Source organism: Quadrisphaera sp. KR29 (assembly GCF_052644995.1).
Map to the genome: position 1 here is coordinate 1 of NZ_JBQXXG010000008.1, position 114,572 is coordinate 114,572.

98 protein-coding genes, 2 pseudogenes and 2 riboswitches (1 of these 102 running past the window's edge) are annotated in these 114,572 nt (G+C 77.6%); of the genes and pseudogenes, 52 read left to right on the plus strand and 48 right to left on the minus strand.

Annotated features, from left to right (window positions below; translation table 11 throughout):
* Positions 1-805: 805 nt before the first annotated feature.
* Both ACUN9U_RS08950 and ACUN9U_RS08955 read left to right on the plus strand, forming a co-directional pair.
* Positions 806-931 carry a hypothetical protein gene (locus ACUN9U_RS08950; RefSeq protein ID WP_445484603.1) on the plus strand — a complete coding sequence of 42 codons (126 nt, stop codon included), beginning with the start codon at positions 806-808 and terminating at the stop codon, positions 929-931.
* 102 nt (positions 932-1,033) lie between these two features.
* Positions 1,034-1,849, plus strand: a complete 816-nt coding sequence (locus ACUN9U_RS08955; protein WP_445484604.1) for a hypothetical protein — start codon at positions 1,034-1,036, stop codon at positions 1,847-1,849.
* Positions 1,850-2,022: 173 nt separating this feature from the next.
* Here ACUN9U_RS08955 and ACUN9U_RS08960 read toward each other — a convergent pair whose 3' ends face one another.
* Together ACUN9U_RS08960 and ACUN9U_RS08965 are read right to left on the minus strand one after the other, a co-directional pair.
* Positions 2,023-2,877, minus strand: a complete 855-nt coding sequence (locus tag ACUN9U_RS08960; RefSeq protein WP_445484605.1) for an SDR family NAD(P)-dependent oxidoreductase — start codon at positions 2,875-2,877, stop codon at positions 2,023-2,025.
* On the minus strand, positions 2,874-5,504 hold the full coding sequence (locus ACUN9U_RS08965) for an alpha/beta fold hydrolase (protein ID WP_445484606.1): 2,631 nt from the start codon (positions 5,502-5,504) through the stop codon (positions 2,874-2,876). The genes ACUN9U_RS08960 and ACUN9U_RS08965 overlap by 4 nt, the downstream gene beginning before the upstream one ends.
* A gap of 126 nt (positions 5,505-5,630) precedes the next feature.
* Between ACUN9U_RS08965 and ACUN9U_RS08970 the strand changes: the two genes are divergently transcribed.
* Positions 5,631-6,860 (plus strand): PucR family transcriptional regulator, encoded by a 1,230-nt coding sequence (locus ACUN9U_RS08970; protein WP_445484607.1) that lies wholly within the window; start codon positions 5,631-5,633, stop codon positions 6,858-6,860.
* Between the two features lie 4 nt (positions 6,861-6,864).
* A complete protein-coding gene (locus ACUN9U_RS08975) occupies positions 6,865-7,173 on the plus strand; it encodes a hypothetical protein (RefSeq protein ID WP_445484608.1) in 309 nt (102 codons plus the stop codon).
* A gap of 5 nt (positions 7,174-7,178) precedes the next feature.
* Here the strand turns inward: ACUN9U_RS08975 and ACUN9U_RS08980 are convergent, their stop codons facing one another.
* The 3 genes from ACUN9U_RS08980 to ACUN9U_RS08990 form a co-directional block, all read right to left on the minus strand.
* Positions 7,179-7,955 carry a matrixin family metalloprotease gene (locus ACUN9U_RS08980; protein ID WP_445484609.1) on the minus strand — a complete coding sequence of 259 codons (777 nt, stop codon included), beginning with the start codon at positions 7,953-7,955 and terminating at the stop codon, positions 7,179-7,181.
* A gap of 74 nt (positions 7,956-8,029) precedes the next feature.
* Positions 8,030-8,380 (minus strand): cupin domain-containing protein, encoded by a 351-nt coding sequence (locus tag ACUN9U_RS08985; RefSeq protein WP_445484610.1) that lies wholly within the window; start codon positions 8,378-8,380, stop codon positions 8,030-8,032.
* A gap of 50 nt (positions 8,381-8,430) precedes the next feature.
* Positions 8,431-9,222 carry an excalibur calcium-binding domain-containing protein gene (locus ACUN9U_RS08990; protein ID WP_445484611.1) on the minus strand — a complete coding sequence of 264 codons (792 nt, stop codon included), beginning with the start codon at positions 9,220-9,222 and terminating at the stop codon, positions 8,431-8,433.
* Positions 9,223-9,372: 150 nt separating this feature from the next.
* Here ACUN9U_RS08990 and ACUN9U_RS08995 point away from each other — a divergent pair, with 150 nt between their 5' ends.
* Both ACUN9U_RS08995 and ACUN9U_RS09000 read left to right on the plus strand, forming a co-directional pair.
* Positions 9,373-10,107 (plus strand): NADPH-dependent F420 reductase, encoded by a 735-nt coding sequence (locus ACUN9U_RS08995; RefSeq protein ID WP_445484612.1) that lies wholly within the window; start codon positions 9,373-9,375, stop codon positions 10,105-10,107.
* 91 nt (positions 10,108-10,198) lie between these two features.
* On the plus strand, positions 10,199-10,750 hold the full coding sequence (locus tag ACUN9U_RS09000) for an acetoacetate decarboxylase family protein (protein WP_445484613.1): 552 nt from the start codon (positions 10,199-10,201) through the stop codon (positions 10,748-10,750).
* Here ACUN9U_RS09000 and ACUN9U_RS09005 read toward each other — a convergent pair whose 3' ends face one another.
* Complete coding sequence (locus ACUN9U_RS09005) at positions 10,751-11,785, minus strand: SDR family NAD(P)-dependent oxidoreductase (protein ID WP_445484614.1); 1,035 nt, start codon at positions 11,783-11,785, stop codon at positions 10,751-10,753.
* A gap of 46 nt (positions 11,786-11,831) precedes the next feature.
* Between ACUN9U_RS09005 and ACUN9U_RS09010 the strand changes: the two genes are divergently transcribed.
* Positions 11,832-12,401, plus strand: coding sequence for a TetR family transcriptional regulator (locus ACUN9U_RS09010; RefSeq protein ID WP_445484615.1), 570 nt, complete (start codon positions 11,832-11,834; stop codon positions 12,399-12,401).
* A 101-nt stretch (positions 12,402-12,502) separates the two neighbouring features.
* Here ACUN9U_RS09010 and ACUN9U_RS09015 read toward each other — a convergent pair whose 3' ends face one another.
* Positions 12,503-12,991: a MarR family winged helix-turn-helix transcriptional regulator gene (locus ACUN9U_RS09015; RefSeq protein WP_445484616.1), complete on the minus strand. Its 489-nt coding sequence runs from the start codon at positions 12,989-12,991 to the stop codon at positions 12,503-12,505.
* A gap of 196 nt (positions 12,992-13,187) precedes the next feature.
* Here ACUN9U_RS09015 and ACUN9U_RS09020 point away from each other — a divergent pair, with 196 nt between their 5' ends.
* Together ACUN9U_RS09020 and ACUN9U_RS09025 are read left to right on the plus strand one after the other, a co-directional pair.
* The gene (locus tag ACUN9U_RS09020) at positions 13,188-14,954 is read left to right on the plus strand and encodes an ABC transporter ATP-binding protein (RefSeq protein WP_445484765.1); all 1,767 of its coding nucleotides are present in this window, start codon (positions 13,188-13,190) and stop codon (positions 14,952-14,954) included.
* 67 nt (positions 14,955-15,021) lie between these two features.
* Positions 15,022-15,771: an NADPH-dependent F420 reductase gene (locus ACUN9U_RS09025; RefSeq protein WP_445484617.1), complete on the plus strand. Its 750-nt coding sequence runs from the start codon at positions 15,022-15,024 to the stop codon at positions 15,769-15,771.
* A 307-nt stretch (positions 15,772-16,078) separates the two neighbouring features.
* On the opposite strand, the gene ACUN9U_RS09030 is transcribed toward ACUN9U_RS09025, so the two are convergent.
* On the minus strand, positions 16,079-16,516 hold the full coding sequence (locus tag ACUN9U_RS09030) for a hypothetical protein (RefSeq protein WP_445484618.1): 438 nt from the start codon (positions 16,514-16,516) through the stop codon (positions 16,079-16,081).
* 135 nt (positions 16,517-16,651) lie between these two features.
* On the opposite strand from ACUN9U_RS09030, the gene ACUN9U_RS09035 reads away from it, so the two are divergent.
* On the plus strand, positions 16,652-17,740 hold the full coding sequence (locus ACUN9U_RS09035) for an aldo/keto reductase (protein ID WP_445484619.1): 1,089 nt from the start codon (positions 16,652-16,654) through the stop codon (positions 17,738-17,740).
* A 71-nt stretch (positions 17,741-17,811) separates the two neighbouring features.
* Here the strand turns inward: ACUN9U_RS09035 and ACUN9U_RS09040 are convergent, their stop codons facing one another.
* On the minus strand, positions 17,812-18,510 hold the full coding sequence (locus ACUN9U_RS09040; protein ID WP_445484620.1) for an SDR family NAD(P)-dependent oxidoreductase: 699 nt from the start codon (positions 18,508-18,510) through the stop codon (positions 17,812-17,814).
* Between the two features lie 123 nt (positions 18,511-18,633).
* On the opposite strand from ACUN9U_RS09040, the gene ACUN9U_RS09045 reads away from it, so the two are divergent.
* Both ACUN9U_RS09045 and ACUN9U_RS09050 read left to right on the plus strand, forming a co-directional pair.
* Positions 18,634-19,518: a helix-turn-helix transcriptional regulator gene (locus ACUN9U_RS09045; RefSeq protein WP_445484621.1), complete on the plus strand. Its 885-nt coding sequence runs from the start codon at positions 18,634-18,636 to the stop codon at positions 19,516-19,518.
* 308 nt (positions 19,519-19,826) lie between these two features.
* The gene (locus ACUN9U_RS09050) at positions 19,827-20,378 is read left to right on the plus strand and encodes a very short patch repair endonuclease (protein WP_445484622.1); all 552 of its coding nucleotides are present in this window, start codon (positions 19,827-19,829) and stop codon (positions 20,376-20,378) included.
* A gap of 18 nt (positions 20,379-20,396) precedes the next feature.
* Here ACUN9U_RS09050 and ACUN9U_RS09055 read toward each other — a convergent pair whose 3' ends face one another.
* On the minus strand, positions 20,397-21,557 hold the full coding sequence (locus ACUN9U_RS09055; RefSeq protein ID WP_445484623.1) for a diguanylate cyclase: 1,161 nt from the start codon (positions 21,555-21,557) through the stop codon (positions 20,397-20,399).
* Between the two features lie 194 nt (positions 21,558-21,751).
* On the opposite strand from ACUN9U_RS09055, the gene ACUN9U_RS09060 reads away from it, so the two are divergent.
* Positions 21,752-22,759 (plus strand): alpha/beta fold hydrolase, encoded by a 1,008-nt coding sequence (locus ACUN9U_RS09060; protein WP_445484624.1) that lies wholly within the window; start codon positions 21,752-21,754, stop codon positions 22,757-22,759.
* Here the strand turns inward: ACUN9U_RS09060 and ACUN9U_RS09065 are convergent.
* The 6 genes from ACUN9U_RS09065 to ACUN9U_RS09090 all read right to left on the minus strand — a co-directional run bounded on the left by ACUN9U_RS09065 (position 22,735) and on the right by ACUN9U_RS09090 (position 28,544).
* The gene (locus ACUN9U_RS09065) at positions 22,735-23,568 is read right to left on the minus strand and encodes a 6-phosphogluconolactonase (protein WP_445484625.1); all 834 of its coding nucleotides are present in this window, start codon (positions 23,566-23,568) and stop codon (positions 22,735-22,737) included. The two genes, ACUN9U_RS09060 and ACUN9U_RS09065, sit on opposite strands and share 25 nt — an antisense overlap.
* A 27-nt stretch (positions 23,569-23,595) precedes the next feature.
* Positions 23,596-24,957 carry an L-lysine 6-transaminase gene (gene lat, locus ACUN9U_RS09070; protein ID WP_445484626.1) on the minus strand — a complete coding sequence of 454 codons (1,362 nt, stop codon included), beginning with the start codon at positions 24,955-24,957 and terminating at the stop codon, positions 23,596-23,598.
* A 62-nt stretch (positions 24,958-25,019) separates the two neighbouring features.
* Positions 25,020-25,490: an Lrp/AsnC family transcriptional regulator gene (locus ACUN9U_RS09075; protein WP_445484627.1), complete on the minus strand. Its 471-nt coding sequence runs from the start codon at positions 25,488-25,490 to the stop codon at positions 25,020-25,022.
* A gap of 30 nt (positions 25,491-25,520) precedes the next feature.
* Positions 25,521-25,985: a Fe-S cluster assembly sulfur transfer protein SufU gene (sufU, locus tag ACUN9U_RS09080; protein ID WP_445484628.1), complete on the minus strand. Its 465-nt coding sequence runs from the start codon at positions 25,983-25,985 to the stop codon at positions 25,521-25,523.
* Between the two features lies 1 nt (position 25,986).
* On the minus strand, positions 25,987-27,330 hold the full coding sequence (locus ACUN9U_RS09085) for an aminotransferase class V-fold PLP-dependent enzyme (protein ID WP_445484629.1): 1,344 nt from the start codon (positions 27,328-27,330) through the stop codon (positions 25,987-25,989).
* Between the two features lie 35 nt (positions 27,331-27,365).
* Positions 27,366-28,544 (minus strand): polysaccharide deacetylase family protein, encoded by a 1,179-nt coding sequence (locus ACUN9U_RS09090; protein WP_445484630.1) that lies wholly within the window; start codon positions 28,542-28,544, stop codon positions 27,366-27,368.
* A gap of 320 nt (positions 28,545-28,864) precedes the next feature.
* On the opposite strand from ACUN9U_RS09090, the gene ACUN9U_RS09095 reads away from it, so the two are divergent.
* Positions 28,865-29,905 (plus strand): nucleoside hydrolase, encoded by a 1,041-nt coding sequence (locus ACUN9U_RS09095; RefSeq protein WP_445484631.1) that lies wholly within the window; start codon positions 28,865-28,867, stop codon positions 29,903-29,905.
* Between the two features lie 78 nt (positions 29,906-29,983).
* The gene (locus ACUN9U_RS09100) at positions 29,984-31,453 is read left to right on the plus strand and encodes an FAD-binding oxidoreductase (RefSeq protein WP_445484632.1); all 1,470 of its coding nucleotides are present in this window, start codon (positions 29,984-29,986) and stop codon (positions 31,451-31,453) included.
* An 8-nt stretch (positions 31,454-31,461) separates the two neighbouring features.
* Here the strand turns inward: ACUN9U_RS09100 and ACUN9U_RS09105 are convergent, their stop codons facing one another.
* Positions 31,462-32,478 (minus strand): nuclease-related domain-containing protein, encoded by a 1,017-nt coding sequence (locus ACUN9U_RS09105; protein ID WP_445484633.1) that lies wholly within the window; start codon positions 32,476-32,478, stop codon positions 31,462-31,464.
* A gap of 62 nt (positions 32,479-32,540) precedes the next feature.
* Entirely contained in the window at positions 32,541-33,563 is a 1,023-nt protein-coding gene (locus ACUN9U_RS09110; protein ID WP_445484634.1) for a hypothetical protein, read from the minus strand.
* A gap of 174 nt (positions 33,564-33,737) precedes the next feature.
* On the opposite strand from ACUN9U_RS09110, the gene ACUN9U_RS09115 reads away from it, so the two are divergent.
* A complete protein-coding gene (locus ACUN9U_RS09115) occupies positions 33,738-34,913 on the plus strand; it encodes an MGDG synthase family glycosyltransferase (RefSeq protein ID WP_445484635.1) in 1,176 nt (391 codons plus the stop codon).
* Here ACUN9U_RS09115 and ACUN9U_RS09120 read toward each other — a convergent pair.
* From ACUN9U_RS09120 to ACUN9U_RS09130, 3 genes are all read right to left on the minus strand, one after another.
* Positions 34,899-35,798 carry a hypothetical protein gene (locus tag ACUN9U_RS09120; RefSeq protein ID WP_445484636.1) on the minus strand — a complete coding sequence of 300 codons (900 nt, stop codon included), beginning with the start codon at positions 35,796-35,798 and terminating at the stop codon, positions 34,899-34,901. The genes ACUN9U_RS09115 and ACUN9U_RS09120 overlap by 15 nt on opposite strands.
* A 150-nt stretch (positions 35,799-35,948) precedes the next feature.
* On the minus strand, positions 35,949-39,638 hold the full coding sequence (locus tag ACUN9U_RS09125) for a TM0106 family RecB-like putative nuclease (protein ID WP_445484637.1): 3,690 nt from the start codon (positions 39,636-39,638) through the stop codon (positions 35,949-35,951).
* A 72-nt stretch (positions 39,639-39,710) separates the two neighbouring features.
* On the minus strand, positions 39,711-40,466 hold the full coding sequence (locus ACUN9U_RS09130; protein WP_445484638.1) for a DsbA family oxidoreductase: 756 nt from the start codon (positions 40,464-40,466) through the stop codon (positions 39,711-39,713).
* A gap of 102 nt (positions 40,467-40,568) precedes the next feature.
* Between ACUN9U_RS09130 and ACUN9U_RS09135 the strand changes: the two genes are divergently transcribed.
* Positions 40,569-41,582, plus strand: a complete 1,014-nt coding sequence (locus ACUN9U_RS09135; protein WP_445484639.1) for an acetylxylan esterase — start codon at positions 40,569-40,571, stop codon at positions 41,580-41,582.
* Between the two features lie 165 nt (positions 41,583-41,747).
* Positions 41,748-42,038, plus strand: coding sequence for a hypothetical protein (locus ACUN9U_RS09140; protein WP_445484640.1), 291 nt, complete (start codon positions 41,748-41,750; stop codon positions 42,036-42,038).
* Positions 42,039-42,053: 15 nt separating this feature from the next.
* Here the strand turns inward: ACUN9U_RS09140 and ACUN9U_RS09145 are convergent, their stop codons facing one another.
* Positions 42,054-43,175: a fatty acid desaturase family protein gene (locus ACUN9U_RS09145; RefSeq protein ID WP_445484641.1), complete on the minus strand. Its 1,122-nt coding sequence runs from the start codon at positions 43,173-43,175 to the stop codon at positions 42,054-42,056.
* Between the two features lie 289 nt (positions 43,176-43,464).
* Between ACUN9U_RS09145 and ACUN9U_RS09150 the strand changes: the two genes are divergently transcribed.
* On the plus strand, positions 43,465-44,970 hold the full coding sequence (locus ACUN9U_RS09150) for a diguanylate cyclase (RefSeq protein WP_445484642.1): 1,506 nt from the start codon (positions 43,465-43,467) through the stop codon (positions 44,968-44,970).
* A gap of 3 nt (positions 44,971-44,973) precedes the next feature.
* On the opposite strand, the gene ACUN9U_RS09155 is transcribed toward ACUN9U_RS09150, so the two are convergent.
* Entirely contained in the window at positions 44,974-46,410 is a 1,437-nt protein-coding gene (locus tag ACUN9U_RS09155; protein WP_445484766.1) for an NAD(P)/FAD-dependent oxidoreductase, read from the minus strand.
* Positions 46,411-46,482: 72 nt separating this feature from the next.
* On the opposite strand from ACUN9U_RS09155, the gene ACUN9U_RS09160 reads away from it, so the two are divergent.
* Positions 46,483-46,974, plus strand: coding sequence for a hypothetical protein (locus ACUN9U_RS09160; RefSeq protein WP_445484643.1), 492 nt, complete (start codon positions 46,483-46,485; stop codon positions 46,972-46,974).
* A gap of 31 nt (positions 46,975-47,005) precedes the next feature.
* Here the strand turns inward: ACUN9U_RS09160 and ACUN9U_RS09165 are convergent, their stop codons facing one another.
* Entirely contained in the window at positions 47,006-47,881 is an 876-nt protein-coding gene (locus ACUN9U_RS09165; RefSeq protein ID WP_445484644.1) for a hypothetical protein, read from the minus strand.
* Positions 47,882-48,216: 335 nt separating this feature from the next.
* On the opposite strand from ACUN9U_RS09165, the gene ACUN9U_RS09170 reads away from it, so the two are divergent.
* From ACUN9U_RS09170 to ACUN9U_RS09185, 4 genes are all read left to right on the plus strand, one after another.
* Positions 48,217-49,134 (plus strand): PKD domain-containing protein, encoded by a 918-nt coding sequence (locus ACUN9U_RS09170; protein WP_445484645.1) that lies wholly within the window; start codon positions 48,217-48,219, stop codon positions 49,132-49,134.
* A gap of 267 nt (positions 49,135-49,401) precedes the next feature.
* The gene (locus ACUN9U_RS09175; protein ID WP_445484646.1) at positions 49,402-54,558 is read left to right on the plus strand and encodes a hypothetical protein; all 5,157 of its coding nucleotides are present in this window, start codon (positions 49,402-49,404) and stop codon (positions 54,556-54,558) included.
* An 81-nt stretch (positions 54,559-54,639) separates the two neighbouring features.
* Positions 54,640-54,984: a hypothetical protein gene (locus ACUN9U_RS09180; protein WP_445484647.1), complete on the plus strand. Its 345-nt coding sequence runs from the start codon at positions 54,640-54,642 to the stop codon at positions 54,982-54,984.
* 44 nt (positions 54,985-55,028) lie between these two features.
* Complete coding sequence (locus ACUN9U_RS09185; RefSeq protein ID WP_445484648.1) at positions 55,029-56,009, plus strand: ornithine cyclodeaminase family protein; 981 nt, start codon at positions 55,029-55,031, stop codon at positions 56,007-56,009.
* On the opposite strand, the gene ACUN9U_RS09190 is transcribed toward ACUN9U_RS09185, so the two are convergent.
* On the minus strand, positions 55,999-56,937 hold the full coding sequence (locus ACUN9U_RS09190) for a LysR family transcriptional regulator (RefSeq protein ID WP_445484649.1): 939 nt from the start codon (positions 56,935-56,937) through the stop codon (positions 55,999-56,001). The genes ACUN9U_RS09185 and ACUN9U_RS09190 overlap by 11 nt on opposite strands.
* A 129-nt stretch (positions 56,938-57,066) precedes the next feature.
* Between ACUN9U_RS09190 and ACUN9U_RS09195 the strand changes: the two genes are divergently transcribed.
* The 4 genes from ACUN9U_RS09195 to ACUN9U_RS09210 all read left to right on the plus strand — a co-directional run bounded on the left by ACUN9U_RS09195 (position 57,067) and on the right by ACUN9U_RS09210 (position 63,296).
* Positions 57,067-60,606, plus strand: a complete 3,540-nt coding sequence (locus tag ACUN9U_RS09195) for a proline dehydrogenase family protein (RefSeq protein ID WP_445484650.1) — start codon at positions 57,067-57,069, stop codon at positions 60,604-60,606.
* 181 nt (positions 60,607-60,787) lie between these two features.
* Entirely contained in the window at positions 60,788-61,669 is an 882-nt protein-coding gene (locus ACUN9U_RS09200; RefSeq protein ID WP_445484651.1) for an NAD(P)-dependent oxidoreductase, read from the plus strand.
* Between the two features lie 36 nt (positions 61,670-61,705).
* On the plus strand, positions 61,706-62,566 hold the full coding sequence (locus ACUN9U_RS09205) for an aldo/keto reductase (RefSeq protein WP_445484652.1): 861 nt from the start codon (positions 61,706-61,708) through the stop codon (positions 62,564-62,566).
* Positions 62,567-62,597: 31 nt separating this feature from the next.
* Positions 62,598-63,296 (plus strand): VOC family protein, encoded by a 699-nt coding sequence (locus tag ACUN9U_RS09210; protein WP_445484653.1) that lies wholly within the window; start codon positions 62,598-62,600, stop codon positions 63,294-63,296.
* A 67-nt stretch (positions 63,297-63,363) separates the two neighbouring features.
* Here ACUN9U_RS09210 and ACUN9U_RS09215 read toward each other — a convergent pair whose 3' ends face one another.
* Both ACUN9U_RS09215 and ACUN9U_RS09220 read right to left on the minus strand, forming a co-directional pair.
* Entirely contained in the window at positions 63,364-64,362 is a 999-nt protein-coding gene (locus tag ACUN9U_RS09215; protein ID WP_445484654.1) for a DUF808 domain-containing protein, read from the minus strand.
* 69 nt (positions 64,363-64,431) lie between these two features.
* Positions 64,432-64,915, minus strand: a pseudogene (locus ACUN9U_RS09220) (nucleoside deaminase).
* A gap of 173 nt (positions 64,916-65,088) precedes the next feature.
* Here ACUN9U_RS09220 and ACUN9U_RS09225 point away from each other — a divergent pair.
* The 6 genes from ACUN9U_RS09225 to ACUN9U_RS09250 all read left to right on the plus strand — a co-directional run bounded on the left by ACUN9U_RS09225 (position 65,089) and on the right by ACUN9U_RS09250 (position 72,113).
* Positions 65,089-66,084 (plus strand): asparaginase domain-containing protein, encoded by a 996-nt coding sequence (locus ACUN9U_RS09225; protein ID WP_445484655.1) that lies wholly within the window; start codon positions 65,089-65,091, stop codon positions 66,082-66,084.
* A gap of 135 nt (positions 66,085-66,219) precedes the next feature.
* The gene (locus ACUN9U_RS09230) at positions 66,220-66,465 is read left to right on the plus strand and encodes a DUF4190 domain-containing protein (protein ID WP_445484656.1); all 246 of its coding nucleotides are present in this window, start codon (positions 66,220-66,222) and stop codon (positions 66,463-66,465) included.
* Positions 66,466-66,917: 452 nt separating this feature from the next.
* Complete coding sequence (locus ACUN9U_RS09235; protein WP_445484657.1) at positions 66,918-69,149, plus strand: putative bifunctional diguanylate cyclase/phosphodiesterase; 2,232 nt, start codon at positions 66,918-66,920, stop codon at positions 69,147-69,149.
* Between the two features lie 55 nt (positions 69,150-69,204).
* Positions 69,205-70,476 (plus strand): cysteine desulfurase-like protein, encoded by a 1,272-nt coding sequence (locus ACUN9U_RS09240; RefSeq protein WP_445484658.1) that lies wholly within the window; start codon positions 69,205-69,207, stop codon positions 70,474-70,476.
* Between the two features lie 132 nt (positions 70,477-70,608).
* Complete coding sequence (locus ACUN9U_RS09245; protein WP_445484659.1) at positions 70,609-71,676, plus strand: LLM class flavin-dependent oxidoreductase; 1,068 nt, start codon at positions 70,609-70,611, stop codon at positions 71,674-71,676.
* 101 nt (positions 71,677-71,777) lie between these two features.
* Positions 71,778-72,113, plus strand: coding sequence for a hypothetical protein (locus ACUN9U_RS09250; protein ID WP_445484660.1), 336 nt, complete (start codon positions 71,778-71,780; stop codon positions 72,111-72,113).
* 61 nt (positions 72,114-72,174) lie between these two features.
* Here ACUN9U_RS09250 and ACUN9U_RS09255 read toward each other — a convergent pair whose 3' ends face one another.
* Positions 72,175-72,771: a 3'-5' exonuclease gene (locus ACUN9U_RS09255; RefSeq protein ID WP_445484661.1), complete on the minus strand. Its 597-nt coding sequence runs from the start codon at positions 72,769-72,771 to the stop codon at positions 72,175-72,177.
* Positions 72,772-72,930: 159 nt separating this feature from the next.
* Between ACUN9U_RS09255 and ACUN9U_RS09260 the strand changes: the two genes are divergently transcribed.
* Positions 72,931-74,496 carry an ATP-dependent DNA ligase gene (locus ACUN9U_RS09260; RefSeq protein WP_445484662.1) on the plus strand — a complete coding sequence of 522 codons (1,566 nt, stop codon included), beginning with the start codon at positions 72,931-72,933 and terminating at the stop codon, positions 74,494-74,496.
* Positions 74,497-74,520: 24 nt separating this feature from the next.
* Here the strand turns inward: ACUN9U_RS09260 and ACUN9U_RS09265 are convergent, their stop codons facing one another.
* Positions 74,521-75,519 (minus strand): hypothetical protein, encoded by a 999-nt coding sequence (locus ACUN9U_RS09265; RefSeq protein WP_445484663.1) that lies wholly within the window; start codon positions 75,517-75,519, stop codon positions 74,521-74,523.
* A 204-nt stretch (positions 75,520-75,723) separates the two neighbouring features.
* Between ACUN9U_RS09265 and ACUN9U_RS09270 the strand changes: the two genes are divergently transcribed.
* The 7 genes from ACUN9U_RS09270 (at position 75,724) to ACUN9U_RS09300 (ending at position 83,672) form a co-directional block, all read left to right on the plus strand.
* Positions 75,724-76,839 (plus strand): diguanylate cyclase domain-containing protein, encoded by a 1,116-nt coding sequence (locus ACUN9U_RS09270; protein WP_445484664.1) that lies wholly within the window; start codon positions 75,724-75,726, stop codon positions 76,837-76,839.
* A gap of 30 nt (positions 76,840-76,869) precedes the next feature.
* On the plus strand, positions 76,870-77,442 hold the full coding sequence (locus ACUN9U_RS09275) for a dihydrofolate reductase family protein (protein WP_445484665.1): 573 nt from the start codon (positions 76,870-76,872) through the stop codon (positions 77,440-77,442).
* Positions 77,443-77,547: 105 nt separating this feature from the next.
* Positions 77,548-78,564 (plus strand): hypothetical protein, encoded by a 1,017-nt coding sequence (locus ACUN9U_RS09280; RefSeq protein WP_445484666.1) that lies wholly within the window; start codon positions 77,548-77,550, stop codon positions 78,562-78,564.
* Positions 78,565-78,611: 47 nt separating this feature from the next.
* Positions 78,612-79,838, plus strand: coding sequence for a putative bifunctional diguanylate cyclase/phosphodiesterase (locus tag ACUN9U_RS09285; protein WP_445484767.1), 1,227 nt, complete (start codon positions 78,612-78,614; stop codon positions 79,836-79,838).
* Positions 79,831-81,654, plus strand: a complete 1,824-nt coding sequence (locus ACUN9U_RS09290; protein WP_445484667.1) for a putative bifunctional diguanylate cyclase/phosphodiesterase — start codon at positions 79,831-79,833, stop codon at positions 81,652-81,654. Before ACUN9U_RS09285 ends, ACUN9U_RS09290 begins: the two co-directional genes overlap by 8 nt.
* 39 nt (positions 81,655-81,693) lie before the next feature.
* Complete coding sequence (locus tag ACUN9U_RS09295; RefSeq protein ID WP_445484668.1) at positions 81,694-82,242, plus strand: sigma-70 family RNA polymerase sigma factor; 549 nt, start codon at positions 81,694-81,696, stop codon at positions 82,240-82,242.
* Positions 82,239-83,672 carry a PASTA domain-containing protein gene (locus ACUN9U_RS09300; protein ID WP_445484669.1) on the plus strand — a complete coding sequence of 478 codons (1,434 nt, stop codon included), beginning with the start codon at positions 82,239-82,241 and terminating at the stop codon, positions 83,670-83,672. Before ACUN9U_RS09295 ends, ACUN9U_RS09300 begins: the two co-directional genes overlap by 4 nt.
* A 40-nt stretch (positions 83,673-83,712) precedes the next feature.
* Here the strand turns inward: ACUN9U_RS09300 and ACUN9U_RS09305 are convergent.
* From ACUN9U_RS09305 to ACUN9U_RS09320, 4 genes and pseudogenes are all read right to left on the minus strand, one after another.
* Positions 83,713-84,319, minus strand: a pseudogene (locus ACUN9U_RS09305) (DJ-1/PfpI family protein).
* A complete protein-coding gene (locus ACUN9U_RS09310) occupies positions 84,316-84,801 on the minus strand; it encodes a GNAT family N-acetyltransferase (RefSeq protein WP_445484670.1) in 486 nt (161 codons plus the stop codon). Before ACUN9U_RS09310 ends, ACUN9U_RS09305 begins: the two are co-directional and overlap by 4 nt.
* 66 nt (positions 84,802-84,867) lie before the next feature.
* Positions 84,868-87,372 carry a hypothetical protein gene (locus tag ACUN9U_RS09315; protein WP_445484671.1) on the minus strand — a complete coding sequence of 835 codons (2,505 nt, stop codon included), beginning with the start codon at positions 87,370-87,372 and terminating at the stop codon, positions 84,868-84,870.
* A 157-nt stretch (positions 87,373-87,529) separates the two neighbouring features.
* Positions 87,530-88,300: a TetR/AcrR family transcriptional regulator gene (locus ACUN9U_RS09320; protein WP_445484672.1), complete on the minus strand. Its 771-nt coding sequence runs from the start codon at positions 88,298-88,300 to the stop codon at positions 87,530-87,532.
* Between the two features lie 80 nt (positions 88,301-88,380).
* Between ACUN9U_RS09320 and ACUN9U_RS09325 the strand changes: the two genes are divergently transcribed.
* Both ACUN9U_RS09325 and ACUN9U_RS09330 read left to right on the plus strand, forming a co-directional pair.
* Positions 88,381-89,247, plus strand: a complete 867-nt coding sequence (locus ACUN9U_RS09325; protein WP_445484673.1) for an NmrA family NAD(P)-binding protein — start codon at positions 88,381-88,383, stop codon at positions 89,245-89,247.
* Between the two features lie 71 nt (positions 89,248-89,318).
* On the plus strand, positions 89,319-89,738 hold the full coding sequence (locus ACUN9U_RS09330; protein WP_445484674.1) for a hypothetical protein: 420 nt from the start codon (positions 89,319-89,321) through the stop codon (positions 89,736-89,738).
* Between the two features lie 72 nt (positions 89,739-89,810).
* Here ACUN9U_RS09330 and ACUN9U_RS09335 read toward each other — a convergent pair whose 3' ends face one another.
* Together ACUN9U_RS09335 and ACUN9U_RS09340 are read right to left on the minus strand one after the other, a co-directional pair.
* Entirely contained in the window at positions 89,811-90,365 is a 555-nt protein-coding gene (locus ACUN9U_RS09335) for a hypothetical protein (protein ID WP_445484675.1), read from the minus strand.
* A gap of 91 nt (positions 90,366-90,456) precedes the next feature.
* Complete coding sequence (locus ACUN9U_RS09340; RefSeq protein WP_445484676.1) at positions 90,457-92,055, minus strand: amidohydrolase family protein; 1,599 nt, start codon at positions 92,053-92,055, stop codon at positions 90,457-90,459.
* 51 nt (positions 92,056-92,106) lie between these two features.
* Between ACUN9U_RS09340 and ACUN9U_RS09345 the strand changes: the two genes are divergently transcribed.
* A complete protein-coding gene (locus tag ACUN9U_RS09345) occupies positions 92,107-93,105 on the plus strand; it encodes a pirin family protein (RefSeq protein ID WP_445484677.1) in 999 nt (332 codons plus the stop codon).
* Between the two features lie 8 nt (positions 93,106-93,113).
* Here the strand turns inward: ACUN9U_RS09345 and ACUN9U_RS09350 are convergent, their stop codons facing one another.
* Positions 93,114-94,187, minus strand: a complete 1,074-nt coding sequence (locus tag ACUN9U_RS09350) for a YihY/virulence factor BrkB family protein (protein ID WP_445484678.1) — start codon at positions 94,185-94,187, stop codon at positions 93,114-93,116.
* A 213-nt stretch (positions 94,188-94,400) separates the two neighbouring features.
* Positions 94,401-94,575, plus strand: a riboswitch (cyclic di-AMP (ydaO/yuaA leader).
* Between the two features lie 11 nt (positions 94,576-94,586).
* Here ACUN9U_RS09350 and ACUN9U_RS09355 point away from each other — a divergent pair.
* Both ACUN9U_RS09355 and ACUN9U_RS09360 read left to right on the plus strand, forming a co-directional pair.
* Positions 94,587-95,057 (plus strand): C40 family peptidase, encoded by a 471-nt coding sequence (locus ACUN9U_RS09355; RefSeq protein ID WP_445484679.1) that lies wholly within the window; start codon positions 94,587-94,589, stop codon positions 95,055-95,057.
* A gap of 155 nt (positions 95,058-95,212) precedes the next feature.
* Complete coding sequence (locus ACUN9U_RS09360) at positions 95,213-95,434, plus strand: hypothetical protein (protein ID WP_445484680.1); 222 nt, start codon at positions 95,213-95,215, stop codon at positions 95,432-95,434.
* Here the strand turns inward: ACUN9U_RS09360 and ACUN9U_RS09365 are convergent.
* Complete coding sequence (locus ACUN9U_RS09365) at positions 95,404-96,222, minus strand: nitrilase-related carbon-nitrogen hydrolase (protein ID WP_445484681.1); 819 nt, start codon at positions 96,220-96,222, stop codon at positions 95,404-95,406. The genes ACUN9U_RS09360 and ACUN9U_RS09365 overlap by 31 nt on opposite strands.
* A 100-nt stretch (positions 96,223-96,322) precedes the next feature.
* Positions 96,323-96,571, minus strand: a complete 249-nt coding sequence (locus tag ACUN9U_RS09370; RefSeq protein WP_445484682.1) for a hypothetical protein — start codon at positions 96,569-96,571, stop codon at positions 96,323-96,325.
* 240 nt (positions 96,572-96,811) lie between these two features.
* Here ACUN9U_RS09370 and ACUN9U_RS09375 point away from each other — a divergent pair, with 240 nt between their 5' ends.
* A complete protein-coding gene (locus tag ACUN9U_RS09375; RefSeq protein ID WP_445484683.1) occupies positions 96,812-98,479 on the plus strand; it encodes an Lsr2 family DNA-binding protein in 1,668 nt (555 codons plus the stop codon).
* Positions 98,480-98,588: 109 nt separating this feature from the next.
* A complete protein-coding gene (locus ACUN9U_RS09380; protein WP_445484684.1) occupies positions 98,589-99,344 on the plus strand; it encodes a DUF429 domain-containing protein in 756 nt (251 codons plus the stop codon).
* Between the two features lie 6 nt (positions 99,345-99,350).
* On the opposite strand, the gene ACUN9U_RS09385 is transcribed toward ACUN9U_RS09380, so the two are convergent.
* The 9 genes from ACUN9U_RS09385 to ACUN9U_RS09425 all read right to left on the minus strand — a co-directional run bounded on the left by ACUN9U_RS09385 (position 99,351) and on the right by ACUN9U_RS09425 (position 110,202).
* Positions 99,351-99,878: a type II secretion system protein gene (locus ACUN9U_RS09385; RefSeq protein WP_445484685.1), complete on the minus strand. Its 528-nt coding sequence runs from the start codon at positions 99,876-99,878 to the stop codon at positions 99,351-99,353.
* A 70-nt stretch (positions 99,879-99,948) separates the two neighbouring features.
* Positions 99,949-100,389 (minus strand): MarR family winged helix-turn-helix transcriptional regulator, encoded by a 441-nt coding sequence (locus tag ACUN9U_RS09390; RefSeq protein WP_445484686.1) that lies wholly within the window; start codon positions 100,387-100,389, stop codon positions 99,949-99,951.
* Positions 100,386-101,492: a CE1758 family FMN-dependent luciferase-like monooxygenase gene (locus tag ACUN9U_RS09395; RefSeq protein ID WP_445484687.1), complete on the minus strand. Its 1,107-nt coding sequence runs from the start codon at positions 101,490-101,492 to the stop codon at positions 100,386-100,388. Before ACUN9U_RS09395 ends, ACUN9U_RS09390 begins: the two co-directional genes overlap by 4 nt.
* A 740-nt stretch (positions 101,493-102,232) precedes the next feature.
* On the minus strand, positions 102,233-104,674 hold the full coding sequence (metE, locus tag ACUN9U_RS09400; protein ID WP_445484688.1) for a 5-methyltetrahydropteroyltriglutamate--homocysteine S-methyltransferase: 2,442 nt from the start codon (positions 104,672-104,674) through the stop codon (positions 102,233-102,235).
* A complete protein-coding gene (locus ACUN9U_RS09405) occupies positions 104,671-105,717 on the minus strand; it encodes a methylenetetrahydrofolate reductase (protein WP_445484689.1) in 1,047 nt (348 codons plus the stop codon). Before ACUN9U_RS09405 ends, metE begins: the two co-directional genes overlap by 4 nt.
* A gap of 84 nt (positions 105,718-105,801) precedes the next feature.
* Positions 105,802-105,889: riboswitch (SAM riboswitch) on the minus strand.
* A gap of 178 nt (positions 105,890-106,067) precedes the next feature.
* Positions 106,068-106,565, minus strand: coding sequence for a low molecular weight protein-tyrosine-phosphatase (locus ACUN9U_RS09410; RefSeq protein WP_445484768.1), 498 nt, complete (start codon positions 106,563-106,565; stop codon positions 106,068-106,070).
* A 44-nt stretch (positions 106,566-106,609) separates the two neighbouring features.
* Positions 106,610-108,424: a dihydroxyacetone kinase subunit DhaK gene (locus ACUN9U_RS09415; protein WP_445484690.1), complete on the minus strand. Its 1,815-nt coding sequence runs from the start codon at positions 108,422-108,424 to the stop codon at positions 106,610-106,612.
* A 58-nt stretch (positions 108,425-108,482) separates the two neighbouring features.
* Positions 108,483-108,881 (minus strand): hypothetical protein, encoded by a 399-nt coding sequence (locus tag ACUN9U_RS09420; RefSeq protein ID WP_445484691.1) that lies wholly within the window; start codon positions 108,879-108,881, stop codon positions 108,483-108,485.
* A 211-nt stretch (positions 108,882-109,092) separates the two neighbouring features.
* Positions 109,093-110,202 carry a LacI family DNA-binding transcriptional regulator gene (locus ACUN9U_RS09425; protein WP_445484692.1) on the minus strand — a complete coding sequence of 370 codons (1,110 nt, stop codon included), beginning with the start codon at positions 110,200-110,202 and terminating at the stop codon, positions 109,093-109,095.
* A gap of 245 nt (positions 110,203-110,447) precedes the next feature.
* Here ACUN9U_RS09425 and arfA point away from each other — a divergent pair, with 245 nt between their 5' ends.
* The 3 genes from arfA (at position 110,448) to ACUN9U_RS09440 (ending at position 114,008) form a co-directional block, all read left to right on the plus strand.
* Positions 110,448-112,031 (plus strand): arabinosylfuranosidase ArfA, encoded by a 1,584-nt coding sequence (arfA, locus tag ACUN9U_RS09430; protein ID WP_445484693.1) that lies wholly within the window; start codon positions 110,448-110,450, stop codon positions 112,029-112,031.
* Between the two features lie 62 nt (positions 112,032-112,093).
* Positions 112,094-112,699: a type II toxin-antitoxin system PemK/MazF family toxin gene (locus ACUN9U_RS09435; RefSeq protein ID WP_445484694.1), complete on the plus strand. Its 606-nt coding sequence runs from the start codon at positions 112,094-112,096 to the stop codon at positions 112,697-112,699.
* A gap of 286 nt (positions 112,700-112,985) precedes the next feature.
* On the plus strand, positions 112,986-114,008 hold the full coding sequence (locus ACUN9U_RS09440; RefSeq protein WP_445484695.1) for a hypothetical protein: 1,023 nt from the start codon (positions 112,986-112,988) through the stop codon (positions 114,006-114,008).
* A gap of 25 nt (positions 114,009-114,033) precedes the next feature.
* Here the strand turns inward: ACUN9U_RS09440 and ACUN9U_RS09445 are convergent, their stop codons facing one another.
* Positions 114,034-114,572 carry the 3' portion of an aldo/keto reductase gene (locus ACUN9U_RS09445; RefSeq protein ID WP_445484696.1) on the minus strand. The gene runs 508 nt beyond the window's last position, so 539 of the gene's 1,047 nt are visible here — the last part of the coding sequence; its start codon lies off the right edge, out of view; it ends in the stop codon at positions 114,034-114,036.

Here is a 114,572-nt window from a genome sequence, read left to right on the forward strand (position 1 = left end):
GGCGCAGCTGGCCGGGTACGGCCCGATCGGTGCGGTGGCGGCGTTGCGGATCGCGGCGGACGGGTTGTGGCGTCGGGTGCTGGCCGACCCGGCTTGTGGGGCGGCGGTGGGGGTGGAGGAGGGTGCGTGGCGTCCGAGCACGGCGTTGGCGCGGTTGGTGGGGCTGCGTTGGGGTGGGTCGGCGATGCCGTCTTCGACCCGGCCGGTGGGCTTCGAGCACGGCCCGGCCGGTGGTGGCGGTGGGGGTGGTGGCAGCGGTGGTGGGCAGCTGGACCACGTGCAGCCCTACGCCGCTCACAGCCAGGACCGAAGTGACCCCGGCGGTCCGGTCGCGGGTGCACCTGCGGGTCCGTGTGCGGGTGCGTGTGCGGGTGGGCCGACGGAGGCGACCAACCTGCAACTGCTCGCCCAGGTCGAGCACCTGCTCAAGCAAGCCGGTGAGCACGCCCGCCCCGGCCACGGCTGGAGCGTCGCCGTCGACAGGACCGGCTCGCCGCTGAGCGACGTCCCCGCGGGCGCAGCGGCCCCGCCGCCAGCACCTGGAGACGGGGTGGTGTGGACCTCTCCGACCGGGCACACCTACCGGGTGAGCCCGCAGGCGCTGCTCGACCCTGACGACGGCCCAGCCCCCCGACCCGGTCCAGGGGAGCCTCCGGACGGTGAGCTGCCCGGATGGGTCCACCGGCTGCTGGCCGATGTGCTCCCCTCCTGGGTGGGATGGCCACCGGACGGCGCGCCAGTCCCCAGCGCCGCAGGGGCTGCGGGTGGAGAGGGTGTCTGGTCCAGGGACTGGGCTCACGCCGTCATGGCCGACACCCCACCGGACTCGGCGTCCACCGGTCCCGTCAGCGGTCCTGTCACCGGTGACGTCACACGGACCGGCAGCACCGACGACGAGCCGCACCTCTTCGACGACCTCCCCGCCGCGTGACCAGACGCCCACAGGTCGGGCCCGAGGCCGTGACGAGCACGGTCGTCCACAGGTCGGGAGCGGCTCGGGCGGGTGACGTCTCGTCTCCGCCACGGTAGAGCCATGAGCCCGGAGCCCCGCCGCCGCACCTCGAAGCGGACAGCACGTCGTCCCTCAGCGCAGAGCGCGCCGCCGCGCATCCCGCGCCAGCGGACCGGTGACGAGGAGGACGGGCCGCCGCAGGTCTTCGTCGACGACGACGACGCGGAGTTCGTCCTGCACCAGGCCGCCGAGGACCCGGACTTCCAGGAGTTCCTCGAGCAGCTGCCGCTGGTGCACATGGTGGGGGAGTACCTCGACTGGGTCGGTGACGGGGTCTCACCGACGGACCTCGCCGACGACGAGCACGACCTGGTCGTGGAGCTGGAGCGCAGAGTCGGTGTCGAGCTCATGGCCGCCAGTGGCATCGGTCGTCGGCGGGTGCAGGTGCTGTCGGTGGCCTGCAACCGGGTGGGCCTCACCGCGATCGTCGGCGAGCGGCTGGAGCCGGGACCTGACGTCGCCCGGTGGACCGAGGAGGACCCGGTGCTGCGCGCTCGGGTACGAGGGCGGGTGGCCGCTGCGGTGCTCGAAGGCACCGTGCGCTGGCTCGCCGCCGAGCACGTCCTCGGTGACTGCGTGCGCCACACCTTCGCGGGGATGCTGACCACCGTGGGGGAGGGGCAGTCGTGGCCCCTCGGACTCGCGAGCGCCACACGACCGCACGACCTCGTGGCCGAGCACGTCGACAGGATCATCACCGAGCACGTCGTGGAGCTGCAGGACCTGGGGCTCTGCGCTGCCGGCGGCTTCCTCGCGGCGGCACCCGGCGGAGGGTCGGTGCTGAGATCCGTGGCGGTCGGCCTCCGTGCCGCGCCGGTGCCGGAGGCGCCGGTCTGACGGTCCAGCGTCATCCAGGAGCCAGCGGAGGCTGCGGGGTAGCGGCGGCTGGGGGGCAGCGGAGTCCAGGAGCCAGCGACGGCTTCGACGCAGGGCCGGTTGTGGGTCAGCGTCGTCCAGGAGCCAGCGACGTCTGGGGGCAGCGACGGCCGCGGGTCAACGCCGGCCGCGGGTCAACGAGACGCGCGCCGCGCCACCCTCGCCACCAGGGCGGGGTAGCGGCGCGGCACCAGGCGCACGATCGCGTCGACCAGCACGGCGTCACGACCGACGAGGATGCGCGGGTTGCCCGCCTCGACGCCGTCGACGATGATCCGCGCTGCCTGCTCGGGCGGCATGCGCAGCAGCTTCTCGTCGTAGCGCCGCTGCTGCGCCTCCTCCTGCTCGGTCACCGCGTGACCGGAGGCCTTGGCGTGCGCGAGCGCAGACCTGGCGATGCTCGTCCGCACCCCACCGGGGTGCACCACGCTCACGCCGACCGGGTGACCGGCCTCGAGCACCTCGGCCCGCAGCGCCTCGGTGAACCCCCGCACGCCGAACTTGCTGGCGCTGTAGGCCGAGAGCCCGCTCTGCGCCATGAAGCCGTTGAGGCTGGAGATGTTGACGAGGTGCCCGGCGCCGGAGGCGATGAGGTGCGGCAGGAAGGCCTGCGTGCCGTGGATGACCCCGAACATGTTGATCGACAGCACGCGCTGGTACTCCGACCAGTCGCTGTCCAGCACGGTGCCGCTGCTGGCCACGCCCGCGTTGTTGTAGAGCTGGTGGACCACCCCGAGCTCGTCGACGACGGCGCGGGCGTAGGCGAAGAAGGCCTCCCGGTCGCTGACGTCGAGCCGGGCCGTGTGCACCGACGCGCCCAGCGCCCGGGCGCGCTGCGCCGTCTCGGCGAGTCCAGCCTCCGACACGTCGGACAGCGCCAGCCGCGCACCGCGCTTGGCCAGCTCGAGCGCGAGCGCACGTCCGATGCCCGAACCCGCGCCGGTCACGAAGCAGACCTTGCCGCTGACGCTGCGGACGGACCTGCTCACTGCTGCGCTCCCTCACGAGGACCGGTGGTCGCGGACGGCCCTGGCAGCTCAAGCGGCTCCAGCAGCACGGGCGGCTCGGGTGACACCGAGGAGACGGCCGACACCGCAATCACGTGGTCGGCGACCAGCTGCACGAGCCGGGGCACGAGCGCCCGCGCGATGTGGTGGCCCATGCCCGGGACCACCACGTGCCGCGCCCCGGCGATGGCCGCCGCCGTCGCGATCCCACCGCTGGGGTCGACCATGACGTCGCGGTCGCCGTTGATGACGAGCGTCGGGGCGACCACCCGTGCCAGCTCCTCGGTGCGGTCACCGCTGGCGGCGATCGCCTGGATCTGCCGCGCCGGACCGATCCGCGAGGCCGGACCGCCGCCGCGCTCCCACGACCCGCGGGCGCGCGCCTCCTCGGCGGCGACGTCGTCCTCGCCGAGGGGGAACCCGAGCCCGGACAGGTGCCGCATCATCCCGACGTGGCGGAGCACCGCCTCCTCCACCGTCCGCGCCGGGGCGCTGCGCAGCCGCCAGATGGTCGAGCGTGCTGTGCCGCCCACACCGGGGGCCCCGGTGGTGGAGTAGATCGACGTCAGCGACGCCACCCGGTCGGGCCGCCGCGAGGCGAGCACCTGCGCGACCATCCCGCCGAGCGACTGCCCGACCACGTGCGCGCGCTGCACGCCGAGGTGGTCGAGCAGGCCGACGGCGTCGGCGGCCATGTCGGCGAGGTCGTAGGCGTCCGGCCGCGGCCGGCGCAGCAGCTGGCGCAGCCGCCCGGGGGCCGGCCGCTCGATGCGGCTGGAGCGCCCGATGTCGCGGTTGTCGAAGCGCACCACCCGCAGGCCGCGCGCCACGAGCCCGTCGACGAGGTCGTCGGGCCACGCGGTGAGGTCCTGCCCCAGCCCGGCGATGAGCAGCACCACCTCACGGCCGTCGGCAGGCTCGTCGCCCCGGCCGCCGGCAGTCGTGTCGCCGCCGCGCGCGGCGGCGGCGTCGTCCCCGTCACCACCGGCAGCGGCATCGGTGTCGCGGAAGCAGATCCGCGGGCCCGCGGGCAGCTGCACGAACCGGTCCTGCTGGGCGGGGTCGGCGGAGCCCGCGAGCGAGGTCAGCTCCAGCTCGGGGTCGACCACGCTGCCGGTGCGCAGCATCGCCACGTCGGCGTAGTAGTCCATCGACGTCGTCCACGGCGGCCGGCTGCCCTGGCGCGGCAGCTCCTCGACCGCCCGCTGGATGTAGCCGGCGGCGAAGTCGAGGTAGGGGCGCGTCGGCATGCCCGGGTCGGCCGGGACGGGCCGCGCGGTGTCGTGCCCGTGCTCGGCCATGTGCCGCAGCAGCCGCACGAGGTGCTCGCACACCAGCCCGACCTTGAGCGTCCAGGAGGAGTTGGTGTAGCCGATGCTGAAGACGAGGTTGGGGACGCCGGACAGCATCATCCCCTTGTAGGCGAGCCGCTCGGGCAGCACGACCTCCTCGCCGTCCACGATGACCCGCGCACCGCCGAAGATCTGCACCGCGAGCCCGGTGGCGGTGACGACGACGTCGGCCTCCAGCCGCTCCCCGCTGGCCAGCCGCACGCCCGTGGCGTCGAAGGTGTCGATGCGGTCGGTGACCACCGACGCCTTCCCGCTGCGGATCGCGGCGAAGAAGTCACCGCTGGGGGAGGCGCACACGCGCTGGTCCCACGGGTCGTACGGCGGGGTGAAGTGCCTCTCGACGTCGTAGCCCTCGGGCAGCTGCCGGGTGACCACGCGCCGGTACACCGCGCGGGCCGCGCGCGGGTGGTCCTGGCTGAAGCGGTACACGGCGCGCTGCCGGGCGATGTTCTTGCGCCGGGTCAGCGCCGCGCCGCGCTCGTCGCCGAGCCAGCGCCGCAGCCGCGTCCCGAGCTCGTCCCCGCGGGAGACGGGCATGACGTAGGTGGGCGTGCGCTGCAGCATCGTCACGTGGGCGGCGGTCCGCGCGATCGCCGGCACGATGGTGATCGCGGTGGCACCGCTGCCGACGACGACGACGCGCTTGCCAGCCAGGTCGAGGTCCTCAGGCCAGTGCTGCGGGTGGACGACGGCGTTGCCAGGGTGGCCGGCGAAGCGCTCAAGGCCGGGCAGCTCGGGGGTGTACCCGGCGTCGTAGCGGTAGTAGCCGGTGCCCGCGAAGACCCACCCGGCGGTGAGCTGGAACCGCTCGGGCCCGCGACCAGCAGCGCCGGCGGAGCCGGCGTCGTCGACGTCGGTGCGCTCCACGGTGACCGTCCAGCGGGCCGTCTCGCTGCTCCACGCGAGGTCGACGACGCGCTGGTGGTAGCGGATCTTGTCGTCGAGGCCGTTCTCGGTGGCCGCCTCGCGCAGGTAGCGCAGGATGCGCGGCGCGTCGGCGATGGCCTGCTCGTCGACCCACGGCTTGAACTCGTAGCCGAAGGTCGACAGGTCGGAGTCCGAGCGCACCCCGGGGTAGCGGAAGAGGTCCCACGTGCCGCCGGAGGCGCCGCGCGCCTCGAGGATGGCGAACGTCGCGCCGGGCAGCTCGGTGGCCAGGTAGCGCCCGGCGCCGATGCCGGAGATGCCGGCGCCGACGACGAGGACGTCGAGGTGCTCGACGGAGGTGTGCGCGGCGACGTCGGGGGTCACGGTCACCACACCATCGTGCGCGACGGTGCACGGCCACTGCTGCAGCGCGGTGCACCACGCTGGGTCGCCGGTGGTGCGCCGCGCTGCGCCCGCAGCACTGCACGACGTCGCTCGGGGCCCCAGACTGCAGCGGTGGACGAGGGGTGGCCGGAGCTGTCCGCGCCGGCGAAGGAGCTGTTCCGCCGCGGCGCCGAGACGGCGCTGGACGTGCGGGCCCGGTGGGTGGACGACCTGCACGACGCCTCCCTGAGCAGCGAGCGCATGCGCGCGGTGGCCGCCGACCCGGTGCTGTCCGCCGCCGTGCGCCGCTCCAACGAGGCCAACCTCCTGCAGTGGGCCACCGCCAACGTCCGCGCCCCCGGCGCCCGGGTGCCGGCCAGCACCGGCCCGGAGGCGCTGGCGACCGCGCGCGACCTGGTCCGCCGCGGCCTGGACCAGAGGGCGCTGGAGGCCTACCGCGCGGTGCAGGGCGTGGTGTGGCGGCGGTGGGTGTCCACGTGCTTCGAGCTGACCGACGACCCGGCGCTGCTGCGCGAGCTGCTCGACGTCTCCGCGCTGTCGATCTCCACCTTCCTGGACGACACCGTGGCCGCCGTGGTCGAGCACATGGACGCCGAGCGGGCCGAGCTCACCCGCGGCGCCCACGCCGAGCGCCGCGCCGCGGTGACGCTGCTGCTCGAGGGCGCGCCCATCAGCCGCGCCCGCGCGGAGGCGCAGCTCGGGTACGGCCTGACCGGCTCGCACACCGCCGCCGTCGTGTGGGCCGGCGACGCCGGCACCGACCAGCTCGAGCCCGCCGCCGACGCCGTCATGCGCGCCGCCGGCGCCGGGCGGCGGCTCACCGTGGTCGCCGGCGCGACAGCGCTCTGGCTGTGGCTGCCGGTGGCCGGCGAGGTGAGCGCCGTCGACGTCGCCCGCGTCCTGGAGGCGACCCCGTCGGTGCGGGTGGCGCTCGGTCGGGCCGGGCACGACGTCGAGGGGTTCCGGCGCAGCCACCTCGACGCGCTCACCGCGCAGCGGCTGCTGGCCCGGCTCACCTCCCCGCGGCAGGTGGCGCGCTACCAGGACGTGCAGCTGGTGGACCTGCTGACCTCCGACGCGGCGCGGGTGGAGGAGTTCCTCACCGACACCCTCGGCCGCCTCGCCGACGGGCCCGCCGAGGTGCAGGAGGCGGTGCTCGCCCACGTGCGCGAGCTGGGCAGCACCACGCGCACCGCCGAGCGGCTCTTCACCCACCGCAACACCGTGCTGCGCCGGCTGGCCCGCGCCGACGAGCTGCTGCCGCGCCCGCTGGCCGACGACGTGCTCGGCGTCGCCACCGCGCTGGAGGTGCTCCGCTGGCGCGCCGGCTGGCTACCGTGAGCGCGTGCCCGAGGAGCTGCCGGCGCCGTACGAGCAGGAGGCGCCGGTCGACGACGTCGCGCTGCTCGCCGTCGCTCTCGGGGTGGCGGCGCTGCTCGTCACCGTGGCGACCGTCGTCCTGCCCGGCCTGCAGCTGGCGGGGTGGCTGGTGGCGGTGGTCGGCCTGGGGGTGTGCGGGCTGGCGCTGCGCCGCCCCGAGCCGGCGCGGCGGGCGGTGACCGCCGGGGTGCTGCTCAGCGGAGCGGCGCTGCTGCTGTCGGCGGTGCTGGCCGCGGCGGCCGTCGTGCGGGCGGTGCTCGGCGCGGGCGCCTGAGGTGCTCAGGGCGTGGCGAGGGACTCCACGCACGGGCCGGCGCCCATGGCCGCCAGGCCCGCGAGGTCACCGGCGGCCGGCTCGACGACGTCGGGGTTGTCCTCGGCGTACATGAGCTGCGTCGGGTCGTCGACGTGGTCGAGCCCGAGCAGGTGCCCGAGCTCGTGGGCGACCACGGCGCGCACCTGCGCCCTGCCGGTGCGCTCGGTGAGGATGTCGCTGAGGTCGGGCCCGTCGAGCATGACGTCGCCGCTGACGTAGGCGACCCGGCCCTCGCCGTCGGAGTAGGCCTGGCTGCCGGCCAGGCCGACGGTGTCGCCGGCCAGGTCGGGGATGGCGTCGTCGTCGGTCCAGGCGATGAGCACCGGCGCCCACGCGTCCTCGCCGTAGCGGTCGAGCTGGGCCTCCCGGTCGGGGGTCGGCTCCTCGTCGGTGCTGCCCTCGTCGACGAAGGTGAGCCCGCTCGCCCCGGAGACCATCGCGACGGCCTCGGCGACGAGCTCCTCCACCTCGGCGGGAGCGCCGTCGAGGTGGGTGACGTAGCGGACGGGCTGGCAGGAGCTGTAGGTGATCGGCGCGCCCGTGGCCTCGTCGGTCTCGAGCACGGCGTAGCCGGCGGCTGCAGCGCCGGGGTCGGCGGCCGTGGGGGAGGCGTCGGCGCTCGCTTCGCCGGGCGGGCGGGCGCCGACGTCGTCGCCGGTGACCACCACGCAGCCGCCCAGCGCGACGGCGCCGCTCAGCGCGACGGCGACGGCGGCGGCGCCGCGAGCGCGGGTGCTCACGGGCGGAGCCTCCCACGGCGCACCGCTGCGCCGGGGGAGGCTCCGCCGGAGGTGCGGGGCGTCGCTCGGGTGCCTCAGCCGGCGGCGGGCTCGTCGCGGCCGTGCACCTGCGCCGGCGGGTGCGTGGCCTCCACGGCGGTGAAGGGCTCGAGGATCCGGTAGGTGTGGACGGCGCCGCGGGGCACCACCCAGGAGTCGCCCGCGGTGAGCACGACGGTCTGGCCCTCGCTGTGCAGCTCGGCGCGGCCGGAGACGACGTAGCCGACCGTCTCGTAGTCGCGGGCGACCTCCGGGTCGGGCTCGCTGGGCGGCTGCTCCTGCCACAGCCGCATGCTCACGCTGGTGCCGCTGGCCAGGTAGCGCTGCCCGAGCGCACCGGTCGGGGAAGCGTCCCCGTCGACCTTGATGATGGTGCTGTCACCCATGGTGACGACGCTAGGCGCGACGGGGCGCTGACGCCCGTCCAGAGCCGGCGTCACTCGCAGCCGACGCCGTCCCCGTCGCGGTCGAGGGAGCGGCTGTACCCGGGGTCGCCGACGCGGATCGGCGCGGCTCCGGCCGCACGCACCGCGGAGCAGTTGGCGTAGGAGACCGAGCGCGAGGGCGCCTCGTCCTCCTCGTCGGACGCCTGCGCCGGGCTGGGCTTCGCGTCGGGCTTGGACGCGGTCTTGCCCTCCGACGTCGGCGCGGACTTCGCCGCGGCGGCGACCGCCGCCTGGGCCTCGGACAGCTGCGCCTGCAGGTCGCTGACCTGCTTCACGGCGGCGTCGGCGGCGGCCTGGGCGTCGGCGCGGGCGGCCTCCGTCTCGGCGAGCTGCTCCTCGGCCTTGGCCGCGGCCTTCTGGGCCTTGGCCATCTCCAGGTGCGCGCCGGTGATGGCCGCCTCCGCCTCGGAGGCTTGCTGCAGCGCGGCGGTGGCCCGGTGGTCGGCCTCGGCGATGGTGCTCGCGCTGTCGGCGCCGCCGATGCCCATGCCCATCGTCAGGCACACCAGCCCGGAGACCATGGCCACGGCGGCGTACTTGCGCTTGCGCCAGCGGCGCGCGGGCACCGCCGCCGCGGCGGGCGGGCTGCCGGCAGCGAGCGCCGGGTCGGGCACCGGTACCAGCGGGGACAGCGGGGGAGGCACGGGCGCTGAGGCGGCCCGGCGCGCCGACGGCACCGCCGCGCGCCGCGGGCTCATCACGGCCGTCGCCCCCGGCCCGCGACCCCGGCGAGCCTCGGGCGCCTGCGGCGCTGCGGTCAGGTCGATGGTGCGCTCGTCCACGTCGTCCCCCCGGGCTCACTGGCTCGCTGGCTGGCTGTCCCCTCGACGCTACGAGCGAGCGCGCCCAGCGCCGCGCAGCACACGCCGCACAGCACCGACCAAAGCCGGCCGGTGCGGAAGCAGGCGCCCACCAGCGGCGTTGCACGTCCCATGAGCACCAGCAGCACCACGCCAGAGACCACGGCGGGGACCACGGCGGAGACCGCAGCAGCCATCACCACGGTCGGGATCATCGGCGCCGGGCGGATCGGCTCGGCCGTCGCGCAGCTGGCCGTCGACGCCGGCCTCGACGTCGTCATCGCCAACTCCCGCGGCCCCCAGACGCTCACCGACCTCGTCGCCGCCCTCGGGGAGCGGGCGCGCGCGGGCACGGTGGAGGAGGCAGCGCGCGCCGGCGACGTCGTCGTCCTCACCATCCCGTTCAAGGCGACCACCGACGTCGACCCCGGGCCGCTGGCCGGCAAGGTGGTGCTCGACACCGGCAACTACTACCCGCAGCGCGACGGGCAGGTCCCCGCCCTCGACGACGGCTCGACGACGTCGACCGCCCTCACCCAGCAGCACCTCGCGGCCAGCTCCGTGGTGAAGGCCTTCAACAACATCTACTCCGAGTCGCTGCGCTCCCTGGCGCGCCCCGCTGGCGACGCCCAGCGCACCGCCCTGCCGCTCTTCAGCGACGACGCCGCCGCCACGGCGGTGGCCGCGCGCTTCCTGGACGCCCTCGGCTACGACGCCGTGGACGGCGGCGACCTCGCCGAGAGCTGGCGCGCCGAGCCCGGGCGCCCCGCCTACGGCCTGCCGTACGCCGACGGCGAGGACTTCACCGCCGCCAGGCCCGCCGGCGTCGAGGCGGTGCGGCAGGCGCTGGCCAGCGCCCAGCGCTGAGGCCCAGCGCTGACGCCCAGCGCTACGGCGGGCGGCCGCCGAGGCGGAACGCCCAAAGTCTGAAGGCCGGGCGTCTGGGTACGGGCGGTCGGTGAGCCCGCCGCCGCCGTGGACGTGCCGGCTGCAGGCGGTGGTGGCCCCGGCGCTGGTGCGGGCCCCTGGCCTGCGGGCCGGGGCCTTCGCCGTCGTCGACTACTCCGACACGCCCGTCGGTGCCTACCGCGAGGCCCTCGCCGCGGTGGCGCTCGGCCCGCGCAGCGGGTGGGTGCCGTGGATGGTGGTCGACAGCGCCGCCTCCCGGGCCGGTGGGCGCGAGCACTGGGGCCTGCCCAAGGAGCTGGCGCTGGTCGACACCGTGCTCGGCCCGACGGGTGAGGTCGCCAGCGCGCAGGTGCTGGCCGAGGGCGTCGAGGTGGCGGTCCTCGCCCGGGTCGCGCCGGGCCGGGGCCTGCCGGTCGACGTCGGGGCGGTGCTGCGCCAGCCGCGCCGCGGCCCGGCTCCAGTGCGCTTCACCGGCCGGGTGCGGCCCGCCGTCGTCGTGCTGGAGGGGTCACCGCCCCAGGGGGTGCGGCCGGGGCGCCGACCCGGGCTCGCGCTGGAGGGCGAGCTGCGGATCAGCGCCCCGCAGGGGCGCGGCGGCTGATCAGCCCCGGGCGGCGCCGACCACCTGCTCGCTGACCTCCCAGAGGCGGCGGGCCGCCTCCGGGTCGAGGGCGTGCGGCATGACGCCGTGGATGCCCCGCACCTGCTCGACGACCTCCGCCTCGGCGCAGTCCTCGAAGTAGCGCCCGCCGACGCCGGCGACCAGCGGGGAGGTCGCCAGGAACACCGAGGTGGCCGCGCCCTGCTCGGGGGTCTTCATGTGGAAGGAGCCGCTGGCCTCCGCCTGCTGCGCCATCTGCTCGGCGGCAGCGCGCTGCTGCGGGGACCAGTGCCGCTGCAGCGGGGTCCAGATGCCGCCGGGCATGAGGGCGTTGGCGGTGATGCCCTCGTGCGCCCAGCGGCGCGTCAGCTCCACGGCGAACAGGGAGTTGGCCGTCTTCGCCTGGCCGTAGGCCAGCCCCGGGTCGTAGGGGCGCCGCTCGAACATGAGGTCCTCGAAGACGACGGGCGAGGCGCCGTGCCCGCTGGAGGAGACGACGACGACGCGCGCCTCGCCCGCCTCGCGCGCTCCCGCGGCCAGCGCGGCGTGCAGCCCCGTGGTCAGTACGAAGTGGCCCAGGTGGTTGGTGCCCAGTTGCAGCTCGAAGCCCTGGGCGGTCGTGGCGTGCGGGGTGTCCATGACGCCCGCGTTGGCGACGAGCACGTGCAGAGGCAGCTCGCCCCAGCGGGCGGTGAAGGCGTCGACGGAGGTGAGGTCGGCGAGGTCGAGGGCCTCCACCCGCGGAGCGGGCGCGGCCGGGCCGCCGGACCTGGCCGCGGCGGCGCTGGCGCTGGCGGCGATGTCGGCGGCGGCGCGCTCGCCGGCGGCGGTGTCGCGCACGGCGAGGACCACCTCGGCACCGGCGTGCGCCAGGGCGCGGGCGGTCTCGACGCCGATGCCGGAGGCGCCGCCGGTGACGACGGCGCGACGGCCGGTCAGGTCGACGCCGTCGACCACCTCGAGGGCCGTGCTGCGGCTGGTGAACGGGCTCGTGATGCGGGTGGGCTGCTGGACGGTCGTGTCGGTGGTGTCCATGGCGACCACGATAACCAACTAGTTGGTTACCCGCTAGTCTGGTGCGGTGAGGGACGGGGACGCCAGCAGGCGGCGGCTGCTCGACGCGGCGGCGGCGGAGTTCGCCGAGCACGGCTTCGCCGGGGCGCGGGTCGACCGGATCGCCGCGTCGTCAGGGGTCAACAAGCAGCAGATGTACGCCTGGCACGGCTCCAAGGACGGCCTGTTCGACGCCGTCTTCGACGACCAGCTGCAGCACATCGTCGACGTCGTTCCCTTCGACGCCGACGACCTGCCCGGCTACGCCGTGCGCCTGTACGACTCCTACCTGCGCGAGCCCGAGCTCATCCGCCTCACCAGCTGGAACCGCCTCGAGCGCGTGCCCACCGGCGACCTGCTGCGCGGGCACCGCCACCTCGCCGACCCCAAGCTCGAGGCCATCGCCGCCGCCCAGGCCGCCGGCCGCGTGGTGGCCGACCTGCGTCCCGCCGAGGTCTACTCGATGGTCATCGCGCTGGCCGGCACCTGGTCACCGGTGAGCGGCACCCTGGCCGCCTCCGCCGCCGACGACGACGCCGAGCACGACCGCCGCCGCGAGGCGCTGCGCCTGACCGTCCGGCGGGCCCTCGTCCCCTGATGAAGCGCCGTCCCCTGACGGGGCACTGCCCCCTCCTGGGGCGCCCCACCGCCACCCCGGTCCGTGATCATGGGCGATCGGCCACCAGGCCGGCGGCGCCCTCAGGCGTCGAGGCGGCGCAGCAGCGCGGCGAGGGCGGTGCGCTCGTCCGCGCTGAGGGGGGCGAGCAGCTGGGAGGCCGCTTGCGCCCGGGCGCGCTCGGCGAGCGCCACCGCCTCGCGGCCGGCACCGGTGAGCACGACGACGACGGCGCGTCGGTCGGCGGGGTCGGCGCTGCGCTGCGCGAGGGAGCGCTCGGCCAGGCCGTCGACCACCTCCGTCGCCGAGCGCGGCGCGATCCGCAGCGCAGCGGCCAGCTCGGAGATGCGCATCCCGTCCTCGCCGGCGGGGGCGAGCACGCGCAGCGCGCGGGCCTGGTGGGGGGAGAGTCCGGCGGGCTCCAGGGCCGCGTGGACGCCGCGGCGCAGCGCGCGGGCGGCGCCGAGCAGCGCGTCGGCCAGCTCGGCGCTGCTGTCCTGGGTGCTGCTGCCCCCGGTGCTGCCGTCCCGGGTGCTGGCCTGGGCGCTGCCGTCGTCGGAGGGGTCGACCACGGGGGAATGCTAGCGCCTGGTGCAGCGCTTACCTCATCGTGAGGTAACCTCAGCACCTCTCTCGAGCCCCGACTGGAAGGACGTGGTCACCACGTCGAGCCCCTCCACCGCACTCGTCACCGGCAGCCCCGCACGCCCCGAGGGCCGCGGCCGCGGCCGCGGACCCGCCAGGACCGACCCCGCCGATCGCGAGCAGCTGCGCCGCTCGCCCGTCTCCCTGCGCCGCATCGCCGCGCTCTTCACGCCGCACCGCTGGCAGGTCGCCCTCGTCGTCGTCCTCATCGTCGCCTCCTCGGTGGTCTCCCTGGCCACGCCCTTCCTCGTGCGCACCGTCATCGACGACGCGCTCCCGCACGCCGACCTGCGCCTGCTCGCCCTGGCCGTGGCCGGCATGGTCGCCGTCGCCGCGACCACGTCGCTGCTCGGCGTGGTGCAGACGTGGATCTCCACCGGCGTCGGGCAGCGCGTCATGCACCGCCTGCGCACGGGGGTGTTCACGCACGTGCAGCGCCAGTCGATGGACTTCTTCACCCGCACCCGCGGCGGGGAGATCACCTCGCGCCTCACCAACGACATCGGCGGCATGCAGTCCGTGGTCACCTCGACGGCGACGTCGCTGGCCTCCAACGCCACCACCGTCGTCGGCACCGCCGTCGCCATGGCCGCCCTGTCCTGGCGGCTGTCGTTGCTGACGCTGGTGGTGCTGCCGCCGTCGGTGTGGCTCACCCGGCGCGTGGCGCTGCTGCGCCGCTCGATCACCTCCGCCCAGCAGCGGCGCCTGGCCGACCTGCAGCACCAGGTGGAGGAGTCGCTGTCGGTCTCCGGCGCGCTGCTCACCAAGACCCTCGGCACCGCCGACGTGCAGGCGCAGCGCTTCGAGACCACCTCGGCCGAGCTGGTCGACCTGGAGGTCCGCGCCTCCCTGGCCGGGCGCTGGCGCATGGCCACCATGAACGTCGTCTTCGCCGCCATCCCCGCCGCGATCTACCTCGCCGCCGGGCTGCCCGTCACCTCCGGCGGGATGACCGTCGGCACGCTGGTCGCCTTCACCGCGCTCCAGGCGGCGATCTTCAGGCCGCTCATGGGCCTGCTCGACGTCGGCGTGCAGCTCACCGCCTCGATGGCGCTGTTCAGCCGGGTCTTCGAGTACCTCGACCTGCCCGTCGACATCGCCGAGCCGGAGCACCCGGTCGCCCTCGACCCCGCTCGCGCGCGCGGCGAGGTCCGCCTCGAGGGCGTCTCGTTCGCCTACCCCGGCGCCGACCGGCCCGCGCTGGCCGACGTCGACCTCACCGTGCCCGCCGGCACCTCCCTGGCCCTGGTCGGGCGCACCGGCTCGGGCAAGTCGACGCTGGCCTCGCTCGTGGCGCGCCTGCACGACCCCATCAGCGGGCGGGTGCTGCTCGACGGCGTGGACCTGCGCGACCTGCCGCTGGCCGCGCTCGCCGCGGTGGTGGGCGTGGTCTCCCAGGAGACCTACCTCCTGCACGCCACCGTGCGGGAGAACCTGCGCCACGCCCGGCCGTCGGCCACCGACGCCGAGATCGAGACCGCGGCGCGCCGCGCCCAGGTGCACGACGTCATCACCGCCCTGCCCGACGGCTACGACACCCTGGTCGGCGCGCGCGGGCACCGCTTCTCCGGCGGGGAGCAGCAGCGCCTGGCGATCGCCCGCACGCTGCTGCGCGACCCGAAGGTGCTCGTCCTCGACGAGGCCACCTCCGCGCTGGACACCACCACCGAGCGCGCCGTGCAGGCAGCCCTCGACGAAGCCCGTCGCGGGCGGACCACCCTCATGATCGCCCACCGCCTGTCGACGGTGAGCGGCGCCGACGCCGTCGCCGTCCTCGAGGGCGGCCGCGTGGTCGAGCAGGGCCCGCCGGCCGAGCTGGCGGCCGCCGGCGGGGCCTTCGCCGCGCTGGTCGCCGCCGGCGCGCGCCCCGGTGACCTCGTGCCCGCCTGAGGGGCCGGGACGGTGGGCGCGAGGGGGCGCCGGGAAGGTGCGCTGCGGCACCGGTGTTGGCACGCCCATGAGCACCACTGACACCACCGGCGCCGCGACGACCGGCTCGAGCGCGCAGACCATCGGCATCATCGGGGCCGGCAACATCGGCTCCACCGTGGCCAAGCTGGCCCTCGACGCCGGCTACCGCGTGGTCATCGCCAACTCCCGCGGCCCCGAGACGCTCGCCGACCTCGTCGGCCAGCTCGGGGAGGGCGCCCGCGCCGCCACGGCGGCCGAGGCCGCGCAGGCCGGCGACCTCGTCGTGGTCACCGTCCCGCTGAAGGCCTACCGCGAGCTGCCGGCCGAGCAGCTGGCCGGCAAGACCGTCATCGACACCAACAACTACTACCCCGACCGCGACGGCCGCATCGCCGAGCTCGACGACCACAGCACCACCACCAGCGAGCTCGTGGCCCGCCACCTGTCCGGCGCCCACGTGGTCAAGGGCTTCAACAACATCTTCTTCATCGCGCTGGCCGCCCTGGGCCGGCCGGCCGGCGACGCCCAGCGCACCGCCCTGCCCGTCTTCGGGGACGACGACGACGCCAAGGCGGCCGCCACGCGCTTCCTCGACGCGATCGGCTACGACGTCGTCGACGCCGGGCCCCTGTCGCGCAGCTGGCGCGCCGAGAACGGCCGCCCGGTCTACGTCATGCCGTACGCGAAGGACGGCGACGTCAGCACCCCCGCCCCGGCCGACGCCGCGACGGTCCGCTCGCTGCTGGACGCCGCGGAGCTGAACGACCCCTCCCAGCAGCCGAAGACCCTCAGCTGAGGTCTGGGCTGAGGTCCTGGGCTGAGCTCCTGGGCTGACCGGGTGTCATGGCCGCTCACCGCGTGTGAGCACGCCGCGGACCGGGCACCTCTGCCCCCGTGGAGGTCAGCCCGGTCCGCGGCGCCGGTGGCGCGGGCACGGCGCAGCCCGGTCTCCAGCAGGAGCACCGGGCTGCGCTGCTGGCGCGCCTGAGGGAGCGCGCTCGTCGTCGTCCTGCGCAGCCACCGCGGCAGCGGGAGGGGCGCCAGCAGGAGGACGGGCTGGAGCAGCCGCCGCGCTGAGCGCGGCGGCCCCACCGGGGGTGGCGTCAGGCCGCGTGGGCCTCGGAGGCGAGGTCCTCGGCCAGCGCCTGGCGCAGGTCGGGCCGCAGCGGCTCACCCATCGCCCACAGCAGGCGGGCCGCCAGGCCCGCGGGGACCACGCCGGTGGCCTCGCGGCGCGTCATGCCGCGCACCACGTCGTAGGGGACGTGGGCCGCCACGGCGAGGTCGCGCAGCGCCTTGGGAGCCAGCGGCCCGGCGTCCTCGAGCCACTCGGCGATGGTGGCGCGCATCGCCGCGGCCGTCACGGTGGTGCGCATGCGGTCGGAGACCGGCTTGGCCGGCAGCTGCAGCTGCGACGGCGCAGGAAGCTGCCGCACCGGCGTCTCGACGGTGCGGACGGGCGTGCGGCCGCCGCTGGTCGTGCCGGCGGTCGCGGTCCCGGTGGTGCTGGCCGTGGTGCGTCGCGTGCTCGCTGTGCTCACCCTCTCGTGGCCCTCGGTGTGGCCTGTCCTCTCTGACAACGCCGCAGTGCCCGCGAACAGTCCTGCCCACACCCGCCGCCGGGGTGATCTCGGCCACCTGGTGTGCCCCCGGGGGCCTGCTGACAGGCTGGGTGCATGGAGCAGCGAGCGCTGGGACGGTCGGGTCTTCGGGTGTCGGCGATGACCCTGGGGACGGCGGGCTTCGGAGGCGGCCTGGCCGCCTTCGGCGACACCCAGCTGGACGGCGCGCGCCGCCAGCTGGCGATGGCGAGGGAGGCCGGCGTCACGCTGGTCGACACCGCCGACGCCTACTCCACCGGCCTGTCCGAGGAGATCGTCGGGGAGGCGCTGGCGGGCCAGCGCGACGACTGGCTGATCGCCACCAAGGTCCGCTTCCCCATGGGGGAGGGGCCCAACGACGCCGGCCTGTCGCGCCACCACGTCATCAGCGGCGCCGAGGCGAGCCTGCGGCGGCTGCGCACCGACCACATCGACCTCTACCAGCTGCACGAGTGGGACGGGCTGACGCCGGTGGAGGAGACCCTCGCCGCGCTGACGCACCTGGTCGACTCCGGCAAGGTCCGCTACGTCGGGGTCTCCAACTTCTCCGCCTGGCACCTCATGAAGGCCCTCGGCGCGGCGGAGCGCGACAGGCTCGTCAAGCCCGTGGCGCAGCAGATCTACTACACCCTGGAGAGCCGCGAGGCCGAGAACGAGCTGCTGCCGCTGGCCGCCGACCAGGGCCTGGGCGTGCTCGTGTGGAGCCCGCTGGCCGGCGGGCTGCTCTCGGGCAAGTACACGCGCGGCGACGATGGCTCGGTGCAGGGCCCGAAGGGCTCGCGCCACCTCGGCGACTGGCACGAGCCGCCGGTCAACACCCCCGACCGGCTGTTCGCCACCCTCGACGTGCTGCGCGAGGTCGCCTCCGGGCACGGCGTCTCCGGGGCGCAGGTGGCGCTCGCGTGGCTGATGGGCCGCCCGACGATCACCTCGGTGATCCTCGGGGCGCGCACCGAGGAGCAGCTGGCCGACAACCTGGCCGCGTCCTCCCTGCAGCTGTCCGCCGACGAGGTCGCCGCGCTGGAGGAGGTCAGCCGCCAGCCGCTGCAGTACCCCTACTGGCACCAGAAGATGACGGCCTCGGACCGCCTCGGCCCTCCGACCAGGTGCTGCACGGCAACCACGCCTGACGGGCCCGCCGGCCCGTCGTCGTCCTGCTCCTGACCCGTCCCTCCTCCTGCCTTCGTCTCCCCGTCCCGCACTGTTCGCGGACGGTGCGCCAGGGGTGGAGGGGCTCAGCCCCAGCCGATCTCGCCGTCGCGGTCGAGGAAGCGCCCCGTGCCGTGGCCCGGGCCCTCGGTGGCCAGGCGCACGACGGCGTCGGTGCCCTCGGTGACCGTCTGCGGGCCGCTGTTCTGGTTGAGGTCGGTGGCCGTGTAGCCCGGGTCGACGACGTCGACGCGCACGTCCGGCATCCCCTTGGCGTACTGCGTGGTCAGCATGACCAGCGCCGCCTTGGAGGCCGTGTAGGCCGGGGCGACCACCTGGGACTCGATGCGCGAGGGGTCGTGGGTGAGCTTGGTCGAGCCCAGCCCGCTGGCGACGTTGATGATCGCCGGGTGCTCCGAGCGGCGCAGCAGCGGCAGGAACGCCCGGGTGGTGCGGACGACGCCGAGAAGGTTGACGTCGAGGACGGCGGCGACGTCGTCGGCGGTGAGGTCAGCGGGGCCCTTCGCCGGGCCGGCGATGCCCGCGTTGTTGACCAGGACGTCCACGACCCCCTCGCGGGCCTCGACGTCGGCAGCGGCGGCGGCCACCGAGGCCTCGTCGGTGACGTCGATCTGCACGAAGCGGGCGCCGAGCTCCTGCGCGGCCCGGTGGCCGGCCTCGGGGTCGCGCGCGCCGAGCAGCACGGTGTGGCCGGCCTCGACCAGGCGGCGGGCGGTCTCGCGGCCGAGGCCCTTGTTGGCCCCGGTGATGAAGGTGGTGGTCATGGCTCCACCCTGAGCGCGCCCTCGTGGCCCCACCAGGCAGGAGGCGACCGTGGGACCAGCGGTACCACCCTGCTGGCCGTGACGGCGCAGCGCTGCGCAGGCGCGGCGGGGGAGCATGGGGGCGTGGAGAGCACCGGGCTCGGCGCGACGCTGAGGGTGTGGCGCGACAGGCTGCCGCCGAGCGCCGCCGGGCTGCCGGCCCGCCGGGGCCGGCGCACCACGGGCCTGCGCCGCGAGGAGCTCGCCGAGCTGGCCGGGCTGTCGGTCGACTACGTGGTGCGCCTGGAGCAGGGACGCGCCACCACCCCGTCGCCGCAGGTGGTGACGGCGCTGGCGCGGGCCCTGCAGCTCGACGACGACGAGCGCGACCACCTCTTCCGGCTCGCGCAGCTCGCCCCGCCCGGGCGCGCGGCGGTGCCCCGCCACATCACGCCCGGCGTCCAGCGCGCGCTCGCGCGCCTGGACGGGACGGCGGCGGTGGCGGTCTTCGCCGCCGACTGGCAGCTGCTGTGGTGGAACCGGACCTGGGCGGGGCTGCTGGGCGACCCCTCCGGGCTGCCGGAGCGGTGGCGCAACTTCGCGCTGACGGGATTCCTGGCCGAGGGCGGTGGGCGGCTGGCCGGGTGGCCGGTGCAGTCCGTGGAGGAGGCCTCGGTGCGCGCCGCCGTGGTCGCCGACCTGCGGCGCGCGACCGGCCGCTACCCGCGGGACCGGCAGCTGGCTGCCGTCGTCCGGCAGCTGTGCGAGGGCAGCGAGGAGTTCACCGCGCTGTGGGCCACCGGTGCTGTCGGGGCGCACCGCGCCGACCACAAGGTGGTCCACCACCCGGTGGTCGGGGCGACCACCGTCGACTGCGACGTGCTCACCGACGGCGAGGCCGACCTCAAGATCGTCATCATGACGGCGGCGCCGGGCAGCGAGGACGAGAGCCGCCTGCAGCTCGCTGCGCTCGCGGGCAGCCTCGAGGGTCGCGCCGGCGGGCGTGTCGAGGCCGCCGGCCCCGCCTGACCTCGCGTCGCAGCCGGGCGCCTGGTTGCGGTTCGTGAGGGTGTCCTTGTCGCAACCGGGCGCTCGGTTGCTCTTCCAGGGGGTGCCCATGTCGCAGCCGGGCGCCTCGTTGGTCTTCGCGGGGGTGCTGCAACGACGTCCGGTCGCCCGGCTGCGCAGTGCTCGCCCAGCGGTTCCTCGGCTTCCGTGGCCACCTCGTGTCGCACTTTCCGCGGCAAGTGCTCGTCCCAGAGCCCCGTTGGCGCACTGTCCGCGGAAAGTGCGAACAGAGAGGAGAGGTGTCGGGGGTGACGGGCAGGGTGCGGGGCGTGGCCCGGGATGAGGCTGCGGTGGTGGGGCACGTCGCGACGGCGGCGGCGGCGGCGGAGGAGGCGGGAGCGGTGGTGGTGGTGACCCGGCCGATCGTCGTGCCGCCCGCGCCACCTCCGTCGTCGGCCGCGGCGGCGCGGACCATGCGGGCCAACCGGCGCCGCGACACCGCACCGGAGCTGGCGGTGCGCCGCGAGCTGTGGCGACGGGGCCACCGGTACCTCGTCGACGCCACGCCCGCGGGCACCAGCCGGCGCCGCCGCGCCGACGTGGTGCTGCGCGGTGGGCGGGTGGCCGTCTTCGTCGACGGCTGCTTCTGGCACTCCTGCCCGCAGCACCTGCACGTGCCGAAGGCCAACCGCGCCTGGTGGGAGGTCAAGCTCGCCAGCATCCGCGAGCGCGACGCCCGCACCGACGCCGAGCTGCTCGCCGCCGGGTGGCTGCCGCTGCGCGTGTGGGAGCACGAGCGGCCCGCCGACGCCGTCGACAGGATCGAGGCGGCGCTGGCCCAGCGGGCCTCGCAGCCCCGGGGGCGGGCGCGACTTCCTTGATCGTCGGGGGAGGGGGCGTCAGGGGGGCGGCGGCGCGCCGGTGCCGGGGTGAACCACCACCGGGTCGGCGGGCAGGACGACGACGGTGGGGTCCTCACTGGCAGCCGTCGCCGGGGAGTCCGGGAGGGCGGCGCTGTGCCGCACGCGGTTGCGCCCGGCGCGCTTGGCCTCGTAGAGGGCGGCGTCGGCGCGGTCGAGCAGCCGCGCGGCCAGCTCGGAGGCCCCGGCGTCGCTGGCCCGGGCCGGTGCGGGCGTGCTCGCCGTGCCCAGGCTCACGGTGACCCGCGGCAGGCCGGGCAGGTCGACCTCCTCCACGGCCGTCCGCAGCCGCTCGGCCAGCCGCGTGACGCGCCCGGCCTCACCGCGGGCGACCAGGGCGATCTCCTCCCCGCCCCAGCGCACCACGAGGTCGTCCTCGCGCACCGCGCCGCGCAGCGCGTCGGCGACGGCCACGAGCACCCGGTCGCCCACGAGGTGGCCGTGGGTGTCGTTGACCCGCTTGAAGTGGTCGACGTCGACCACCACCACCGACACGTGCTCCCCGGCGCGGGCCGCGGCGCGCACCAGCGGCCCGACCCTCGTGGCCAGGCCGTGGCGGTTCAGCAGACCGGTGAGCTCGTCCAGGCCTGCCGCGCGCGCGGCGGCGGCCCTCGCGGCGTCGAGCTGCTCGGCCAGCGCCCACACGACCCCGACCACGACAGCGGGCACGGCGGCCATCGCCACCGCGGTGATGAGCGTCAGCAGCGAGCGCGGCTCCCAGGTGGCGAAGACCACCGGCGCGCCGAGGGCGGCCAGCGCGGTCAGGGACACCAGCCCCCAGCGGCGCAGGTGCATGACGCCGACCACGGGGATCGCCGTCAGCACCGAGGCGCTGAGCCACTGCCACCCCAGGTCGGGCTGGAGCACCCCGGAGGCCGTCGTGGCCAGCGCTCCGACGTGCAGCAGCACGCCGGCCTCGGTCTCACCCACGCGGCGGCGCCGCAGCAGGTGCCCGGTGACGAGCACCGCCCCAGCGCAGGTCGCGGCCACCACCGGCCTGGCGATGACCAGGCCGCCGCCGGTGGCCAGGTCGACGGCGAGCACCAGCGCGCACGAGGCAGCGGCCAGCGCCGCCAGGAGCGCGAGCACGCCGGTGCGCCACTCCAGGCGGCGCACCACGGCCCAGCGGCGCCACCCCACGCCCCCATCATGGGCCTGCCCGCCGACGGCGCCCGGCGCCCGTCCGGCGATCGGGGGACGTCCCCCACGGCCCTGAGCAGCAGCCCCGCGCCGGCGGCGGGGCCCCCGGCGGCGCATGGGGCGGCGCAGGTGGCGGCCGGAGGGCCGGCCGAGGAGGATCGCGACCGACCGACCCTCGACGAGGAGGACCTGCGGTGACCGACCAGTACTTCGACCTCGGTGACTTCCCCCTGGCCAGCGGCCACGTGCTGCCGGGCGCCCGGCTCGCGTTCCAGACGGCGGGAGCGCTCAACGAGGCCAAGGACAACGCCGTGCTGCTGCCGCACATGTACAGCGGCACCGCCGACTTCATGCACGCCTTCATCGGGGAGGGGCGCCCCCTCGACCCCAGCCGCTACTTCTTCGTCCTGCCCGCGCAGCTCGGGAGCGGGACGTCGTCGTCGCCGAGCAACACCCCGCCGCCCTACGACCGGGGGGCGTTCCCGGCGGTGGCGATCAGCGACGACGTCCGCGCCCAGCACCGCCTGGTCACCGAGCGCTTCGGGCTCGAGACCCTCGCGATGGTCAGCGGCTGGTCGATGGGCGGGCAGCAGACGCTGGAGTGGGCGGTCCGCTACCCCGACCTCGTGCGGCGGGCCGTGCCCTTCGCCGCCACGCTGCGCAACCCCGACCACTGCCGGGTCTTCTGCGACCTCCACATGGACGCCCTGCGCAGCGACCCGGCGTTCAAGGGCGGCTTCTACGAGCGCGCCTCCGACGTCCACGTGGGGCTGCGCCGCCACGCCCAGGCCTTCGCGCTCATGGGCCCCACCTCGCACATGTACCGCGAGGAGGCGTGGCGGGAGCTGGGCTTCACCTCCCGCGACGGCTTCGTGCAGGGCTTCCTGCAGGCCTACTTCGGGCCGATGGACCCCAACGACCTGCTGTGCCAGGCGCACAAGTGGAAGACCAGCGACGTCTCCGCCGACCACGGGGGAGACCTCGACGCCGCCGTCGCCCGCGTCACCGCCGCCGTCACGGACGTCGCTTTCACCGGCGACCTGTTCTTCCCGCCGGAGGACATCAGGGCCGACGCCGAGCGGATCCCCGGCGCGACCTACGAGGAGATCGGCTCGGTGTGGGGCCACTTCACGATGTTCAACCTCCGCGCGGCCGACACCGCCGAGATCGACGCCGTCTACGCGAAGGCGCTCGCGGGCTGAGCCCGGCCGGCCGCCGCGCCGTCCACGAGGAAGCGCGGCGCGGCGCAGTCGGCCAGCACCGTGGCGGGCCAGGACGGGTCGTAGCGCTCGGCCGCCGTCAGGCGCGCCACCGCCTCCCGCTTGCCCGCGCCGTGGCAGAGCATGAGCACCGAGCGGGACAGGTCGCGGATGGTCGCCACGCCCACGCTGACCCCGTGCCGGGGCACCGCGGCGAGGTCCCCGCCGAGGCTGGGCCAGGTGTCGAGGTTGTCCCGCCGGGTGCTCTCGGGCAGCTCCACCACGCGCGTCACGGCGTCCGGCGGTGTGCCCGGCGCGTTGAACGCCACGTGCCCGTCGCTGGCCCCGGAGGCCAGCAGGAACAGGTCGACGCCGCCGGCGTCGGCGATCCGGCGGTCGTAGGCCGCGGGGTCGTCGGGGTCGGGCAGCCACAGGGCGTCGTCGGCGGGGCCGCGCCTGGTGCCTGCAGCGCGCTGCAGCGGCTCGAGCACCTCCTCGCGGCCGTACCGCGCGCACGAGTGCAGCGCGGCCGGGTCCTCCAGGACCAGCCCGCCGTCGTCGTCCTGCGGCCGGCGCGGCACCAGGTACTCGTCCATGAGGACGACGACGAGCCGGCTGACGTCCACCCGCTCCGCCGCCACCCGCCGGGCCAGGGCGGCGTAGGTGGTGGCGGGGCTGCGCCCGGTGGGGCAGCCGAGCAGGTAGGCGTCGGCGCCGCGGGCCCGGGCGGCGGCGAGGCCCTCGACGACGACGGCAGCGGCCGCCTCGCCGAGGGCTTCGGGGGAGTCCAGGACGGCGGGCTGCACGCGCACCGCTCGACCCTAGGGAGCCCCCGCGCGTCAGCCCAGCCGGGTGAGGACCCGCTCGAGGGCGTCGACGCCGGCGTCGAGCTCGTCAGGGGTGACCGCCAGCGACGGGCGGAAGCGCAGGCTGCGGGTGCCGCAGCCGAGCACGAGCACGCCCTCGTCCTTCAGCGCCGCGACGACGGCGTTGCGGGTGGCGGCGTCGGGCAGGTCGACGGCGCACATGAGGCCGCGCCCGCGCGGGTGGGTCACCAGCGCGTGGCGGGCGGCGAGGTCCTCCAGGCGGGCGAGCAGGTGGGCACCCAGCAGGCCGGCGCGCTCCACGAGGCCCTCGGCCTCGATGACCTCCAGGATGCGCTGCGACCTGACCATGTCGGTGAGGTTGCCGCCCCACGTGGAGTTGATCCGAGAGCTGACGGCGAAGACGTTGTCGGGCACCTCGTCGACGCGCCCGCCGGCCATGACGCCGCAGACCTGGGCCTTCTTGCCGAACGACACGACGTCGGGCACGACGCCGAGCTGCTCGAAGGCCCACGTGGTGCCGGTCATCCCGACGCCGGTCTGCACCTCGTCGAGGAGGAACAGCGCGTCGTGGGCGTGGCACAGCTCCTTCATGAGCTGCAGGAAGCGCGGGCGGAAGTGGCGGTCGCCACCCTCGCCCTGGACGGGCTCCATGATGAAGCAGGCGATGTCGTGCGGGTTCGCCTCGAAGGCCGCGCGGGCGGCGGACAGGGCCTCGTCCTCGGCGCGCTCGACGGCGGCGTCGTCGCCGAGGCCGGTGTGCGGGGCGGGGATGCGCGGCCAGGAGAACTGCGGGAAGCGCGCCGTCTTGTTCGGGTCGGTGTTGGTCAGCGACAGGGTGTAGCCGGACCGGCCGTGGAAGGCGCCCTCCAGGTGCATGACCTGCGAGCCCAGCGCCGGGTCGAGGCCCTTGCTCTCGTTGAGGCGGCTCTTCCAGTCGAAGGCGACCTTGAGGGCGTTCTCCACCGCGAGCGCGCCGCCGTCGATGAAGAACAGGTGCGGAAGGTCCGGGTGGCCGAGCACGCGGGCGAAGGTGTCGACGAACTCGGCCAGCTGCGTCGTGTAGATGTCGGAGTTGCTCGGCTTGTGGACGGCGGTGGCCGCGAGCTTGGCCAGGAACGCCGGGTCACCGGTGAGCCCGGGGTGGTTGGTGCCGATCGGGTTGGACGCGAAGTAGGTGAACAGGTCGAGGTGCTCCCGGCCGGTCACCGCGTCGCGCAGCCAGGAGCCGTGGGAGCCGGCCAGGTCGACCACGAGGTCGTAGCCGTCCACGAGCAGGTGGCGCGCCAGGGAGGGCAGGACCTCGTCAGCGGGGACGGAGGAGCTCAGGGGGCTCGAGCTGCCCGGGGAGGAGCTGCGGTGCGTCATCACGGCCATGGCAGGACGCTACAGGTCGATGACCCGCGCAGGAAGCGCCTGGCCGGTCGATCGCCTGCCGGTCAGGGCTGCGGGCGGCGGATCTGCTCCTGCGGCGCGGTGGCCCGCTCGAAGAAGGTCTGCAGCACCACCGTGCTGCGGGTGCGCACCGAGGCCGCCGTGCGGATGCGCTGCAGCAGGTCCTCCAGGGCCCGCGGGGAGGCGACGCGGGCCATGAGCAGGTAGCTGGAGTCACCGGCCACCGAGTAGCAGGCGCTGATCTCGGGCAGGTGCTCCAGGCGCCGGGGCGCGTCGTCGGGCTGCGCCGGGTCGAGCGGGGTGATCTCGATGAAGGCGGCCAGCGGCTGCCCCACGGCCTCGGGGTCGACCAGGGCGCGGTAGCCGGTGATGACGCCCTCGGCCTCCAGCCGGCGCACGCGCGCCTGGGTGGCCGAGGTGGACAGGCCGGTCTCCCCGGCGAGCTGGGCGAAGGTGGCCCGCCCCCGCTCGCTGAGCGCGCGGACGAGCGCCAGGTCCGTGGCGTCGAGGGTCATGGGGGGAGAACCTAGCCGCTGACCAGCGGGTCAGCCGCCGGCGCGGCGGACGGCGTCCTCCAGGGCCACCCACGCGAGCATCGCGCACTTGACGCGGGCGGTGTACCGCGAGACCCCGGACAGGGCGGCGGCGTCGCCGTAGACCTCCTCGTCGAGGGGGAGCCGGCCCTTGGAGCGCATCGCCTCGCGGAAGCCCTCGGTCAGCCGCGCGACCTCGGCCGTCGTCGTCCCCCGGGCCAGCTCGGTGAGCATGGAGGCGGAGGCCTGGGAGATGGAGCAGCCCAGGCCCTCCCACGCGAGGTCGGCGACCACCTCGCCGTCGCCGGAGCCGGCCAGCGACGCGCGCAGGGTGATCTCGTCACCGCAGACGGGGTTGCGCTGGTGGGAGGTGGCGCTGCGCTCGTCGTCGTGCACCGCCGCCAGGTCGGTGGCGCCGACGCGGCGCTTGGCGTGGTCGAGGACGACCTCCTGGTACAGCGCGTCCAGGCCGGCCACCTCAGGCCACCCCGAAGTAGGCGCGGACGCCGGACAGGGCGTCCAGGAAGACGTCGACGTCGTCCTCGGTCGTGTAGAGGGCGGCGCTGGCGCGCACGCTGGCCGTCGTCCCGAAGCGGCGGTGCAGCGGCTGGGCGCAGTGGTGGCCCACCCGCACGGCGACGCCGCGGGCGTCGAGCAGCTGGCCGACGTCGTGCGCGTGCACGCCCTCGACCTCGAAGGCCTGCAGCGCCACCCGCTGCACGCTCCCGTCGTCGGCTCCGTCGGCGTCACCGAGCAGGCGGACGCCCGGCAGCTCGCGCAGGCCGTGGCGCAGGCGGCGCTCCAGGGCCCGCTCGTGCTCGAGCACCGCGCCGGCGCCGAAGCGGTCGGCCACGGCGCGCTGGTAGTCGACCGCCGCGGCCAGCGCCACCGCCTGGGAGACGGGCTGGGTGCCCGCCTCGAAGCGCTGCGGCGGGGGGAGGTAGTCCGCGCCCTCCAGCGTCACCGTGGTGATCATCGATCCGCCCAGGAGGAACGGCGGCAGCGCCTCGAGCACCTCCGCCCGTCCGTACAGCGCCCCGACGCCGTTCGGGCCGAGCACCTTGTGGCCGGAGAAGACGGCGACGTCGACGCCGAGGGCGGGCAGGTCCAGGGCCAGGTGCGGCGCGGACTGGCAGGCGTCGAGCACCACCAGCGCCCGCCCGCCGGTGGCCTCGCGGGCCATCGCGACGAGCTGCTCGACGGGGTTGACCACGCCGAGCACGTTGGAGACGTGGGAGAGCGCCAGCACGCGGGTGCGCTCGGACAGCAGGCCGGCCGCGGCCTCGAGGTCGAGGGTCCCGTCGTCGCGGACGGGGATCGCGCGGACCGTGGCGCCGGTGCGCGCGGCCAGCTCCAGCCACGGGACGAGGTTGGCGTGGTGCTCGGCCTCGGTGACCACGACGTCGTCACCCGGGCCCGGCACCCAGCGCCGCACGGCGTCCTCGTGGCCCGGGACCGTGCGCCCCTGCGCGGCGTTGCCCAGGGAGTAGGCGACGAGGTTGAGCCCGGCCGTCGCGCCGGAGGTCCACACCAGCTGCTCCGGGGCGGCGCCGACGAACCCGGCGACCGTGGCCCGGGCGCCCTCGAAGAGCTCGGTCGCCTCCGCCGCGAGCGTGTGGGCGCCGCGGTGGACGGCGGAGTTGACCGTCTCCAGGAAGCTGCGCTCGGCGTCGAGCACCGCGCGGGGGCGCTGGGAGGTGGCGGCGGAGTCGAGGTAGACCAGCGGTTCGCCGCCGACCTCGACGCCGAGCAGGGAGAAGTCGCCGCGGACCGCTGCCGGGTCGAAGGCGGTGGCGTGCTCGGTCACGGAGGTGGCGCTCACCCCCCCAGGCTAGGTCGCCCGCGCGGGGCCCTCGGTCAGAGGCGGTGGACGGCGGTGGCGCTGACGAGGTGGCGGTAGCCGGCCTCGCGCAGGGCGGCGTCGTGGCGCTCGCTCATGCCCGTGGGCGAGCCGTGCAGCCACGCGAAGACCCCGGCGTCCCGGCCCGTCGCCGCCCGCAGCGCCCGCGCGGGCTCGTGGACCTCGCGCTCCAGGTCGGCGTCGGTGGGCGTCTCCTCGATGCCCGCGTGGGAGGCGGTGTGGGCGAAGACGACGTGCCGCTGCGCCAGCGCGCCGACCTGGTCCCACGTCATCGCCGGGCTGGGACCGGCGAGGTCCTCGGGCAGCAGCACGACCTTGTGGGCGCGGGCGAAGAGCTCCTGCTGGTCGGGGCGGCAGCCGACGAAGCCGGTGCACACGCCGAACCACCCGGTGATGCCCAGCTCCTCGCACACCGGCGCGGCCACCTCGGCGCTGGCCCGGTAGCCCTCGTAGAAGACCGGCAGGAGCCCGGGTCGCGGGTCCTGGTCGTGCTGCGCGTGGCGGTCGTGCTGGCCGGGCCAGGTGCCGGTGGTGGTGACGGCCTCGAGGTCGGCCAGGGTCCACAGGCGGTAGCGGGCCTTCAGGGCTGTCAGCTCCGCGCGCAGATGCTCGCGCCGGGACGGCGGGGTGTTGTGCCAGCTGACCACCCGCAGGTGGTGCCCGCGGCCGAGGGCCAGCAGGTGCGAGGTCATGCCCATCGGCGCCGGGGCCGCCCCACCCGTCGTCCTCGTCGTCCTCGTCGACTCGCTCGGACCGGCGGCGTGCGGGGTCGGCAGGGGACGGCGGGGCCGCGGCACGGGCCGGCCGTCCCGCTGCCTGGCCAGCTCGTCGGCCACCTCGTCGGCCAGCTCTTCGGCCAGGACGCCGTGGCCGGCGGCGTGGAGCACCGAGGTGACGCAGGACAGGTCGTCGTCGCGCTGGTCAGCGGCCAGCGACCACCACGCCCGAGCGGCCCGCTCGGCGAGGCGTCGGCCGTCCTCGCGCACCGCGGCGGGAGCGGCAGGCGCGGCAGCGCCCTCCCACCGCAGCGCCAGCAGCGCCGGCACCCCGCCGCGCGCGGCCCCGAGGGCTGCTGAGGCGCGCAGGTCCTCCAGGTCCGTGCCGCCCGCGGTGGGCGACCACGTCAGCGGCGCCGTGGCGGAGGAGCGAGGGGGCAGCAGCGACGTGGGCACCACAGGGACCTCGCAGGGGCTCGGACCGGCGTGCGACCGGGGTGGTCGAGGCTCGACGGTAGGAGCGCGCAGGGGACGTGGACGGCGCGACGCGCAGCCGACCCACAGCCGTAACACGGCGTCGCCCAGGCGGTGCAGCGCCGGCTGTGGAAGCGGCTCCGGGGGCGGTCGCCGCGGGCCCCCTCCGGGAGCGGTCTCCGGGTGCTCGGAGGATCGGCCCCTTGGCGGTGACCGTCCCGTCACTGCGAAGGGGCCGGTCCTCCGAGGCGCCGGGGACCGGTGAGGCGCCGACCGCGACAGGTCCGTCGTGCGAGCGTGGGCGCGTGCCCCACGCCGCAGCCACCTCACGCCCGGCCGCCCCGGACCTCGCCGCCTCGGACCCCGCCGCCCCGGACCACGTTGCGGGGCCCGGTACGGCGGTACCCCTGTTCCTGGACTGCGACACCGGGATCGACGACGCGCTCGCCATCGCGTGGCTGGCCGCCGACCCGCGGGTGGAGCTCGTGGGGGTCGGGGCGGTGAGCGGGAACGTCGCGGCGGCCACCGGGGCCCGCAACACCCTCGACCTGCTGGCGCTGCTCGGGCGCGCCGACGTGCCGGTGCACCTGGGTGCCCACGACCCCCTGGACCGCCCGTTCAGCGGCGGGGCGCCGCACGTCCACGGCGCCGACGGCACCGGCGGGGTCGCGCTGCCGCGGGCGGCCACCAGCGTCAGCGGCACCAGCGCCGCCCGTGCGCTGGCCGACGCCGCCCGCGAGCACGCCGGGCAGCTGCACGTCCTGGCCGTCGGGCCGCTCACGGACGTCGCGCTGGCGCTGGAGCTCGAGCCCGAGCTGCCGCGCCTCGTGCGCCACCTCACGGTCATGGGCGGAGCGGCGCTGGCGCCGGGCAACGCCACCGCCGTCGCCGAGGCCAACATCCACAGCGACCCGCTGGCCGCGGCCCGGGTGCTGCAGGCGGGCTTCGAGGCGACCCTCGTCGGGCTCGACGTCACCATGCACCAGCGCTTCGAGGAGGAGGACCGCCAGGCGCTGCTGGCAGCACCCGGACCGGCCGCGCGGCTGCTGGGCCGGGTGCTGGAGCACTACTTCGCCTTCTACGCCCAGCGCTTCGGGCGGCCCTGCTCGGTGCTGCACGACCCGCTCGCCGCCGGCGTGGCCACCGGCGACGTCGCGCTGGCCCTGGCGCCGCGGGTGCCGGTGGTCGTCGACACCACCGACGGGCCCGGGCGCGGTCAGACCATCGCCGACCTGCGGGGGATGTACCACGGCTTCCCCGACCGCTTCCCGGGCGGCGTGCGGGTCGCCCTGCAGGTCGACGACGACTTCGGGCCCGTGCTGCTGGAGCGCCTCCTCGCGCTGTGAGCCCCGCCCGGGCACCGGGCCCGCCGCTGCAAGGCGGTGGCAAGCGGACGGCAAGCGGGACCGGCCACGGTCGGCCCCGTGACCACCACCGCTGACCTCAGCACCCCCGCCCCCGCCGCCACCACCCCCGCCGCCACCGACGTCCCCCTGCACGAGCTCGCCGCCCGCGTGGCGGGCGCCGTGGTGACGCCGGCCGACCCCGACTACGCCCTGCTCGCCGTGCCGTGGAACGTCGCCGTGCCCTCCACGCCGCTCGCCGTGGTCCAGGTGCGCACCGCCGACGACGTCTCCGCCGCCGTCCGCTTCGCCGCGGCGCACGGCCTCGTCGTCGACGTCAGGGCCACCGGGCACGGCGCCGCCCCGGTCCTCCCGCCCGGCGAGGGCGAGGACACCCGCCCCACCCTGCTCGTGCACACCGGGCTGCTCGACGAGCTGGCGGTGCACCCGGCCACCGACGAGCGCAGCGGCTGGTTCCGCGCCGGCGCCGGGGTGCGCTGGGACCGCGTGCTGGAGGCCGCCGCGCCGCACGGGCTCGCCCCTCTGTGCGGGTCCGCGCCCGGCGTCGGCGTCGTCGGGTACCTGACCGGCGGCGGCCTCGGACCGCTGGCGCGCACCCACGGCTTCTCCTCCGACCACGTCCGCGCCTTCGAGGTGGTCACCGGCGACGGCGAGCAGCACCGCGTCACGGCCGTCTCCAGCGGCGCCGACGGCGACCTGTACTGGGCGCTCGCGGGCGGGAAGGGCGCGGTGGGCGTGGTGACCGCCGTCGAGGTGGACGCGCCGGTGCTCACCGAGCTGTTCGGCGGCGCGGTGGTGGTGGACGGCGAGGACGCCCCGGCCGTGCTGCGCGCCTGGGCCCGCTGGGCGCCCACCCTGCCTGAGAGCGCGACCACCTCGGTGGCCCTGCAGCGGCTGCCCGACGTCCCCGGCGTCCCGCCGCAGCTGGCGGGCCGGCTCACCCTGGCGGTGCGCTTCGCGTGCACCGCCGCGCCCGAGCGGGCCGCCGCGCTGTGGCAGCCCATGGCCGCCCTCACCCGGCCGGTGCTCGGGCGGGTCGGCGTCATGCCGTACGCGGCGATCGGGGCGGTGCACAGCGACCCTGTCGACCCGGTGCCGAGCAGCGACTCCACCGCCCTGCTCTCCGGCCTGCCCGAGGAGGCGGTCGAGGCGCTGCTGGCGGTCGCCGGTCCCCGTGCGGCGTGCCCGCTGGCCGTCGTCGAGGTCCGCCACCTCGGGGGAGCGGCGGCCCGGGCTCCTCGGCCCAGCGCGCTGACCCACCGCGACGCCGCCTTCAGCGTCCTGTGCGTGGGCGTGGAGGTGCCTCCGCTGGCCGCGGCGAACGCCGCCCACCACGCGCTGGTGGCGCGGGAGCTGGCGCCCTGGGCGACCGGGACCGCGCTGCCCAACTTCGCCGGCGTCGCGACGGCGCGGGCGGTGCGCGCCGGCTACGACGCCGCGGTGCTGGAGCGCCTGGTCGCCGTCGCCGACCGCCACGACCCCGCCGGGGTGCTGGCCGGGACGCGCCCCTTCCGGGCGGCCCTGGCCTGAGCTGCCCGTCAGGGCGTGACGGCGGCGAGGAGCGTGGTGACCGCGGCGGAGCCGGCGACGGCGAGCACCGCCAGCCACGTGCGGCGCAGCCGGTCGGCGGTGCGCACCCGCTCCTCGAGGGCCTCGAAGCCCGCGAGGGTGCCGGAGCCGTCGGGGGCCGGGCCACCGGTCGTCCGCGCGAGCTGCTCGACCGCCGCGGCCAGGTCGGCGACGGCGTCAGCGCCCAGGACGTGAGGCTGCCGCCGCAGCCAGCGCACGAGCACCGGGGCCCTGACGACGGCGACGTCGTGGGCGCGCAGCGGCAGCGCGAGGCGCTCGGCGCCGAGCACGGCGACGACGGCGCGCACCGGCACCTCGCCACCGCGGCCCGTGGTGCTCGCGCCCGGGGCGAATGACCAGGACGACCCGGCGGCCTCGCGCAGCAGGCGCTCGACCTCGCGGGCGCGCTGCTGGGCGCGGCGCAGGTGCGGCTCGCGGCGGCCGTCGACGACGAGCCCGCCGCGCCCGGCCCGCACGCGGGCGCCGGGCAGGTGCAGCGTCGTGACGGCGAGGACGCCCCCGGGGCCGACGAGCAGGTGGTCGACCTGCTCGGGACCCAGGCCCAGACCCGGACCGGTCCCGGAGCCGGCGCCCAGGCCGCCGTGCGGGGCGGGCAGCGCGAGGTCGTGGACGACGCGCCACGGCGCACCGGTGCCGCAGCGGTGGCGCAGGGCGCGCAGGCGCCGGCCGACCTCGCGCCGCCCGACGGCGTCGAGGTAGGCGGTGGCGGCGGCAGGGGCGAGGGGGTCGGCGCCGGCGGCGCGGCGCAGCGCGCGCAGCAGCGCGGGGCGGTGCGGGGCCGACCGCTGGGCGGCGAGCGCGGCCGCCATCGCCGAGGCGCCGGCGCGGCGGGGCGCGGCGGGCGGTGCGGTGGGCGGTGCGGCGCGCCACGGAACCCGGGCCGCTGTGGTGCCGGTGGGCGCAGTGGGGGCGGCAGCGGTGGGCGCGGGTGCCAGCAGGGTCTGGTGTCCCGCGGTGGCCGTCACCCCGCTGGCATCGGCGCGGACCGCGCGCGCCTCGAGCGGTCCTCAGCGGACGGGCGGACGCCTCAGCGCGCCGTCACCCGGTCGGAGCAGTCGTCGTCGTCCTGCTGGTGGTCGTCGTCGGGGTGGACGTCGTCGGGGTGGACGTCGTGGTCGGTGCGCGCGCCCGGCGCGGTGGCCCACGGACCGCGGCGGGCCAGGACCACGACCCCGGTCAGCAGCGCCACCAGGCCGGCGGCCTGGCCGGTGCGCCACAGCGCGCCGCCCGCCAGGTGCTCCCCGAGCGCCGGGCCGGCCAGGGTGATGGCGACCACGGGCTCCAGCGCCGCGATCGCCGGCAGCGCCTGCGTGACCGCGCCCGCCTGGAAGGCCCGCTGGGCGGTGATCACCGACGACGGAGCGAGCACCGCCAGCGCCAGCAGCGGCCAGGAGGCCCACTGGCCCGCCGCGAGGTGCGCGCCCACGGCCTTGAGCAGCAGCGCGTCGACCCCGAAGCCGCCCGCCGCGGCGGCCGCCAGCAGCAGGCAGCGCCGTCCCGGGCGCAGCCGGTGCCCGAGCAGCCCCGCGGCCAGCTGCACCCCCAGCGCCGCCGCGGCGGCTCCCAGCAACCAGGCCAGGCGCAGGGCCGCCAGCTCGGTGCCGCCGCTGCCCAGGGCGCTGCCCAGCGCGGGGTCCACGGCGGGGTCGAGGGCCGGCTCCAAGGCGGGGCGGGCGCTCGTGCCGAACAGCACCAGCCCTCCCACGACGGCGGCGGCCGCGCCCCACAGCCGCCCGTCGAGCCCGGAGCGCCCGTGGCGGCGGCGCGCGAGCACCCCCGCCAGCAGCAGCGAGAACACCAGCTGGGTCGCCAGCAGCGGCTGCACGACCACCACGCGGCCCAGGTGCAGCGCCACGGCGAACAGCGCCACCCCGCCCGCCCCGAGCAGCTGCCCGGCCAGCCAGCGGCGCCGGCGCAGCAGCCGGCCCAGCAGCCTCACGCCCGCGCCGGGGCCGCGGTCGGCCGGGGCCGTGGCGGCGGCGTCGTGCTGGAGCACCGCGGCGGCGGCCAGGGCGCACGCCGCCGCCAGCCCCAGCACCACCGCGACCACCCGACCAGCATGCCCGCCGGCACCCGGGCGGTGCCCGGCCGCACCCGCGCGGTGCCGCGCCGGGACCTGGTGTTCGCCGGACCTTCACCTCGTGTGCCCCCGCGCGGGGGCGCAGCGCCGCGCGGCGGCGGGCAGGGTCGGGCAGGACCGCCCGGCCCGACGTGAGGACCCTCGATGACCGCAGCGCCCACGGGCCTGCTCCCCACCGCGCCCCCGGCCGCGGGGTCCGCACCGCCCGCTCCCAGGGTGCTGGTGCTCACGGGCAGCGTGGGCGCCGGGCACGACGGCGCCGCCGCCGAGCTGGCAGCGCGGCTGCGCGCCGCCGGAGCCGTCGCCGAGGTGCGCGACCTGCTCGACGGTCTGCCGCGCGCCGCCCAGCTGCTCCTGCGCGACGGGTACGCGGTGGCCGTGGCGCGCACGCCCCACCTGTTCGAGGCGGTGTTCCGCGGCATGGAGCGCCGCGGGCTGGTGTGGCGCGTCGAGCAGGAGGTCTGCGCGCTCGGCGCCGGCGCGCTGCAGGGGTGGCTGGAGGAGGTGCGGCCCGACGTCGTCGTCTCCACCTACCCGCTGTCCAGCCAGCTGCTCGGCCAGGAGGCCGAGGCCGGACGCCTGGCGGTGCCGTTCCTCACCTACTGCACCGACCCGGCCGTGCACGCCTCGTGGCTGCACCCGCGCGCCGCGGCGCACCTCGTGGTCACCGAGGCGACGGCGGGGCAGGGGCGCGCGGCCTACCCCGAGCTGGAGGCCGCCGGGGTGCCCTTCGAGGTGGCGGGCCCGCTGGTGCCGGCGCGCTTCGCCGAGCGCTCCGCGCTGCCCGAGCTCGTGGCCCTCAGGACGAGCCTGGGACTGCACCGGGGTGAGCACCGGGGGCGTCCGGTCGCGCTGCTGGTGACCGGGTCGCTGGGCATGGGCGCGGTGGTGCCCTCCGCGCGCGACGTGGTGGCCGCCGGCTTCACGCCGCTGGTGCTGTGCGGGCGCAACGACGCGCTGCGCCGCCGCGCCGCGGCGGTGCCCGGCGCCGTCGCGCTCGGGTGGCGCCGCGACGTGCACGACCTCATGCAGCTGGCCGACGTGCTGGTCCACAACGCCGGCGGCCTGGCGGTCACCGAGGCGCTGGTGGCGGGCCTGCCCGCGGTGACGTACCGCAGCATCCCCGGGCACGGGCGCGCCAACGCCGCGGTGCTCGCCGAGCGCGGTGGGGTGCCGTGGCCGGCCACCCCGGGCCAGCTGGCGGCAGCGCTGCGCGAGCAGCACGCCCGCGGGCGGCTGCAGCGGGACTGGCCCGACGCCGCCCGCTCGGTGCTGGCCCGCGCCGGCAGCTCGAGGCTGACCGCGTCAGCCGCGCGCTGAGGCCGCCCGCAGGTCGTCGAGGTGGGCGTAGCGGCGCGCCGGCGCCCAGCCCGCGCGGGCGGTGCTGCCGGTGTCGGGCACGCCGCTGCCGAGGCGCACCGTGCTGGGGGAGTCCGGGCCGCTGAGCAGGACGACGTCGTAGGCGGCTCCCTCGGCGCGGGTGTGACCGGCCAGCGACGCCTCGATGACGTCGGCCAGCTGCTCGCGGCCCTGCTCGCGGTGGCGCTGCGCGCTGGCCGCGGTGAAGCGCACCCCGGGGTGGACCGCCTGCACCGCGGGCACCAGCCCGGTCAGCGCGCCCTCCACGGAGAAGCCGACGTGGGTGGTGCCGCCGCGCAGCTCCCGGCCCGGCTCGCTGATCACGGCGCCGGTGCGCAGGTACTCCGGCCACGCGGTGCGCCCGGCGACCACCACGGTGTCGTGCAGGGAGCGCAGGCCGTGGACGTCCCAGTAGGCGAGCAGCTCGGTGAGCAGCTCGCGGGCGTGCTGGGTGACCCGCGCCTGCGGCAGCCGACCGGCCAGCGCGGCGTCGACGACGTCGGCCAGGTGCGCCGAGGAGCACCACGCCACCAGCGGAGCCGGCCCGGGGTCGCCGCCGGGAGCTGCGGCGAGCTCGTCGACCCACGGCGGGCGGGTGCGGTCACCGGTGACCACGAGCACGGCGGCGCCGCCCGTGGCCAGCGCCTCGCGGGCGGTGCCGCTGACGCGGCGGCCGTCACGGCCCTCGGCGAGCAGGACGACGGCGGCGACCTCCTGCAGGGCGGGCGCCGCGGCGCGCAGCAGGGCGCTGGCCAGCACGGCGTCGAGGTGGCGCAGCACCGACGTCGTCGACGTCGTCAGCGGGGTCGCCCCCGCGGGCGCGGGACGCAGGCTGATCAGCGGCATGCTCCGGTGGTCGGCGCGGACCGCCAGCGGCCTTGACCCCGCCACCGGTGGCGTGCACCGGTCGGGCGCCGGGCACCACCCGACCGGTGCACGCCGGCAGGCACCTCAGCGGCCGCCAAGCGCCTCAGCGGCCGACGGCCGACAGGCGCCTCAGCGGCCGGCGGCCGCGCCGCGCAGCACCCCGACGAAGGCGCCCAGGGCCACCAGCCCCTGCGCCGTGGTCGGGGTGATGCTGCGCAGCGCGGGGGAGTGGACCAGGTGCGCCGCCCACATCGCCCGCGACAGCGCGACGTTGAGGCGGTTGCGCGACAGCAGGAACTCCACCCCCCGGGGCAGGTCGTCCCCGGAGGAGGTCGCCATCGACACGACCACCACCGGCGCCTCGCGGCCCTGGAACCTGTCGACCGTGCCCACCTGCACGTCGGCATGCCCCGCCGCGGCCAGGCGGGCCCGCAGCAGCGAGACCTGACGGTTGAAGGGGGCGACGACGAGGACGTCGTCCTGCCCGACGGGGCGGGCGACGCCGTCCTCGTCGGTCCACGTGCGGCCCAGCACCTCCTCGACCAGCTCCACCACGCGCGCGGCCTCCTCCACCGAGGAGGTCGTGCAGTCGCGGTGGTCGACCGGCTGCAGGTGCACCCCGGGCTCCACGCCCTCCAGGTGGCGCAGCGCGGTGCGCGGGTGGGCGGCCAGCACCCCCTCGTACTGCAGCTGCGAGACCGGCTCGCAGACGCGCTCGTGCATGCGCCACGTGGTGTCGAGCAGGTAGCCGGCCTCCGGCGGCACCAGGGAGGCCTCGCCGAGCAGGTGGCGCAGCGCGGAGACGTCGACGGGCTCGGGGTGGGTGCCCTGGCAGACCTGCGGCAGCTGCTGCGGGTCGCCGAGCAGCAGGAGCCGCTCGGCGGCCGACCCGGCGACCAGGGCGTCGACCAGCGCGAACTGCCCGGCCTCGTCGACGACGAGCAGGTCCAGCGGCTGGCTGCGCACCCCGGGCTGGGCGAACGTCCACGAGGTGCCGCCGACCACGCAGCCGCGCTCCTGGGCGGCGAGCCACGCGTCGAGCTTGCCGGGCCGCTCCCACGGCGTGGTGTCGCGCTCGTCGCCCTCCTGGCGGGTCTTGGCGACCGGCACGTCGCGGCCCTGCTCGGCGGCCACGGCCACGACCCGCTCCAGGAGGTTCTCCACCACCTGGTGGCTCTGCGCGACCACGCCGACCCGCCAGCCGCGCTGGGCCAGAGCGGCGATGACGCGGGAGCCGACGTGGGTCTTGCCCGTGCCGGGCGGGCCCTGCACGGCGACGACGTCGCGGCCGGCGCCGAGCAGCGCCGTCGTCACCGCGCCCACGGTGTCGGCGCCCTCACCGGCGAGCGCGGGGGCGGGGTGCAGGCCGGGGGAGCGGCGCAGCAGCAGGCGCCACCACGCGGCGTCGGGCTCGCTCTCGCCCTCGAGCGCGGCCAGCGCGGCGCGGGCGAGGTCGGCCACCACGGCCTCCTTGGTGGCCGTGCCCGGCGGGGCGCTGGGCATCAGCGCGACCGGCACGTCGGGCCAGCCCTCACCGGCGCCCTGCGCGGTGCCCTCGAGGAAGCGCACCTCGCCGGGCTCCCAGCGCACGTCCGAGGCGCGCGCGTGGGTGCCGCGGGCGCTGTCGGAGCTGCGCTGCAGGCCCTCGGGGGCCGGCGCCTCGTAGACGACGTGCGGGTTGCGGCCCAGGCGGGCCACGTCGCCGGCTCCCGAGGAGGTCGCGGCCGCCACGGTCCGCTTGAGCGAGCGCGCCCGCGGCGGCTTCTCCCAGTCACCGGCCTCCACGCGCTCCAGCACCACGACGCCGTCGTCGTGGGCGAGCTCGTCCAGCGGGGTGCGCAGCCTGTCGAAGTGCTCCCACCAGAACGGCTTGTGCTCGCGGGGGTAGTAGCCCAGGGCGGCGGCCAGCAGCGCCCGGGCGTGCTGCAGGTCGCTGCGCTCGGCGGCCCGGGCGGGCACGCCGCCGAGGAGGCGGGCCACCAGGTCGGTGACCACGGCACCCGGCGCGGCCGCGGCGTCGGCGTCGGCGTCGGCGTCGGCGGCGACACTGCCCGCGCGCTCGCCGTCACCCGCGGTGTCGAGCGCCAGCTGGCCGGCCCCGCCGGCCGCCTCCTGCGCAGCGGCAGCGGCGGCCGCCTGGGCCGCTGCCGCCGTCGTCGTCCTGCCGACCAGGCCCAGGAGCCAGGCGTGCAGGCGGCGCGTGCTCTCGCAGTCGTAGGCGTTGTACTCGCGGATGGCCGCCAGGACGACGGCGGCGTCGGCGTGCAGCCCGCGGGCGGTCAGGGCCGCGTAGTGCTCGTACTGCACGATCGAGTCCCCCGCGGTGGTGACCTCACCGCCGCGCAGGTCGGCGCCCATGTACAGCGGCTCGAGCTTCTTGATCGAGTACGAGGGTGCCGAGACGCGCACCGACGCCCGCACCACGGCGTACAGGTCCACGAGGCGGCCGTCGCGCAGCAGCTGGTCGACCTCGGCCTCGCGGGTCTGGTGTCGCACCGCCAGCGCCAGCAGCGCCGTCCGCTCGTAGGCGGCGTAGTGGTAGACGTGCATGCCCGGGTGGGCGGCCGCCGCGGCCGTCATCGTGTCGACGACGGCCTCGAAGGCCGTCCGCTCCTGCGCCCGGTCGTGGGCCCAGTGCGCGCTGAAGCGCCCGTCGGCGCTGGTCAGGCCGTGCAGGTACTCCAGGCCCTCCCCGGCGTCGGCGAAGGGGTCGCCCTCGATGTCGTAGTAGAGGTCCCCGGCGTCGGGCTCGGGCAGCAGGCGCAGGGGCGCGTCGTCGTGGACGGCGTGCAGGGGCGGGGAGCCGGGCGGCTGCGCGTCGCCGCGGGCCTGCAGGGCGGCCTGCGCCCGCAGCCGCTCGAAGGTGGGCCTGCCCATGCCCGGTGGGCGCTGGTCGTCCCCGGCGACGGCGAGGTCCTCCACCGTGGCGGTGCCCCGCTCGCGCAGCCGGTGCACCTGGTCGCGGCGGATGCCGGCGACCAGCGACAGGTCGCGGGCGGCCGCCCGCCCGTCCACGCACACCGGCGCCCACGCGCAGGTGCCGCACGCCGGGCGGGCGTCGGCCCACAGCGGCGACGGCGCCGGCGGGGGCTCCGCACCCGTGCTCCCGGTGCTGTCCAGCTGCTCCAGGACGCGCTCGCGGTACTCGGCGACCAGCGGCAGCAGGTCGGCGGCGCGCTCGGAGACCACCCGGCCGCCCGGCGCGCCCGCGCCGCCGCCCAGCCACAGGTGCACCCGCTGCGGCGCCGGGTGGCCCAGGGCGATGAGCGCGTCGGCGTAGGCGGCGGCCTGCAGCAGCGCGGTGGGGCGGGCGGTGCGCGCCAGCTTGGCGTCGACCGGCTCGTAGCAGCGCCGCCCGGTGGCCTCGTCGAGGACGGGCTCCCCGGTGACCAGGTCGATGCTGACGAGGAAGTCGGCGTAGCCCAGGAAGCCCCCGCCGCGCGGGTCGCCGTCGGGAGCGGGGACGACGAGCGCCGCCTGGTGGACGACGTCGACCTGCGCCGCCAGGGCCGCGCGCGTCAGGTCCGCGGCGCTGCTCGACGCCGGGTCGGCGAGGTCGTCGTCAGCGCCGCCCGGGGCCGTGACCTCCACGACGCGCCCGCCGCGCGGGGCCACGAGGGCCTTGAGCGCCGCCAGCGCCGCGCGCTCGTGCTCCACCCCGTGCTGGGCGACCAGCTCCAGGGAGCCGTCGAGGGGGACCGGCGGGCGCTGCACCAGGCCGCGGTGCGCGGCGTGGTCCAGGCGCAGCCGGTGGTCGCACTCCAGCGCCGCCATGAGGTCGCGCGGTGAGTGCCACCAGCCGTCAGCCGTCCGCCGCATCCGGGCAGTCTGCGCGACGGCCCCGACAGCCCGTGGCCGGACCCGCGGCCGGACCCGCCGAGCGGGGGGAGGTCAGAGGGCGCAGCCGTCGGGGCCGCAGGCCTCGCCGTCGGCGCCCCCGCCGTCCGCGGTGGCCGACGGGCCACCGGTCATCACCAGCTGCGGGGCGCGCTCGGACCAGGCGCGCTCCAGCGCGCCGAGCAGCACCTCCGGCGACTGCGCGCCCGAGACCCCGTACTTCCTGTCGATGACGAAGAACGGCACGCCGGTGATGCCCAGCGCGGAGGCCTCGGCCTCGTCGGCGCGCACCGCCTCGACGAAGCGGCCCTCGGCGAGCACGGCGGCGACGTCGTCGCCGTCCAGACCGGCCTCGACGGCCAGGCGCTGCAGCACCGCGCGGTCACCGACCGCCTCGCCCTCGGTGAAGTACGCGCGCAGCAGCCGCTCCTTGACCGCGTCCTGCAGCGCGGGGCCGCCGCGCTCGAGGGCGAGGTGGACGACCTGGTGGGCGTCGACGGTGTTGGCCTTCACCGCCCTGTCGAAGCGCAGGTCGAGGCCCTCGGTGGCGGCCGTGGCCGTCATGGAGGCGACCATCTCGCGGCCGCGCTCGAGGCCCGAGCCGTACTTGGCGGACAGGCGCTGGGCGTAGTCGTCGGGGCCGACCTCGGTGCCCCCGGGGTGGGAGGAGCTGTGCGGGTCGAGCTCGAAGGCGCGCCAGACCACCTCCACGCCGTCGGCGTGCGCGAAGCGCGACAGCGCCTGCTCGAAGCGGCGCTTGCCCACGTAGCACCAGGGGCAGACGACGTCGGACCAGATCTCCACCTTCACGCCGGCGGCAACAGCGCGGCGGCGGTGGCTGTTCCGGCGCCCACCCGCCCGGGCGCCCACCCGCCGGGCGATCAGCGGGTGCCCCGGGCCACGATGGCGCCCGTGCTCACCGACATGCCGCTGGAGCAGCTCCGCTCCCACCGCAGCGCCCACCGCGACCCCGAGGGGCTCGCTGACTTCTGGGACTCCACGCTCGCGCAGGCCCGCGCGGCCGGGGGCGAGGTGCGCCTGGTCCCCGAGCCGACCCCGCTGAGGTCCGTGGACGTCTACGACGTGACCTTCCCCGGCTTCGCGGGGCAGCCGGTCAGGGCGTGGCTGCGCGTGCCCGCCGGCGCCGTCGAGGCCGCCGGGCGCAGCGGGCGCGGGCTGCCGACGGTGGTGCAGTTCGTCGGCTACGGCGGCGGCCGCGGCGAGCCCGCCGACGACCTGCTGTTCGCCAGCTGCGGCTTCGCCCACCTGCACATGGACACCCGCGGGCAGGGCTCGACGTGGAGCCGCGGCGTCACCCCCGACGCCGGCACCGACGACCCGGCCAGCCACTCCGCGCAGTTCCCGGGCGTCATGACGCGCGGGATCACCTCCCCGGAGACCTCCTACTACCGCCGCCTGTTCACCGACGCCGCCCGCGCCGTCGACGCCGCGCGCACCCTCGCCGTCGTCGACGCCTCCCGGGTGGCCGTCTTCGGCGGCAGCCAGGGTGGCGCGGCCGCCATCGCCGCCGGGGCCCTGGTGCCCGACGTCGCCGCCGTGGTGGCGCACGTGCCGTTCCTGGCCGACATCCGCCGCTCGATGACCATCACCGACGCCGACCCCTTCCACGAGCTGGTGCGCTACCTCGCGGTGCACCGCCACGACGTCGAGGCCGTGCACCGCACGCTGGACCACATCGACGGCGTGGGCTTCGCCCGCCGCGGGCGGGCGCCGGCGCGCTTCACCGCAGCGCTCATGGACCCGATCGTGCCGCCGTCGGGGCCCTTCGCCGTGCACGCCGAGTGGGGCGGCGGCGACCCCGGCGTGCACAAGGAGATCGAGGTGTGGCCCTACAACGGTCACGAGGGCGGGGGCTCGGTCGACGAGGTGGCCGCCGTGGAGTTCATCGCCCGCCACCTCGGCTGAGCCGGCCGGCTCGGAGGACCGGCCCCATGGCGGTGACAGCGTCGTCACGCTGAAGGGGCCGATCCTCCGAGCCGGCCGGACCTGGGCCCACGGACCGGGGCCCGCGACCCACGTCGTCCGGCGTGGACGGCGGCAGGTGCGTGCACCGAGGGCCACACTGAGCGCGTGGACACCCGCTCAGCAGCTCCCCGGCGCTCGCCGCTGCTCCCCACCGGGCTGCTCCTGCTGGGGCTGAGCTTCGTCGTCACCCTGGCGGACGGCGGGCTGAGCGGCGGGCTGGACGGCGGCTACGCGTCCCCCGCGGTCGCGTGGATCCGGGAGGCGGCCTTCTGGGCCGGCATGATCTGCGTCGCCGGGCACGTGCTCCGCCTCGTGCTGGCGCCCGCCGCCGCGTCGCCGTCGGAGCCGCCGTCCTGGGGGGAGACGCAGCGGTGGGGGCCTCCGTCCCAGCGGTAGCCGGGCGGCCGGGTCTCAGGCGCGCAGCTGCGCGGCGAGGGGGCAGGCGAACGGGTCCCCGGCGCGCAGGCCGACCTCGTTGAGGTGGCCGATGATCGCCCTGTAGGAGCCGACCAGCGAGGTCTCGGTGTAGGGGATGCCGTGGGCGGCGCAGAAGTCGCGCACCACCGGCTGCACCCGGCGCAGGTTGGGCCGCGGCATGCTCGGGAACAGGTGGTGCTCCACCTGGCGGTTCAGCCCGCCCATGAGGAAGTCGACCACCACGCCCCCGCGGATGTTGCGGGACGTGAGCACCTGGCGGCGCAGGAAGTCGATGCGGGCGCCGCGCTCCACGATCGGCATGCCGACGTGGTTGGGCGCGAAGGCGCCGCCCATGCACAGCCCGAAGACGGCCAGGTGCACCCCGACGAAGGCGGCGGCCTTGCCCGGCCCCATCGTGGCGAGCAGGAGCGAGGCGTACACGGCCCAGTGGGCGGCGATGAAGCCGGCGTCGGCCCAGCGGCCCTTGACCGGGGAGCGGCGGGCGAGCGCCTTGACGCTGTCGACGTGCAGGTTGGCCCCCGACAGCAGCAGCAGCGGCAGGAAGAACCAGCCCTGGTGGCGGGTCAGCGCGGCCCGCAGGCCGCGGCGCCGCTGGGCCTCCTCGGCGTGGAAGGCCACGACGACCGACTCGATGTCGGTGTCCTTGCCCACCTGGTTGGGCGCGGCGTGGTGGCGGGAGTGCTTGTTCATCCACCAGCCGTGGCTGAGCCCGGCGCACAGGCCCGCGAAGACGCGCGCCGCCCACTCGTTGCGCGCCGCGGAGTCGAAGACCTGCCGGTGGGCGCTGTCGTGGCCGAGGAAGGCGAACTGGGTGCCGAGCACGCCGAGCGCGGCCGCCGGCAGCAGCTGCCACCAGGAGTCACCCAGCAGGACGACGCCCGTGACGAGCGCGACCACGGCCAGGGCAGCGGCGCCGGTGCGCACGGCGTAGTAGCCCAGGCGCCGCTCGAGCAGCCCGCGCTCGCGCACGGCGCGCGAGAGCTCTGCGTAGGCGCTCACCGCCCTGTCGCGCTCGCGCACGCGCGGGCCCTGCGCGCGGGTGGTCTGCCCGGCGGGAGGTGCGGCGGCGGGGCTGTCGGAGAGCTCGGCGGTCATGGCGGGGGCCCCTCGTCGGTGCGGTGGCGCGCACCGCGGGCGCGGGCGCGTGCCGTGCTCCGACGCCACCACCGCACCGGGTGGTGGCGGGGTCGGGCGCGGGCGACAGCCACTGCTCACCCGTGCGCCGCCCCGGTCCCGGGCACGCCGCGTCCGACCGCTCAGCGAGGGGCCGTGGCCCCACCACCACTGTCACACACCGCGGGCGGTGCCCCGTGCGCCGGCGTCCTGGGCAGCCGTTCGGGCGCTGCGGCTCAACTGCTGCGCCGCGCCTGCCGAAGACCGCCGCATGAGGTCCTGGCGGACGTGGCTGCCGTGGGCGGTCGTCGTCGCCCTCGCGGTGCTCGCCATGCCCACGGCGGTGGCGCCGGGCAGCCCCGCCGCCTCCACGGCCTACCTGGTGGGCTCGGTCGTGCTCGTCGCCTGCACCTGGGCCGGTGCCCTGGCCTCCCGGGGCGGTGGGCGGGCGCCGTGGGTGCTCGTCGCCGCCACCACGACCTGCTGGCTGGCCGGCGACGCCACGCACCGGGTCCTGGACGCGCTGGACCACGAGTGGGGCGAGCTCGGCCCGCCGGACGCCTTCTGGCTGGCCTCCTACCCGCTGCTGGGCGCCGCCGTCGTCCTCGTGGTCCGCTCCCGCGGGCTCGCGCGCCCGGTGCTGCAGGCCGTCGCGCTGGACGCGACGGTGGCCACCGCCGCCGTGGCGGCCATCGCCTGGCAGCTGCTCGTCGAGCCGGGGCTGCGCGGTGGGGGCTCGGCCGCCGAGCTGGTGGTGCAGTCGCTGTACCCGCTCGGCGACATCGGGATCTTCGCCCTGGCCATGACCCTGCTCATGGCCCCCGGGCGCCGCGGGGCGTCCACGGTGCTCCTGCTGGTCTGCCTGGGGCTCACCCTGCCGCTGGACCTGCTCTACACCGTCGTCATGCTGGCCGCGCCGGCGTTCGACCCGGCACGCCTGGACGCCGCCTTCCTCGTCGTCAACGGCTGCCTCGGGGCGGCCGCCGTGCACCGCGACCGCGCGCTGCTGACCACCTCGGCCCCCCACCGCGGCGGGTGGGTGCTCCAGCGCTGGCGCCTGCTGCTGCTCGGCGGGTCGCTGACCACGGTGCTCGTCATGGCCGCGGTGCGCGGCACCGGGCTGTGGGACCTGGTGCCCTCCCTGGCCGGGGCGCTGGTGCTCGCCCTGACCGTGGTGGCCCGCTTCCACCTGCTGGTGCGCGACCAGGAGGCCGCCCGCGCGGCCCTGGAGCACCAGGCCCACCACGACCAGCTCACCGGGGCGGCCAACCGCGTGCTGCTGCACCGGCGGCTCGCCGAGGCCGCCGGCACCGACGGCGCGGTGCTGCTCTTCCTCGACCTCGACGGCTTCAAGGCCGTCAACGACGTGCACGGCCACCGCGCCGGCGACCTCGTGCTGAGGGCCGTGGCGGACCGGCTGCGCGCCGCCGTCCGCGCCGGCGACGTGGTGGCCCGCATGGGCGGCGACGAGTTCGTGGCCCTGTGCTTCGGCGTGCCGGCCGACCAGGTCGACGCCCTCGGGGGCCGCCTGGAGGACGCGGTTCGCCGGCCCGTCGACGTCACGCCTGCGGGTGCAGCCGGGACGACCGCGGTCAGCGTGGGCGTCAGCGTCGGCGTCCTGCGCCTGGGCGGGGACGCCGTCGCCGCGGGCCGTGCGGTGGGCGAGGACGACGTCGACCTGCTGCTGCGGCGCGCCGACGAGGCCATGTACCGCGCCAAGGGCTCCGGCGGCGGCGTCGTCACGGCCGCGGCGCCGCTGCAGCCCGCCGCCGGCTGACCCTCAGCGGTGGCCGGCGACCCTGCCGGCCAGCACCGCCAGCGGTGAGGTGCGCCGGCGCCCGCGCGCCTCGGCGGCGTCGGCCGCGCGGTAGGCGGCGTACAGGCCGTGGACGGCGATCCAGCGCAGCGGCTCGGGCTCCCAGCGGCGCACCCGGTGGCCCACCCACGGCAGCTCGGTCAGCGCGGTGCGCTCCCCGAGGACGAGGTCGCGCAGGGTGCGCCCGGCGAGGTTGGCGGCGGTGACGCCGGTCCCGACGTACCCGCCGGCCCACGCCAGCGCCGTCCCGTCCGCGGCGCGCTCCAGCCCGACCGAGGCCTGCCAGTCCCGCGGGACCGCCAGCACGCCCGACCACGCGTGCTCCACCGGCGCCCGCCCGTCGGGGGTGAGCTGGCGCAGCACGGGGAAGAAGTCCTCCAGCACCCGGCGCAGCCCCTCCACCGTGCGCGCCGGGGTGCGCCCGTCGGCCGTGGTGCGGGCGGTGCTGGAGCCCCAGGTGTACGGGACGCCGCGCCCGCCCAGGGCGATCCGGTCGTCGGCGGTGCGCTGGGCGTAGGCGTAGACGTGCGCCGCGTCGCCCAGCGTGGCGCGGCCGCCCCAGCCGATGGCGTCCCACACCGGCGCCGGCAGCGGCGCGGTGACGACCACGGAGGAGTTCATCGGCAGCCAGTCGCGGTGCAGCGCGGGGATGTCGGCGGTGTAGCCCTCGGTCGCGCGCACGACCACCCGGGCCCGCACCCGGCCGGGGACGCCGTCCACGAGCGTGCGCGCCAGCCCGGGGGAGACCTCCGTGACGCGGGTGCCCTCGTAGACCTCGACCCCGAGCCGCTCGACGGCCTCGGCCAGCCCCCGCACGAGCTTCGCGGGGTGGACCCGCGCGCAGTGCGGGTGCCACACCGCCGCGCGGGTGCCCGCCACGCCGATCCGCGCGTGCGCCTCCTCGGCGTCCAGCCACACCGCGTCCGTGCCGGCGCGGGCCGCCATCGAGGCGTGCAGCGCGCGCAGCCGCGCCAGCTGGGCCGGGCCGCGGGCCACGGTGTGCTCGCCGCCGAGGTGGACGTCGGCGTCGATGCCCTCCGCCTCGGCGACGCGCACCACCTCGGCGACCGCCCCGTCCGCCGCCAGCTGGAACGCGTCCACCGCGGCCGGGCCGTGGCCGGCGCGGTAGCCCTCCACCCCGCCGGTGATCTCGTTGGTCAGCCAGCCGCCGTTGCGGCCCGACGCCCCGTACCCCGCGAACCGCTGCTCGAGGACGACGACGCGCAGCGACGGGTCGGCCCGCTTGAGGTAGTACGCCGTCCACAGCCCCGTGAACCCGGCACCGACCACCGCGACGTCGCACTCCAGGGGCGCCGACGACGGCGGCAGCGGCGGCCGCCGGCGCCGCGCCCGCGCGCCGCCCAGCTGGTGCCACCAGAAGCTGACCTCGCCGTCGACCACACCGTCGGAGGGGACGTCCACGGGCTGATCCTCTCGCGCGCGGCTGCCGCGGCGCCGGGCCACCATGGCCGGGTGGCCGCCTTGAACCCGACCGTGCTGCGCCAGCTCGTCGCGCTCGCGGCCAAGCGCGGACCCGACGCCATCCGCTGGATGACGGTCGTGGCGCCGTACCTGCGCGAGCCCGAGACCCGCGAGCGCTTCCGGGCGCTCACCCAGCGGTGGGCCGACGCCCGGACCGCGCGCACCCCCGACGCGCGCCTGGCCCAGCAGATCTCCGCCCTGGTCGACCACGCCACCTCGGCGCGCAGCGACGCCGAGGCCGCGGGCAGCCCGGCGCAGGCGGCGCAGGCCGACGCGTGGCTGCGGCGGGCGAGGGCGCTGGAGCGCTCGCGCCACCTGCTGCTGGGCGCGACGGCACCGGGCCGCGCCGACGCCCCGCGCCGCCGCCAGGCGGTGGAGCGGCTCACCCCGGAGATCGAGAGGCTGCGCGCGGAGATGCTCGAGGCGATGCTCGCCCTCGGCCACGGCGGCGCGCCGGACGACGGGTCCACCAGCGCCGGCTGACGGCCCGCCCCTCGTGCCCGGTGCTCCGGTGTCAGGGGCGCGGGCCGAACGGCGAGCCGGGCCCGCCGAGGCGCACGGTGCTGGCCGCCACGCGGCGGCGCAGGTCCTCCCAGCGCATCCACACCGCCCAGCCGAGCAGCACGACGGCACCGACCGCGGCGGCGGCGGCGAGCAGCGCCCCGCCCTCGCGCGCGCCGGCCCCGAAGGCGACTGCGAGCAGCGCCCAGACCACGGCCAGCGTGCTCGCCGCCCGCGCGCGCCAGCGCCGCACCACCGCGACGCCGGCGCCCAGCGCCACGAGGAGGACCACCGCCTGCCACGCCGCCGCGGCGCTGCCGGTGGTGGGCAGGCCGAGGTCGGCCAGCGCCGAGGCGGCGTTGACGGGTACCGCGACGGCCGCCCAGCCGGTGTAGACCCCGAGGGTGCCCAGGAGCAGCAGGCGCCCGGGCAGCCGCACGAGGCGCCGGTGGCGCAGCGCGGTGTCGTAGGCGACCACGAGCAGCCCCAGCATGACCGCGAACACCAGCGCGGTGGTCCACGTCGGGGCGGTGGCGGCCAGGACGAGCCAGGCCACGAAGCCCGCCATCACCCCGGCGAAGGGCCAGGCGACGCGGCGGTGGGCCGGCTCGTCGCCGCGGGCCGCGGGCAGCTGGTAGACGGCGTAGGCCAGGCAGCCGGCGACCACCGCGCCCCAGACGGCGAAGGCGTAGCCGGCGGGGGTGATGAGCAGGTCGGTGCCACCGGCGCCGCCGGTCCCGCCGGGGCGGCCGCCGCCGAGGGCCGCGGCGACGACGGCGGCGAGCACCTGCGCCGCGGCCAGCACGGCGACGGTCCACCGGCGGGCGCGCGAGGCGAGGGAGGGCCGGGGGGCGGTGGCGGGCGGGGGACCGAGGACGCCGGCGGGCATGTCCCAGTGTCCCACTCCAGGGTCAAGAGATGGTCAAGAGGCGGCTGCGGGGGGCTCGGGGCGCAGGGGCCCGGGAGCCCGGGAGGTGGCCGGCGGCCGGCTGTCCACAGGCGCGCGGCCGGCGCCGGCACCGGGGGGCGCCGCCGGGCCAGGATGCCGGGGTGCCCCGCGCCGGACCCCCAGCCCGCCGCTGCGGACCGCGGCCGGTGCGTGCTCGCGCTGCGCTGACGGCCGAGCACGCTGCGTGCGCGCCGGGACGCCGGGGGAGCACGCCGGTGGTCCGGCGAGGCGACACGAGCCCCGGCGGGGGTGCGGTGGTGCCCCACGCTGCGGCCGTGCCCGACAGCTCCCTCCCGCCGGCCTCCCGGCGCCACCAGCGCCCGCGCCGCGGGCGGGCCGGTGCGGCGGCGCTCGTCGTCGTCCTCGTCCTGCTCCTGCAGGGGGCGCCGGTGGTGGTGGTGCTGCCGGGGGCCGTGCCGCCGGCCGCGGCGTGCACGGCGGGCGCCGCCGGGGACTCCGTCGGCGTGGGGTGCGCGCGGGACCTGCCGGGCCGCGGCGGCGCCTCGGCGGGCCAGGGCGGCGGCGGCAGCGGGAGCGCCAGCGGTCCGCGCTACCGGTACCGCTACGTGCTGGCGTGCGAGGGCAACACCCTGGCCGCGCCGGGCACCACCACGTGCGACCTGGCCACCGGGCAGTGCGCCGCCCCGCGGCTGTTCTACTGGCAGTACCGCTCCGGCGACGGGCAGGCGTGGGACCTCGTGGGCACCCGGTGCCTGACCCGCGAGGAGGCGCAGGACGGCGAGGCCGTCCCCGGGCTGACCCTGGCGGACTTCCGCGCCCTGCCCATCCCGCCGCAGGACGTCGTGCTCGAGCCCGGCAACGGCTTCGCGCTGGTCGGGGTGCCGCTCAACGCGGTCGCGGGCACGGCGCCGCGGGTGCTGGCCACGGCCGTGCTCGGCGCGCCGGTCCAGGTGCGGGCGACGCCGGTGGCGTGGACGTGGGACTTCGGCGACGGGACGGTGCTCGGCCCGACCACCGACCCCGGGGCCCTCTACCCGGCCCTGGCGACCGCGCACACCTACGATCGCGGAGGCGAGGTGCAGGTGGTGCTCACGACGACGTACGCCGGGGTGTTCTCGGTGGAGGGCGGGCCCTTCACCGCCGTGGCCGGCACCGCCGACGTCGTCTCCCCGCCGGTGCCGCTCGCGGTGCTGACCGGCGCGGGCGCGCTGGTCGGCGACACGGCCGGCTGAGGTCCGGCCGGCGGGCCGGCCGTCGCCGGCCTGGGTGCTGGCGGCGCGACACGCCGGGCCGAGGGGTGGGTCCGCGGTGGGCCGCCACCGCCGGGGCACCATCGTTCACAGCAGCCACAGGGGCCCCGGGGATGTGCGGCGAGGACCCGGGTCTGTCCCGGTTCGCGGCCGCGGCGCCGGCCCCGGGCGTCGGCCGGCGGCGCCACGACATGCCTCGACGCGCGGGAAGTCCCACGCGCAGAGCGCTCGAGGTGTCACGATCCGTGCATGGAGACGCGCCGCCCCGGCTACCAGGGCGACCCCTCTCCGTGGGACGAGCACGACGACCACGACGACGCCTCCCCCCTGCCCCGGGTGCGGGTGGCCTCCCACCGCGCCCACACCTCGGTCTCGCTGCCCGCGGTGGCCCCGGCCGCCGGCCGCACCCCGCCCACGCCCACCCCGGTGGGGGCGGCCACGCGTCCGGGTGCGCGGCCGGGGGCCGGGCGCCCCGTCATCGACCTGCGCGAGGGCGGCGGCGGCGCGCCGGCCGCCTCGGACCACCTGGACCAGTGGCTCGGGCGCGCCCCGGCGCAGCAGCCGCAGCACCCGCAGCACGCGGGTGAGCGCGCGGCCCAGCCGGTGCACCTGCCGGCCACGGCCCCGGCGCTGCACCACCCCTCCGCGGCCGAGCAGGAGCACTGGTACGGCACCCCGCCGTCGCACCAGAGCGCCCACCAGCCGCCCCAGCAGCACGTCCCGCAGCACGTCCCGCAGCACCAGCAGCCCGTGCAGCACGCCGTCCCGAGCGTCGACGCCGCCCGCTACGACCACGCCGTGGAGCTGCTGGGCCTGGCCCAGCGCCACGCCGAGGAGGTGCGCGCCACCGCCGAGCGCGAGGCCCGCGCCCTGGTGGAGGAGGCCGCTGAGCGCGCCGCCTCCGAGCGCGCGGAGTCCGCCCGCCACGCCGCCCTGGTCATCGGCACCGCCGAGGAGCGCGCCGAGAGCATGCTCGCGCGCGCCGCCCAGGAGGTCGAGCTCCTGGAGACCCGCACCGAGCAGGGGCGCCAGGTGCTCGCGGCGATGGGCGAGGAGTACACGACGCTGCGCGAGCAGCTGAGCCTGCTGCGCACGGACCTCACCGCCCTGCGCACCCGCCGCGGGGAGTACGCCGACCAGACCGCCGCGCTGGAGGACCGCGTCAGCGTCCTGCGGTCGGTGGCCGACACCATCGTCGACGAGGCCGCCGCCCGCGCCGCGGAGGTGACCCGCGAGGCCGCGGTGACCGTCGAGCGCGCCGTCGCCGCCCGCGCCAGCGCGCAGGCCGACGCCAGCGAGCTGCGCCTGAAGACCGAGGCCGACCTCGAGCAGGCCCGCGCGGCCGCCGAGCGCGTCGTCGCCGCCGCCCGCGAGGAGGCCGCCCGCCTGGTCCGGGAGGCCGAGAGCCGCCTCGCCGCGGCCCGCGCGGACGCCCAGGCCCGCCTGGAGGCGGCCGAGGCCGAGGGCGCCGTGGCGCGCGCCGAGGCCGAGCAGGCCCGCGCCGCGGCCCGCGCCGACGCAGACCGCACCCGCTCGGAGGCCAGCCGGCAGGCGGCCGCCGCCGTCGCCTACGCCGAGCAGCTGCGGGCCGAGGTCGACGACGACGCCGAGCGCGTGCGCGCCGAGGCCGCCGCGGTGGCCGAGCAGCTGCTCACCCAGGCCCGGGCTGACGCCCACCAGGTGCTCACCGACGCCGAGCAGGACCGCGAGCAGGCCGCCCGCGACGCCGCCGAGGCGGCCGAGGCCGCCGTGCTGGCCGCCCGGGACGACGCCGAGGCCGTGCGCGCCGCCGCCGTGGAGGACGCCGAGCGCACCGCCGAGCAGGCCCAGGAGGCCGCACGCGCGCTGGTGGCGCAGGCCGAGGGGCTGCACGCGCAGGCCGCCGAGCGCGCCCAGCAGGCCGAGGCGCTGCACGCCCGCGCCAGCGGGGCCGAGCAGGCCGCCCGCGAGGAGGCCGCCGAGCTGGTGGCCGCCGAGCTGCGCGCCGCCCGCGGCGACATCGACGCCGAGCGCGCCGCCGTCTTCGCCGCCCTGGAACTGGAGCGCGAGGCAGCCCTCGACGACGTCGACGGCCTGCGCGAGGCCGCCCGCGCCGAGGGCGCCCGCCTGCTGGAGCAGGCCCGCACCGAGGCCGCCGAGGCGCTGGCGGTGGCCCGCGCGGAGGCCGAGCAGGCCACCGCCCAGGCCGACGGCGTCCTGGCCGGGGCGAGCGCCCAGGCCGCCGCCCTGCTCGCGCAGACCCGCGCCGAGGCCGACGCCGTGCGCGAGCAGGCCCTGGCCGACCGCGAGCAGGCCCTGGCCGGCGCCCGCACCGGCGCGGCGGCGGTGCTGGCCACCGCGCGCGCCGAGGCCGAGGCCGTCCGTGAGGAGGTGCTGTCCGCGCTCGACGCCGAGCGGACCGCCGCGCGCGCCGTCGTCGAGGAGCTCACGGCGCAGGCGGACGCGCTGCGCGCGCAGGTGGCTGCGGTCCGCGGTCGGGCCGAGGCCGACGCCGAGGAGCTGCGCGCCGCGGCCCGCGCCGAGGCCGACGCACTGCTGTCGGGCTCGCGCGAGGCTGCGGCCACCGCGCAGGCCGAGGCGTCCGAGCTGGTCGCCTCGGCGGAGGCGGAGGCGGCGGAGCTGCGCGCGCAGGTCGCCGCGCTGCGCGAGCAGGCCACCGCCGCCGCGGCCGCGGTCCGCGCCAGCGCCGAGTCCGACGCCGCGGCGCTGCTGGCCGGCGCCCGCGCCGACGCGCAGTCCCGCGCCGCCGCCCTGGCCGCGACCGCTCAGGCGGAGGCCGACGGCGTGCTGCAGGCGGCGCGCACCGAGGCGGCCGCCGTCCGCGCCGAGGCCGCCCAGCTGCGCACCGTGGCCCGCGCCGCCGCCGACACCGTCGCCGACCGCGCCGCCCGCGAGGCCGGCACCGTCCTGGAGGTGGCGCGCACCGCCGCGGCGACCGCCCGCCGCGACGCCGAGCAGGTCCTCGCCGGTGCCCGGGAGCACGCCGAGGCCGCGCGCCGGCGCGTGCAGGAGCTGGAGGCGGCGGCGCGCGCCGAGGCCACCGAGCTGGCCGAGGCGGCCCGCGGCTCCGCGGCCGCCCTGCACGCCGAGGCCGAGGCCGTGCTCGCCGGCGCCCGCCGCCACGCCCAGGCCACCCGCGAGCAGGCCGTCCAGGGCGTGCAGGCCGCTGCCCGCGAGGCCGAGGAGCTGGCCGAGGTGGCCCGCGCGTCCGCGGCCGCGCTGCACGTGGAGGTCGAGGCCGAGCGCTCCCGCTCCCGCGAGCACGCCCTGGCCGCCCGCGCCGAGGCCGACCGCCTCGTGGCCGCCGCCCGCGCGCAGGCCGGCGAGGTGCTCGCCGAGGCCGGCCGCGAGGTCGACAGGCTCTGGCAGACCGCCGCCGAGGAGGCCGACGCCCTGCACGCCGACGCCGTCGACCTCGCCGACGACGTGCTGGGGCGCGCCCGGGCCAGCGCCGAGGAGCTGTGCTCGCAGGCCGAGGAGGCCGTGGCGGCCGCGCAGGCCGCGGTGGAGCAGCTGCTCGCCGACGCCGCCGCCGAGGCCGACCAGGTAGTCACGGCAGCCCGCGCCGAGGCCGAGGACGTGCTCGCCGAGGCGGAGGCCTCCCGCGAGGAGGCCGCCGAGGAGCTGCAGGAGCTGCTGGGCTCCGCCCGCGCGCAGGCGGTGCGCATCACCACCGCCGCCGCGGCCGACGCCGACGACGTGCGGGCCGCGGCGCAGGTGGACGCCGAGGAGCTCATGGCCCTGGCGCGCCAGCGCGGGGTGTCCCTGCTCAACGACGCCGAGAGCGCCCGCACCGCCCTGGAGGCCGAGGCCGACGACCTGGTGGCCGCCGCCCGCGCCGAGGCCGAGGAGATGCTCTCCAGCGTCCAGCGCGCCGCCGACGACATCACCGCCCGCGCCCAGGCCCGCCACCGCGCCGCCGAGGCCGAGGCCGACCGGCTCCTCGTGGCCGCCCAGGAGCGCGCCGCCCGGGAGCGCTCTGCCGCGGAGGCCGCCGCCACCGCCGCCCGCGCCGAGGCGAGCGCCCAGGCGCAGCGGGTGGTGGCCGAGGCCACCGGGGTGCGCGAGCGCGCCGCCGCCGAGCTGGCCCGCGCCACCGCCGAGGCCGAGGCGCTGCTGGAGCGCGCCGGCGCCGACGCGCTGGTGGCGCGCGAGCAGGCCGCCTCGGCCGCCGCCGCGCTGCGCGACGAGGCGGTGCTGCTGCGCGCGCAGGCCGGCGACGAGCTCGAGCGCGCCCGCGCCGAGGCCGCCGCCCTGGTCTCCGGCGCGCAGCGCGAGGCCGGTGAGGAGACCACCCGGGCCCGCCGCGAGGCCGACCAGGCCCGCCAGCAGGCCGCTGCCGAGGCCCGCCGGGCCACCGCCGACGCCTACGCCGAGGCCAAGCGGGCCCTGACCGCTGCCACCGCGCACGCCGACGCGCTGCGCGAGGGCGCCGCGGAGGAGGCCGAGGCGGCGCGGGCGGAGGCCCAGCGCCTGCGCGCCGCCGCCGAGGCCGAGGCCGCCCGCGCCACCGCCGAGGCCGCCGCCCGCGTGCAGGAGGGCCAGGACGAGGCCGAGCGCCTGCGCGCCCGGGCCGCCGAGACCGCCCAGGCCGCCTCCCGCCAGGCCCACGCCGAGGCCGCGGCCCTGGTCCGCGAGGCCCGCGAGCGCGCCCAGCAGCTGGCCGCGGCCGCCGCCGAGCGCCTCGAGCGCGAGCGGGCCGCCGCCGTGGCCGCCGCGGAGCAGCTGCGCGGCGCCGCGCAGGAGGAGTCCGAGGCGCTGCGCGCGGCCCTGCAGCACGAGGCGGCGGTGCTGCGCGAGACCACCGCCCGCGAGGCCGAGCAGCTGCTCGCCTCCGCGCGCCGCGAGGTGGCGGCGGCCCGCGCCTCCGCGCGGGAGGCCCTGGAGGTCGCCCAGGCCGAGGCCGCGCGCCTGGAGCAGGCCGCCACCGCGGAGGCGGCGGCCACCACGGCCCGCGCCGAGCGCGCGGCGGCCCAGGCCGAGGCGGGCGCCCGTGCCCTGGTCGACGGGGTGGCCGAGGAGGTCGCCCGCGCCCGCGGCGAGGCCGCCGAGCAGCGCCGGGCGGCCGCCGCCGAGGCTGAGGAGCTGCTCGCCGAGGCGCGCACCGCCGCCCACCAGCTGCTCGAGGACGCGGCCGCCGAGGCCGAGCGGCTGCGCGAGGAGGCCGAGGGGGTGCTGGAGCAGGCGCAGGCCGACGTCGAGGCGCTGCGCGCCCGCCACGCCCGGATCCTGTCGGACCTGTCCGAGCTGTCGGCGGCCTCCACGTCGCTGGGCTCGCCGTCCTCGGGTGCGGCGGCCACGGGGCCGGCGGCGAAGGGCTCGGCGGCCAAGGGCTCCTCCCGGGCAGCCGGGGCGCGGGGCGCGGCCCAGGCCCCGCCCCGCCCGCGCAGCGGCTCGCGCGGCTGACCCCCGACCGTGGTCGTGGGCGGCCGGGCACCCGGGCGCGTCGGGGTGCAACACCGGGGGGCCCGGGGGCGTCCTGGGGACGTGGTCGTCACAGCGCTGGGCGCTTCCCGGGTGGTGCTCGTCGTCGTCCTGCTCGCGGCGGTCTCGGTGACGGCCGCGTGCGGCGCGGCCGACCCCGTCGGCGCTGACCCGCCGGCTGCCACCAGCAGCCCGTGCGGGTCCAGCGGCGCCGCCGACGACCTCACCCGCTCCCTGCTGGACCTGCCCGAGGCCGAGGCGACGGCGCGGGCGGAGGCCGAGGGCCTCCCCGTGCGCGTGGTCGGGCGCGGCGCCGACTGCTTCGCGGTGACCATGGACTTCCGCCCGGAGCGGGTGAACCTCGACCTCGACGAGGCCGGTGTCGTGCGGGCGGCCGGACGGGGCTGAGCCCGGCCGGTCCGGTCGCGCCGCGCCGGGCGGGCTCGGCGAGGATGCCCCCCGTGCTGCCCCACCACGACGCCGACCGGGTGCGCTCGGCGGTCTCCCTGCCCGAGGCGACGGCGCTGCTGCGGCAGGCGCTGCTCGACGGCCTGGACCCGGCCGCCGGGCCGGCGCGCACGGGCTTCGCGGCCGCCGGCGGTCAGGTGCTCACCATGCCGGCGGCCTCCGGCCGGCGCGCCGGCGTGAAGCTCGTGGGCGTCGCCCCCGGCAACCCGGCGCTCGGCCTGCCGACCGTGACCGGTCTCTACGTCCTCTTCGACGCCACCACGCTGCTGCCGCTGGCCACCCTGGACGCCCCGGCCCTCACGGCGCTGCGCACCCCGGCGACGTCGCTGGTGGCGGTCGCGCACGTGCTGGCTCGCGGCAGCGGGCCGGTGCGCGCCGCGGTGGTGGGCGGCGGGGTGCAGGCCGTGGAGCACGCCCGCGCGCTGGTCGAGGTGCTCGGTGCCGGCGGGCAGCGGCCGGTGGCGCACGTGGACCTGCTGGTGCGCTCCCCGGAGCGGGCCGCGGGCGCGGCCGCGGCGCTGGCCGCCCTCGGCGCCGGCGGTGGCACCAGCGCGGCGGTGCTGGGCCTGGCGTCGCCGGAGGCGCAGCGGGCGCTGGGGGCGGCCGACGTCGTCGTCTGCGCCACGTCGGCGGGGGAGCCGCTGTTCGGGTCGGCGGTGCTGCGCGAGGACGTCGTCGCCGTGGCCGTCGGCTCCCACGAGCCGGACCGGCGCGAGCTCGACGCGGCGCTGCTGGCGCGGGCCGCCGTGGTCGTGGAGGAGCCGGCGACGGCGCTGCGCGAGGCCGGCGACGTGGTCCTGGCCGTGGCGCAGGGCGCCCTGGAGGTCGAGCGCCTCGTGCCGCTGGCCGACCTCGTCACCGGCCGGGCGCCCCTGCCGCAGGGGGCGGTGGTGTTCAAGGGCACGGGGATGGCGTGGCAGGACCTCGTCGTCGCCGACGCGGTGCACGCCCGGCTCAGCTCCTGACCTGCGCGCGCAGCGCCTCCACGACGGCGGCCAGCGCCGGCTGGCCGGTGGCGGCGGCGCGCTGCGCGGCGAACACCGTCCGGCGCGGTGCTCCGGGCAGGTCCACCAGGCGGGCGGCGCTCTCGCGCCCGGCGTGCACGAGGTCGGGCAGCAGCGCCACGGCGCAGCCGGTCTCCACCAGCCGCAGGTGGGTCTGCAGGTCGGCGCTGGTGAACCTCACGTCGGGCTCGAAGCCGCTGGTGCGGCAGGTCTGCTCGGCGAAGTGCCGGCTCGCGGTGCCCTCCGGCTCGGCCACCCAGGGCAGCGCCGCGGCGCTGCCCGCGAGGTCGGCCAGGTCGTGCACGCCCGGCGCCAGGTGCTCCGGCGGCAGGGCCAGGCGCAGCGCGTCGCGCACCAGCTCGGTGCGCACCAGCCCGGGCAGGTGCGGGGCGGAGTGCGCGGGGTACTCCTCGGCCACGACGACGTCGTAGTCGCGCGAGAGGTCCCGCAGCGCCAGCTCCTCCAGCGCCGCGCCCGGCTCGGCCTGGACCACCTCCACGCGCAGCCCGGGGTGCTGGGCCGCCAGCTGCCGCAGCGCGCCCGGCACCAGGGCGAGCGCCGCTGACTGGAACACCGCCAGCCGCACCCGCCCGGTCAGCGGCGCCGCCGGGTCGCCGGCACGGTCGCGGGTGGTGGTGGCCACCCGGGCGCGGGCGCGCTCGAGGACGTCGAGCACCTCCCCGGCGGCGGCCACCAGCTCCTCGGCCTCGGCCGTCAGCACCACGCGGCGCCCGGAGCGGCGCAGCAGCGGCGCCCCGGCCTCCCTGGCCAGCAGGCCCAGCTGCTGGGAGACGTGGGAGGGGGAGTAGCTGAGCGCCTGAGCGGCGGCGGCCAGGGTGCCGCGGGTGGCGACCTCGCGCAGGAGCAGCAGCCGCCGCACGTCGAGCACGGGCGCTCCTCCTCGTCCTGGGCGGTCGTGGCCGGGCCTCGACCCGTCACCGGAGGTGAACGGTACTGCGTCTCAACGCTCACCGGTGATGACCTGTCGCACGGCGCCCGGGCGGCGCAGACTCCTGCCATGACCGCTGCCGAGCTGAGCACCCTCGACACCGCCGCCGCTGCCGAGGTGGGCGTCGACGCCGTCGCCGCGCTCGTGGGCCGCTGGCTGGAGGAGTCCGCGGCCCACCCCGTGACCGGCGCCGAGGCGCGCGCCGCCGCGCAGCTGGCGGGGTTGCTGCGCGACCCCGACGGGCTGGCCTTCGCGACCGGCTTCGTCGACGGCGTGGTCCGCCCGGAGGACCCCGCCGCCGGCGCCGCCGTGCTGCGCCGCCTGGCCCAGCGGCCGCCGGCCTTCCTGTCCCCGCCGCTGCGCGCGGCCGTCACGGCCGGGGGCGCGCTCGGCCCGGTGGCGCCCGGCGTCGTCGTCCCCGCCGCCAAGCGCGCCCTGCGGGCGATGGTGGGCCACCTCGTGGTGGACGCCACCGACGCCCGGCTCGGCAGGAGCCTCGCCCGGATCCGGCGCGCCGGTGACGACGCCGCGCCCGTGCGGCTCAACCTCAACCTCCTCGGCGAGGCCGTGCTCGGCGCGCGCGAGGCCGACCGCCGCCTGGCGGGGCTGCGCGCCCTGGTCGAGCGCCCCGACGTCGACTACGTCTCGGTGAAGACCTCCGCCGTGGTCGCGCCGCACGCCCCCTGGGGCTTCGCCGAGGACGTCGAGCACGTCGTGGAGCGGCTCGCGCCGCTGTACGAGACCGCGGCGACCACCCCGGGGCGTCCGACGTTCCTCAACCTCGACATGGAGGAGTACAAGGACCTCGACCTCACCCTCGCGGTCTTCACGCGCCTGCTGGAGCGTCCGGCGCTGCGGGGGTACGAGGCGGGCATCGTGCTGCAGGCCTACCTGCCCGACGCCCTGGCCGCGATGCAGCGGCTGCAGGACTGGGCCGCCCGCCGCGTCGCCGCCGGCGGCGCCCCGATCAAGGTGCGCCTGGTCAAGGGCGCCAACCTCTCCATGGAGCGCGTGGACGCCGACGTCCACGGCTGGCCGCTGGCCACCTGGGGCACCAAGGCCGCCTCCGACGCCCACTACAAGCGGGTGCTCGACTGGGCCCTCACCCCCGAGCGGACTGCCAACGTCAGGCTGGGCGTGGCCGGGCACAACCTCTTCGACATCGCCCACGCGTGGCTGCTGGCCGGCGCCCGCGGCGCCCGCGAGGGGATGGAGGTGGAGATGCTGCTCGGCATGGCCGCCGGGCAGGCCGCCGCCGTGCGCCGCGAGACCGGCTCGCTGCTGCTCTACACGCCCGTGGTGCACCCGCGCGAGTTCGACGTGGCCATCGCCTACCTCGTGCGCCGCCTGGAGGAGGTGGCCAGCCCGGACAACTTCATGTCGGCCATCACCGAGATCACGCCGGACTCCCCGCTGTTCGCCCGCGAGCTCGCGCGCCACGAGGAGTCGCTGCAGCTGCTCGCGGTCTGGCGCGACCAGGCGCTCGCCGACCACGGCGACGCCGACGCGCCCCCGCCCGCGCACCGCCGCTACGAGCGGCCCTCGGACCGCTACCTCGCGCTGCCCCACGAGCCCGGAGCCGACGGGAAGGGCTTCGTCGGCACCCCCGACTCCGACCCGGCCGTCGAGGGCCACCGCACCTGGGTGCGCGCTGCGCTCTCCCGCGCCGCCACCTCCCGCCTGGGCACCACGGGCCGGCACAGCGCCGCCCAGACCCTCGTCGACGACGCCGAGCTCCTCGACGACCTCCTCAGCGCCACCGCCGCCGCCGCCGAGGCCTGGGGACGGCGGCCCGCCGCCGAGCGCGCCGCCGCGCTGCACGCCGCGGGCCGGGCCCTGGAGGCGCGCCGCGCCGAGCTGGTGGAGGTCATGGCCTCCGAGGCGGGCAAGACCGCCGACCAGGCCGACCCGGAGGTCTCCGAGGCCGTCGACTTCGCCCACTACTACGCCGAGCAGGCCCTGGAGCTGGCCGCGCTCGAGGCCCGCGACGGCGTCCGGGCCGTGCCCGCGCGCCTGACGCTGGTCACCCCGCCGTGGAACTTCCCCGTGGTGATCCCCGCCGGCGGCGTCCTCGCGGCGCTCGCGGCCGGCTCCGCCGTCGTCCTCAAGCCCGCCGAGCCCGCCCAGCGCTGCGGCGCGGTGCTCGCCGAGGCGGTCGCGCAGGCCCTCGCCGAGGCTGGCGCCGCCGACGCGCTGCGCGTGGTGACCGTCGACGAGGGCGGCCTGGGCCGCCACCTCATCAGCTCCCCGCGGGTCGACCGCGTCGTCCTCACCGGCGCCTACGCCACCGCCGAGCTGTTCCGCACCTTCCGCACCGACCTGCCGCTGCTCGCGGAGACGTCCGGCAAGAACGCGATGATCATCACCCCGTCGGCCGACCTCGACCTGGCCGCGAAGGACGTCGTCGCCTCGGCGTTCGGGCACGCGGGGCAGAAGTGCTCCGCCTCCTCCCTCGTGGTGCTCGTCGGGTCGGTGGCCACCTCCCGCCGCTTCCACGACCAGCTGCTCGACGCCGCCGCCTCCCTCGTGGTCGGCGCCTCCTGGGACCCGCGCACCCAGGTCGGTCCCGTCATCGAGCGGCCCGAGCCCGGCTCCGCGCTGCACTGGGGCCTGACCGAGCTGGAGCCCGGGCAGCACTGGGCGCTGCAGCCGCGGTCGCTGCCCGTGCCCGCCACCGGCCCCGAGGCGGCGCTGGAGGGCCGGCTGTGGACGCCGGGCATCCGCGCCGGCGTGGCCCGCGGCTCGCGCTACCACCGCACCGAGGTGTTCGGGCCCGTGCTCGGCGTCATGACCGCGCGGACCCTGGACGAGGCGATCGACGTCGTCAACGAGGTCGACTACGGCCTGACCTCCGGCATCCACTCCCTCGACGCGGGCGAGCTGCGCCGGTGGGCCTCGCGGATCCAGGCCGGCAACCTCTACGTCAACCGCGGGACCACCGGCGCGATCGTCCAGCGCCAGCCGTTCGGCGGGTGGAAGCGCTCGGCGGTCGGCGCGGGCACCAAGGCCGGTGGGCCCAGCTACCTGCTGGGCCTGACGGGGTGGGAGCGCACCGACGGCCTCGACGGCGCGGCGTTCCTGGAGCGCGCCGCGGCGTCCGACGCCGCCGCGTGGGAGTCGCTGCTCGGCTCGCCGCAGGACCCGAGCGGGCTGGTCAGCGAGCGCAACTGGCTGCGGCACGTGCCGACCCCGGTCACCGTGCGCGCCGTGGGCGGCGCCGACCCCGTCGACGTCGAGCGGGTGCTCGCCGCGGCCCGCCGGACCGGTGCGCGCGTGGAGGTGTCGCTGGCCTCGCCGCTGCCCTGCGCCCCCGGCGCGGTGGTCGAGGACGACGACGCCTGGCTCGCCCGCGCGGCCGCCGCGCCCGCCGCGGCGCTGACGCGGGTGCGGCTCATCGGCCCGGCGGGAGAGCCCACCGGCGCCGCGGCGGCGGCGAGGGCGCTGGCGGAGGCCACCGGCGGGCGGCCCGACCTCGCGGTGTGGCACGGCCGGGTCACCGCCTCCGGGCGGCTGGAGCTGCTGCCGTTCCTCCACGAGCAGGCCGTCAGCGCCACCGCGCACCGCTTCGGCACGCCCTCGACCCTGGTGGACGACCTGCTCACCCCTTGACCCCCGCTCGCCCGGCACGGGGCCACGTCGGGCGAGGTCCGGATCGCGGTGGTGCGGCGGCCTCGGAGGATCGGCCCCTTGAGCGTCACCAGGTGGTCACTCTCAAGGGGCCGGTCCTCCGAGGGGCCGTCACAGCGGTGGTCGCCGCCCGGGCACGACCCCGCGGTGGCACGATCCGCGCGTGGAAGACCTGCGCGTGGGCTTCGCCGGGCTGGGGATCATGGGCGCGCCGATGGCCGGCCACCTCCTGCGCGCCGGCGTGCCCCTGACGGTCTGGAACCGCTCGGAGGCGCCCGCGCTGGCGCTGGAGGCCGCGGGTGCGCGCCGCGCCCGCGACGTCGCCGACCTCTTCGCGAGCAGCGACGTGGTCATCCTCGTGCTGGCCGGCGCCGACGCCGTCGACGCCGTGCTCGGCGCCCTGGGGGAGCGGCGCGGCGAGCTGCTGGCCGGCCGGACGGTGGTCAACACCGGCACGCTCGCGCCCGAGCGCTCCCGGCGGCTGGCGGAGCAGCTCGCCGCGGCGGGCGCCGTCCTCGTCGAGGCTCCCGTGTCCGGCTCCCGGCGCCCCGCCGAGGAGGCCTCGCTGGTGGGCATGACCGCCGGCCCGCGCGAGGCCGTCGAGCGGGTCACCCCGCTGCTGCGCTGCTTCTGCGCCTCCACCACCCACTGCGGCGAGGTGCCTGCGGCGCTGACCCTCAAGCTGGCCGTCAACACCTTCCTCGTCGCGCTCGTGACGGGGCTCGCCGAGTCCTTCCACTTCGCTGCGGCGCACGGCCTGGACCCCTCGCTGCTGCAGCGGGTGCTCGACGCCGGGCAGATGTCCTCGCCGATCTCCCGGGTGAAGAGCGCCAAGCTCGTCGCGCAGGACTGGGCGCCGCAGGCCTCGCTCGCCGACGTCCTCATGAACGCGTCCCTCATCACCGACGCGGCGCGCGCCGCGGGCGTCGCCAGCCCGCTGCTGGACGTCTGCCGCGACCTGTGCGCCGAGGGCGTGGCGCGCGGCGACGGCGCGCTCGACGTGGCCGCCGTGGTGCGGGCCATCGCCGACCGCAGCCGCCCCTGACGTGCCGGGCCGGCGGCCCGCGCCTACGGTCGAGGGATGCCTCTCGAGTACGGCACACCCGTGCCCTTCGTGACCCTCAACGACGGCCAGCAGGTCCCCCAGGTCGGCCTCGGCGTGTTCCAGGTGCCGCCGGAGAAGACCGACGAGGTGGTCCTGGAGGCCCTCGGCGCCGGGTACCGGCACATCGACACCGCCGCCGGGTACCGCAACGAGGCCGGGGTCGGCGACGCGCTGCGCACCGCCCAGGACAGCCTCGGCCTGACCCACGAGGACGTCTTCGTCACCACCAAGCTCGCCAACGGCGACCGCGCCGGTGGCCGCGACGCCGCGCTGCGCGCCTTCGACGACTCCATGGCCAAGCTGCAGCTCGAGCGCCTGGACCTGTGGCTGATCCACTGGCCCGGCCAGGACCAGGCGAACTACGTCGAGGTCTGGAAGACCTTCGCCGAGCTCAAGGAGGCCGGCCGGATCCAGAGCATCGGCGTCTCCAACTTCTCCAAGACCCACCTGCGGGCGCTGTTCGACGAGACCGGCATCACCCCGGCCGTGAACCAGGTGGAGCTGCACCCGTGGCTGCAGCAGGAGGACCTGCGCGCCTTCCACGCCGAGCACGGCATCGCCACCGAGGCCTGGAGCCCCATCGGCCAGGGCAAGGGCGTGCTCGAGGACGAGACGATCGGCAAGATCGCCGCCGCCCACGGCAAGGAGCCCGCCCAGGTGGTGCTGCGCTGGCACGTCCAGCTCGGCAACATCGTCATCCCCAAGTCGGTGACGCCCTCGCGGATCCGCTCCAACATCGACCTCTTCGGCTTCGAGCTGTCCGAGGAGGACGTGGCCGCCATCGCCGGCCTGGAGCGCGGCGAGCGCCTCGGCCCGGACCCCGACGTCTTCGGCTGACGTCGTCGGCTGACCGGACCGCGGGCCCGCGGTGAGGCTCGAGAACGCCGTCTGGGACGCGCGCGACCCGCGCGTCCTGGGCGGCTTCTGGGCCGCGGCCCTGGGCGCGGAGGTCATCACCGACGAGCCCGACCTGCTCGAGGCGCGCCTGGTGCTCGACGAGGGCACCGGCGCGTTCCTCGACCTCTGCTTCCCCCGCGTCGAGCACCCCTCAACCGCCCCGCCCCGGCTCCACCTCGACCTGCGCGGCGGCGGGGAGCGGGTCGACGAGCGGTCGCCGGTGGTGCAGCGCCTGCTCGCGCTGGGCGCCCGGCGCGCCGACGTCGGCCAGGGGGACGGCGTGCCCTGGACCGTGCTGGCCGACCCCGAGCGCGACGCCGCCTTCTGGGCCGCCGTCACCGGGTGGCAGCGCGCCGGCGACGTCGGCGGGTCGCCGGCCCTGCGCCACCCCGACGGCGTCGGGCCGCTGCTCGCGCTGTGCCCGGAGGTGGGTCCCAAGCCGGCCGGACCGGCGGGCAAGAACCGCCTGCACCTCGACGTGCGCCGCGAGGCCACCGACCCCGGGGAGGACGACGGCGACGGCGAGCGCGGTGTCATCGAGCGCGGCGTCGTGGAGCGGCTGCGGGCGCTCGGCGCCACGCCCCTGTCGGCGCCGGGAGAGCTGCCCTGGCTGGTGTTCGCCGACCCGTCCGGCAACGAGCTCTGCGTGCTCGCCCCCGCCCGTCCCTGACCCGTACCTGACCCGCCCGCCCCTCCCACCGCGTCCCCCCTCGACCGTCGGGGTGGGGGGCGCGGGGTCAGTGCGCGGCGGACTTGGCGCGGCGCTTCGGGACGAGGTGCATGACCACGACGAGCACCGCGCCGACCACCGCGCCGACGACGGCGGAGAAGGCGGTGTTCACCAGCCAGCCCAGGACCCCGCCGAGGGCTCCGGTCGCGTCGTGCACGGCCTCCTCCACGTGGTGGACCAGGCCGTAGGGGCCGTGCCAGCCCAGCTCGTCGGTGCCCACCAGCAGGATGTGCCCGCCCACCCACAGCATCGCGACCACGCCGACGGTGGCCAGCGTGGAGAGCACCACCGGCATCGCCTTGACCAGCCCGCGGCCGAAGGCGGCCACGCCGGAGGAGCTGCGCCGGGAGAGCGCCAGGCCGATGTCGTCCATCTTGACGATCAGCGCGACGGCGCCGTAGACGACCGCGGTGATGACCACGGCGACGACGGCGAGGATCACCGCGCGCGCCCACACCGTCTCCGCTGCCACCTCGTTGAGCGCGATCACCATGATCTCCGCGGACAGGATGAGGTCGGTGCGCACCGCCGAGGAGACGATGCCCTTCTCCCGCTCCGCCGGGTCCTGCTCGGCCGTGCCGGCCCCGTCCGCCGAGGCCCCGTCCGCCGCGGCCTCGCCCGACCCGGCAGCCCCGTGGCCGCCCCCGTGGCCTGAGATCTTCTCCCACACCTTCTCCGCGCCCTCGTAGGCGAGGTAGGCGCCGCCGAGCATGAGGATCGGCGTGAGCAGCCACGGCAGGAAGGCGCTCAGCAGCAGCGCCAGCGGCAGGATGAAGACCAGCTTGTTGCGGATGGAGCCCTTGGCGATGCGCCAGATGATCGACAGCTCGCGCTTCGGCTCGATGCCCTGCACGTAGCGGGGCGTCACCGCGGCGTCGTCGACCACCACGCCGGCGGCCTTGGCGCTGGCGCGTCCCGTCGCGGCGGCGACGTCGTCGAGGGAGGCCGCCGACATCCGCACCAGCGCGGCGACGTCGTCCAGCAGGGCGAACAGCCCGGCGCTCACGGCCGCACCCCCGCCGGCAGGGGACGGGCCGCGGGCGCAGGGGCGGGGAGGCGGTGCACGGCCGCGAGCCTAGGGCTGGGAGTCCCCTGATCGCAGGCTGCGGCGGTGGAGGTCGCGGACCCGGTCGGCCAGGTGCGGTGCGGGCCCGTCGACCACCGCGCCCGGCAGCACCGCGCTGACCGGCAGCGGCGCGACCGGCGCGGGGGCGCCCCCAGCTCGCGCTGCCAGCGGCTGAGCTGGTCGGCGGTGGTGGCGACCACGATGCGTCCCAGCCCGGCCCACCCGTGCGCCGCCGAGCACATCGGGCAGTGCTCCCCGGAGACTCTCAAGCGCGCTGCTCGGCGGGCAGGTGCGCACCGGCCCACTGCGCCAGCGACAGCTCGGGGTGCCGCGTGCCGTCACCGGCCCCGACGCGGTTGCGGTCCTCGAAGAGCACCTGCCCGTCGGCTTCGGCCAGCAGCGACCCGAAGGGCTCGTCGCCGGCGTCGACGGCCTCCTCGGCCAGGTCGACGCAGCGGGTCAGGTGCGCGAGGTCGCGCTCGTCCAGCGGCACGCCGGCGAGCCTGCCAGCGCCGCCCTCCGCCGGCCACAGGGCGGCCACAGGGCGGCCGGAGGGCGGCCCGCCCCCGTCCACCACACTGCTCGCTGCGAGGGCGCCGGCCGGGGCCCGCTCGACGGGAGGCAGCCCTGGACGCCGACGACCACAGCCCTGACCGCCGTCCGCTGGTGGCGGTGGTGACCACCGGCGGGACCATCGCCAGCACCACCGGCGCCGACGGGGTCAGCCGGCCGACGCTGTCCGGCGCCGGGGTGCTGGGAGACGCCGCCGAGCGCGCCGGGGTCCGGGCGCGGGTGCTGGAGGCGCTGCGGGTCGACTCCGCCACCACCACGCTCGCCCAGGCCGAGCAGGTGCGCGCCGCCGTCGCGGCGGCCCTGGCCGACCCCGCGGTGGCCGGCGCGGTGGTCGTGCACGGCACCGACTCCCTGGAGGAGACCGGGTACCTGCTCGACCTCCACCACGACGACGAGCGCCCCGTGGTCCTCACCGGCTCCCAGCGCACCGCCGACGCCCCGGCCTCCGACGCCCCCGCCAACCTCCTCGCCGCGCTCACCGCCGCAGCCAACCCCGCCCGCCGGAGGGCCGGCGTGCTCGTCGCCTTCGGCGGCGCCCTGCTCCCGGTGGCCGGGACCACCAAGCGCCACACCACCGACCTCGCCGCCTTCGCGCCGGCCGCCGCGCCGCTGCCGCGCCCGGGACCGCTAGCCCGGACGCTGGCGCCGGCGCCGCCGGAGGTGCCCTGGCCGCGGGTCGACGTCGTCGCCGTCGTCCCGGGGGACGACGGCGCCCTGCTCGGCGCCGCCCTCGACCTGGGCGCCCGCGGCGTCGTGCTGCAGGCGCTGGGCTCGGGCAACGCCACCGCGGCCGTGGTCGCCGCGGTGCGCCGCGCCACCGCGGCGGGGGTGCCGGTGCTGCTGACCACCCGCGTGCCCGACGGCCCGGTGGTGCCCTCCTACGGCGACGGCGGGGGCGGCGCCGACCTCGTCGCCGCGGGCGCGCTGGCCACCGGGCTGCTGCGCGCCGGGCAGGCGCGGGTGCTGCTCGCGGTGCTGCTGCGCGGCGCGGCTGCCGTCGGCGAGCGGGGTGGGGCGGCCGGCGCCGCGGAGGTGCTGGCGCTCGTGGCCGAGCAGGTGCGGGCGCGCAGCGGCGCGTCCGGCGGCTGAGGGAGCCGCCGTCGCGCCGGCGCGGTGCCTGGTGCCGCGCCGGGCACCTGCGCCACGATGCCCGGCGCAGCGCCCCCCATCCGAGGAGCACCCGTGTCCCAGCAGCCCGCCCACTAAGGCTACGGCAGCGCCCCCGTGCAGCGGCCCACCGAGACGATGGCGATCCTGGCGCTCGTCTTCGCCTTCGTCTTCCCGGTCCTCGGCATCGTCTTCGGCGTCATCGGCCGCAGGAACGTCGACAGGTTCGGCACTGGCGGCCGCGGTCTGGCCACCGCAGGGATGTGGATCGGCATCGCCTTCACCGTGCTCGGGGCGCTCTACGTCGCCTTCCTGGCCGTGGTGATCATCGCAGCGGCCACGTCGGGCAGCACCGCCCCCTGACCCGGACGCGGCGCGGGCCTCTGGCCGCCCACCACCCAGGCAGGACCTGCCGGAACCCTGGCGGGACCTGTCGGAACCGTGGCGGGACCTGTCGGTATCGCCCCAGGGTTGCGACACCTCGCGCCAGGGTTGCGACACTTCGCGCCAGGGTTGCGACACTTCGCGCCAGGGTTGCGACACCTCGCGCCGAGCCCGTGCGTCCTCGGCCCGCGCCCAACCCAGCACGGCTCGGCCGGCGCGAGGGCCGAACGTGGGAACTCCGCAGGCGCTGGCGCAGCCGGGCTGGAGTCCTGGGCCCAGGAGCCGATGGAGGGGAGCGGGCCCGACGGACGCGGGCCTGCGAGCACCACCGGAAGGACCGTGATGGGGTTCCTCGTCCGCCGTGCCTGCCCGGGCCCGGCGCGCCACCCGCGACGCTCCTGCGCCGCACCCCGCGGCAGCGGGCGGTGCCGGTGAGCGCCGAGGCGGTGCCCCTGCGCGTCGTCCCCGCCCCGCCCGCCCCGCCGGCGCCGTCGGCGGTGGACGAGGAGCGCGTGCTGCGCTCCCTGCTCGACGCCGGGCTGGCCACCTCCGACGCCCTGCTCGTGGTCGAGGTGCCGACCGGCACCGCGCGCGGCGGGCGCCGCCCGCGCCCGCAGGCGTCCGCCGCGCTGGAGGACGCCCGGGTGCTGTGGGCCAACCGCGCGGCCCACGACGTGCTGCGCGCCGGCGCCGGGGAGCTGCTCGGGCGGCCCCTGGTGCGCCTGCTGGCGCCGCCGGGCCCCGACGGGTCCCACCCGCACGTCCTGCGCCGCGGCAGGCCCGGCCGCTCCCACGCCGAGCTGCTCACCGCCGACGGCGCGCTGGTGCCCGTGCTCCTGCAGGCGCTGCCCTCGGCCGCCGCCCGCACCTGGACCCTCCTCCTGGCCCCCGTCGGCACCCCCGCCGAGCGCGCCGCCCAGGAGCGCGCCGGGGCGCAGGAGCGGCGCTTCGCGGCCCTGGTGGAGCACAGCCCCGTGCCGACGATGATCTCCGAGGCGGGTCTGCGCCTGGCCCACGTCAACGACGCCTTCTGCGAGCTGCTGGGCGAGCCGCAGTCCGCGCTGCTCGGCACCGCGTGGGTGCAGCGGGTGGTCGGCGAGGACCTGCCGGCGGTGCTGGAGTGCGTCGAGCAGGCACTGGACGGCGTCCCCGCGTCGGCGGAGGTGCGCCTGCAGCGCAGCGACGGCCAGCCGCGCTGGGTGCGGCTGCGGCTGTCACCGACCTCCAGCCCGGGGCACGGCGCGGGCTTCGTGGGGACCGCGGAGGACTTCACCGAGCGCCGCGCCTTCGAGGAGCAGCTGGCCCACCAGGCCCGCCACGACGCGCTCACCGGGCTGCCCAACCGCACGCACCTGGTGGAGGTGATGGCGCGGCGCCTGGCCCGCGGCGCCGAGGCGCCCCCGCAGCCCACCGCCGCGGCCGGCGCCCCCTCGCCGATGACCTGCGTCTTCCTCGACCTGGACAACTTCAAGGTCATCAACGACAGCCTCGGCCACGACGCCGGCGACCGCATGCTCGTGGCCGTCGCCGAGCGGCTGCGCCAGGTGGTCCGCGCCGGCGACGTGGTCGCGCGCTGGGGCGGTGACGAGTTCGTGGTGGTCTGCGACGGGGTCCCCGACGACCCGACCGCCCTGGCGCTGGGCGAGCAGCTGCTCGGCCGGCTCCGCGAGGGCGTCGAGCTGGACGGCGTGCGCCTCGACGTGGCCGCCAGCGTGGGCGTCACCCGCGCCAGCGACCGCCACGCCAGCCCCGACGACGTGCTGGCCGACTGCGACATCGCCATGTACCGCGCCAAGCGCGCCGGCCGCGACCGGGTGGCCCTGTGCGACGAGGCGGCCCGCCAGCACGCCCACGAGGCCCTCGTGCTCACCCTGGAGCTGCGCGAGGCGCTCGCCGCCGGGCAGCTGCAGGTGGCCTACCAGCCGGTGCTCGACGCCGGTGACGTCGGCTCCGCCGACGGCGGCCAGGGCGGCGGTGCGGGCTCGTGCCGCACGCTGCCCGCCGTGGAGGCGCTCGTGCGCTGGCACCACCCGCAGCGCGGGCCGGTGCCGCCGGACCTGCTCGTGGCGACCGCGGAGGCCAACGGCCTGATCGACGCCGTCGGGCTGTTCGTGCTGCGCGAGGCCTGCCGGCAGGTCCTGCGCTGGGACGCCGAGCTGGGCGACCTGGCGCCGCGGGCGGTCAACGTCAACCTCTCCGCGATCCAGCTGTGCTCCCCCCAGATCGTCGACGACGTCGCCCGCGTCCTCGCCGAGACCGGCCTGCCCGCCGAGCGCCTGTGCCTGGAGGTCACCGAGACCGCCCTCGTGCAGGACAGCGCGGCCGCCCGCGGCCGCCTCGTCCGGCTGCGGGGGATGGGCGTGCGGATCGCCCTGGACGACTTCGGCACCGGCTACTCCTCCCTGGCGCTCCTGCGCCAGCTGCCGCTGGACTCCCTCAAGGTGGACCGGTCCTTCGTCGTCGAGCTGGGGCAGGGCCACCCGCAGGTCGCCTCGGCCGTCATCGGGCTGGCGCGCAGCCTGGGGCTCGTGGCGGTGGCCGAGGGCGTGGAGACCCCCGAGCAGGCCGAGGCGCTGCGGGCCCTGGGTGCCCAGCAGCTGCAGGGGTGGCTGTACGCCCGGGCCATGGCCCCGGCCGACCTGACGGCCTGGCGCCGCGGCTGAGCCGCCCGCGGGCCGCCGCCACGGCGAGCCCGGACGGGTGCGTGAGGATGCGGGGGTGACCGTCCTCGACGTCGACGCCCTGCGCGCCCGCTTCCCCTCCCTCGACCCGGCCGGTCCCGGCGGCGGGTGGGCCCTCTTCGACGCGCCCGGCGGCACGCAGACCCCGCGCGAGGTCGGCGAGGCGGTCGCCGCGGTGCTGACGGGACCGCTGTCCAACCGCGGAGCGGCCTCCCCGTCGCAGCAGCGCGCCGAGCAGGTGGTGGGCGGGTTCCGCGCCGCCGCGGCGGACCTGCTCGACGCCGACCCCCGCGGCGTCGTCCACGGCCGCTCTGCCACCGCCCTGACGTACGACTTCTCCCGGGCGCTGTCGCGCACCTGGCGGCCCGGGGAGGAGGTGGTGCTGAGCCGGCTCGACCACGACGCCAACGTCCGCCCGTGGGTGCAGGCCGCCGAGCGCGCCGGTGCGGTGGTGCGCTGGCTGGACCTCGACGCCGCGACCGGCGAGCTGGTCCTGGAGGGACCGGACGGCCTCGAGGGGCTGCTGTCCGAGCGGACCCGGCTGGTCGCCGTCACCGGCGCCTCCAACCTCCTGGGCACCCGCCCGCCGCTGCACCGCATCGCCGACGCGGCGCACGCCGTCGGTGCGCTGGTCTGGGTCGACGGCGTGCACGCCACCGCGCACGGCCTGCCGTCCCTGCGGACCAGCGGCGCGGACTTCTGGGTGTGCTCGCCGTACAAGTTCCTCGGCCCGCACTGCGGCGTGCTCGCCGCCGACCCCGCCCTGCTCGAGGGCCTGCACCCCGACAAGCTGGTGCCCTCCACCGACGCGGTGCCGGAGCGCTTCGAGCTGGGCACCCTGCCCTACGAGCAGCTGGCCGGGGTCACCGCCGCCGTGGACGTGCTCGCCGGGCTCGCGCCGGCGTCGTCCTCGGCGTCGTCCTCCGCGGCGCAGCCGGGGAGCCGGCGCGAGCGGCTGGCCGCCTCGGCCGCCGCCGCGGAGGCGCACGAGGACCGGCTGCGGCACCGCATCGAGGGGGGCCTGGCCGAGCTGGCCGCGCGCGGCGCCGTCGTCGTGCACTCCCGCGCCGCCGACCGCACGCCCACGCTGTACTTCTCCACCCCCGGGCGCGACGCCGCGCAGGTGTCAGCGGCGCTGGCCGAGCGGCGGGTGCTCGCGCCGGCGGGGTGGTTCTACGCCGAGGAGCCCTACCGGGCGCTGCAGCGCGCCGGGGCGCTGGACGGTCCTGGCATCCGGGTGGGCACCGCGCCGTACACCAGCGACGACGACGTCGACAGGCTGCTGGAGGCCCTGCGCTCGGCCCTGTGACCCCACCCCCTCCGTGATCATGGGGGATCGGCCACCGGGACGTGGCCGACCGCCCATGATCACGGTCGGACGGGGCGCGGACGGGGCCGGGGCCAGGGCGGCGCAGGCGGGGTGCCGACTAGCGTGGGCGGCGTGCCGCGCCACGGTGAGCCGCTGCGGCGGCTCGGCTTCCTCACCATCGGGACCTTCGCCGAGGACGACCCCGGCCCGGGCCACGCCGACGTGCTCGCCGCCATCGAGCTGGGCGAGCGCCTGGGCCTGGACTCGGCCTGGCTGCGCCACCGCCACCTGCAGCCCGGCATCTCCTCACCGGTCGCGGTGCTCGCCGCCGCCACGCAGCGCACCACCCGCATCGAGCTGGGGACGGCGGTGACCCCGCTGGGCTGGGAGAACCCGCTGCGCGTCGCGGAGGACTGGGCCACCCTCGACGTCCTGTCCGGCGGCAGGTTCCACCCCGGCTTCTCCACCGGGACCCCGATGCGCTTCGACGACGTGCGCGCGGCGCTCTACCCCGACACCGCCGACGTCGAGGACTTCTCCCACCGCCGCGGCGAGCGCCTGCTGGCGCTGCTGCGCGGCGAGCCCGCTGGCACCCGCGCCACCCAGGGGGTGGAGGTGTTCTCCGAGCGGGTGCAGCCGCACGCCCCCGGCCTGGCCGGCCGCACGTGGTGCGGCGTCGGCAGCACCGGCTCGGCGCGGTGGGCGGGGGAGCAGGGGGTCAACCTCCTGCTGTCCTCGGTGGTGAGGGCCGAGGACGGCGTCGGCCAGCGCCCGGGCCGCTCCCCGCAGGAGGACCACGCGTGGGACTTCGGTGCGGTCCAGGCCGCGCACGTGGCCGCCTACCGGGACGGCTGGGGCGGGCGGGAGGGGCGCGGGAGGGTCTCCCAGGGCCTGGTGGTCCTGCCCACCGACTCCGCCACCCCCGCGCAGGTGGAGCGCTACCGGGCCTACGCCGCCTCCCGGCAGGCCCGCACGGCCAGGCCGCAGGGCCCGGGCCGCCTGCTGTTCGCGGGCGACCTCGTGGGCAGCTCCGCGGAGATCGCCGAGCGGCTGTGGGAGCACGAAGGCTTCCGCGCGGTGGACGAGGCGGTCTTCGCCCTGCCGTTCACCCTCGACGCGCCGGACCAGGAGCAGGTCCTCACCGACATCGCCGGCTCCCTGGGGCCCGCGCTGGGGTGGTCGCCGTCGCGACGGGCGTGATCCACACCACCGGCTGAGCGGTCGCCGGGAGGCGGGGCGTGCGGCACAGTCGGGGGGTGACTCGCGACGGTGCGACGACGCCCCCGGCTGCCCTCCCGCCCGTGCACGGTGCCCGCGCGGAGTACGCCGACGTGCTTCAGCTGCTCGGCCGCAACGGCCTGGAGGCGGCGCTCACCCACGACGGCGACGAGCTGCGCGCCATCGAGGTGCTGCTCGACGACGGGCAGGCGCTGGTCATCACCGAGGTCGACGGGTGCCTGGCCCCGCGCCGCGCCGAGCACCGCAGCTGGGGGGTGAGCCTGTACCCGGCGGGCGCCGAGCGCGGGGAGCCCGTCGCGTGGGACGGGGTCCCCGACGACGGCAGCCCCGAGGCGCTGGTGCTGCTGGTCAGCGGCGTGCTCCTGGACACCATGCGCGGCCCCACCCCGCCGGCCTGAGGTCCGGCGGGGCGGGGGCGCTGCGAGCGCCGACCCGGGTGACCGGGTCAGCGCGCCGGGGTCAGCGGGGCAGGTGGGCCAGGCGCACGGCGCCGGTGCGCTCGGCCAGCCCGAGGAGCACGGCGGCGGTGGCGCGGGCCTCCGCGCCGGCCTGGTGCAGGGAGAAGCGCGGCAGCGCCAGGGCGGCGGCCACGTCGGGCAGCGCCCAGCTGGTGAGGTCCAGCGCCCGGCGGGCCACCGCCTCGGTGCAGTGCCACTCCCACGCCGGCGCCGCGAGCCCGCCCACCTCGCAGGCGCGGGCCAGGTGCGCGGCGTCGGCGGCGGCGCCGTGGGCCACGACGGGCAGGTCGCCCACGAAGGCGCTGACCGTCTCGAACAGCTCGCCGAAGCTCTGGGCGTGGTAGAGGTCGCCCAGCTGCAGGCGGTTGACCACCATGTGCCGGTAGTCGGCCTCGCCCAGCTCCGGAGCGGGGTGGCACAGCGCCTCGTACTCGTCGACCACGGCACCGCCGCGGACGACGGCCAGGCCGACGGCGCACACGGAGCCGGTGCGGCCGTTCCACGTCTCGACGTCGAGGGCGACGAAGTCGAAGCCTGACAGGTCGCGCCGCTGGCGCGGGAGGACAGCAGCGCGCAGGGCCTGGGTGGTGCTGGTCATGGTCGTCCTCTCGGAACGGTCTGGGACGAAGGACGGATCGGGGCCGGCCGAGCAGCGGTTGAGCGAGCGTCATCCGCCGACGCCCGTTCGCAGCACGGGTCCGCCCCGAGCGGCGCAACCGCGGCGCGGCGGGCGCACCGCCGCTGGCAGGATCGGCCGGTGCTGCTCGCCGAGGTGGTGGCCGCCTCAGCGGCCGTGGCCGCGACCCGCTCCCGCTCGGCCAAGGCCCAGCGGGTCGCCGCGGCGCTGCGCGCCGCCTCCGCCGCCGAGGTGCCCGTGGTCGCCGCCTGGCTGGCCGGCGAGCCGCGCCAGCGCCGCCTCGGCGTCGGCTGGCGCACCCTGGCCGGCCTGGGCGCCGGTCCCGCGGCGCAGGAGCCCTCGCTGGAGGTGCTCGCCGTCGACGGCGCCCTGGAGCGCCTGGCCGCCACCGCGGGTCCCGGCGCGGCGGGCCGTCGGGAGGCCGAGCTGGAGGCGCTGCTCGCCGCGGCCACCGAGGCCGAGCGCTCCTTCCTGGGGCGGCTCATCACCGGCGAGCTGCGCCAGGGCGCGCTGGAGGGCGTGGTGCTCGACGCCGTGGTCGCCGCCTCGGGCGCCCCCGCAGCGCTGGTGCGCCGTGCGGCGATGCTGTCGGGGAGCCTGCCCGCCACGGCCGAGGCGGCCCTGGGGGCCGCCTCGGGGGGAGCCGGGGCCGACGGCGCGGCCCGGGCCCTCGCGGCCGTGCGCCTGGAGGTCGGCCGGCCGGTGCACCCGATGCTGGCCAGCCCGGGCGGCACCGTGGCCGACGCGCTGGCGGCCCTCGGCCCCGACGTCGTCGTGGAGCCCAAGCTGGACGGCGCCCGCATCCAGGTGCACCTCGACAGGGCGGCGCCCTCGCCCGTGCGGGTGTGGACGCGCACGCTGCGGGAGGTCACCGACGGGCTGCCGGAGGTCGCCGAGCGGGTGCTGGCGCTGCCGTGCGAGCGCGCCGTGCTCGACGGGGAGACCCTGGCGCTGGACGACGACGGCCGCCCGCGCCGCTTCCAGGACACCATGAGCCGCTTCGGCAGCGCCGACGCCACGGCCACCGAGGTGCTGCTCACCCCGTTCTTCTTCGACCTGCTCCACCTCGACGGCCGCGACCTGCTCGACGAGCCGCTCGAGGCCCGGCTGGAGGCGCTCGACGGCCTGCTCGCGGCGCCCGAGCACGCCCCGCTGCGCATGCCGGGGGCGCGCCGCCCGGACTCGGCGGCCGCGGCCGCGGCGCTGGCCGGTGCGCTGGAGGCCGGGCACGAGGGCGTCGTGGTCAAGGACCTCGCGGCGCCCTACGCCGCGGGCCGGCGCGGGAAGGCGTGGCAGAAGGTCAAGCCGGTGCACACCCTCGACCTCGTGGTGCTGGCCGCGGAGTGGGGCTACGGGCGTCGCACGGGGACGCTCTCCAACATCCACCTCGGCGCGCGCGACCCCGGGGGCGGGCCGCCGGTGATGGTCGGCAAGACCTTCAAGGGCATGACCGACGAGCTGCTGGCCTGGCAGACGGCGACCTTCCCCGCGCTGGCCACCGACCGGCCCCGCTGGGGCGTGGTGCTGCGCCCCGAGCTGGTGGTGGAGGTCGCCCTCGACGGGGCCCAGCGCAGCAGCCGCTACCCCGGTGGGGTGGCGCTGCGCTTCGCCCGGGTGGTGCGCTACCGCCCCGACAAGGGCGCCGACCAGGCCGACGACGTCGAGGCCGTGCGCGCGCTGCTGTAGCGCCGGCGGTGCAGCAGCGGAGCGTCAGCCGGCCGGGTCGGCGGCCGGGGCCGCCGGGTCCGCGCCGGTGGAGCCGGAGTCCCCGCCCTCGGGCGCGGCGGCGGCGTCCGAGCCCGACGCCGGGGCCGCGGGGGCCTCGCCCGCGCCGGTCTGCGGGGCCCGGGCAGCGGTCCCCGCGGAGCCGGCGGAGGCCGCGGCGTCCGCGGTGGCGGGCTCGGCGGGGGCCTTCGCCGGCGACGGCGCGCTGGCGGCGCCGCTGCGACCGGTCACCGCGGCCTCGGCCGCCTCGCCGAGCTGGGCGGCGGCCTCGCGGGCCGCGGACGTCGTCTCCTGCGCGCTGGCGACGGCGGACTCGGCGTTGGCCTGCGCCTGCTGGGCCGCGGAGAGCTGCTGCTCCGCGCTGGCGCGGGCCTGCTCCGCGGCGGTGGCGGCGGTGCGCGCCGCGGTGAGGTCCGCCGCCTGGCTGCTCGCGCCGAGCAGGTAGCCCACCAGGCCCGTGAGCACGAGGGCGGCCACCACGAGCAGCCAGGTCAGCACCGGCGGGCGCTGGCGCCCCGGGGCCTCCTCGAGCTCCTTGAGGTCCCTGGAGGGCTGCACCGCCAGCCGGGCGGGAGCGCGCTGCGGCAGCTCGTGGGGGAGCCGGTCCTCCTCGTCCCACCCGCGCCCGTCGAGGGAGGTCCCGCCCGAGCTGCGGTAGTCGTAGGAGTCGTAGGAGTCGTAGGAGCCGTAGGAGAGGTGGGCGTCGTCGCCGGTGTCGCTGTCGTCGCCGTCGTAGCCGTCGTAGGAGTCGTAGGAGTCGTAGCCGTCGTGGGGCGCGCGGTCCCGGCGGTCCGCCGGCCGGCCCGCGCGCAGGTCGCGGCGGCGGGGCAGGGCCTCGGCCACCTCCTGCGCTGCAGCGGCCGTCGGGGTGCCGCGCAGGCCGAGCTCCTCCCAGGACGGGAAGCGCGGGGAGGGCACGCGGCCGTGCGGGGGCCGCGCCTCCTCGACCAGGGCCGTCAGGTCGATCGCCCGCTCGCGTGCCACGTGGTCCTCCTGCTCGTCCCGGACGGCTGAGTCCGTGGCTCCGACGGTAGGTCGTGCTCGGGCGCCGCCTGCGCCGACACGCCGACCGGCGGCCGCCGGCGCCCAGCGGCGCCCACCGGCAGGCGCCCACCGGCAGCCGTGCGCGGGCAGGTCGTGCGGGTCGCGGGGCTCAAGCCGCGGGCCGCGCGGCCCGATCTCCTCCTGGTGACACCTCCCGGTCCGCGCGCGCTCGCCAGGGCCCTGCCGCTGGCGGGGGTCGCCGGCAGCGCGGCGGCCGTGGCAGCGGTCTGCCTGCTCGCCCGCTGGGCCGTGGTGGAGGGCGCGGGGCTGCACGTGCCCGTGCTCGCCGCCGCCGCCAGCGGTGCCCTGCTGGGGGCCATGGCGGCACCGGCGGTGCGCCTGCCGCTGGAGCGGCGCGACGCCGAGGGGCGCGGGGCGCTCATCGTGCTGGTCGGCATGGTGCTCGCCGGCTCGGTCGTGACCGTGCTCGGCTTCGCGCCGCTGGCCGCGGCGACGTCGGCCGGGTGCGCCGCGCACGCGGTGCAGGTCAGGCCGACCCGCCGGCAGCTGTGGTCGACCTGCGCCATGGTCGTCGCCACCTCGGCGGCGGCCTGGGGCGCGCACGCGGCCGGCTGGGTCGACGGCCTGGTCACGCCCTCGCGCAGCGCGGTGCTCATGGTGGCCATGCTCGCGATCATGTGCCCGCAGGTGCTCAACGCCGCGAGCATCTCCCGGCGCGCGCAGGAGGCGGCCTCGGCGCTGGAGCGGGTGCGCAGCAGCCACGTGGCCCAGCTCGAGCACGCGGCCGCGCACGACGCCCTGACCGGGCTGCTCAGCCGGCGCGGCCTGGCGCCGCGGCTGGAGCGCGCCGCGGCCGCGGCCCGCCCGGGGGCGCTGACCGGCGTCGTCTTCATCGACCTGGACGGGTTCAAGGCCGTCAACGACGCGCACGGGCACGCCGCGGGTGACGCCCTGCTCCAGGAGGTGGCCGCACGGCTCCTGCGGGTGCTGCGGCCCACCGACGCCGCCGCCCGCACGGGCGGGGACGAGTTCGTCGTCGTCATGGAGGACCTGGCGCGCGCCGGTCAGGTGGACCTCGTCGTCGAGAGGGTGCGCGCGGAGCTCGAGCGCCCGGTCCTGCTGCCCGACGGCTCGCGGGTCGTGGTCGGAGCCAGCACCGGCGTGGCGGTCGCCGACGCGCCCCAGCCCGCCGAGGCGCTGCTGGCGGGCGCCGACGCGGCGATGTACGCGACCAAGCAGCACCGCTCCGCCCGGGCGGCCGGCGCCGCCGCGCGCACCTGGTCCCCGGCGCACCGATGAGTCCTCGCCACGCCCGCGGTCCAGGGGGGCGTGGGACTGCTGCGCTACTGGATGAACACCTCGCTGGACGGCTTCACCGCCGACGCCGAGGGCCGCTTCGACTGGACCGAGCCCGACGCTGAACTGCACCGCTTCTTCAACGAGCAGGAGAGCCAGGTCGGCACGCACCTGTACGGCCGGCGCCTGTACGAGGCGATGAGCTGCTGGGAGACCGCGCTGGAGCTCCCCGGCAGGCCCGAGGTCGAGCACGAGTACGCCCGGATCTGGCAGGCCTCGGACAAGGTGGTCGTCTCCCGCACGCTCACGCGGGTCAGCACGGCGCGCACCGAGCTCGTCCGATCCCTCGACCCCGCCGACGTCGTGCGGCGCAAGGAGGCGTCCGAGGCCGACCTCAGCGTCGGCGGCCCGGCGCTGGGGGCCGCGGCGCTGCGGGCGGGGCTGGTCGACGAGGTGGGGCTCGTGGTGCACCCGGTCGTCGTGGGGGGCGGCACGCCCTTCCTGCCCGCGGACCTCCGGCTCGACCTGGCGCTCTTGGAGGAGCGCCGCCTGTCCGGTGGGGTGGTGCACCTGCGCTACCGGGTGGCGGGGGCGCCGCAGCGCTGACGGGCTGACGGGCTGACCGCACCGGCCCAGGCGCTGGCGGCGGCGACCAGGTGGTCCGGGCGCCCCAGCGCTCAACCCGGGGGTGCGGGGCGTCGATGGGGACGCGTGCTCCTCCTGCGCTGGTACCTCGCCGTGGCGGCCCTGGCCGCCGTCGCGTACTACGCCGCGCCCGAGGGACTGGTCCGTGACGCCGTGTACGCCGTCTGCGGGCTGCTCGGCGTGGTGGGCATCGCCTGGGGGGTGCTGCGCCACCGCCCGCAGGAGCGCGCCGCGTGGTGGCTGCTGGCCGCCGGGCAGCTGCTCTTCACCGCCGCGGACACCGTCTTCGCCTACTACGACCACGTGCTGCACACCTCGCCGTTCCCCAGCGCGGCCGACGTGCTGTACCTGCTGGCCTACCCGGTCCTGGCGCTGAGCCTGTGGCGCCTGGTGCGGCTGGCGCCGAGCGGCCTGGACCGGGCCGGGCTGCTCGACAGCGCGGTCCTCACCGTGGCCCTCACCCTCGTCTCGTGGGTGGCGCTGGCGCACCCGCTGCTCGCCTCCGACGAGCCGCTCGTCTCCCGGCTGGTCTCGGCGGCCTACCCGCTCGCCGACATCCTGCTGCTCGCCCTGCTCGTGCTGCTCGTCATGGCACCGGGGGCGCGCACCGCCTCCTTCCGGCTGCTGTGCGCCTCCACCGTGCTGCTGCTCGTGGCCGACACCCTCTACGCCGCGCTCACCGCGACCGGGGACTTCACCGACGGCGACGTGACCAGCGGTGCGTGGATCGCCTCCTACGCCCTGGCCGGGGCCGCGGCGCTGCACCCGTCGGTGCGCGAGCTCTCCTCGCGCTCAGCCCGCGGCGCGGACGGTGCGATCGCCGCGGGCGGGACCGGCAGCCCGCTGACCCGGCGCCGGCTCGCCCTCCTCGCCGGCGCGGTCGCCCTGGCGCCGCTGACCATGGCCGTGGAGCACCTGCTCGGCCTGCCGCTGGACGTGTGGGCGCTGGTGCTCTCCTCCCTGGTCCTCTTCGGCCTCGTGGTGGCCCGCCTGGCCACGGTCGTCCGCCAGGTCGAGCGCTCCTCGCGCCAGCGCGACGCCCTGCGCGGCGACCTCGCGCACGCCGCGGCCCACGACCGCTGACGCAGCTGGCCAACCGCAGCCGCATCCTGGAGGACATCGGCGCGGCGCTGCACCGCGCCGTGCGCGCCAGCAGCCGCACCGGTCTGCTCTTCATCGACCTCGACCACTTCAAGGCCGTCAACGACGGCCACGGCCACGCCGTCGGCGACGAGGTGCTGCGCCAGGTCGCCGAGCGGCTGCGCGCGGAGCTGCGCGCCGGTGACGGCGTGGGCCGCCTGGGCGGCGACGAGTTCGTCGTCCTGGTCGAGCAGCTCACCTCCGAGGCCGCCCTGGTCGAGCTGGCCGAGCGCACGGCCGCCTCCCTCGCCCGGCCCTTCACCACCTCGGCCGGGGAGGTGGTGCTCGGCGCGAGCATCGGCGTCGTCGTCGAGGGCGACGGCGCCACCGACGCCTCCGCCCTGCTCAACGACGCCGACAGCGCCGCCTACCGGGCCAAGGCCTCCGGGCGCGGGCGCGTGGAGGTCTTCGACGACGACCTGCGCGCCGAGCTGGCCCAGGCGGCCCAGGTCGAGGCCGACCTGCGCGAGGCGCTCGCGGCCGACCAGCTGGTGCTGCACTACCAGCCCGTGGTGGCCGCGGCCGACGGGCGCGTGCTGGGCTACGAGGCCCTGCTGCGCTGGCAGCGTCCCGGCCACGGCCTGCTCGGGCCCGACGCCTTCATCCCCGTCGCCGAGCGCACCTCGCTGGTGTGCGACCTGGACCGCTGGGTGCTGGGCACCGCCACGCGGCAGCTGGCCAGCTGGGTGGCCGACGGGTCGGCCGAGGCCTCGACCACCGTGGCGGTCAACATCTCCGGGCGCCACCTGGTCGACCCCTCCCTCGTGGACGACGTCGAGGCCGCCCTGGCGGCCTCGGGCCTGCCCGCCAGCTCGCTGGTGCTGGAGCTCACCGAGACCGTCCTCGTCAGCCGGCCCCTGGCCGGTTCGCAGCTGGACCGGCTGCGGGCGCTGGGCGTGGGCGTGAGCATCGACGACTTCGGCACCGGCTACACCTCCATCAGCCAGCTGCAGGACCTCAAAGCCGACACCCTCAAGATCGACAAGAGCCTGGTCTGGGCGGAGTCCGCGGGCGCCGCCGAGCTGGTGCGGCTGGTGGTGCACGCCGCGCACGCCTTCGGGATGGTGGTGGTCGCCGAGGGCGTCGAGGACGAGGCCCAGCTCGCGCGCCTGCGGGAGGCCGGGTGCGACGAGGTGCAGGGCTACCTGCTCGGGCGCCCCGGCCCGCGCCCCAGCGCCCCGGCCCCGGCCCCGGCTCCCCGGTCCTCCCGTGGGTGAGGCCGCCCCGGTGCCCCCCGAGCCCGGCAGCTCCTCGAACGAGCGGGCCAGGACCCGCCTGAAGACGACGACGACGGGCTGGCTGTTCGTCGCGGGCGGCGCGGCCGGCGCCCTGACCACGGCCGACCGGTGGGGAGCCCTCGGCGCCGCCACCACCGCCCTGCTCGTGCTGACCGCCGTCGCCGTCGCCGTCGGCGTGCTGCTGATGGTGCGCGGCGACCGCACGCCGGCCCCGGGCTTCCACGTCGTGGTCGCCGCCGGCTCGGTGCTGGTCGGGGCGGCGGTGGTGCTGAGCGCCGGGGACACCGCCGCGATGGGGGTCGCCGCCGTCTTCGGCCTGTGCGGCATCGGGCTGCTGCACTTCTTCGAGGGGCGCCCGGCGGTGCTGCACGGGGCCTTCCAGGTGCTCGCCCTGGCCGTCAGCCTCAGCTGGCGCGGCGTCCACCCCGGGGTGGTCGCCGCGCAGGTGCTGGTCCAGGTGTGCCTGGTCGTCGTCGTCGGGCGGCTGGTGCTGCGCGCGGCCGACAGCGTCAGGGACAGCCTCACCGGGCTGCCCAACCGCCGCGGCTTCGACGAGCTGCTCGACGAGGTGACCGCCCTGGCGCGGCGCGAGCAGGTCACCGCGTCGCTGGCCCTGCTCGACGTCGACCACTTCAAGGCCGTGAACGACAGCGGCGGGCACGCCGCCGGCGACGCCCTGCTCTCGCGCCTGGCCGGTGCGTGGGCGGCGGCGCTGCCGCCCGGGCACCACCTCAGCCGCCAGGGCGGCGACGAGTTCGCGCTGCTCGCGCCCGGGAGCACCGCGGCCGAGCTGGAGGCGCTGTGCGCGCGGCTGCGCGAGCTCACCGCCCCCGTCGGGGTCTCCGCGGGCGTGGCGGAGCTGGGGGAGGGCGAGGGCGGGGCGTCGCTGGTGCGGCGCGCCGACACCGCGCTGTACGCCGCCAAGGCCGCCGGGCGCGGGTGCACGCGGACCGCCGACCCGGGCGGCGAGGCGCTCAGCGCCGAGCTGGCCGCCGCCATCGCCGACGGCGCCGTCGCCGTCGTCCTGCAGCCGGTGGTGCGCCCGGCCACCGGGGAGCTGGTGGCCGTGGAGGCGCTCGCGCGCTGGCGGCACCCCGAGCGCGGCGCCGTGCCGCCCTCGGTCTTCGTCCCGCTCGCCGAGCAGACCGGCCAGGTGCACGCCCTCGGCCAGCTGGTGCTCACCCACGCCTGCCAGGACGCCGCGACGCTGAGCGCCGAGCTGGGCCGCGAGGTGCTGCTGACCGTGAACACCTCCGGGCACCAGCTCACCGAGCCGGGCTTCGTCGACTCCCTCGCCGGGGTGCTCCTGCGCACCGGGTGGCGGGCCGACCAGCTGGTGCTGGAGGTCACCGAGAGCACCGTGGAGATCGCCTCGACGACGGCGCTGGAGGCGCTCGCGCAGGTGCGCGAGCTGGGGGTGGCGGTGGCCATCGACGACTTCGGCACCGGCTACTCGGCCTTCAGCCACCTGGACACGCTGCCCGCGGACTACCTCAAGCTCGACGCCGCGTTCACGGCCGGGGTCACTACGAGCACGCGCCGCGCCGCCATGCTCGTGGCGCTGCTGGACCTGTGCGACCAGCTGGGCATCACCGTCATCGCCGAGGGCGTGGAGGCCCAGGAGCACGCCCACCTGCTCACCCTGCTCGGCTGCCCGCTGGCCCAGGGCTACCACTACGCCCGGCCGGCGCCGGTCCACGAGCTGGTGCGCCTGGTGCGCGAGGGCGGGCTGGGCCCCGCGCCGGCGCGGGAGTCCGGAGCGCAGGGCAACCTCGGGGCACCCTCGGGCGTCTAGAGGAGGGGCCACCACCGCGGTGGCGCACGAGGAGGCCCGGTGGTTCCCGCAGCGGCGACGGCGTCCGACGGCTCCCCGCCGTCAGCGCCCGCCTTCGACGACCTGTTCGCCCAGCGGTGGGGAGCCACCGTGAGGCTCGCGCTCCTGCTCGTCGACGACGAGGCCAGTGCCGAGGACGTCGCCGCGGAGGCCTTCACCGGCCTGCTGCGCCGCTGGGAGCACCTCGCCGACCCGGCCAGGGCGCAGGCGTACCTGCAGCGCGCGGTGGTCAACGGAGCCCGGTCGGTGCTGCGCCGGCGCCGCACCGCGCGGGCGTGGACCCCTCCGCACGCCGCGCCGGGCCCCTCCGCGGAGGAGCTCGCGATCATCGGCGACGAGCACCGGGAGGTGCTGCTCGCGGTGGCGGCCCTGCCGCAGCGCCAGCGCGAGGTGGTGGTGCTGCGCTACTGGTGCCACCTCGACGAGGCCGCCACCGCGGAGGCCATGGGCACCACCCGCGGCACCGTGAAGTCCACCGCCCACAAGGCCATGGCTGCGTTGCACCGCCAGCTGGGCGGCCCCTCGACGTCCTCAGGAGAGCAGCGATGACCCCCCTCGACACCTCCGACGAGCAGGAGCTGGCGCGCCGGGTCGGTGCGGCGCTCGCGGCGCGGGCGCAGCTGAGCGGCGTGGACGCCTCGCAGGTGCGGGACGGCCTGGCCCGCGTGCGCGCCGCGGCGGCGGGCGCCGCCGGGGTGGCTGACGGCGACGGCGCTGCGGCGCCGGCGGTCGAGCTGGAGCTCGACGAGGTCGACGAGCTGGCGGTCCGTCGCCGGGCGCGGCTGCTGGTGGCGGCGGTGGCCTCGGCGGCGGCAGCAGCGGTCGTCCTGGCGCTCGCGCTCGGGCTCGCCGACCGCGGTGGCGGTGCGCCGGCGCCAGCGGCGACCGCGCAGCCCTCGCCGTCGTCGTCCTCAGCGGTGCCGGGAGAGGAGTGGGCCGGGTTCGCGGGGCTGGCCCACGAGCAGTGGCCGTCCGACCTCGAGGGCGTGGGCCCCCTCGGAGACGACGTCGTGGCCGGGTCGGTGCGCCTGCTGGTCCAGCTGGGCGAGGTGAGGTACTGGGCGGGCTGGACGGCCGACCGCAGGCTCTGCTGGGCGGTCGTCGGGCCCGGCGCCGACGCCGGTGGCTGCGAGCTCGAGACGGGGCCGCCGCAGGTGACGGAGGTCTCCGACGGGTCGGTCGCCCCGCGGGTGTGGCTGGTCCCGCAGGACGCTCCGGCGGCGAAGACCGACCCGCTCACCGCGGACGGGCTCGTGGAGTGGACACCGGGGGTCTGGGCGGAGGCCAGTGCGCTGACGCCGCCCCTGAGCCGGTACGCGCCCTTCCGCGCCGCACCGACCGCCGCTGACGAGGTCCCCGCCAGCAGCGCGATCGTCGTGAGGGACCCGATCGTGCCCGGCTCGCTGCGCTTCCTCCACCGGGGCGAGGAGGGCACCTACTACGCGGCGTACCTGCCGCTGGGCAAGCTGTGCCTCTTCGTCGACGCGCCCGAGGGAGGTATGAGCGCGAGCACCTGCCAGACGCCCGAGCAGCTGGCGGGACAGGGCTTCTCCGGCCTCACCCGCAAGGAGGACACCGAGGCCACCGCCTGGCTCGTGCCGGACGACGCCGACACCTCCGGCTGGCCGGCGCTCGGGCGCGAGCAGCTGACCGGGAACCTGTGGTTCGAGAGCACGCCCCTCCCGCCGTACACGCCGGAGCCGGTGAGGTCCCTGACGCCGGAGGAGGAGCAGGCGCTGCGCGAGCAGCAGGAGCAGCTGGCGCGCCAGGGCGCGCTCAGCGGACCGATCACGCCCGACGTCCTCGGGCTCAGCCAGGCGGAGGCGACCCAGCGCCTGGAGTCCTCCGGCATCACGGTCGGCGAGGTCTCCGTGGTGGTGGCGGGGTCCGCTCCCTCGGGGATGGTGCTCAGGGTGACGCCGTCTGCGGGCACCCCGGTGCCGCAGGGGACCGCCGTGTCGCTCGTGGTCGCTGGGTGAGTGCGCCGCCGCGGCGCCGGCCGGCCGGCTGGCCGGCGGGTCAGACCGGGGGAGCGGGGTCGTACTGGACGTCGCGGCGCACCTGGCGGGCCCGCTCGGTGCCCGCGAGGCGCGCCACCAGGTGCAGCGCCATGTCGATGCCCGCGGAGACGCCCGCGGACGTGATGACGTCGCCGTCGTCCACGAACCGGTCCTGCGGCCTGACGTCGGTGCTCGGGTCGAGCCGGCGCAGGTGGTCCAGGGACTCCCAGTGGGTGGTGGCCGGGCGCCCGGCCAGCAGGCCCGCGGCGGCGTAGACGAGGGAGCCGGTGCAGACGCTGGTCATCAGCGGGACCGACGGGCGCTGCGCGCGCACCCAGTCCAGGTGCGCCTGGTCCTGCAGCTGCGCCCGCGTGCCCCGGCCGCCGGGGTGCAGCAGCACCTCCAGCGGCGGGGCGTCGGCGAAGGAGGAGTGGGCACCCATGACCAGCCCGTTGGCCCCCGTCACGGGACCGCCGTCGCGGGAGAGGCAGAGCACCGCCCAGCCGTCCCCGGGGTGCTGGCGCGCCCAGGGAGGCGAGCACCTCGTAGGGGCCGACGGCGTCGAGCTCCTCCACGCCGTCGAACAGGACGATGCCGATGTGGCGCGGGCCGGTCGGGGTGCTCACGGGTCCAGGCTCTCGCGTCCGCGCGCCGGTGAGGGCCTGAGGAGGGGGTGCAGCGACCCGCGGGCGTGCTCGGAGGCCTTGGTGAGGCCCGGACATGTGGAGAACCCGCGCTGCCTCGGCTCGTCATCAGTGACGAGCACCTGCTGCCGCACGCCGGCGAACGGCTCGAAGGCGGCCTCCCGGAGCGAGCTGCCCACGCCCTGGCGCTGGTGGTCGGGGTGCACGAGCAGGTCCTGCAGGGAGGCAGTGCTGACGCCGTCGGAGACCACGCGTGCCGCCCCGACCAGCTGCTGCCCGCGGTGGGTGACGACGACGTGCGCCGATCCGGCGATCGCGGCATGCAGCGCCTCCGGCTGGTCGGCGTCGGCGCTCCACTCCACGTGGCGGCAGAGCCCCACGAGCGCGGGCAGCCCCGCCGCGCTGCTCGGCACGAGCGCCTTGACCACGGCGGCGGAGGCGTCGGCGGACTCCCTGTCCGGCACCGGGGAAGGCTGGGCGCGAGGCGCCGGCTGGGTCCGCAGTCCCGCGCGTGGTGGTGGGACCGCGGCTCACTCCAGCAGCGCGGCGAGGTCGGGCAGGACGGGGGTGGCGTGCCGGTGGTAGACCCGGCCGGTCGGGGAGGTCCAGGTGAAGGAACCCGGGGAGGGCTGCACCAGGTCCCAGCCCCCGTGGGTCTTGGCGGTGTGCCAGCGCTGGCAGATGCACCCCAGGTTGCCCGCCTCGGTCAGCCCCCCGCGCGCCCGGGTGGGCGTCGGGGCGCCCCAGGCGGTGGTGTGGTCCAGCTGGGTGGCCCCGCCGCGGGCGGGGTGGTGGCACACCGGGGAGATGCACCCTGCGTCGCGGGCGCGCACGTGGGCGGCCAGCAGCACCGAGGGGCGGTAGGAGACCTCGGTGCGGTGCGCCGGGTCGTCTGGGGCGCCTGGGCCTGGGGCGGCGTGCTGGTCCAGGAGCACCTGCAGGTGCTGGGCGGTGGTGCGGTGCTGGGTGTGGGGGGCGGGCAGGGTCCAGCGGGAGCGGTGCAGCAGCACTCCGGTGCTGGGGTCGGTGAGCAGGCGGCGCCAGCGGGCGGTGGTGATGGCGGCGCGGGTGATGTGGGGGGCGAGGCGGCCGATGCCGGGGACGTGGCCGAAGGGGCCGTGCCCGGCCAGCGGGCGTGCAGCAGCACGGGCAGCACGGGCAGCGCGCCGTCGGCCGCTGGCTCCTGGGGTGGTGGAGGTCGTCGAGGTGGTGGGCTCGGGTGGTGGTGGCCCGCCGGCGCGGGCGCGTCGTGGGGCAGGCAGCGGCGGGCCCGGTGGTGGCGAGGCCGGTGGTGGCGAGGTGTGCGGGTGTGGTGGTGGCGGTGGTGGCGGTGGCGGACAGCCGCCGTCCATGGGTCCGCCTTCGGTGCCGCCTCCTGGTCCCTCTTCGGGGTCGTCCGGTCCGTCGTCCGGTCCGTCTTCCGGATCCTCGTCCGGGTCCTCGTCCGGTCCGTCTTCCGGATCCTCGTCGGGGTCGTCGTTGAGGTGGTCGTCGTCGACGAGGTCGTCGGCCAGCACCACGATGTGGATCTCAGACAGGCGGGCGCGGTGCTCAGGGGTGGGTACACGCACCGGCTTGCGGGTGTCCGGAGCCACCCCGCTCACCGGCCCACTCGGCCCACCCGGCCCACCCGCCGCACACGCCCCCGCACCGGCACCCTCAGCGGCGGCCTCGTCGGCGTCGTCGGCGTCCGTGTCGGTCGCATCGTCGGTGTCGGTGTCGGCGTCGGTGTCGGTGTCCTCGGCGTGGGCGGTGGCACCGTCGGGGACGGGCTGGCCCAGTGCCTCAGCGATGACCTGCGGGGTGGGTGAGAGGTCCCCGACCACCAAGCTGACCAGCACGTCGGCGCGCAGCTGGCCCCGGTTGCGCTTGTCCGGCTCCTCACCACCTCCGCCGGTGTCGGTTTTGGCGCCGGTGTCGGTGTCGGTGTCGGTGCCGGTGCCGGTGCGGGGGTCGGTGTCGGGGTGGGTGTCGGTGTCGTAGGTGTCCCCGTCCTGGGCGTTCGCGGCGATCTGGTTGATCACCTGCCACACCCGGGTGGCGTCGGCGGTCTCCAGGTCAGCCACCACCCGGGTGCACCCCGCCAACGGGGAACGGCGCAGCACCACATCCCGCTCCCCGATGCCCGCGGCCATCGCCCGCGCGGCGTACCCCGGGTCCGCGGCCAGCGCCTCCTCCTCCAACCGCGCCGCCAACCGGGCCCGGCTCAGCGTCGCCGCGGCCGCCACGGCCTTGGCCTCCACCGTGCGGCGGGCCTGCTCCCCGGCGGCCCCGGGAGGTAGGCGGCGGCACACGCTGGCCAGCTCGCGCAGCTGGGCGGGGGTCATCGACCCGGTCAGCAGGCACTCCTCAGCGGCGGGCAGTTCCTCCAGCTGGCGGGCCAGGCCCACCAGCTCGGTGGCGGTCCTACCCGCGATGCGCAGCACCGGGGCCAGCTCATCTGAGGCCGGGCGGCGGGAGTCCCTGGCCGCTGCGCGGGTGGGGTTCTGGGCCAGCACGGCGGCGTCCAGCCCGGCGATGAGGTTCAGGTGCAGCGCGTACAGGTAAGCCTCGCAGCGGGCGCTGGCGGCGACGGCCTCAGTCCACTCCCTGCCGGACAGGCCCAGCCCCGGCGCCACCGGCACCGCTGGTCCCGCTGGCCCCGCTGACCCGGCGGGTCCTGCTGGCTGTGTTGGCCTGGAAGGGGTGACGGCGGTCAGCAGCGCGTCCAGGGCGGCCAGCTGGCTGGCGCTGGGTGCCTGGGCGATCAGGGCGGCGATGGCAGGGCGCACGCGGCGCCTCTCAGCGATGGAGCCGGTCAGCGGGTCATCGGTCAGCGCGCGGGTCCACCAGGCGGTGCTGAAGCGCACCGCACCGCCATCGCATCCACCGTCGTCCTCAGCGGCCTCGACATCGCCGTCGACATCGCCGTCGACATCGCCGTCGGCGTCACGGTCGACACCGCAGTCGAGGTCGAAGGGGTCCTCGCCGTCCCAGCCGGCGGGCAGGTCGGCGTCATCGCCGACCGCCCACTCCGGGGGCGCGCTGGAGGTCATGGCTCACACGCTAGAGGCCGCCACCGACAGCCCGTGGGCGTCGTCGTCGCAGGTCAGGAGCCTGTTCGCGGTGTCGCGGAACGTGAGGTCGCCACCCGTCCGGCCCCACCCAGCGCAGCACCCGAGGAGCTGGCCGGCCGTCCCGGGCCCGCCGGAGTCAGTCCTGCACGGCGGCCGTCTCGGCGCGGGCCAGCCAGTCGACCAGCAGGGCGCGCTCGGCGCCCGTGAGGCCCGGCAGCTGCGGCGCGAGGGCGCGGAAGGCCACGAAGGTCGCCGAGGCCGTGGGCTCCGCGGCACCGGAGCCGTCAGCGCTCCCGGCACCGTCCACGAGCACCGCCGCGACGAGCGCGTCCCACATGGCGCCGACCAGGTGGGGGTCGCGGTCCGGGACGGGCGTGGCAAGCAGCGTCTGGACGACCCCGGTGCCGGCGGACTGGACCATGTCGACGCACCGCCCCTCGGGCACCCGCAGCCTCCCCGTCAGCGCCACCCGGTGCACGCGGGCCTGCAGCACCGCGCGGCCCGCCTGCGCTGCCCCCGAGCGCAGCACCCGCGCCGGGTCACCGAGGAGCCTGAACACCTCGGGGTTGGCGACGCCGAACTCCACCTGCGCCCAGAAGGCGGCGCGCAGGTCCTTCACGGGGTCAGCGCCGCGGTGGGCCTCGGCCCGCGCGGCCTGCGCCTTGGCCGCCACGAAGTCGTCGGCCGCGCGCTCGGCCACGGCGTCGAGGAGCCCGTCCTTGTCGCCGAACAGCCGGTAGATGGTCGGCGCCTGCACGCCGGCGGCAGCGGCGACGGCCCGCGTGGTGACGGCGTCGGGGCCGCGGTCGCGCAGGAGGTGCACCGCCACGTCGACGAGCCGGGCCCTCACGGCGTCGCGCGGCTCCCGGGTCCGACCCTCACCGGTGACCGTCGCTCCGCCCGTCATGTTGCCAACGATAGCAAGTCGGTGCTACCACCGTGTTACCGCCGATCCGGCGACAAGGTTCCACTGATAGCGAGGCTGCGATGATCGTCATTACGGGTGCCACGGGCGCCCTCAACGGCGCCACCACCGACCACCTGCTCGAGGTGCTCCCGGCCGACGAGCTCGTCGTCGTCGCCAGGGACCCCGACAGGGCCCAGCGCTTCGCCGAGCGGGGCGTCACCGTCCGTCGCGGTGACTACGCCGACGCCGAGTCGCTCGTGCCCGCCTTCCGCGGCGCCGACCAGCTGCTGCTCGTCTCCTCCAGCGACCCCTTCGCCGACGCCGTCGCCCTCCACACCGCAGCAGTCCAGGCCGCCGTCGACGCCGGCGTCGGCCACGTCCTCTACACCAGCCACCAGGGCGCCTCGCCCGGGACGCCCTTCGGCCCCGGCCGCGACCACGCCGCCACCGAGGAGGCCCTGGCCGGCTCGGGGCTGCCGTGGACCTCGCTGCGCAACGGCTTCTACGCCCACAGCCTCGCCTGGCTCGCGGGGGACTGGCGCACCAGCGGCAGGATCGAGGTGCCCGCCGACGGGCCGGTCTCCTGGACCGCACGCGAGGACCTCGCCCGGGCCGCCGCCGTCGTCATCACCCGCCTCGCCGCGGGCGAGACGGGCCTGCAGGGCCCGCTGACCCTCACGGCGGACGAGGCCCCGACATGGGCCGACGTCGCCGAGGTCGCCTCCCGGCTGTCAGGCCGCAGCGTCGAGCGGGTGCTGGTCGACCCGGAGCAGTGGGTGGCCGCGAAGGTGGCGGCGGGCCAGCCGGAGGGGGTGGTGCGCTTCACCCTCGGCATGCACGAGGCCGCAGGCGGCGGCTTCTTCGCCGGCACCTCCCCGCTGCTCACCGAGCTGCTCGGACACCGCCCCGCCACGGTCCGCGACGCCCTCGAGCAGCAGCCGCACTGAACCCTCTGACGACGACGACGGCGAGGACGACGACCGTGACGGCGACGGCCGCGGTCCGCCACACTGCTCGCGTGATCGCCCCGACGCAGGCGCCGCCCCGCGCGCGGCCGTGGCTGGAGGCGGCGCTGCTCGCCACCACCCTGGTGGTGCTCGCGGCGCACGCCGACCTCGTGGCGGGTCTGGCCCGCGCCGGCGTCGGCTGGACCGACGGAGACCTCGCCTACGGGGTCACCACCGACACCCTCGTCGAGCCTCAGGCGTCCGGCCTCGCCCGCGCGCTCGGGGCGGTGGAGGTGCTGGCGGTCCTCGTGGGCCCGCTCGTCGTGCTCGGCGCGGCGCTGCACGCCGCCTCCGGCCTGCGGTGGGCGCGCCACCAGCCCCTGCCGCGGTGGGAGCTCGCCACCTGCCTCACCACGCTGGTCGCGGCCTCGGCGCTGCTGGTGCTGCTGCTGGCGTGGGGCCAGGAGCTGTGGGTCTGGCTGCTCGACTGACCGCTTCCCGGCCCGCTCGACGTGAGCGGCCCGGTCCGCGGGAGGTGCTGCCCGCGCCGCGGTCCGCAGACCTCAGGACCAGCCCGGGAGGACGCCGAGCAGCGCTGCACCGAGCACGGTGAGCAGCGCGCCCAGGAGCAGGCCGAGCACCACGCCGACGGCGAGCCCGACGACCAGCGACCGCCGGGCGTCCTCCGACCGGTGCCCGCACGCAGGCGAGCCGGCAGGCGCGGCGGGCGCGGCAGCCGCGGCGGGCACGGCAGCCGCGGCGGGCGTGGCGGGCGTCGGCCGCTCGTGGTGACCGGCCCGGTCCGCGGACGGCAGGTGCACGGCGGGGCCCGCCGGTCCCGAGCGTGAGGGCCGCCGGGGAGCGGCGATGCGGGGTGCGGGTCCGCCGTCGGGCGCCGGCCCGGCCGCCGGCCCGGCCGTCGCACGGGGAGCCGCGGCCTGCTCGGTCGGCGGCAGCACGACCTCCAGCGCGCCCGTCTCGGAGAAGGCGACCCGGTAGGCGCGGCCCAGGTGGCCCGGCGGCTGCCGCCGGGGCGTGCCCGTCCCGTCCGCAGGTGGTCCGCCGCTCGACGAGGGCTCTGCGGTGACGGGACCGGGCACGGCGGCGGGGCTCCTCACGGGTCGCGGCGTCCGCGACCGCGCGGACCCCTCGGTGCCACCCGAGGCTAGGCCCAGCGTCCCCCTTCCGGGGGGACGCCGCGCTGTGCCATCAGGACGGCGGGTGGTGGACGACCCGCCCGTCCACCACCGTCAGCCACACCCGCGCCGCACCGCTGGCGGCGACGCCGTCGGCCAGCGGGTCGGCCTCGAGCGCCACCACGTCGGCGGGGTCACCGACCGCGACGACCGACCGCCCCCGCGCGCTCGCCGCGAGCGCCTCCGCAGGGGTGATCGCCTGCTCGGGGTGCCACGGCGGCCGCGGCCCCCCGCCCGCCGTCCCGCGGGAGCCGTCGGCGGAGCCGTCGCCGGGGTCGGTGCGCGCGACGGCGGCCGCCACCGCCAGCCACGGGTCGAGCGCGGCCACCGGCGCGTCGGAGCCGAGCGCCAGGCGCGCACCGGCGTCGAGCAGCGCCCGCAGCGGGAAGGCGCGGCCGGTGCGCCCGCGCCAGTGGACCTCGGCGACGTCGCGGTCGTCGAGCAGGTGGGCCGGCTGCACGCTGGCGGTGGTGCCGAGCGCGGCGAACCTGGCGACGTCGTCGTCGGCCACCAGCTGGGCGTGCTCGACGCGGCCGCCGCCACCGCTCGCCGCCAGGGCGTCCAGGGCCACCCGGACGGCGGCGTCGCCGATGGCGTGCACGGCGGGCTCCAGCCCGCCCGCCCGGCCGCGGCGCACCAGGGCGGTCAGCGCCTCCAGCGGCCACGCCAGGTCGCCGCGGCTGCTGGGCCCGGTGCGCCCGGGGTAGGGGTCCAGGCAGCAGGCGGTGCGGGTGTTGAGCGACCCGTCGGTGATGACCTTCAACGGGCCGGCGACCACCAGCGGCTGGCCCGTCGCCAGCGGCTGGCCGCCGCGCACGCCGGCGGCCAGCGCCTCCTGGAGGTGCTGGGGGTAGGTGCCGGCCTCCACGCGCAGCCCCGCCGACGCCGCCGCACCCGCGGCCCCCGCGCGGCGCGCCCACACCGCCGCGGTGCCGCCGAGGGCGTCGGTCATCTCCAGGTCGACCACGCCCACGACGCCGCGAGCGGCCGCCTCGGCGAGGGCGTCGGCCACCGCGGCGTCCAGCTCGGCCTGCCCGACCCGCCCCAGCGCCCGCTGCACCGCGAAGGCGGCCTCCTCGCGCACCAGCCCGGTGGTGTCGGGGACGACCCCGAGCGGTGCCGCGACCTCCTGTGCCGCCGCCGTCGAGAGCCACGCGCAGTGCAGGTCCGCGGAGACCAGGACCACCGGCCGCCGCGGGTCCCCGGCGGCGGCGACGGCGTCGTCGAGCAGCTCCGCCGAGGGGGCGTGCGGCCACAGCCCGTCGCGGAAGCCGTACCCGACCAGCACGCCCGCTGCCGCGGCGCCGTCCCGCTCGGCGGCGGCGCGCGCCCCCACCGCGGCGGCGGCCTCGGCGGCGCTGGCCGCGCCCGAGACGTCCAGGCGGCGGCGCACCAGCGCCCACTGCCCCAGGTGCACGTGCTCGTCCCACAACCCCGGCAGCAGCCAGCGCCCCTCCAGGTCGAGGACCTGCTCGGAACCCGACGCCGTCGTCGTCGTGCTCGGCGCCACCGAGGCGACCACCCCGCCGTCGAGCAGGACGTCGACGAGGCCCTCGTGGGTGCGGGCGGGGTCGACCAGGCGGCAGCGGCGCAGCAGCAGGGGGGTGCTCACGCCCGCATCCTCCCGGCAGCCGGCCAGCCCGCGGACGGGCACACTCGCGGGGTGGGAGCTGCGGGGACTGCGGGAGCGGGCGAGCCGGACCGGCTGCTGGAGGGGCGCGAGGTGCCGCTGGGCGGCGTGCGCGGCATGAGCGTGCAGCGGTGGCTGCCGCACCGGGAGGTGCCCACGGTCGGCGCCTGGTGCTTCCTGGACCAGATCGGGCCCCAGCGCGTGGACATGCGCGTCCAGCCGCACCCGCACACCGCGCTGCAGACGGTGACCTGGCCGCTGGTCGGGCGGATCCGCCACCGCGACAGCGTCGGCAGCGACGTCGAGGTGCGCCCCGGGGAGCTCAACCTCATGACCGCCGGGCGCGGGGTCTCCCACAGCGAGCACTCCCTGCCCGACGGCGGCGCAGGGGCGCCGCTGCTGTCGGCGGTGCAGCTGTGGGTGGTGCTGCCGCGCGAGCAGGACGGCGCGCCGGCGCGCTTCGAGCAGCACCGCGACCTGCCCGTGCTGGAGGTCGGCGGCCCGCGCGGCGGGGTGCGCGCCACGGTGCTCGTGGGCTCCCTCGGCGGCGCGACGTCGCCGGCGGGCGTGGCGCCGGGCCTGGTCGGCGCCGACCTGGTGCTGGACGACGGCGCCGACGTCGAGGTGGAGGTCGACCCCGCGCACGAGCACGCGCTGCTCACCCTGGACGAGCCCGGTGGGGGGCGCACCGAGCACGGCGGGGGACCCGTGCTGCGGCACTGGGCGCCGGGCCGCTCGTCGCTGCGGCTGCGCCGCGCCGACGGCGCCCGCCAGCTGCTGCTGGGCGGCGTCCCCTCCACCGACGACCTGGTGATGTTCTGGAACTTCATCGGCCGCACCCACGAGGACGTCGCCGCCGCCCGCGCCGACTGGGAGGACCCCGACGCCGCCGCCGAGCGCTTCGGCCGGGTGCCCGGTCACGACGCGTCCGAGCGGATCCCCTCCCCGCCGCTGCCGCCGGTGCGCCTCACGCCGCGCCGGCCGCGGCCGCGGCGCGTCGTCGAGCCCGCCGAGGCGCCCGCCTTCAGCTGAGGCCGCCCTCAGCCGACGCCGGCGCGCTCGCCGTCGTCGTCGGTGGGTGCCGGGTGCGCGCCGCCGGCCTCGGAGCCGTCCTTGTCGAAGGTGGCGACCACGGTCTCGAAGCCCTTGTACGTCTCGCTGCGCGCGTAGCCGGTGTAGGCGCGCACGTCCTGCGGGGTGAGGTCGACGTCGTCGGTGAACGGCGTCAGCAGCGCCCGCGGGTACAGCCGGCGCTGGCGGACCACGTTGACCTCCGCGGCGAGCACCAGCGCCATCGACTGCAGGTACAGCCACGCCAGCAGGCCCAGGACGACGCCGAAGACGCCGTAGACGTCCCCGGCGTGCTGCAGGTAGGCGCCGGCGAGGCGCGCGAAGACCGTCTGCAGCACCTCCCACAGCGCCGCGGCGACCAGCGCCCCGATGGCGACGTTGCGCCAGCCCAGGTGCACGGCGGTGAGGACGCGGAAGACGACGACGAAGATGCACGTGTTGATCGCGAACGGCACCAGCGTGCCCGCCGCCAGCAGCAGCCCGCCGCCGACCGGCACGGCGTCGGCCACCTGCGGCAGCACCACCGAGATCGCCGTGGCCAGCAGCGCCAGCAGGCCGAGGGCGAGCACCAGCACGATGCTGCGCAGCCGCGAGAGGAACGGGTTGGGCTGCTTGAAGCGCGGCACCGCGTAGATGCGGTTGAGCGCCGCCTGGGTGGCCTGCATGACGCCCATCCCGCCGTACAGCGTGCCCAGCGCCCCGATGGTCAGGGCGACGCCACTGCCGCGCAGCCCGGTGATGCTGCCCTCCAGGGCGCTGCCCAGCACGGGGACCCCGGCCAGGGCGTCGATCGTCGTCGTCACCGCCCGCCCCGACAGCTCCGGGTCGGTGCCGGCGAGGGGCTCCAGCACGAAGCCGAGCACGGAGACCAGGAGCAGCAGCAGCGGGAAGACCGAGACGAAGCCGTAGTAGGCCATCAGCGCCGCCAGGTGCGGACCCCGGTCGTCGGCGAGCTTGTAGAGGACGGCGAGCGGGAAGGCGCTCGCGGGGTGGCGGCGCTGGAAGGCGTCGATGCGGTCCGTGAGCCGCCCGCCTCCTGCCACGCGCGTCATCCTGCCCCGGCGACGGCTGCCCGGCGCGCCGGCGCGGAGCCGTCCCAGCGCGTCGGAAAGTTTCGACAATCCGTCTCCGGGAGGCGGCGTGTCACGATCCGATCACGGTTGCGACCTGGGACGTTTGGGGGTTCTCGTCACTTCCAGGTACTTTCTGCTCGCTCCCGGAGACGATCTGGGAGTCCTCGTCGCGCACGCCGAGCCCCTGCCAGCGCGCCGAGGTCCACAGATCCCAGTGGCAGGGGACGGGGGAACCACTTCCGGGCGCCGTGCTCCTCGGAGCGCTCGTGCGTCCTCGGGGTGAAGCTCGCCTAGCGAGCCGGGGGACCTCACCTCCCGAACCCGACAGCTCACCTCGCAGGCGTCGGAGAGGCTCACACCCCCATGTCGATGACCCATGCCGTCACGCCTGCCCGCAAGACCCGCCGCACGCTGACCCGGCTCGTCGCCGGTCTCGCGCTGTCCGGCGGCCTGGTGGCCGGTGCCGCGCTCCCCGCGAACGCCGCGCCCGTCCTGAACAGCGGCGCCGTCCTGGCCACCGCGAGCCAGTACATCGGCACCCCCTACCGCTACGGCGGCACCAGCCCGTCCGGCTTCGACTGCTCGGGCTACACCCAGCACGTCTACGCCAAGAACGGCATCTCGATCCCGCGCACCGCGGACGCCCAGCTCAAGGCCAGCTCGCGCGTCAGCGCCTCGCAGGCCCGCCCCGGCGACCTGGTCTTCTTCGTCCGCGGCGGCCGCGCCTACCACGTCGGCATCTACACCGGCAACGGCAAGCTGATGGACTCCCCGCGCTCCGGCAAGACCGTCACCGAGCGCTCCATCTGGGGCAGCAACGTGGTCTACGGCCGCTTCTGAGCGAGCCGCGGCACCCGGGCCCGACCGAGCCGCACTGACGCACGCACCCCCCTCACCTCCCCGGCGGTCACCGTCGGGTGGGCGAGGGGGGTGCATGCTTGTCGGGTGGCACAGCGAGCGGCGCGCAGCGGCGAGGCACCGGCGGTGGTGCGCCGGTGAGGGCACCGGCGTGGGTGCCCGTGGTGTCCTTCCTGGTGTCCCTGGGCGCCTTCGTGCTGGTGCGGGCGGCCACCCGCGGGCTGCCGTGGTGGCTCTCGGTGGGCCTCGCGGTGGTGGCGATGCTCGTCGCCGGGCGCCTGGCCGCGGTGGCCGCGGCCGACGTGCTGGTCAGGCTGCGGCGGCGCGCTCAGGCGCGCGGCAGCGTCAACCGCTCGTAGAGCTCCGGGCGCCGGTCCAGCCAGAGGTCGGAGGCGCCGGCGACCAGCTTGTCGCGCGAGGCGAGCAGGTCCACGTCGGCCCAGGCGGCCCCGCGCCCCGGCCCGGCGGCGGCCAGCAGCTGCCCGCCGGCCGAGACGATGCAGCTGCCCGCCGTCCAGCCCGGGCCGCTGCGGTCCGCGCAGGCCACCGCCACCCGCTCCAGGCGCGCGGTGGCCGCCGCGACCAGCTGCCCGTCGGGTCCGCCGCCCTCACCGGGCTGCGCGGCGGGCCAGGCCACCGGCACGGCGAGCAGGTCAGCGCCGCCGAGCGCGGCGGTGCGGGTCCACTCGGGGAAGCGCAGGTCGTAGTCGACGAGCAGCCCGACGCGCCCGTGGGCGGTCTCCACCACCGGCGGTGGCGCCGAGCCCGCCGCGAAGACCGTCCGCTGGGAGTCCCACAGGTGGGCGCAGCGGTAGACCGCGCGCAGGCCCGTGGCGTCCACGAGGGCAGCGCTGTCGTAGAGCTGGCCGTCGTCACCGGCCTCCGCGAAGCCGCCGACCACCACCGCTCCCTGGCGGGCGGTGCACGCCGCGGCCCAGGCCGCGAAGACGCCGTGCCCCGGGCCGACCGCCACGGCGCGGGCCTGCTCGACGTCCTCCAGCACCCCACCGGTGGCCACCAGCTCCGGCAGGACGACGACGTCGGCGCCCTGCGCCAGCGCCTCGCGGACGGCGTCGGCCGTCAGCTCGGCGCTGGCCGCGAGCCCGTCCGGCACGGGGGCCAGCTGGCAGGCGGCGATCCTCGTCACGGTCCCCATCCTGCCGGGCGCGGGCGCCCGCGTCCCCGTGGGAGCGGCCCGGCGACCGGGGGACGCCGCCGCCGCCGGCGGGACAGCGCGGTCACCGCGGTCAGCGCGGCGGAGCGGCTGCCGGGACCGGCTCGCCCACGGGCACCGGTCCCGCGGCGGGGTCGGAGGAGGCCGGACGCTCGGAGGAGGCCAGGTAGCGGGAGCGCCGCCGGACAGCACCGGCCGGGGGCCGGGGGTCGGCCACGACCCGCTGCACCCGCGCGCACCGCCCGCACCGCAGGGCCACCACGCCCGCGGGCTCCACGCCCACCAGCTCGAAGCCCCGCCCTCCGCACGCCTCGCACGTCACCGCAGCACACCTCCCCGTCCGAGCACCCATCCTCCCCGTCGAGGATCGGCACGCGCCCAGCGTGTCCCCACCCGGCTCGCCCGGACGGGTGAACGCGCCGGTGGGGCCCGCCAGCGGTCGGGCAGCCCCCGCGGCCGGCACGGGAATCGGCGTTCCCGCCCGCCGCCGTGCCCGCGCCCGCCAGACTCCCGGTGGGGCCGCTGTGGCGGACGTGGCCCGCTGTGACAGGAGGGCAGAGGCGTGGGTGTGCTGGACCGGCTGATGAGGCGCACCGACGGCGCGCGCCGCTTCTCCCTCACGGCGGGCGCGCCCGGCGGGCGCACCCCGGCGGGCGTGCCCGTGATGCCGCTGGCGCTGCGGGGCTCCGCGCTGCGCACCGAGCTGGGCGCCCTGCGCGCCTCCGAGGCCGTCGGCCGCGCGGTGACCCAGCCGCTGTCGGTGGTCTGCGAGGTCGCCGCCCGCGCCGCGGCCCGCGACGAGGTCGTCGCCACCGACGTGGTGGGGTCGGTGCCCTTCGCGCCCAGCGAGCGCGCCCCCCACGAGCAGGGCTACGCCGTGCTCGACGTGGTCACCAGCGGACCCTCTCCCGTGCGCGACAGGGTGCTGGAGGTCGCCGTCGTCCAGCTCGACCCCGACGGCGCCGTGGTGGGGGAGTGGACCTCCCTGCTGCGCCCCTCCGTGCGCACCCCCGCCGCGGCCCTCGAGGCGGACGCCGCCGGCCCCGCCGCGGTGGACCTCGCCGTGCTCGCCGCCAGCGCCGGTGCCTCGGCCGAGGAGCTGGCCAGCGCGCCCACCCTGGCCGAGGTGGCCGGCGAGCTGGTCGCCGCGCTCGCGGGCCGGGTGCTCGTGGCGCACGGGGCGGCCGCCGACCTCGCGCACCTGCGCGCCGAGCTGGCCGCGGTGGACGTCGTCGTGCCGCTGGTCCCGGTCCTGTGCACCCTCGAGGCCAGCTGGCGCCACCTGCCGGGCCTGCACCGCCGCCGCCTGGCCGACTGCTGCCGCGCCGCCGGGGTGGCCCTGGACGGGGTGCCCACCGCCCTCACCGACGCCCGCGCGGCCGCCGGCCTGCTGCAGCGCTACCTGGCCCGCGCCGGGGAGCGCAGCGAGGCGCAGGCGGCCGTGGTCGCGCGCGCCGCCGGCACCGCCTGGCCGGCCGTGGAGGTGCCACCGCTCAGCTGCGCGGCCCCCCGCACCGACGCCCAGCCCTCCCTGCCCTCGCTGGCCTCCCAGCCGGGGCGCCTGGCGGTGGTGCTGGAGTCGCTGGCGCTGGACGGCCCCGACCTGCCCCTGCCCGCGGTGGCCGCCCACGTGGAGCTGCTCGCCGAGGCCCTCGCCGCCGGTCCGCTCGACGACGACGCCGCGCGCACCCTCGCGCTGCTGGCGGACGCCGCCAACCTCACCCGCGCCCAGGTCCGCGCCGCCTCCCGCGGGGTGGTGCTGGCCCTGGCGGGCGCCGTCGGGCGCGAGCCGGGCGCCGGCGAGGCCGAGCGCGAGGAGCTGGTCACCGCCGCCCGCGCGCTGGCCGTCGACGTCGACGACGTCCTCGCCGCCCTCGCCGCGGCCGCCGTGGCCACCGGCTCCCTGCCCCGCGTGGGGGCCGCCTCCCCGCAGGGCGCAGGGCCGGGACCTCTGACGCAGGCGCTGGCGGCGGTCCGCGTGCCGGTTCCGCGCGCCGAGCGGGCGGTGCGACCCGAGCAGCCCGACCTCCCCGCCAGCCAGGCCGCCGGCCAGGCCGCCGGCGGGCCCCCCGCCCCGGTCACCCTCGACCTGCGCGAGCCGTCGGCCCGGGCGGCGGTGCGCACCTGGGCCCGCGAGCGCGGGCTCGAGGTCAGCCCGCGCGGCAAGCTGCCCCGCGCGGTGGTGGAGGCCTACCAGGCCGAGCGCGCCGGGGTGCTCACCACCGCCTGAGCCGCGCCGCGCCCGCCGGGCCCGCTCAGCGGGCCCGCCCACCCCGCTCGCGGGGCGGCGTGGTCGTGCGAGCCTGCTGGCGTGGGAGCGCTGGCGTGAGGGTGATGGCGTGAGGGTGCTGGGCGCCGACGTCTGGGACGGGCGCTGGGTCGGCGTCGTCCTCGACGCCCCGCCCGACGCCCCGCCCGAGGCCCCGCCCGGGGCCCTCCACGTGGAGGCGCACACCGCCGCGGACGTGCGCGCGCTCGTCACCGCGGCGGGGCGCGGCGGGCCCCTGGACGTCGTCGGCCTCGACATCCCCATCGGGCTGGTCGGGTCCGGCCACCGCGCGGCCGACCTCGCCGCGCGCGAGCTGCTCGGCGCCCGCCGCTCGTCGGTGTTCCTCACGCCCGTCCGCGCCGCGCTGGAGGCCCCCTCGCACGCCGACGCCGTCGCGATCTCCCGCGCGGTGACCGGGTCCGGCGTCAGCGTCCAGGCGCACGGGCTGCGCGCCAAGGTCCTGGAGGTCGACGCCTGGGTCCGCGACCCCGCGGTGACCGCCGCGCTGCGGGTGGTCGAGGTGCACCCCGAGATGGCCTTCGGCGTCATGGCGTCCCTGGCCGCCGGCCGCGCCACCGGCTGCCTGCCGCTGGCCGAGCGCAAGAGGAGCTGGGCGGGTGCCGCACGGCGCCGGGCGCTGCTCGCCGCCCACGGCGTCGTCGTCCCCGAGGACCTCGGCGAGGCCGGGCGCGCCGCCGTGGACGACGTGCTCGACGCCGCGGCGGTCGCCTGGGTCGCCCGCCGCGCCGCCCTGGGCCTGGCGCGCCCGCTGCCGGACCCGCCGCAGGTCACCCCCGAGGGCTGGCCCGCGGCCATCTGGGCCTGAGGGCTGCTAGCGGATCGCGCCGTCCTGGTAGCCGCCCTGGTCCCAGTACCCGTTGTCAGCGCCCAGGGTCGCCCCCGGCGCGGCGAGGCAGCCGGGGTTGCCGGACGTCACCGCGGTGGGCGGCCGGGTGGCGGAGACGACCACGATCTTCGTCCTGACGCCGACCGGGGCGCCGATGCCCGTGGGGTCCGGCCCGGCCGAGGAGCTGGTCCCCGCCAGGCAGAAGTCGGTGGTCGAGGCCCAGATGACGGAGACCCGCACGCCCGGTGAGGTGCGCAGCGCCGTGCCCGCCGCCTGCACGTCACGGGCGATGGGGTACCTGCCGGCCTCGAGCCCCTGGCCGTGCACGGCGGTGGCGATGGTGCGCAGGTCCGCCTTCAGCGCCGTCTCCGCGGCCCTCTGCCGCTGGGCGGAGAAGACCGGGACCGCGACGGCCGCCAGGACCCCGATGACGACCATGACGACCAGCAGCTCCACGAGGGTGAAGCCCGCCTCGTCGCGGTGGGCAGGGCAGGAGCGGTGGTGCGTCGTCACACCACCACGTCGGCAGCGGCGGGGCCGGTCCACGGCGCCCGCCGCCCGCGCCACCCGGTCGGGGGAGCGCTCAGGCGCCCAGGGCGCGGCGGCAGAGGTCGCGCAGGACGGCGAGGTCGGCGTCGCCCAGGTGCTCCCCGAGGGCGTCGGCGATGGCGGCGGCGTGCCGGCGCCCGACCTCGCGCTGCACCGCGCGCCCGTCGTCGGTGAGGACCAGGACGACGCCGCGCCGGTCGGCCGGGTCCGGCTCGCGCCGCAGCAGCCCCTGGGCGACCAGCCTGTCCACGAGCCGGCTCAGCGAGGGCTGCGGCAGCAGCACCGCCTCGGCGAGCGCCCCGAGGCGGGCGCGCCCGCCCTCGGCCGTGGTGAGGGCGTAGAGCACGTCGTACTCGCGCAGCCCCACGCCGTGCTGCGGCGCCCACACGTCCTGCTCGCCGAAGCGGCGCACCAGCGAGGCCTGGGTGCGGAACAGCGCCTCCCAGGCCTCGACGGCGAGCTTGGTGCTGGTCACGCGCTCTGGGCGGCCTTCGCGTCTGCAGCGCGGGCCGCCACCCGGGTGGCGTGGCTGGGCGGGTCGCTGGGGACGCCCGCGGGACGGCGCGCCTCCAGCTCCTGGCGCAGCGCCGGGACGACGTGCTCGCCGAGCATGTCGATCTGCTCCAGCACCGTCTTCAGCGGCAGGCCCGCGTGGTCGACGAGGAAGAGCTGGCGCTGGTAGTCGCCGAAGAACTCCTGGAACGTCAGCGTCTTCTCGATGACCTGGTCCGGCGTGCCGACGGTCAGCGGCGTCTGGCGGGCGAACTCCTCCAGGCTCGGGCCGCCGCCGTACACGGGCGCGACGTCGAAGTAGGGGCGGAACTCGCGCACGGCGTCCTGGCTGTTCTTGCGCATGAACACGTGGCCGCCCAGGCCGACCACCGCGGTGCTGCCCGGCCCGTGGCCGTGGTGCTCCCAGCGCTCGCGGTAGAGGTTGATCAGGCGGATGTAGTGCTCCTTGGGCCAGAAGATGTTGTTGGCGAAGTAGCCGTCGCCGAAGTACGCCGCGATCTCGGCGACCTCGGGGGTGCGGATGGAGCCGTGCCACACGAAGGGGGAGACGCCGTCCAGGGGCCGCGGGGTGGCGGTGAACTGGTGCAGCGGGCCGCGGAACTGGCCCTGCCAGTCCACCGGGGAGTCCTCGTCCCACAGGCGGCGCAGCAGCTGGTAGTTCTCCACCGTCAGCTGCACCGAGGCGCGCGGGTCCTTGTTGAACGCCGAGTAGCCGGCCATGGAGTTGCCGCGGCCGAACATGACGTCCACGCGGTCGTCGGAGAGCAGCTGCAGCGTGGCGTAGTCCTCGGCGAGCTTCACCGGGTCGTTGGTGGTGATGTGCGCGATGGACGTCGACAGGCGCAGCCGCGAGGTCCGCCCGGCGATGTACCCGAGCACCGTGGTGGGGCTGGAGGTCACGAAGCCGGTCTCGTGGTGCTCGCCGATGGCGAAGACGTCCAGGCCGGCGGCCTCGACGTGCTGGGCGATGGTGACGAGGGAGCGCATCCTCTCGAGGTCGCCGGGTGTGTGACCGGTGTGGACGTCGGGCGTCTGGTCCGCGACGGTGAACACGCCGAACTGCACGGTGCGCCTCCTGGGGCTCTGGTCGGGCGGCGGGGCCTGCCGCCAAGCCTATGCATGTGCATGGACTTGGTGGTCAACCACCCCGCTCGCGCGGGTGTTCCCGTGACGCCGGACGTGTGCAACCCCGTCTGGGCGCCTCCGCCGCGGCGTGTCGCGGACTTCTGCCCGTCCGCCGTCACGCCCCGCGGTGCGCGCACCCGCCGTCGCGGCGCTGGAGGCGCTCGTCGTCCTGGCCGCAGCCGACGGCATCGCCGCGGAGCTGGAGGTGCCGGCCACCCGCGAACGCGAATGGCCGGCTCCGTGGCCGCTGCCCTGGGGCTGGTTCCGCGTCAGCGGTGACGGTGACCTGGGCGTCTCCGGCGGTCGGGCCGACGGAGAGGCAGCAGCCGAGGAGGCGGCGCGCATCGCGGACGCGGCGCACGTCGAGGTGGTCGAGTCCCTGTGGTGGCACCGCCCTACCAACTGGCCGCCGTGCCCAGAGCATCTGACTACGCACCCGCTGCAGCTGACCGCTGGCGACGACGCCGACCCGCGCCGCTGTGGACGCGCCGGCTCACCGGCGACGAGGTCGGCGTGCTCGACGTCAGTTGATCCGCATCGGCCGCCGACTGGCACAGGGTGGCCCTGCGCCAACGCGGAAGTGGCGCAGAGCCACCCATCACCGAGCGTCGAGCAGTGCCTCTGCACGTGCAGAGACGCCGCCCCGCTGATGGCCGTCCGCCCGGCCCTACGCTGAGGGCTCAGACGCGCTGCGCCAGGGAGGCGCGCACCTCCCCGGCGGCGGCCACGAGGTGCTCCAGCGAGGGCACCACCTCCGCGTAGCCGCGCGTCTTGAGCCCGCAGTCGGGGTTGACCCACAGCAGCCGCGGGTCGACCACCTCCACCGCCGCGGACAGCAGCTCGGTCACCTCGGCCTGGCTGGGCACGCGCGGGGAGTGGATGTCGTACACGCCGGGGCCGATGCCGCGGGGGTAGCCGGTGGCCGCGATCGCCGCCAGCACCTCCATGCGCGAGCGCGCCGCCTCGATGCTCGTGACGTCGGCGTCGAGCCGCTCGATCGCCCCGATGACCTCGCCGAACTCCGAGTAGCACAGGTGCGTGTGCACCTGGGTGGCCGGCGCCACCCCGGAGGTCGCCAGGCGGAAGGCGCGCACCGACCAGTCGAGGTAGGCGGGCTGGTCGGCCGCGCGCAGCGGCAGCAGCTCGCGCAGCGCGGGCTCGTCGACCTGGATGACGCCGATGCCCGCGGCCTCCAGGTCGGCCACCTCGTCGCGCAGCGCGAGGGCCACCTGCGCGGCGACGTCGGCCAGCGGCTCGTCGTCGCGCACGAAGGACCACGCCAGGATGGTCACGGGACCGGTGAGCATGCCCTTGACGGGCCGGGGCGTCAGCGACTGCGCGTGCTGCGCCCACCGCACGGTGATCGGCGCGGGCCGGGAGACGTCGCCCCACAGCACCGGCGGGCGCACGCAGCGCGACCCGTAGGACTGCACCCAGCCGTGCGCGGTCACCCCGAAGCCGGCCAGGTGCTCGGCGAAGTACTGGACCATGTCGTTGCGCTCGGCCTCGCCGTGCACGAGGACGTCGAGCCCGAGGCGCTCCTGCAGCGCGACGACGTCGGCGATCTCCGCGCGCATCGCCTCCTCGTACTCCTCCGTGCTCAGCTGGCCGCGGGTGTGCGCCGCGCGCGCCGCGCGGATCTCGCGGGTCTGTGGGAAGGAGCCGATGGTCGTCGTCGGCAGCGGCGGCAGGTCCAGCGCCGCCGCCTGCGCCGCCTCCCGCTCGGCGTACGGTCCGCGCTCGGCGTCGGACGGCCGCAGCGCGGCCACCCGCTCGCGCACGGAGGCGACCCGCACCCCGGCGGACTCCCGGCGCGAGCGCTGCACCGCGTCGCTGGCGGCCAGGGTGCCCTCGGCGGCCTCACTGCGGTCCGTGGGGCCGGCGTCGCCCGCGCCGCCGGCGAGCAGGTCCGCCAGGGCCACCACCTCGCCGACCTTCTGGTCGGCGAAGGCCAGCCAGCCGAGCACCTCGGGCGGCAGCGTGCAGCCCGGCACCGGCGTGCCGTCGGGGCCGGTCTCCAGGGCGACGTCGTGGGGGACGTGCAGCAGCGAGGTCGAGGTGGCCACGCCCACCCGCGCCCCGACGCCCTCGGCCAGCGCCCGCAGCCGCTGCAGCCGCGCCAGCGCGGAGCGCAGGTCGGTGCGCCAGATGCCGTGCCCGTCGACGACGCCGGCCACCAGCGCCTTGCCCGCCAGGCCCGCCGGCAGCGCGTCGGGCTCGGGGCCGCGCACGAGGTCGAGGTGGACCGCCTCCACCGCCGTCTGCGCCAGCACCTCCAGCGCCTCCAGCGCCCCGCCGTAGGGGGTGGTGACCAGCAGCTGCGGCCGCTCCTCGCCGGCAGCGGCGCCCCCGAGGGCGGTGTACGCCGTGCGCACCGCCTCGAGCACCTGCCCGGTGGTGACCTCCGCGAAGGTGCCGGCGGGGTCGGCCACCAGCGCGGGCTCGTCCAGCTGCACCCAGGCGGCGCCGGCGCGGCGCAGCGCCGCGAGCAGCTCGGCGTAGACCGGCAGCAGGTCGCCCAGGCGCGTGAGCGGGTGCGGGTCGCCCGCCGCGGCGCCCTTGGACAGCAGCAGGAAGGTCACCGGCCCCACGAGCACCGGGCGGGTGTGCAGGCCCTGCCCGCTCAGCGCCTCGGCGAACAGGGCCACCGGGCCGTCGCCGGTCGCGTCGTCGGCGAGGTGGAAGCGGGTGCCGGGCCCGATCTCGGGGACCAGGTAGTGGTAGTTGGTGTCGAACCACTTGGTCATCTCCAGCGGGGCGTGCTCGCCCTCGCCGCGGGCGACGGCCGAGTACCCGGCCAGGTCCAGCCCGCCGCCGCGCCGCACGTGGTGGGAGAAGCGCGCCGGGACGGCACCGACGGCGACGGCGAGGTCCAGCACCGCGTCGTAGCGGGAGGCGTCGGAGGGCACCGCCGCCTGCTCGCCCAGGCCCAGGGCGGCCAGGCGGGCGCGGCCGCGGCGGCGCAGCCCCGCCAGCTCGCCGGCGGTGGTGGCGGCGTCGGCGCGGCCGGCCCAGAAGGCCTCCAGGGCCCGCTTGCCCTCGCGGGCGGGGCCGACGCGGGGGTAGCCCAGCACGGTGGCCGCCGGGAACGGCGGCAGCGGGGTGGTCTGCGGGGTGGTCACGAGCGGCCTCCGGGGCAGGAGCAGGCGGGCACGGGCAGCAGGTCAAGGGCGTCGAGGACGTCGACGACGGCCTCGTGGCGGTTCATGGAGTACAGGTGCAGGCCGGGCGCGCCGGCGTCGAGCAGGTCCCGGCACAGCCGCGCGGTGAGCTGCACGCCGAGGCGGTGGCGGGCGCAGCGCTCGTCCTCGCCGTAGCCGGACAGCGCCGCCAGCACCGACGGGGGCGGCTCGACGCCCGCCAGCCGCGCCACGCGCTGCACCCGCTGGGGGTCGGTCACCGGCAGCACGCCGGGGACCAGGGGGACGTCGAGGCCGGCCGCCGCGGCGCGCTCCCGCAGGGCGGTGTACTCCGCGGCGTCGAAGACCACCTGGGTCAGCGCGAACCCGGCGCCGGCCTCGACCTTGGCCCGCAGCGCCGCGATGTCCTGGGAGGGCGCCGCCGAAGCGGGGTGCCCACCGGGGAAGGCGGCGACGGCCAGGTCGAGCGCGCGCCGGTCGGCGCCGAGGTGCGGACCCGGGTGCAGGTCGGGCCCGCCGAGCAGGCGCACCAGGTCGGCCGAGGAGGGCACCGCGTCGGGCGGGGGCCGCCAGCCGGGGTCGCGCGGGGGGTCGCCGCGCAGGGCCAGGAAGCCCGTGGCGCCGGCTCCGACCAGCTCGCGGGCCACCGAGAGGACCTCCTCGGGCCCGTGCGAGACGCACGTGAGGTGCGCCAGCACCGGCAGCGCGCCGCCGGCGCGAGCGCCCGCGGGACCGCCCGGGTCAGCGTCCTGGTCGCGGACCCCGGCGCTGACCCGGTGCACCTCGGCCACGGTCGCGGCGCTCTCGGCGCGGGAGGAGCCCCCGGCGCCGTAGGTGACGCTGGCGAAGTCCAGGCCGGCGCTGACCAGGTGGCCGACGGCCTCCCCGAAGCCGGCGCGGGCCTGGGGCCGGGGCGGGAACAGCTCCACCGAGAGCACCGGGCGCGTGCGCCGCCCGCTGGCCACCGCGCGCAGCTGCTCGGTGACAGGCCCGAGCAGCGCCCCGGCGACCTCGGTGCGGCTCACCGCCGGGTGCGGGGGGCGGGCGCCGGGCACCGCGCGTGCGGGGGCGCCGGTGGGTGCGGTCGTCGGGACGTGCGGCACGGAGATCTCCCATCGAGCCTGGCGGGAGCACCACACCCGAGGGTGGTTGCTGCGGCGTCGACGAGCCAGGTCTCTCGGCCGCTCTGGATGGCGAACCGCGACTGTAGGGCATCCCCGGCCGGCGGGTCGACCACCGCGCCGCCAGGACGGCGTGCCGGCGCGCCGCCGGGCGCCTCACCGGGCGCCTCACCGGGCGCCTCACCGGGCGCCTCACCGGGCGCCTCACCGGGCGCGTCGGCGGACGCAGCCGGGACCACCGCGGCAGGCACGGCTCACCGGCTGTGCGCCAGCTCCGCGCGGACGCGGTCGACGACGCCGTCGGCGGCGGCCTCGACCTGCGCCAGGCAGACCTCGAAGTCGCGCAGGTCCCCGTACCAGGGGTCGGCCACGTCGAGACCCGCCCCGACGAGCCCGGCGGCCGCCGGGTCGAAGGAGCGCCACAGCACCACCCGGTCCGAGGCGCCCGGCGCCAGCCGCTGCAGCGCCCGGCGGTGCGCGGCGGTCATGGCCAGCACCAGGTCGCGCTGCTCGACCTGCCCGGGCTGCACCTGCCGGGCGCGGTGGGCCCGCTCGCCGCGGTCGGGCACCTCGTAGCCCGCCTCGAGCAGCACCCGGCGGGCGCGCCGGTCGATCGGGCCGCCCTCCTCCTCGTCGGAGGTGCCGGTGGAGTCGACCACCACGTCCTCGCCCAGGCCCGCCTCCTCCAGGCGGTGGCGCAGCACCACCTCCGCCATGGGGGAGCGGCAGATGTTGCCCGTGCAGACCGTCATGATCCGGTACGGGCGCCGGCCCGGGGTGCTGGTGGAGGGGGAGCTCACCCCCCGATGGTCCCCGAGGCCACCTCGGTCGGCGAGGGCAGCGACCGCGCCTGCGGCCCGTCCTCGAGCACCTGGGCGATGGCGACGACGAGGGCCGCCACCGCGACGGCACCCGGGTCCGGCGCGCCGAGCGCCCGGTCGCCGAGGTAGCGCGAGCGCCCGCGGCGCCCGACCAGCCGGGCCGTGCCGAGCGCCCCGTCGACGGCGGCGCGGGCGGCGTCCACCAGCGAGGAGCCGCCGTCCAGCGCCTCGGCGGCGGGCACGAGCGCGTCCAGGAAGGTGCGGTCGCCCACCTGCGCCCCGCCCACCCGGGTCACGGCCGCGGCCCCGGAGCGCAGCGCCGCCCCGACGTCGCCGGCCACCTCGCCCCGGCCGTCCGCGTCGCGGCGCACGGCGGGGACCAGCTCGGTGAGCAGCAGCCCGAGCAGCGGGCCGCTGCTGCCGCCGACCTCGTCCAGGAAGGCGCCCGCGGCGTCGGACAGGGTGCCGCCGCGGCGGCGCGCGTGCGACAGGCCCGAGGAGACGTTGTCGCCGAAGTCGCCGTCGCCGGCCAGCTGGTCCAGGCGCGTGAGGTCGTCGTGGGCGGCGTCCAGCGCCTGCGCCCACGCCGAGACGACCGCGGCGCCGGCGTCGTCGGGGTCCCCGGACCGCGAGGCGGTGCCCCCGGGCGTCCCCGGCGCCTGCTGCCCGGCCGGCGGTGCACCGCCGTCCCCGGCGTGCTCCCTGATCTGGGGCTCCTCGGGCGCCGGCAGGGCGGGCAGCGACGGCGTGGCGGTGGGGGCGGCGAGCAGGTCGGCCCACCCCCGCCGCAGCGCCAGCAGCGTCAGGGAGAAGCCGCGCATGTCCAGGGCGGCGGTGTAGGTGCCCACCAGCGAGGTGGCCACCCGCACGCCGCGCTCGGCCAGCTGGTCGCCCACCAGCGCGCGCAGCGCGTGCAGCTCCAGCGAGGTGGTCCCGCCGAGGCCGTTGACCAGCAGCGCGACGCCCTCGTCGTCGACGGGGGCGCCGGCGGCCTCCAGCCCGTCGAGCAGCTCGGCGAGCATCCCGCCGACCAGCTCCCGCGTCGGCGGGCGGGAGGTGGTCGAGGCCGCGCGCTCCCCGTGGATCCCCACGCCGCGCTCCAGCTCCTGCCGGCCCAGCTCGAAGGCCGGCTCGCCGGTGGCCAGCGACGTCTGCGCGCGGGAGGCGACCGCCAGGCTGCGCGAGCGCGCCGCCACGTCGCGCCCCAGGGAGGCGAGCGCGGCGAGGTCGTCACCCCGGTCGGCCGCTGCGCCCAGGACCTTCTCCACCAGCACCGTGGCGGCGGTGCCGCGGCGCTGGCTGGCGGCGTCGTCGTCCTCGCCCTGGTCCTCGGAGCCCTCGGTGGCGAGGTCGTCGTCGACCAGCACCGTTTCGACGGGGATCCCCTCGGCGCGCAGCCGCTCGGCGGCGATGGCGAAGCAGATGACGTCGCCGGTGTAGTTCTTGACGACCAGCAGCACGCCGCCGGGCCCGGCCACCCCGCGGGCGGCCTCGTAGACCTGCCCGTGGTGGGGGGAGGTGAAGACCAGGCCGGGGCAGGCGGCGTCCAGGCCACCGGGGCCGAGGAAGCCGGCGTGCATCGGCTCGTGCCCGGCGCCACCGCCGGAGACCAGCGCCACCCGCCGGCCCGGGGCCTTGCGCCGCGCGTACAGGTGCAGCGGGTCGAGCACCACGCCGACGTCGGCCGGGTGCGCCATCGCCAGCCCGCGGGCGGCGTCGGCGACCGCGGTGGCGGCGTCGGGGAGGAAGTGCGTGTCGGTGCGGGGGCCCTGGTGGACGTCGTCAGCCACGCCCCGGACGCTAGCGCCGCCGGCCGGAGCGCGCGATCAGCGGCCCCGGCGACCCCGCTCAGCGGCGCAGGTCCAGCGGCTCGCGGGTGCGCAGGTCGATCACCACGGCGTCGGCCGGGTCGGCCCAGGAGTCCAGGGGCACCGGGTCCGGCACCGGCGGGGGGCCCTGCGCCACGTGCAGGCTCACCAGCTCGTCCAGCACGCCGGGAGCGGCCGCCAGCGCCGCCGGGCCGACGCCCAGGGGCGCGTCGGGGTGGCGCGCGGCGCGCTGGTGGAGCCGCACCGCGGTGCCCGGCCGCAGCCGGGAGGAGAGGTCCAGGTGGTGCCAGGCGTGCACCGGCGCCCGCCCGGCGCCGTCCTCGGTGCAGTCGAGCAGGATCCAGCCGTCGGGGCTGACGGAGGTGACGGTGCCGCGCCGCCACCCCCACGGGGTGCGGCGCACCAGCTCGGACAGCATCCGCGGCATGCGGTGGCCCGGCAGGTGGGAGCGGCAGGCCGCCTCCGGCGGCGCGACCGCCCCGGCGGGCCACCCCGGGACCGGTGCCGGGGCCGGCCCGGCTGGCGGCGCCGGGGACGAGGAGGTGCGGGTGGACGTGCAGGTGGACGTGGCGCTGCCCTCCGCGTCGCGTGGTGCTCGGCGCGCGACGGGGGCCGCGGCGCCGCCGACCCTAGCCCGCGACGGCCCCCGCGGCGCCGTCGGGAGCCGGCTCCTGCGGCGTCCGGGTGACCCCCGCGCCGGGGGACCGCCCGGCGTCCGGGCGGGAGCTCTCGCGCACCACCAGCCGGTACGGCGTCTGCAGGTGCCGCGGCGGCAGCCCTGGGTCGGACAGCCGCGAGGTCAGCAGCTCCACGGCGCGCTCGGCCACGAACGCCCTGTCGATCGCCACGGTCGACAGGGCCGGCCAGGAGAAGCGCGCCTCCGGGACGTCGTCGACGCCGACCACCGAGACGTCGGCGGGCACCGAGCGCCCGGCCTCGCGCAGGGCGGCCAGCGCTCCGAGCGCCAGCTCGTCGTTGGCGGCGAAGACCGCGTCGGTGTCGGGGCGCTCCCGCAGCAGCCTGGCGGTGGTGGCGTGGCCGTCAGCGCGCGACCAGTCCCCGCAGGGGGGGACGAGCTCGGCGTCGAAGGGCAGCCCCGCGGCGTCCAGGGCGGCGCGGTAGCCGGCCGTGCGCTGGCGGGCGCTGTTGTGCACCGGCGCCTTGTGGCCCAGGAAGGCGATGCGGGTGCGGCCGCAGGCGATGAGGTGCTCCACCGCGGTGCGCGCCACCCCGGCGCTGTCGATGCCGACCCGGTCCACCGGCAGGTGGGGGCCGCCGTGCTCGCCGATGAGCACCAGCGGGGTGTCCGGGTGCGGTGCGGCGAGCTCGTCGTCGGGCATCTCCAGCGCGGAGAGCAGCAGCCCGTCGGCGAAGCGCACCGGCTGCCCGTCAGCCACCTCCCGCTCGCGCTCCAGCAGCCCCTCGGTCTGCTCGACGGCCAGCACGAGCCCGCGCCGGCGCGCCTGGGTGGCCACGTGGCGGCCGAGCTCGGCGAAGTAGGGCGCGGCGATGTTCGGGACCGCCAGCGCGATCATGCCGGTGCGGCCGCTGCGCAGCTGGCGCCCCACGGCGGAGGGCCGGTACCCGAGGGCGTCGATGGCCTCCTGGACGCGGCGGCGGGTGTCGGGGTGGACGTGGACGTACTCGTTGACGACGTTGGAGACGGTCTTGGGGGAGACCCCGGCGGCCGCGGCGACCTCGCGGATGGTCACCGGTCTGCGCGTCGGCGTCGTGCTCACCGGCGCAGTGTGGTCCCGTCGGGGGCGATCAGTCGATCTCGTCGCCCCGCGGGGCGGCCGGACGGGCCCGCGGCGGGCGTCCGGGCCCGGCGGAGGGCGGCCCCTGGCCGGGGTTGACACCGGTGGTGGTGCCCGACAGGCTTTCTCACGTTGTAAAGGACCTCGCCGCAGCGTCGCGGACCTCCCCTGCGGAGCCTCCCCGCGCCGGCGCCGCCCGCTGCCCGCCCGTTCCGGAAGGACGCCCCGTGCCCCGCGCCCGCATCTCCCTCGACGCCGCCTACACCACGGCCCCCGTGCCCCGCCGCCTCTTCGGCTCCTTCGTGGAGCACATGGGCCGCTGCGTCTACACCGGGATCTTCGAGCCCGACCACCCCGCGGCCGACGCCGACGGGCTGCGCTCGGACGTGCTCGACCTGGTCCGCGAGGTCGGCCCGACGGTGGTCCGCTACCCGGGCGGCAACTTCGTCTCCGGCTACGACTGGGAGGACGGCGTCGGCCCGCTCGAGCAGCGCCCGCGCCGCATCGACAGGGCCTGGCGCACGGTGGAGACCAACGCCTTCGGGCTGGAGGAGTTCTCCCGCTGGGCCGACAAGGCCGGCACCGAGGTCATGTACGCGGTCAACCTCGGCACCCGCGGCCTGCAGGAGGCCTGCGACGTCCTGGAGTACGCCAACCACCCGAGCGGGACGAAGTTCTCCGACCTGCGCCGCTCCCACGGCCGCCAGGACCCCTACGGCATCCAGCTCTGGTGCCTGGGCAACGAGATGGACGGCCCGTGGCAGACCGGCCACAAGACCGCCCACGAGTACGCCCGCCTGGCCGGTGAGACCGCCCGCGCCATGCGCCAGGTGGACCCGACGATCGAGCTGGTCGCCTGCGGCTCCTCCTCGCGCTCCATGCCGACCTTCGGGGAGTGGGAGCGCGTCGTGCTGGAGGAGACCTACGAGGACGTGCAGATGATCTCCGCGCACGCCTACTACGAGGAGTCCGAGACCACGCCGCTGGCCGACTTCCTGGCCTCGGCGGTGGACATGGACCTCTTCATCGACTCGGTGGCCGCCACGGCCGACGCCGTCGGCGCCCGCCTGAAGAGCCGCAAGAAGATCGGCATCAGCTTCGACGAGTGGAACGTCTGGAACCAGACGGCCTGGAACGCCTCCGAGCGCGCCCAGGGCCGCACCGCGTGGGACGTCGCCCCCCGCGTCATCGAGGACGAGTACACCGTCCAGGACGCCGTGGTGGTCGGCACCCTGCTCAACTCCCTGCTGCGCCACGGCGACCGCGTGCTGGTCGGCTGCCAGGCCCAGCTGGTCAACGTCATCGGCCTGCTGCGCTCGGAGCCGGGCGGCCCGGCGTGGAAGCAGACCATCGCGCTGCCCTTCGAGCAGGTGCGCCGCCGCTCCCTGGGCGGGCACGTGCTCGACGTGCGCACCACCTCCGACCGGTACGAGACGGGGAAGTACGGCGACGTCGACCTCGTCGACGCCTCCGCGGTGCTGCACCACGACGACGACGGCGGGCTCGCGCGCGTCACCCTCTTCCTGGCCAACCGCTCCCTGGAGGAGTCGGCCGAGACCACCGTGGCCCTGGGCGGCTTCGCCGACCTGGCCGTGGGCGACGCGCTCGTGCTCGCCGCCGCCGACGGGCAGGACCGCTACGCGTCCAACACCGAGGCGGCGCCGACCGCCGTGGGCCTGAGGCCGCTCGCCGCCGCCGGCGGCTCGGCGGACGTCGAGGCGGGGGAGCGGGGCGCGCAGACCGCCCGCGTCGTGCTGCCGGCCCTGTCGTGGGCCGTCGTCGAGCTGGTCCCTGCGCCGGCGGGTCGCTGACGCCGCGGGGGAGGGGCCGTGGCGCGAGCCCGGTCCCTCCCCGCGGCCCTACGGTGGTGCCCGTGCCGAAGGGGATGCTGGGCCAGCTGCTCGACCTCGCCGGGGCCGTCGCGTCCGCGGCGCGCACCGCCGGGCCGGACGCCTCCGCCGGCGCCCAGCGGACCCCGCCGGTCGAGCCGGCGCCGCCGCCGCGCACCGGGTCCGCCCGCAGCGGGCCGCGCACCCGTCCCTCGGAGGGCTCCCGGCTGCGCCGCGAGCCCGTCCGCGCCAGGCCGCGCGCCGAGGGCGGCGAGCCCCGCTACGCCCCCGAGGCCGACGGCCTGCCCGACCCGGGCGAGGTCGTCTGGGCGTGGGTGCCCTACGAGGAGGACGCCTCCCAGGGCAAGGACCGGCCCGTCCTCGTCCTCGACGTGAGGGAGGACGGCGACGTCGTGGGTCTCATGCTCACGAGCAAGGACCACGCCGGGCCGCGCACCCAGGGGCAGCGCGACCACGACGGCCGGCGCTGGATGGACGTGGGCACCGGCGCCTGGGACGCCCAGCGCCGCCCGAGCGAGGTGCGCCTGGACAGGGTGCTGCACCTGCCCGCGGGCTCCGTCCGCCGTGAGGGCGCCGCCCTGCCGCGCGACGTGTTCGAGCGCGTCGTCGCCGCGACGCGCTCGCCGTAGCCTGCGGGCGCAGCGCCACTGCAGGTCGCGGCCCGGTGCGTCACCGCTGCCTCGGCCCGACGGTCGGAGTGACTGCGGAGGGCTCGCCGTCCGCGTCGCCCGCCCGACGCGCAGTCGTCGCGCCGCGTCGCGACGCAGCACGTGACTCAGCCCGTGACGCGGGCCAGTAAGAAGGACCGTACTGGCGACGTGTCGCGTGACGCACCGGCAGACGAGTGACCAGTCGATCACAACGCGTTCCCGTCACCCGGCGCGCAGACGGGCCCGCCCCCGCTACGCTCGTCGGGTGGACGTCGCCGATGTGCTCCGCTGCGCCGCGGACGCCGTCGACCGCTCGGGGGTCTCCTCGGACCTGCGGGCGGTGGCCTTCACCACCGCCGTCGACCTGGTGCTCCGCACGGCCGGCGAGGCCCCGCTCGAGGGTCGGCCCGCCTCCGCCGTCGGCGCCGCCGCGGCCACGGGAGCGGGTGCTGCCGGCGGGAGCCCGCCGACCGCTGACCGCTCTGCCGACCGCTCTGCCGACCGGGTCGGCGCGGCCGGGCTGCGCCTGCACAGCGCCGAGCCCGGCCGCGAGCACCTCCCGGGGGAGCCGCGGCGGGAGGAGGACGACGACAGGCCCTGGGACGTCGACCACCGGGCTGACGCCCGCGCCGACCACCGCACCGACCACCGCACCGACCACCGCACTGAGCGGCGCGGTGAGCCCTGGGGCGACCACCGCGGTGACTGGCCCGAGCCGCCCCGGGTGCTGCGGCCGCTGACCAGCGCCGCCGCCCAGCGCGCGGGCCTCCCCCGCCTGGCCCCCCGAGCCGGCGGCGACGACGGCGGCGCCGACTGGTCGGCCCCCCGCCGCGGGCCCGAGCGGCTGGTCGCCGTGGGACCGCGCCCCTGGCCCGCCCCCGCCGGCGCCGGGGAGGAGCCGTGGGGCTCCATCGCCGACGCCCTCGGGGTGCGCCCCGAGCTGCTCGACAGGGTGTGGGAGGAGCGCAGCGGCAAGCTCCAGCTGGCCGGAGACCCCGCACGCCTGGGCCGCACCCGCGCCCAGCGCGTCGGCACGGCGGCCGTGCTGCTGCTGGCCGCCCTCCGCTGGAGCGGCCGGGACGGCGGTGAGCCGGTGCCCGACGCCGTCGTGCGCGCCGAGGTCGAGCGCCTGGGCCTGCTCGACACCGGCAACTACACCAAGCACCTCGCGGGCCGGCGCCACCTGCTCTCCACCACGGGGTCGGGGCGCACCGCCACCTACAAGCTCCGCTACGACGGGCTCGAGGAGGCCCGGGTCATCGCCCGGGCGCTCCTCGAGGAGGGCTGAGCCGCCCCCGACCGGGGACCGCCGGTCAGCTGGCGCGACCGCCGGTGACGGGCCGGCTGCGCTGGGCGCTGCCCGCCGGGCCGTAGGGGTAGTCCTCCGGCGCCGGGTCGCTGGCCGCGTCGAGCACCTCGACCTCGGCCGGCTCCAGGCGCAGGTCGGCGGCCCCGAGGTTCTCCCGCAGCTGCTCGGTGGTCCGGGCGCCCAGGATCACCGAGGTCACCGACGGGCGGGCCACCAGCCAGGCCAGCGCCACCGCCGCCATGGACGCGCCCCGCTGCTGCGCCACCCGCTGAACGGCGTCGACCACGTCCCAGGTGCGCTGCTGCGCCGAGCGCTTGCCGTAGGCCTCCATGCCCCGCTCGGGGTCCTCCCCGAGGCGGGTGGCCCCGGTGGGCCGCTGGTCGCGGGTGTACTTGCCGGTGAGCCAGCCGCCGCCCAGCGGTGACCACGGCAGCAGCCCCAGCCCGGCGTCCAGGCAGGACGGCACGACCTCGAGCTCCACCCCGCGCGCGAGGAGGTTGTACTGCGGCTGCAGCGTGACCGGCACGGCGGTCCCGAGCTCGC

Bases quoted from the DNA above. Each gene is read 5' to 3' on its own strand.
- ACUN9U_RS08950 (WP_445484603.1), top strand. From the start codon at position 806: ATGGCCGACACCCCACCGGACTCGGCGTCCACCGGTCCCGTCAGCGGT.
- ACUN9U_RS08955 (WP_445484604.1), top strand. From the start codon at position 1,034: ATGAGCCCGGAGCCCCGCCGCCGCACCTCGAAGCGGACAGCACGTCGT.
- ACUN9U_RS08985 (WP_445484610.1), bottom strand. From the start codon at position 8,380: ATGGGTGACAGCACCATCATCAAGGTCGACGGGGACGCTTCCCCGACC.
- ACUN9U_RS08995 (WP_445484612.1), top strand. From the start codon at position 9,373: ATGAGCACCAGCAGCACCACGCCAGAGACCACGGCGGGGACCACGGCG.
- ACUN9U_RS09005 (WP_445484614.1), bottom strand. From the start codon at position 11,785: ATGGACACCACCGACACGACCGTCCAGCAGCCCACCCGCATCACGAGC.
- ACUN9U_RS09025 (WP_445484617.1), top strand. From the start codon at position 15,022: ATGAGCACCACTGACACCACCGGCGCCGCGACGACCGGCTCGAGCGCG.
- ACUN9U_RS09035 (WP_445484619.1), top strand. From the start codon at position 16,652: ATGGAGCAGCGAGCGCTGGGACGGTCGGGTCTTCGGGTGTCGGCGATG.
- ACUN9U_RS09040 (WP_445484620.1), bottom strand. From the start codon at position 18,510: ATGACCACCACCTTCATCACCGGGGCCAACAAGGGCCTCGGCCGCGAG.
- lat (WP_445484626.1), bottom strand. From the start codon at position 24,957: ATGGCCGTGATGACGCACCGCAGCTCCTCCCCGGGCAGCTCGAGCCCC.
- ACUN9U_RS09075 (WP_445484627.1), bottom strand. From the start codon at position 25,490: ATGACCCTCGACGCCACGGACCTGGCGCTCGTCCGCGCGCTCAGCGAG.
- ACUN9U_RS09115 (WP_445484635.1), top strand. From the start codon at position 33,738: ATGACCGCAGCGCCCACGGGCCTGCTCCCCACCGCGCCCCCGGCCGCG.
- ACUN9U_RS09120 (WP_445484636.1), bottom strand. From the start codon at position 35,798: ATGCCGCTGATCAGCCTGCGTCCCGCGCCCGCGGGGGCGACCCCGCTG.
- ACUN9U_RS09125 (WP_445484637.1), bottom strand. From the start codon at position 39,638: ATGCGGCGGACGGCTGACGGCTGGTGGCACTCACCGCGCGACCTCATG.
- ACUN9U_RS09145 (WP_445484641.1), bottom strand. From the start codon at position 43,175: ATGACCGCCGAGCTCTCCGACAGCCCCGCCGCCGCACCTCCCGCCGGG.
- ACUN9U_RS09150 (WP_445484642.1), top strand. From the start codon at position 43,465: ATGAGGTCCTGGCGGACGTGGCTGCCGTGGGCGGTCGTCGTCGCCCTC.
- ACUN9U_RS09165 (WP_445484644.1), bottom strand. From the start codon at position 47,881: ATGCCCGCCGGCGTCCTCGGTCCCCCGCCCGCCACCGCCCCCCGGCCC.
- ACUN9U_RS09175 (WP_445484646.1), top strand. From the start codon at position 49,402: ATGGAGACGCGCCGCCCCGGCTACCAGGGCGACCCCTCTCCGTGGGAC.
- ACUN9U_RS09185 (WP_445484648.1), top strand. From the start codon at position 55,029: ATGCCCCCCGTGCTGCCCCACCACGACGCCGACCGGGTGCGCTCGGCG.
- ACUN9U_RS09195 (WP_445484650.1), top strand. From the start codon at position 57,067: ATGACCGCTGCCGAGCTGAGCACCCTCGACACCGCCGCCGCTGCCGAG.
- ACUN9U_RS09205 (WP_445484652.1), top strand. From the start codon at position 61,706: ATGCCTCTCGAGTACGGCACACCCGTGCCCTTCGTGACCCTCAACGAC.
- ACUN9U_RS09255 (WP_445484661.1), bottom strand. From the start codon at position 72,771: ATGACCAGCACCACCCAGGCCCTGCGCGCTGCTGTCCTCCCGCGCCAG.
- ACUN9U_RS09300 (WP_445484669.1), top strand. From the start codon at position 82,239: ATGACCCCCCTCGACACCTCCGACGAGCAGGAGCTGGCGCGCCGGGTC.
- ACUN9U_RS09315 (WP_445484671.1), bottom strand. From the start codon at position 87,372: ATGACCTCCAGCGCGCCCCCGGAGTGGGCGGTCGGCGATGACGCCGAC.
- ACUN9U_RS09320 (WP_445484672.1), bottom strand. From the start codon at position 88,300: ATGACGGGCGGAGCGACGGTCACCGGTGAGGGTCGGACCCGGGAGCCG.
- ACUN9U_RS09325 (WP_445484673.1), top strand. From the start codon at position 88,381: ATGATCGTCATTACGGGTGCCACGGGCGCCCTCAACGGCGCCACCACC.
- ACUN9U_RS09355 (WP_445484679.1), top strand. From the start codon at position 94,587: ATGACCCATGCCGTCACGCCTGCCCGCAAGACCCGCCGCACGCTGACC.
- ACUN9U_RS09410 (WP_445484768.1), bottom strand. From the start codon at position 106,565: ATGACGGTCTGCACGGGCAACATCTGCCGCTCCCCCATGGCGGAGGTG.
- ACUN9U_RS09420 (WP_445484691.1), bottom strand. From the start codon at position 108,881: ATGCTGTCCGAGCTGGTGCGCCGCACCCCGTGGGGGTGGCGGCGCGGC.